The following is an 83087-nucleotide window of genomic DNA, read 5'->3' as shown; positions in this document are numbered from 1 at the left end:
TCGGCGTTTGAAGGTGCGGGGTGGGGCCATATCTCCCACAGTCTGTACCCTAGGGTCAGAAGCCAGCCTGGTCCCTCCACCCCGACAAGTCTTCTCCTTCTAAGACTTGCCGGGAAACCATACAAGCCAGCTTGCTGGCGAATTCTGGCCTCCGACGTTGGGGACATTCGCTTGCCAGCAAGCTTCCCACAGCGGCTTCGTGGCAGGGCCTGTGGGAGACCAGCTTGCTGGCGAATTCCGCCCTCCGACGTTGGGGACATTCGCTTGCCAGCAAGCTTCCCACAGCGGCTTCGTGGCAGGGCCTGTGGGAGCCAGCCTGCTGGCGAATTCCGCCCTCCGACGTTGGGGACATTCGCTTGCCAGCAAGCTTCCCACAGCGGCTTGGTAGCGGATCCGTGGGAGCCAGCTTGCTGGCGAATTCCGCCCTCCGACGTTGGGGACATTCGCTTGCCAGCAAGCTTCCCACAGCGGCTTGGTAGCGGATCCGTGGGAGCCAGCTTGCTGGCGAATTCTGGCCTCCGACGCTGGGGACATTCGCTTGCCAGCAAGCTTCCCACAGCGGCTTCGTGGCGGATCTGTGGGAGACCAGCTTGCTGGCGAATTCTGGCCTCCGACGCTGGGGACATTCGCTTGCCAGCAAGCTTCCCACAGCGGCTTCGTGGCAGGGCCTGTGGGAGCCAGCCTGCTGGCGAATTCCGCCCCGGCTGAAGCGAGACTTCCCGCTAAAGTGCGATGAACCTTATTTATTTCCTCAAACTCCGCAGCTACGGGTTTTGACTTTAGCGTCCGGCGTCCGGCGTCAAGCGTCTGGCGTCCAGCCTCCTTCCCATTTGACAAAAAACAGCAACAGGAGGACCTTTTTGTATCCGGTCTGTCTGGTATTCAAGCCATACTGGCCGGCTTTGACGCTGTTACTTTCTTCGCCGTAATCAAGGAGGGCCTGAAATGAAAGTATTACTGACCGCCGCGCTGCTGGTGCTGGCACCGTTCGCCACCGCCATCGAGCGCACTCCCGCGCCGCCCGAAGCCGAGGTGTATTTCATCACACCGCAGGACGGTGACACCGTCTCCGGGCCGGTCACCGTGAAGTTTGGTCTCAAAGGAATGGGCGTGGCCCCCGCCGGCATCACCCAGGACAACACCGGGCACCATCATTTGCTGGTGGATATGAAGGAGGCGGTGAACGAGGATCAGCCTCTGCCCAGCAATGACAACGTGCGCCATTTCGGCGGCGGCCAGACCGAAACCACTCTGGATCTGCCACCGGGCGAACATACCCTGCAACTGATCATGGGCGATGCCCGCCACGTGCCGTTCGAGCCTTCCATCACCAGCGAGGAAATCACCATCACCGTGAAATAAACCGCTGCCGCGGCGGGGCACTCCACCTCGCCGCTGTTTTCCTTTCTCCGGGGTCAGCGCAACAGCAGGTGCGGCACCCTCGCCTCTCGCAGCATTTCATTGGTGGTACTGCCCAGCAGGAATTCCCGGATACGGGAATGGCCGTAAGCGCCCATCACCAGCAGCTCGATACCATGATCCCGCTGATAGCGATGCAACGCCGGCTCCACTTCACCTTCCAGGATGGCGGTGAAGACCTGATGACCGCCATCGGACAAGCGCTCCCCGGCCCAGGCCAGCTCTTCATGACGGGCATGCTGGCCATCATCGACGGTCACCAGATGACAGTCCAGACCACGGAACAGCGGACTGGCGGCCAGCATTTCCACCCCCTTGCGGCAAGTATCACTGCCATCGAAAGCCAGCATGATCACCCCGGGCTCGGAGAACGTATCGGGCACCACCAGTATCGGCCGATAGACCGCCCGGACCACCCGCTCCACGTTGTCCCCCACTTTCGCGGACGCCCCCTGATGCTCGGTGCCCTGCCGCCCGATCACCAGCAGCCGGGTCTCGTCCTGAAGCGCCAGCAGGCTTTCCAACAGGTCACCATGGCGTTGCTGCAACTCCGGATCTTCAATGCCTTTGTCCATCGCCCGGACCTTGGCCGCGTCCAGCATCAACTTTCCCTGCTCCATGGCCACCCGGTTACGGCGGGCATCCAGGTCGGCCAGCTCTTCCATCAGATGTTCACGGGCGCCCAGGCTCAGGGACCCGCTCAAGTCCGTGGGCGTGCTCGGATAGCGTTGCTGATCCAGCACATGCAGCAGCTTCAGAGGCGCGTCCAGGCGCCGGCTGGCCCACACCCCGGCATCGCATACCGCGCTGGCGGCCATTGATCCATCAATACAGGCAACGATTTTGCTCATGTTGTGTTCCTCAATGTCCGCCCATCAGTTTTTCCACGGCGTCCGGCTTATCGTGCACCGCGTATTTGTCCACCAGCGTGGCACTGGCCTCATTCAAGCCGATCAGCTCCACATCGGTGCCTTCGCGGCGGAATTTGATGATCGCCTTGTCCAGAGCGCCAATGGCGGTGATATCCCAGAAGTGGGCCCGATGTACATCGATAACCACTTTTTCCAGGGCCTCACGAAAATCGAAAGCGTCCAGGAACTGCTCCGATGAGGTGAAAAATACCTGCCCCACCACATGATAGGTACGTTCGCCGGGAGCGTCCTGCTCCGAACGCACATAAAACACCCGCCCGACTTTATTGGCGTAGAACAGCGCGCTCAGCACCACGCCAACGGCAACCCCCAGGGCCAGGTTATGAGTGAGCACGGTGACCACCACGGTGGCCAACATGACGATGGTGCTGCTGGGCGGGTGGCGGCGCAGGTTCACCAGCGATTCCCAACTGAATGTACCGATGGACACCATGATCATCACCGCCACCAGCGCGGCCATCGGAATCCGCGACACGTGATCGCCGAGAAACACCACCAGGATCAGCAACACCACACCGGCCACCAGCGTGGACAAGCGGGTACGGCCACCGGATTTCACATTGATCATGGACTGGCCGATCATCGCGCAGCCGGCCATGCCACCGAAGAAACCGGCGACGATGTTGGCGATGCCCTGCCCTTTGCATTCCCGGTTTTTATCGCTCCCGGTGTCGGTCAGTTCATCGATGATGGCGGCCGTCATCATGGACTCCAGCAGCCCCACTATCGCCAGCGTCAGGGACACCGGAAAAATGATCTTCAGGGTTTCCAGGGTCAGAGGAATATCCGGCAGCAGAAACACCGGCAGACTGTCCGGCAACTCGCCCTTGTCTCCCACCGTGGGTACGTCCCAGCCCATCGCCACGCACACGATGGAAAGGCCGATAATGCAAATCAGCGGTGATGGCACAGCCCTGGTCAGTAGCGGCAGCAGGTAAATGATCGCCAGACCGGCGGCCACCAGCGGATAGACCAGCCAGGGCACACCCACCAGTTCCTTCAGTTGGGCCATGAAAATCAGGATCGCCAGAGCGTTGACGAAACCGGTGATCACCGACCGGGACACGAACCGCATCAGTTGCCCCAGCTTCAGAAAACCGGCAACGATCTGCAGCACACCGGCCAGAACGGTGGCCGCCAGCAGGTACTGCAAGCCATGCTCTTTGACCAGGGTCACCATCACCAGGGCCATGGCACCAGTGGCGGCGGAAATCATGCCGGGCCGGCCACCGGCGAAAGCGGTGACCACGGCAATACAGAACGATGCGTAAAGACCCACTTTGGGGTCTACCTCGGCGATGATGGAAAAAGCGATAGCCTCGGGGATCAGCGCCAGCGCCACGACAATGCCGGCGAGCACGTCCGCGCGAACATTGCTGAACCAATGCGCTTTAAGGGAAGCAATCATTAACGGAAAACCCCATGTACGTATGCAAAAAACAACACCGCCAAAGGCGGTCGTAAAAAACAGGCGATAAATCGCGAATACGGGACAGCGGTCCCGCGGGAACCAGGCAGTTCCGGGGATAAACACCATCGGGCCGGCGCGAGAAGCACCTTCCGGGTGTCGGAAGATCCGCGCGCTAGGGCGGAGTCAGGCCATCAAGGATGGCGGGGGAATACGAATGCAACATGAAAATCAGACATTACCAGTCATGGAAGGCGGCGCAGTCTACCAGCACCCGCCAGTCATGCCCACCTCGGGTCCGGTTTTGCCTCACACCGGCACCGTGCGATAATGCGCCTCCCTGCTGTCGTTGCCACCGTCCCATGCTCCCATCCCCACGCCTTACCCCCGGTCCCGACCGGCGCCTTTCGGTGGCGCCGATGATGGACTACACCACTCGCGACTACCGCTATCTGGCGCGTCTGATCAGCCGGCATACGCTGCTGTACACGGAAATGGTGGTGGCCCAGGCGGCGATCCATGGCGACCGCGAGCGGCTGCTGGGCTTTGACGATGCCGAGCATCCGGTGGCGGTGCAACTGGGCGGTAGCGACCCGGCGCAATTGGCGGAGGCCACGCGCATCTGCGCCGACTACGGCTATGATGAGATCAATCTGAACGTGGGCTGCCCCTCGGACCGGGTGCAGCAGGGCAAGATCGGCGCGGTGCTGATGGCCGAGCCGGACCTGGTGGCCCGCTGCGTGGAGGCCATGGCCCGGGTCAGTCCGGTGCCGGTCACGGTGAAGACCCGCATTGGCATCGATGATCAGGACGACTATCCGTTCCTGCAGCGCTTCGTCGCCCGCATGGACACCGCCGGCTGCCGCAGCCTGACCATTCACGCCCGCAAGGCCATTCTCAGCGGCCTGTCGCCGAAGGAGAACCGGGAAATCCCTCCGTTGATCTATGAGCGGGCCTACGCCATCAAGCAGGCGTTCCCGCATCTCGAGGTCATTCTCAACGGCGGCCTGCGCGATCTGCCCTCGGTGCTGCATCATCTGGACCAGGTGGACGGTCTGATGGTGGGCCGGGAAGCCTACGGCAACCCCTGGTGTCTGGCTGGCCTGGACGCCACCGTGTTCGGCGACCCCGCGCCACAACCGGACCGCCACCAGGTAGCTCGGGCCTTCATCCCCCATCTGGAACGGCGCTATGCGGGTGGCTGTCACCCCAAGCACGTGCTGCGCCACGCCCTGAACCTGTTTCAAGGCATGCCCGGAGCACGCGCCTATCGCCGTCATCTGAGCGAGAACATGCACCAGGCGGATACCACCCCAAAGGTGTTCGAGGAAGCGCTGGCGCTGGTGGGTTAGCCGGACGCCGATAATGCAAAACCAGACCCAACGCCCTGGCAAGCACTAAAACGCCTTTTTCAGGTTCATCGCGGTTTGGCGGGCCACGGCGCTTCAATCATGGGCACAGGTCTGTAACCGGAAGGGGCTACCAAGCCGCTCTATTCGCCAGCAAGCTGGTCTCCCACGGATCATGCCACGAAGCCGCTGTGGGAAGCTTGCTTGCAAGCGAATCGCCAACGGTCCAGGGCATTCGCGGCCAAGCGGAGCGCCGCCCGGGCCTCTTCCCACAGCGGCGCTGTAGCCACCTCTGAATGGATATCTTCGAGGTAACCGGGCAATACAGGAGCCCCCGCCCGAGCGACCCTTCCCGCTAAACCGCGATGAACCTTTTTATGGCCGCCGTCCATGGCGGTCACCCTTCGGGCCGTCGCACAGCAACGTTAAAAATTGCTCCCGGCAATTTTTTATTTCCGCAACGCCCGCAGCCCCGGGTTTTGACTCTAGCGTCAGGCGTCCGGCGTCTGGCCGTTTTCCTACTGGCAAGAACCTTCCCGGATTCTTATGCTCTAAGCCTCACTCACTTGTTTTTGGTTAACGGGACGGATCATGGCGAATCAGCGGCAGCAACTGGAGCAGTGGACCACCGTGGTGGCGGACACCGGCGATATGGAGATGATCGCCGCCCTCGCCCCCTGTGACGCCACCACCAATCCCTCTTTACTGCTGGCGGCGGCGCGGGACAGCCGCTATCAGTCCCTGCTCACCCAGGCCCGGAGCTTGGCCACGGAAATGGGCCGCGGCCACGACCTGACCTGGTGCAGTGACGCCTACGCCTGCCTCGCCGGGCAAGCGGTGCTGGAGCACGTTCCAGGGCTGGTTTCCACCGAGGTCGACGCCCGCCTGTCCTTTGACACCCGCGCCACGGTGGAGCGGGCGCGGCGGCTGATGGCGCTGTACCGGGAACTGGATGTGGACCCGGATCGCATCCTGATCAAAATCGCCGCCACCTGGGAGGGCATCGAGGCCGCCCGTATCCTCGAAGAGGAAGGGACTCGCTGCAACCTGACCCTGGTGTTCTCTCTGGCCCAGGCCCTGGCCGCCGCCGAGGCCGGCACCACGCTGATCTCCCCGTTCGTTGGCCGGATCCAGGACTGGCACGTCAAACGCGGCCTCGACATCCAGCACATCGACGACGATCCCGGCGTACAGTCGGTATGCGGTATTTTCCGTACCCTCAAGGCACGCGGGCTGGAAACCATCGTCATGGGCGCCAGCTTCCGCAACGCCGATCAAATCCGCGCCCTGGCCGGCTGTGACCGTCTCACCATCAGCCCGGCCCTGCTGGAAACCCTGGCCGCCGACGAGAACCCGTTGACCCAGGCTCTGGACGCCGCCGACGTGGAACCGGACGAAGACTGGACACCGATCAACGAGGCGGATTTTCGCTGGGCGCTGAATCAGGATCCCATGGCCAACGACCTGCTCAGCGACGGCATCCGCCGCTTCGCCGCGGATCAGGTCGCGCTGGAAACTTTGCTAAGCGAGGAGGAACGTGCCGCGTGAACTGGATTGCCCGCCTGTTCGAACCCCAAACCACCCGGGAACCGGTAACGGAGCTGGATTTACACCGGGCCGCCGCCGCCCTGCTGCTGGAAGTGGCACGCACTGACGGCCAGATTGACGAGCGTGAAAAACAAAGTCTGTTCAAGGCGGTGCGCCAGCGCTGGCAATTGGACAGCGACGAACTGGAAGAGATTGTCGCCGAGCTGCATGAGAGGGTGGAAGGCGCCACCGATCTGTATGAGTTCACCAGCCCGTTGCGCGAGCATTGGGGGCCGGAACCCCGGGCCCGTCTGATCGAGGACATGTGGGCCGTGGCCGCCGCCGATGGTAAAGCGGACGTGCACGAAGAGCATCTGATCCGCCGGGTGGCGGACCTGCTCTACGTTTCCCACGGCGATTATATTCGAGCCAAACTCGCCGCCACCGGCGAACAGTGACCCTCGCGGATCACCATTGCGGTTCCGACTCCGCCCCCTGCTCCTCTGACGGCGCCGTTTGTCCTTCGGCTTTCGGTGCCGGTCCCGGCACCCGGCTCAGTCCTTCCCCCTTCATGCGCTGAGTGATGTAGAAATTACGCAGGAAGGTGTAACGGTCGCCGATGATGTTGCGCTCCAGATCAAGCAGATCGGCCCGCAGATCCACCGCGTACACCGCGCTGAAGATGAGACGATCGGTGGTGTCCTCAAGCAAATAGTGAGACAGCCGCATATAGTCTTCCGGCCAGATAGTGGCGGCGTCCCGAACGGTGGACGGGCCAAACAGCGGCAATACCAGATAAGGACCGGAGTCAACGCCCCAGCGCGCCAGCGTCAGACCCAAGTCGGTCTTATGTTTCGGAATGTCCAGTTCCGACGCCACGTCAAACAGGCCGGCCAATCCGAGCGTGGTATTCACCGAGAAGCGGCCGAAATTGTCCCGCGCCTGTCCCCAGCGCCACTGGAGCACGTTATTCAAGCCGCTGCGAAAATCCTGCAGGTTGGCGAAAAAACGTGTGAAGGTATCGTCCAGCCATTGCGGAGTAATGAATCGATAGCCCTTGGCCGCCGGCTTCAGCGCGTAGCGATCCACGAACTCGTTGAAGCCGAACATTTTGCGGTTGAAGCCCTCCCAGGGATCAATCTCCTCCCAATCCATGGTGGGACCAGCGAACGGGTCATCCAGGTCACCGGAACCGGAGCCGGCCCAGTCATCGCCACCGTCGCCCCAACCATCATCCACGGCCGGGGCGCTTTCCCCCCAATCGTCTCCGCCATCAGCGGCGGCGGACTGGGCGGACAAGGCGGCCGGAGCGTCATCAACGGCGCTTTCCACCGCGCCTTCCACATTACCGCGTTCAGCGTCGGCGGCACTCACCGCTTCCGGCGGCACCGACGGCGCCTGAGTTTCACTGGTATCCCGGGGCGTCTGCGCACACCCAACCACCAGGCCAGCGAAAGCCAGCAGAATCCATTTACGCACAAGCAATCCTCTGTTCGTTGGTGAGCGCATTATAGGCACGTCCGTGCTATCACTCCCAGGCTCCGATCACAGCTTCCTTCGCCGGAGAGCCATACCGGACGGGAGCGCAATTCAGCGTGCGCCCAGAATCACGTCCTTGCCGCGCAGCTGCTCCAGCAACTCAACGGCGAAACCCCGCAACGCACTCTGGTCGGCAAAGTTCAACTCTTCCGCCAGTATTGTCAACACAGCTTCGCCTCGCTCTTCGGGGCAGGCCGCCATCAATTGCAGCATGCGGGCGGTAGCGGGGTTCAATTCGGTGAAGTGGACCCGATCATCACGCCCCCGGTGAATAAGCAACCACACCGGTTCCGGCAGGGGCTGCTCAGGACGATAGTCCAGACCGATCCGGTGGACAGGGAAGCGGTAGCCTTGCAGCACATGCAGAGGATTGAGCACCGGCACCCCGGCGAGCAAATCGCCGCCGGGATCATAACCCCGTTCAGGGATCTCCTCGGTGGCGCTATCCAGCACCACCTCCATCCACTCGTAATGAGCCAGCTCCGCCAGATAAGGCGGATCCTCGGGATCCGGTTGATACTTCGTGGTCAGGAAAGCAACGAACTCTCCGGGAATTTCCAGAAAATAAGGGGAATTGCTGCGGTGAGAGTGAAAAAAGGCGCGCACCAGAGCCCGCCAGCGGACTTCCGGTAAAACGCCGTGCAGGACCGGGAAGCCCTGGCTCAGGATGCCATGCACATTATTGAAAAAGAGATCCCGGTATATCGCCAGACGACGCTCCTCCAGACCTTCCGGAGCGGCATGTTGGTCCGGATCGCGCAGATGGGCGGCGAAACGCTGTTGCACGGTAACCAGGTCCGGTCCGCTCATCCACAACTCCTGTCCGGTTTCCGGGCCCGGCTTTCCACTTGCCGCTGAGTTTCGCCAATGCGAGCCAACTCCGCGAACAGGGTCTGGTTGTCAGGGAAATTGAAATCCCGCTCCAACAACGTCGGCAGCACCCCGAAGCGTTGATAAGCGTGTTCCAGCAAGGACCACACCGGCTCGATCACGGCACTGCCATGGGTATCCACCTTGAGATCCTCGGCCTCGTCGTAGTGACCGGCGATATGCACATAGCAGATCCGCTCACCGGGCAGGCCGTCGATGAAACCATGGGGGTCGTAACCATGGTTAATGCCGTTTACATAGGCGTTATTGACGTCCAGCAACAGACCGCAGTCGGCCTCCTCGAGCACCGCGCGAATGAACGCCAGCTCGGTCATTTCCGCGGGACCGCCGGGTGGCGTGTAATAACTGACGTGCTCAATACCAATCGGGCGTTCAAGGAAGTCCTGCACCCGCCGGATACGATCGGCGACGTAACGCACCGCCTCACCGGTAAACGGCATCGGCATCAGATCATAAAGATGACCACCGTCGCTGCAGTAGCTCAAATGTTCGGTATAACAGCGGATTTGATGTTCATCGAGAAACCGTTTGACCGCGGCCAGCAACTCAAAATCCAGCGGATGGGGGCCACCCAGGGACAGGCTCAGACCGTGGCAAACGAACGGGAAGCGTTCAGTGAAACGACGGAATTCCCGGCCCAGGCGACCGCCCATGGGGATCCAGTTCTCCGGCGCCACTTCCATGAACTGGAACGGCACTTCCTGGCACTGCGAAAGCGGGCCCATCAGGGCCCGCCGCAATCCCAGGCCGGTTCCATCGACCGCGGCTCGGGATGTCATCGTCGGACTCCGGGATCAGGCGGCGCCGCCGCATTTCCCTTCGCCGCATTTCCCTTCGGCGCCCTTCTCCTCTTTCTCTCCGCAGCTGCCTTCCGCCTTTTTATCGCCACCACAGCGGCCTTCCGCATTCTTGTCGCCATGATTGTCGGCCAGTTGATAGCCACCACCCAGATCGGAAGTTGCAAACGGGTTTTCGACCGCCTGCGCGGTGACCGGCAAGGACATCGCGGAAGCAACGAAGGCCGCGCTCACGGTGGCCGCCAGAGGATTGAGTTTGCTCAATTTAGCCATGTTTCGTCTCCTGATTCGCTCGGTTAATGCGAAACCCCGCCGGACCGGAGGGTCCGGTTCATGGTTTCGACACTATAGTGATGCACGCCGGGAGTAAACGTTACATGAAGGACCTCGATAAACCGCTGGGAGCGAGCGGTGGTCACAAAAAATCGCCGGGAGCGATTTTTGACGTCGCCTTGGCGACGGCCCATAGGGTGACCGCCATGGACGGTGGTCACAAAAAGGCACATTGATTCGCTGCCAAGGCAGCTTCCCACGACTCCGTAGCGCTCTCCGTGGGAAGCTGCCTTGGCAGCGAATGCAACGCGAATTGATCTCTCCAGGCCCAAACCAGCAAGACAAGCCATGAGGTGGTGGCGTGTCTGTGTGTCAGCGGTCTTTAAACCGGATTACTATAACGCCGGTTCAGCTTGCGCATACCACCGATCCAGCGGTCGTAGTCCGCGGTCTTGTTGCGCATGTATTCCAATACTTCAGGGTGCGGCAGAACCAGGAAAGTTTCCTCCTGGATCGCTTTCAGGCAAGCCTGGGCCACCGGTTCCGGCTCCATCATGCCGTTGATACTGGCGACGCCATCTTCCTTGCCCTTGGTCATGGCGGTGCGCACCGCCTGCGGACACAGTACCGATACCTTGATGCCGTCATCGCCATAGGTCAGCGCCAGCCACTCGGCCAGCCCCACCGCGGCGTGTTTGGTCACCGCGTAGGGAGCGGACCCAACCTGGGACAATAGCCCGGCGGCGGAAGCCGTGTTGAGCAAATAGCCGCCGCCACGGGCGGTCATCCTCGGCACCAGGTGCCGTGCCGCATAGACATGGGCCATGACATTGATATCCCAGATTCTCTGCCACACGTCGTTGCTCACTTCCGGCCCGCCACGGGTGGAGATGCCCGCGTTTGAGCAAAACAGATCGATCGGCCCTTCGCTGGCTTCCACCTCTTCGATCAACGCCTGGATCTCACTTTCCTCGGCCACATTGACCCGCCGGCCGATGCCGCCGATGGTGTCGGCGGTGGCCTGGGCGCCTTCGCCATCCAGGTCGGCGCAGACCACACGCTTGGCGCCGGCCTCGGCGAAACACTGCGCCAGCGCGCGGCCGATACCACCGGCGGCGCCGGTGACCACGACTATCCGGTCTTTAATATCCATGAATTTCTCCTGTTTCTGTTAAGACGCCGGACGCCGGACGCCGGACGCCGGACGCCGGACGCCGGACGCCGGACGCCGATAATGCGAAACCCACCCCACCCCCCCTGCAAGCACTAAAAGCGCTTATTTATGACCGCCGTCCATGGCGGTCACCCTTCGGGCCGTCGCACAGCAACGTTAAAAATTGCTCCCGGCAATTTTTTATTTCCGCAATGCCCGCAGCCTCGGGTTTTGACTTTAGCGTCAGGCGTCAGGCGTCAGGCGTATTTCAGGCCCACATATGCGTACCGCCACAGACGGTCAGCGCCTGCCCGGTCATATACCGGCTGGCATCCGAGGCAAGGAACACCGACAGACCACTGAAATCCTCCGGCTCACCCAAGCGACGCAGAGGAATCTGCGAATTGGCGCGGGCTTCCGCTTCCGGGTTGTCCCACAGTGCCTTGGCGAAATCAGTGCGTACCAGTCCCGGACAAATGGCGTTGGCACGGATGCCTTGGGGGCCATATTCCAACGCCAGATTACGAACCAGACCGATCAGCGCCAATTTGGACGTGCCGTACAAACCCAGCGTATCGGAAGGTTTGTAGGCACCGACACTGGCGGTAAACATCATCGAACCGTTGCCCTTCTCGATCATGTCCGGAACCACCAGGCGCGCCAGCCAGAGATTGGCCTGTACGTTGGTTTTCATAGTCTTTTCGTAGGCGTCGTCGGGAATCTCGGAAATCTTGCCGTAGAAAATATTGACCCCGGCATTGCCGACCAGAATGTCCACCGGCCCGGCAAGCTGGTGGGTTTTTTCCACCAGCGCTTCCAGTTCTTCCTTGCGGCCGGCATTGGCCGCCACCGCATGCACCCGTTCCGTGCCCACCGCCTGATTGATATCAGCGGCGGCCTGGTCGAGGGTCTCCTGCTTGCGCGCGGAGATCACCACGGTGGCGCCGTGGGCGGCGAGGGCCTGCGCCATCGCCTTGCCCATGCCCTTGGAGGCGCCGGTCATCAGCGCCACCTTGCCGCTCAGGTCGAAGAGTGAGGTATCGACCATGGCATCAGCCCCCGGATTGGTTGTAGCGGGTAACCTCGTTACGGGCGATGACGTTGTGATGCACTTCATCCGGGCCATCGGCGAAACGCAGGGTACGCTGCTGCATGTACATTTCAGACAGCGGAGACCATTGGCTGATACCTGTGGCACCGTGGATCTGCATGGCCTGATCGATGATCTGGCAGCACTTCTCCGGCACCATCGCTTTCGCCATGGAAACCCAGATCCGCGCTTCCTTATTCCCCATCACGTCCATCGCCTTGGCTGCTTTGAGGACCATCATGCGCATCGCTTCGATTTCAATGCGGGCGCGGGAAATGGTTTCCATGTTCTTGCCCAGGTCGATGATCTTCTTGCCGAAGGCTTCGCGGTTGAGACCGCGTTCCATCATCAGGTCCAGGGCCTTCTCCGCCGAGCCGATGGAACGCATGCAGTGGTGAATCCGGCCCGGGCCGAGACGGACCTGGGAAATCTCAAAACCACGGCCCTCGCCCCACAGGATGTTCTCCTTGGGTACCCGTACGTTCTCCAGCTTGATATGCATGTGGCCATGGGGGGCGTGGTCGTGACCGAACACGCACATCGGACCGATGATGTTCACCCCGGGGGTGTCCATGGGCACCAGAATCTGAGACTGCTGACGGAACGTGGGCGCGTCGGGGCTGGTTTTGACCATACAGATCATGATCTTGCAGCGTGGATCGCCGGCGCCGGAAATGTAGTACTTCTCGCCGTTGATGACCCACTCATCGCCGTCCAGTACCGCGCTGGTTTCGATGTTGCGGGCATCGGAAGACGCCACTTTCGGTTCAGTCATGCCGAAACAGGAGCGAATCTCGCCGTTGAGCAGCGGCTTGAGCCACTTCTCTTTCTGTTCCGGAGTACCGACACGCTCGAGCACTTCCATGTTGCCGGTATCCGGCGCGGAACAGTTCAGGGTCTGTGACGCCAGCGGGTTCTTGCCCAGCTCGAAAGCAATGTAAGCGTAATCAAGGTTGGACAGGCCTTCCCCGGTTTCCGCGTTGGGCAGGAAAAAGTTCCACAGGCCATTGGCCTTGGCTTTGCTTTTGGCTTGCTCCAACAGTTCCAACTGGCCCGGCGCATAGCTGAAGCGCTCGGCGCGACCTTCACCCAGACGGTGGTATTCCTCGGTGATTGGATCAACATTCTCACGAATATGTTGTTTCACCGCGTCCAGCAGCGGCTGCGCCTCTTCGGACATGGCGAGATTGTTCAGATTGGTATCGTTACCCATGGTTTTACTCCTCGATGTAAGAGAGACTGTTTACGATCTATTCACCGCCGCGCCGGCCTTTGCCCCACCAGAGCCTGCAGTCCGCGACGCCGCCTGGCGGGGTTCCAGCAGCAACGCGGTGGCGAATAGCGCGCAAACAGGCTCTCAGCGGTTCTTCCACTGTGGTGGGCGCTTTTCCACGAAGGCGTTGACGCCTTCCTTGAAGTCCTCGGTATGACGTAAGTCCTCGATCACCTCGCGGCTGTACGCCAGACTTTCCCGCAGACGTTCCAGTTCATCCAGATGATTGAGAACCCGCTTGGTCGCCTTCACCGATGACGGCGATACGGCACAAATTTCCTCGGCCTTCGCCAGGGCCGCGTCCATCAGCTCGTTTTGCGGATAGACCGCATTGACGAAGCCCAGCGCCTTGCCCTCGACGGCGCTCGCCTGACGGCCGGACAGCATCATCTCCACCGCCTGCTTGCGGCCGATCTGTCGACTCAGGCGCTGCACGCCGCCGGCGGCGGCGAACAAGCCGACCTTGACCTCCGGCAAAGCAAAGCGGGCGGTGTCGGCGGCCAGCAGAATGTCACAACACAAGGCGGTTTCGAATCCTCCGCCCATGGCAAACCCGTTCACCGCGGCAATCAGCGGCTTTTCCAGATCAAAGCGTGTTGACAGGCCGGCGAACCCGGTGGGCGGTGGCGTGCCCTTGCCCCCCCGGGCGGTGTACTTGAGATCGTTACCGGCGGAGAACGCCTTCTCGCCGGCACCAGTGAGCACCGCCACCCACAGATCATCGTCGGCGGCAAAGTCATCCCACACCCGGGACATCTCATTGTGCATGGGCGCGTGTACCGCGTTGTACACTTCCGGCCGGTTCATGGTGACGATCAGAATCGGACCCCGGCGTTCGGTTTTAACGAATTCATAACCCATATCAGTTTCCTTGCGCGGCGCTTGCCGCCGTATTTTTGTTGGTATCAGGCTTGTCGGTATCGGCGCTGTTGCCAGTGTCCGGCTTACCCGGATCCAGCCTGGCCAGACAGGCGGCGCGAATCGCGCGCCGGTCGATCTTGTCGGTGGCGCCACGGGCGAGAGGACTGTCCTGCCACCAGAACCGCTCCGGCACCTTGAAGTGGGCAAGGTGTTCAGCGACACAGGCTTTCAATTCCGCTTCACCCACCCCGCTTCCACTCTTGAGTACCACCATGGCGCCGACGATCTCACCCAGACGCTCATCCGGGACCGAGAAGGCGCAGGCTTCCACGACCTCCGGGTGCTGATACAAAGCGTCCTCCACCTCCAGGCAGGCGATGTTCTCGCCACCACGAATAATGATGTCCTTTTTGCGATCGACGATATAAACCAGCCCGTCCTCATTCGCCCGGGCCATGTCACCGGTATACAGCCAGCCGTCCCGCATCGCCGCGGCGGTGGCTTCCGGCTGGTTCAGATAGCAGCGCATGTTGGCGGCGCTGCGTACCAGCAACTCCCCCACCTCGCCCGGCGGCAACGGGCGGTCCTGCTCATCGACAATACGCATCTCTTGCAACGGCGGCGTCAGGCGGCCGGCCGCTTCCGGGTTCTCCACATAGGGATCACCGGCAATAATGATGCCGAGCGCGTTGGTCTCGGTCATGCCCCAGCCGGAAGCAATGCTGGCCGCGGGAAAAGCACTGGCCAAACGTCCCACCTGGGCGGCCGGACGTTTGGCACCGCCACCGCCGATGAACTCCAGCGACGGCAACGGCTGCTCCAGCCGGCGGGCGGTTTCCATCAGCTCCGCGGACTGGGTCGGAACGCCGACAAAACGGGTTACCTGTTCGGCGTTGATAACGCGGATTGCCTCTTCGGGATCCCACTTGTACATCAAATTCAGAGTGGCGCCGGCGGCGAGCCCCTGGATCAGATTCGAATTCAGCGCCGTGACATGAAACAGAGGCGTCACCACCAACGAACAGGGAGGTCGCGTCGAGGCCGGCGTGTCCGGATCCATCAGCGCCGGCAGCAACCGCAACATGATCAGCGAATAGACCGCCGAGACCAGCCCCCGATGGGTCAGCACCACGCCCTTGGGACGACCGGTGGAACCCGACGAGTACAGCACCGCGAAGTCGTCATCGGTGGCGATCGGCACTGTCGGCCAGGATGCCCGCGTCGCCCCTTCCAGCAAATCCGAATAGTTGTGTTCGCCTTTCACATCACGAACCGCGAACAGCGTCAGCCCCAGACGTTGCGCGAACGGTTCGATACGTTGATAGCGATCGTGGTCGGCGAACACCATCCTCGCACCGCAGTCCTCCAGCGCGAACGCCAATTCCTCACCGGACCACCAGGCGTTCATCGGCACCACCACCGCGCCAATCGCGGTGATCGCCAGTAACAACAGCGGAAATTCCGGATAGTTGCGCATCGCCAGAGCCACCCGCTCGCCGGGCTGGACACCCAAATCGGCAAGTGCCCCGGCGAGGCGATTGACTTCGTCGACCAGACGCGGGTAATCCCAGCGCTCGTCACGATAAATCAGCACATCACGCTCACCGTAAACCGATTCCACCGATTGCAGCACTTCACGTAAATGCGCCGGCGCGTTGGCGAAAACCGGATACCGTTGTCCCCGAATGTCTGTTTCGGTCACGGCGAAACGGGGATCCGTGGCGGTAATGTGGGCCACCGCCTGCTCCAGGGTCAGCGCCGATGCCGGATCATCGGCCACCGACGCGCCCTGGGCGGCGATCCGCTTGTTGTCCCATTCTGACATTTCTTGTTCTCCCGGCCCGTCAACGTCTCACGCCACTGCGCGGGCTGACGTTTGTCAGGCAAACGCTACGGCGGATCGGAAGGTGATGTCAAGCCGGAGCCGAAGATTCGTTCAAACACATTGACCCAGGCGCCGCTGGTTCCTAGTATTTTCATCCTGACAAACGTCAGCCATAACTAATTTGAGAGCTGTTCAAGGGCTTATTCGGCGGCGCACCAAGCCGATTTCAGGGCGCCACCAGCCTGATCATGCCTCCCCCCGGGGCCGGGCGAGGCCGATACGAATGAAGCCAATTCGAGCAGATGGCTTTTATCTGAGAGACCTGGATATGAATAACAACGCCACCACCACGGGACCGCAACTGGTCTCGCCTTTGCCCGCCCACCGCATCGATGCCGATGCGCTGGCCAACTGGTTGCGAGCCGCCCTGCCGGAAGCCGTTGACGGGCTTACCGTGGAGCAATTCCAAGGCGGCATGTCCAATCCCACTTATTTGATCAGCACCGTCAGCGGCAAGCGTTATGTGCTGCGCAAGAAACCGCCGGGCAAACTGCTGCCCAAAGCCCACGCCGTGGATCGCGAACACGCCGTCATGCACGCGCTGGCGGACACCGGTGTGCCGGTACCCCGTATGCTGGCCTACTGCGAAGACACCAGCGTGATCGGCGCCGAATTTTTTGTCATGGAATTCATCGAAGGCCGGATCGTGCCTCCGCCGTCAATGGACCCGATTCCACGAGATCAGCGCCCGGCCACCGCCTTCGCGCTGATCGACACGTTGGCACAGCTGCACGGCGTGGACTGGCAGGCGGTGGGTCTGGAACGTTTCGGCCGGCCGGAAGGTTATTTGAAGCGCCAGACCAGCCGCTGGGCAACACAATACGAAGGTGCCAAGTCCGCCTTGCCGGCGGATTTCGATTACTCACAAATGGACTGGTTGCGTGACTGGCTCCTGGAACACACCGATACCAGCGTGAAGGACGAAACCACCATCGTTCATGGTGACTTCCGCCTTGGCAATACCATCCTGCACCCTACCGAGCCCCGGATCATCGCCGTACTCGATTGGGAACTCTCCACCCTTGGTCATCCACTGGCGGACCTGTCCTATCTCTGCATGCCCTACCACCTGCCGACGGACCTGCCCAACACCAAGGACTTGCTGCAAGCGGGACTGCCACCGGAACAACAGATGCTGGAACGCTACTGTGAACGTACCGGGCGCGATGGCATTCCCGAGTGGCCGATCTACATGGCGTTTTCCTTCTTCCGCAGCGCCGCCATCATCCAGGGGGTGGCCGCGCGCGCCGCCCAGGGGAACGCCAGCAGTGCCAGCGCAGACCCGGAACGTGATGGCGCCCGTGCCCGGCGGGTAGCGGAAATAGGCGCCGAAATCGCCCGTTCACTGGGCTGATTCAATAGCCAACCAGCGCGGTCCGTGGGCCAACTCGCTGACACGCACCGCGCCCCAAGGCCCGCTACCGGCTTTGGGGAGATGACGTCAGAGCAGCCACGTCATGCTGGACTTTATCCAGCACCTCCCGCCTATATCCTAATCTCCCTGTCTCCCGCCGCCTTCTTCTCCTGAAAGCCCATAGCCCTCCACTGGGAGATCCCGGGTCAGGCCGGGAATGAACGGTGGTTTGGAAAGCGTGTCACCCTTCGGGCCGTCGCTACCGCGACGTCCAAAATCGCTCCCGGCGATTTTTTAAAACAGGTAAACAGAATCGACCTTCTTTTTGGTGGATTTCTAATAAAACACCACTTTTACCGCTTGAAATTCTGATTATCGGCGGTTTAACCTGACATACGTCAGGAGAACAACCCAAGCTCGGGCCCGCACGAAAAAAGCCCTTTTAAAATAAGGCACTCATAGGCCCTTAACACCCTGGCAAACAACTGGCGGCGGTAACCTCGGGAGAGCTTTCACAATACGCCAGGCGCCATATACAAACAGGTCAATAAAATACATTCGATCATTAAAAAGTGAACCATTAGAGAACAATAAGGAGTCACCGATGAAACGTCGTACCCTGAGCAGGGTGCTCGCCCCTGCCCTGACCACCGCTCTGCTGGTATCCGGCACGGCCTTCGCCGCCGAGGACAGCGATTTCGAATGGCCCCGGTTATTGGTGGTGGCGACACCTGGTACCGGCTCCGCCAGTTTTGCCTCAACCAACGGCTGGGCACCAATTCTGCAAAAAGAGAAGGGCTCCGTTGCCCGAGTAGTCCCGGAGGACAATGAATCCATGCGCTATCGACGCCTGACCGAGCGCCGTGACGTTGCCATCAGCTCGGTCTCCGCCGCGGAGATGCGCTTCCAGATCGAGGGAATCGGTGGCTATGCGTCCACCAAACCAGTCCCCCAACGGGTTCTCTGGCACCATAACGACACCCCTTGGGGGTACGTGGTGGCCGGCGATTCCGAACTGAAATCCCTTCAGGATCTCAAAAAGGGCGATTATCGCGTGGCCAAGGGGATGTTCTCGCCGCCGATGATCGCCGCCGTGACTGGTGCCCTGCCCGCCTTCATCGGCCTCTCCACAGAAGAAGCGGAAAAGACCATAAAGTACGTGCCAGCCAGCAGCTACGCGGAAAACTGCCGCTCCGTGGTGGAAGGCAAGGCGGACGTGGCCTACTGTGCCCCGGTCAGTTCCGTACTATCGGAAATGGAAGGCGCGCCCGGCGGTATCCGCTGGCTGCCGCTGAGCCAGGATGACCAGGAGGGTTGGGACGGTTATCTGCAACACCGCCCCATGCTGATCCCCACCGAAATTGAACTGGGGGTCTCCACCGCCCGTGGTGTCGACGGCGCCACGTCCAATTTCGTCTACTCCGTACCCGCGGATGTGGATGAAGACTTCGCTTACCACATGGCCAAATGGTTCCACCAGTCCCATGACGCCTACAAGGACTCCCACCCAATGGCCGCGCGAATGTCCCTGCGGCAATTCCGTGCTTACCTGGACCGCACTCCCCTGCCCGTACACGAAGGCACGGTCAAATATCTTCGGGAAATAGGAGCATGGAAAGCTGAAGATGATATTTGGAACGAGCAGGCCAAAACAAAGATGGATCAGTGGATACAAGCTCGCCGGGCAGCCCTGCAAGAAGCCCGGAAAGAGGGAATCAAGATCGACTTTGAGGACCCATCATTCATGGACATCCATGACAAACACATCCAGGATCTGGAGGGCTTCCGCTCCCGCCTTTGAAGAAACCCTGCAAGTGCTGCTTCTGACCCGTGATGTCTCTTTGCCGGCCAGGAGCAGCCGGATGGGAATCCGGCCAAGGGACGAATATCGCATCTTCAGGGCCGCACGGTAGCTTTCCAGCCCTTTCGAGCACTTTTTCATGGAATTCCCGCCAGATGCCTTGAAGCCTGGGCTATCTCCGGTTTACCCTTCGAACGTCTTTTTTAAAACAATATTCCAAAATATAAATGTATATTTCTTGATCACCCAGGGAGTCATGCCAACGTTCTGAGTCATCCCTAAATACCCCCAGGACCGGTCAGCATACCGCTCCATCACCTCCCCACGACACCGGGAGCACTGATAAATTTTAAGAATAAGGACCCACCCGATGAAACACCCGATTCTATTCAAAGCTTTAGGCCCAGCGCTATCGATCGCGCTCCTCTCCGCAGGCCCAATGATCGCCAGCGCAAATGAAACCAGCGATTTTGAATGGCCAAGGCTGCTGGTCGTCGGCACGCCAGGCACCGGCACGGCCAGTTTTGCATCAGCCAATGGCTGGGCTCCCATTCTGCAAAAAGAGGTAGGGGCCGTTGTCAGGGTGGTACCGGAAGATAACGAATCCATGCGTTATCGACGCCTTACCGACCGCCGTGACATCACTGTGTCATCCGTGGCTGGCGCCGAAATGTTGTATCAGATCGAAGGAGTTGGCGGGTATGCGACCACGAAACCCGTAGCACAACGAATCATTTGGCACCATACCGATACCCCTTGGGGATTGGTTGTTTCTGGAGATTCCAAACTGCAAACCGTGGAGGATCTGAAAGATGGCGGCTACCGTGTGGCCAAGGGCATGTTTTCTCCCGCCATGATCTCCTCCGTCACCGACGGGCTGGGTGCCTATCTCGGCCTCTCCGCGGAACAGATAGAACAAACTCTGCAATTCGTGCCCGCGGGCAGTTATGGCGAAAACTGTCGCTCCGTGGTTGAAGGAAAGGCGGACGTCGCCTGGTGCTCCCCAATCAGCTCGGTAATGTCTGAAATGGAGGGCGCCCCCGGCAGCATCCGTTGGCTACCGCTGGATAATGATAATACCGAAGCCTGGGGCGCGTTTCTTGAGCACCGTCCCATGCTAATCCCAACGGAGATCAGCCTCGGCGTTTCCACGGCTCGTGGCATCGACGGGGCCACTTCTAATTTTCTATACAGTGTCCCCGCGGATGCGGATGCGGACTTTGTATACAACTTGGTGAAATGGTTCCATCAGTCCTATGATGCCTACAAAGGCTCCCATCCCATGGCCAGCCGGATGTCATTGGAACAATTCCGCACTTATCTGGATCGCTCTCCACTTCCAGTTCATGAAGGCACCGTTAAATATTTAGAGGAAATCGGTGTTTGGACCGATAAAGACAATACCTTGAACGAAGCGGCCAAGAAGAAAATGGATCAATGGATGCAAGCACGCCAGGCAGCCCAAAAAGAAGCAGCTAAAGCAGGCATCAAGATTAGCGGGGACAACCCGGATTTCATCAAGATCCTGAATAAACACACCAGCGGTTTAGAGCGCTTCCGGTCCCGTCTCTGATCAGCTTGAACGCAGTGTAGAGCCGTTGCAGCGGCTCTGCACCGTGCTCGCTCCCCGATCAACCACCATTTCCATTGCCGAGCGGAATACCATGAACGACTCATCAATAGCATTGGAGAACAGCTCCGAGCAAGCCGAACCCACACGCTTGGGCGAGCTGTATTCCTGGCAAAGTTTGCTATTCGTGTTTCTCACTATTGCCGGTCTGGGTATAGGCATAGTTTATATTTTCGGTGTTACCTGGAACGGCGACCGCCTTCTGGAAGGCCAGTACTACTGGCTATTCATCGGCCTCTTCGTGGCGGCCGCCTTCATAGCTCTTCCCGCGCGCCGCGGACAGACCCGGATTCCCTTTTATGACTTGATCGGGGCGGCCGCCGCCTTGGGAATCAGTTTCTACTTCTCGAATTACGCATGGGACATGGTCCAATCCAGTTGGAGTCATGTACCTCTCGGCACGGTAATGTGGCTTTTGATGCTGGAGGTTGCTCGGCGCAGTGGAGGCTTGCCTTTCCTGTTGGTAGTGGTCGGGCTTGGTTTATACCCGCTTATCTCCGACCAATTACCCGGGCTGTTAATGGGCATTCCCTACAGCTTTGACCGTATGATCGAAGCGCACGTGTTCCGCGCCGAGGGCATGATGGGGATCACCACAAAAATCGTAGCGGAAATCATTCTCGGCTTCCTGGTTTTCGCCGGCGTTCTGATCGCCACCGGAGGGGGAGCGTTCTTTATCGACTTGGCGAACGCCAGTTTCGGGCGTTACAGAGGGGGGCCAGCAAAAGTTTCCGTGGTCGCCAGCGCCTTTTTTGGCAGCCTGTCAGGCTCCGTATTTTCTAATATTGCAGGGACGGGTTCCATCACCATCCCAACCATGAAAAAAGTGGGCTACCCGCCTCATTATGCAGGTGCCATCGAAGCCTGCGCCTCCACCGGCGGAGTGCTGATGCCTCCAGTAATGGGCGCAATTGCTTTCGTAATGGCCATTACCATTGGGGTGGATTATGCCACGATAATGATCGCAGCAATCATTCCGTCCCTGTTGTTCTATTTTGGCCTGCTGTTACAGGTGGATGCCTACGCCGCACGAGTGGGACTGGAAGGCGTGCCCCGCGACCAACTCCCCTCCACCCGGGAAGTGCTGAAGCGAGGCTGGCCGTTTATTTCCGTGCTGGCATTTCTGATCTGGGGACTGCTGTACATGCGTTGGGAATATTATGCTCCCTGGTACGCCTGCATTCTCATGGTCGCGCTCTCCTTCCTTCAGAAGGATACCCGCATGACGCCCAGGCGCCTGTACCAGACCCTGCGTCAGATCGGCGTGCTGGTGACCCAAACCGCCGCCATTATTCTCCCCATAGCCTTCGTCGTCAGTGCACTCACCATCACCGGCGTCACCGGAGCTCTTACCTCGGGACTGGTCAGTCTGGGCGGAGGCAACATATTCCTGATTCTGCTCTTCGGAATACTTGCCTGTTTTGTCATGGGTATGGCCGGCTTGGCCATCGTCGCCTATATTTTCCTGGCAGTGACGCTGGCACCGGCGATCATTGACGTTGGTGGCCTTAATACTATCGCCGTTCACTTTTTTATCGTTTACTACGCGATGCTGTCCGCAATCACACCGCCAGTAGGTGCCGCTGCGTTCCTGGCCGCTACCATCGCTGGCGGCAGACCGATGCGAACCTCCTTCACCGCCATGCGCCTGGGGGTGGTGATCTACTTCGTGCCCCTGTTTTTCCTGTTTCAACCAGCGCTGGTCCTACAGGGTGATCTGACACCGCTGATCTACGTGCTGCCGTCAATCATCATTGGCATCATGTTGATCTCCGGGGGGCTGGAGGGGTATCTGCTCGGCGCCGGCCGGGTGCGTCCCTGGCTGCGTTTTCCGCTGATCGCGGCGGGCTTCGCCTTCAGCTTCCCGGGACTGATGACCACCGTTATCGGCGGCGTCGCCTCGGCAGTGCTGGTGGCATTGGTCTGGAACGATAATCGCCGGCTGGCGCAGACCGCGTAATTCATCACCGCCAGAACCAAAGTGCCCGCGGCGATAATGCCGCGGGCACGGAAGGGGCTACGAAGCCACTGTGGGAAGCTTGCTTGCACGCGAATGGGCTTCCGACCCCAGAATTCGCTTGCAAGCAAGCTTCCCACAGCGGCGCTGTAGCGACCCACGATGGAGGGTAGTGCCGTTTTCCTTTAAATCGCGATAAAACACGTCACGCCAGTGTCAGGCGCTATCCTTGCCGGACGGATTGCCCATCGAATTTTCACGCGCCAGTTGATCCAGCATGGCCGCCACCCCGGCGGACACCGTGCGCAGGATGACCTCGTCATCCACTTCCTTGTTAAGCCAATCCCGCATCGGCGCGAACGCGCCGAGAAAAATAATCAGGTTCGCCAGCACCTCCGCGCGAGGATCCTCCTCGGACAACCTCGCCCGTTGACGTAAACGCGCGGCCAGTCCTTCAATTACCGCCCGGTCACGCGCGCGCATGGCACGGCGGTCATCCTCCTGCAGATAAGGCACCGAACGGTAGATCAGCAGTGTGCCCCGGCGCTTCTTGGTCCAGGTGTCCCGCAGATAATCCGCCACCGTGTCCGCGAACCGAGTGTCGCCGCTTTGATCCAGACGCTCAGCCAGGGTCGGCACATCCGGACGAAACCAAAGCTTGTTCAGCAAACGCCGCAGAATGTCGTTTTTATTGGCGATGTAGTCGTAAATACTGGCCTGGTTGACGCCGGAGCGGGCACAGATATCGCGGATCGTGGTGGAAGCGAATCCCTTCTCCAGAAACAGCTCCAGAGCGGCATCACAAATCTGATTGCGACGCGTCTCGATCAGTGTCGTATCCTGAACGCCATCAACCACGGCCTCCGCCAACTGCTCGCCGTTCGAGGTCTGCCTAGCGCCTCGTTTTTTATCCGCTGACAAGCGTTTTCTCCAATAGAAATGAGGGTTTTTCGAGGTTAGCACAGCGTCTCGGGAGGCGGAAGAAACAGTGGCGGGCAAGCCGCCACGCCCCTACAGCCCGGCCACACACAAATAACGGGTTTCCAGGAATTCATCGATGCCGTACACCGAGCCTTCACGGCCAATTCCCGATTCCTTGACACCACCAAAGGGCACCGTCTCCGAAACGAAACGCGGCGTGTTGACGCCGACCATGCCGTATTCGAGCTGCTCGTTGAGCCGGAAAATCCGCCCCAGGTCCCGAGTGTAGGCATAGGCCGCCAGTCCATAAGGGGTATCATTGGCGAGCCGGATGACCTCCTGTTCATCACTGAACCGATATACTGGCGCCACCGGGCCGAAGATCTCGGTATTGAACACCTTCATTGCCGGAGTGACATCGCCCAGAACGGTCAACGGATAGAAGGTTCCTCCCAAACCGGCATCACCGCCACCGCCGGTCACCACCGTGGCACCCGACGATACCGCGTCGTCCACCAGAGCCGACACCTTTTCAAACGCCGCCGGATTGATCAGTGGCCCCTGGGTCACGCCATCCCTGGTGCCCTCACCCAACACCAGCGTTCCCACCGCCCGGGCAAGCCGTTCCAGAAAAGCATCGTAGACGCGCTCGTGCACCATGATGCGATTGGCGCAGATGCAGGTCTGACCAGTGTTATAGAACTTGATGGCGATGGCGCCGGCCACCGCCTCGTCCAGATCCGCGTCCTCGAACACCAGGAACGGCGCGTTGCCGCCCAGTTCCAGGCTGACTTTCTTCACCGTGGCCGCGCACTGAGCCATCAACAACTTACCCACCGCCGTGGATCCGGTGAACGACAATTTGCGTACCCGAGGATTGGCGGTCAGTTCTCCACCCACTTCCGCGCCATGGGAAGCGGTAACCACGTTGAAGACACCCGCCGGCACCCCGGCCCGCTCCGCCAGCGTCGCCAACGCCAGTGCGGACAGCGGCGTGTCCTCGGCCGGCTTGAGCACCACGGTACAGCCGGCCGCGAGAGCCGGGGCCACTTTGCGGGTGACCATGGAGGACGGAAAATTCCACGGAGTGATCGCCGCCACCACACCGACCGGATAGCGCGTTGCCCATTCACGGCGGCTGTTGTCCGCTGGCGGCAGAATATCCCCCATCACCCGCATCGCTTCCGCGGCGAACCAATCGACGAAATTGGCACCGGAAAGCACCTCCGCCCGGGCTTCCGCCAATGGTTTGCCCTGCTCCAAGGTAAGCAGCAAGGCCAGGTCGTCGGCATTAGCAACGATCTCCTGATGCCAGCGACGCAGAATCGTCATGCGTTCCCTGGCCGATCGGCGGCGCCAATCGGTGAAGGCAGCGCCGGCCGCCTCCACCGCGGTGCGGGCATCAACGGCCCCCATATCCGGCACCTGCGTCAGTACCTCGCCAGTGGCCGGATTCTTGACGTCAAAAGCAAGGCCGGATCGCGCGTCACACCAGACACCATCGATCAGTGACTGGTGACACAGCAAGGTCGAATCCTGAAGTTCAGCGGACATAGCCGTCTCCGTGGGTAGTCTGAACAGTACTGGCCGGCGGCCTCGACCAAGGTTGGTCAAGCCGGCCTACCGCGCGGTATATTTAATTTACTACGGAAAGCACCATGAGGAGTGTCATGAGTGGTGTCATGAGTGGTGGCACGGTGGAAATCGTCGCCTCGGACGATAGCCCTGCCCGCCAACTTGCCGTATATGATGTACAGCATACAAATACCCTGTCGATGCGGCCAACCCGCGTGACCGGCCCCAAAGACGTTACTTACAAGGACGCCAGCCATGACTGCAGAACAACAAAACGGCGTATCGGACAGCCGCCGCTTCGAATTCCAGGAGTTCGGCGGGCCGATCGCACCGCAAAGCTACGAGCTGCCCGCTCCCGCCGGCAATGAAGTACTGCTCAAGGTCAACTACTGTGGGGTCTGCCACAGCGACGTTCATCTTCATGACGGCTATTTTGAATTGGGCGGCGACAAGCGACTGAACTTCGCCATGCCGTTGCCGCTTACCCTGGGCCACGAGGTCATCGGCACCGTGGTGGCGGCGGGCGATCAGGTCACCGGTGTCAAACCCGGCGATCAACGCCTGATCTATCCGTGGATCGGCTGTGGTAAGTGCGGCGCCTGCCAGAAAGGCGAGGAAAATCTGTGTGTCGCTCCCGCGCACCTGGGCGTGAACAAACCGGGCGGCTACGCTGACCATATTGTCGTACCTCACCCCCGCTATCTGCTCGATATCAGTGGTCTTAACCCCGGTGACGCCGCCACCCTGGCCTGCTCCGGGCTGACCACCTTCTCCGCCATCAACAAAGTGCTGCCGCTGGCGGATGACCAGTGGATCGTGGTGATCGGTTGCGGCGGCCTGGGCCAGATGGCGCTGCGTATCCTTCAGGCCATGGGCATCGGCAACGTGATCGGTATCGACGTTTCCGAGGAGAAACGCCAGTTGGCCCAGGAAAGCGGTGCACGCCACGGTTTCGATCCGAATACGCCGAAGTTGAGCCGGGTGGTGGCGAAAACCTGTCCGGGCACGGTGCAGGCGGCCCTGGACTTCGTCGGCAATGAGCAGACCGCTCAATTGGCGTTGAGTCTTCTCGGCAAGGGCGGCAAATACGTACCGGTGGGTTTGCACGGTGGCGAACTGCGCTACCCATTGCCGATCATTACCAACAAAGCGGTAAGCATCATCGGCTCTTACGTGGGCACACTGAAGGAACTGGAAGACCTGGTGGTTTTCGCCAAGGAGAAGAACCTGCCCCCAATCCATATCGAGCACCGTCCGCTGGAAGGCGCCGCGCAAGCGGTGGAAGACCTGGAAAAAGGTCAGGTGGCGGGCCGGGTAATTCTGGACGCGGGGAGCTAAACGCCGGACGCCGGACGCCGGACGCCGGACGCCGGACGCCGGACGCCGGACGCGAAACAGCTTGGATTTTATCCTTTAAGCGTCAAGCGTCCGGCGTCAAGCGTCCCGCATTCTTTACTTCACCCGTTTGACCACCACGCTGCCGATGGAATAACCGGCGCCAAAGGAGCAGATCACCCCCTTGCTGTCCACCGGCAGGTCGGCGTTGTGCTTGTGAAAGGCAATAATGGAACCCGCCGAGCTGGTATTGGCGTACTCGTCCAGAATGACCGGCGCTTCCTCTTCGCTCGGGTCGCGCCCCAGCACCCGGCGGGCGATGAACTGGTTCATGCTCAGATTGGCCTGGTGCAGCCACATCCGACGCAGCTCTTCCACCGGCAGGTCCAGATCGCTCAAATGGCCGCTGATCTGCTCGGCCACCATGGGACAGACTTCCTTGAACACCTTGCGACCTTCCTGGCGGAACAGTTTATCGCGGGCGCCGATGCCGGACGGATCGGCCCGGTTCAGGAAACCGAAGTTATTGCGGATATTGTTGGAGAACCGGGTTTGCAGCCGGGTGCCGAGAATCTCCCAGCGGTTGTCACTGGTGGCGTCCTCGGCCCGCTCCACGATCACCGCGGTGGCCACGTCACCAAAGATGAAGTGGCAATCGCGATCCTGCCAGGCCAAGTGACCGGAACAGATTTCCGGATTGACCATCAGCACGCGCCGGGCGGAGCCATTGCGCACCGCGTCCACCGCGGCCTGGATACCGAAGGTGGCGCTGGAACAGGCCACGTTCATGTCATAGCCCCAGCCATGCTCCATGCCCAATGCCTGCTGCACTTCCACCGCCATGGCCGGATAGGCGCGCTGCATATTGGAGCAGGCCACCAGCACGGCATCCAGATCGTCAGCTGTCAATTTGGCGTTCTCCAGTGCCTGACGGGCGGCGTTGACGGCGATTTCCGCCTGCACCGAGAGCTCGTCATCGGAGCGCTCGGGGATACTCGGGCACAACCGTTCGGGATCCAGGACCCCTTCCTTATCCAGCACATAGCGCTGTTTGATGCCCGAGGCTTTCTCGATGAACCCGGTGCTGGAAGGACTCAGGGCCTCCAGTTCACCGGCCTCGATGGCGGCAGCGTTGCTTTCGTTATAGAGCTGCACGTATCTGTTGAACGACGCCACCAGCTCGTCGTTGCTTATGGACTGCTGCGGGGTCCACAGTCCGGTTCCGCTGATCACTACGGATTGGGTCACTAACCTGTCCTCTCTGCAAAGGCGCATCGGGCGCCGCGACAGTAAATGATGTCATTATCCGGATTCAGCCCCGTGGGCGCAAAACCGATGTTTCGAAAGCGGGTTGATTACTCTCCCATCCGGGAACTTCGGACTATTCGCGGCCAAGGCCGCTTCCCACAAATTGCGCTGCGCAGCCGCTGTGGGAAGCTTGCTTGCAAGCGAATGGGCTCCAGGGGGCCCATTCAGCAGGCTTCCCACTGCCGGTTCAAGCGCTTGGCCGACACCGGCATACGGGTGCCCAAAGTCTGGGCGAACAGGCTCACCCGGTATTCTTCCAGCATCCAGCGGAACAGCGCCAGCGGTTCAGGCAAGCGCCACCGCGGCGTTTCCCCGGCCCGACGGCTGTACTTTTCCCAGAACGCCTCCAGTTCCGCCACCTGCGCCCGGTCACGCCCCAACTGCCCGCCCATCTTGTCAAGGCGTTGCTCGATGGCGCTCAGATATCGAGGGTACTCCGACAACCACTCGCCGGGCACGGACAACAGAAAATCCGTTTCGAACAACGTCGCGAGCTGCGTTTTCAAATCCCGATGGGCATGGGCCCAGGCCAGCGGAAACCCCTTTTCCAATCGAGTCATGATGCCGCGATAGCAGGCGAACACCTCGCCCCAGTGGCGAACAGCCCGTTCCGCCGCCGGTACGAAATCGCCACGGCCAGCATCCAGACGCTGGCGAAACGCACTCTGATCCCGCACTGGCTCGGCATGGAAGCGGAAGTGGTCCGCGGCGGTCCGCAACATCACCTGCTCCAGCGCCTGCCGCGCCATCGCACTCTTTTCGCTTTTCAGCTTTTGCCAGCCAACCGCCGTGCCGGCCTGACGTTTCAGCGATTTGAGTTGATCCGGCAGCCGCAGCAGCACCAGACGGGCGCAACCATAACCATGGTGCCAGGCGGCCTCATCAGCGTCATCGAAATGCTCAAGCCGAACCCGGTCCTCCAGATCCCTCAGCCCCGGGTAGCGGCGCAGGACAATACCGCCGCGTTGCTGTTCATGACATGCCGGCACCGCGCCGAAATCCCATTCCCGGCTTTCCTGAGCAGGCGGCTCTTCCATCGCTTCGCCGGGTGCCGGCGTCCGGCCCCGCAGGCGTTGGCGCAGATCCGCCGGATCGCGGCCTTCCACCACCACGTCATCGCGGTCCATCACACGCAAATTCATGCGCAGGTAATCCGGCAACTGATCCTCGCGCCATTCCTCCTGCTCCACCCTCACGCCGGCCATGCGTTGCAATTCCCGGGTCATCGCCGGCAGCAACGGCTGATCCGGTGTCAACGCTTCCATCAGCGCATTGACGTAATCCGGCACTGGCACGAAATGCCGGCGGCGCGACTTGGGCAGGCCACGCAACAGCGCCTCCAGTTTTTCCCGCAACAATCCCGGTACCAGCCAGGCCAACCGTTCTTCCGGAATCTGGTTCAATACCGCCAGCGGCACCACCAAGGTCACGCCATCGCGCTGCCCGGTGGGGTCGAAACTGTATTCCAACGGCAGGCGCATGGCGTCCACCGTCAGTTCATCGGGGAAAGCGTCACGCTGCCATTGCGGTGTGCGTGAGAGCAGCACGTCGTCGTCCATGATCAGAGCCTGACGTTCCGCTTCCGAAGCGTGCTTGCGGTACCAGGTCTCCAGGTGAGTGAGGGTATACAGCGATGCCGGCAACCGCTGGTCATAGAACTCGAAGCGGGTCTGCTCGTCGGCGAGAATGTCACGCCGGCGCAGCTTGTGCTCCATCTCCTCCAGCGTTTCCAACCGTTCCCGGTTGGCCTTGACGAAGGCCGGTTCACGACTGAGCTGCCCCGCCACCAGCCCTTCACGGATCATCAGTTCCCGCGCCAGCTCCGGCTCCATCGGGCCGTAATGCACCCGCCGTCCGGACGCCAGGATCAAGCCAAACAGATTGACCTGCTCCCGCGCCATCACACAGCCGCGCCGTTTCGACCAGTGCGGCTCATAATACTGACGTTTCACCAGATGGGCGGCTTCCGCCTCGATCCAGCCCGGTTCCACCCTGGCCACGCAACGGGCGAACAAGCGGCTGGTTTCCACCTGCTCCGCCGCCATCAGCCAGCGCGCTCCGTTCTTCTTGCCAGCGGATTTACTCAGCGCCGACCCCGGCCAGATCAGCGGTTTGCGATTGCGGGTGGAGAGCCACTCGCCCTCCTCGCCTCGCATCATCACGTTGCCCAGCAAGCCGCTGAGCAGCGAGCGGTGGATAGCCTCATGCTCGGCCGGGCTGTCGTTGAGCACCCAGCCTTCCTGCTTCGCCAGCAGCAGCAATTGACGGTGCGTGTCCCGCCATTCGCGCATCCGTGACGGCGCCAGAAAAGTCTTTTTGAGCAGTTTCTCGAACTGGCCGCGACTGAGTTCCTCTCGCTGCTGTTCCGCCCATTGCCAGAGGTTCCAGAACCAGAGGAAATCCGATTCCTTGTCCTGGAACGGCTGGTGAGCCTGATCCGCCTGTTGTTGTTTTTCGCGTGGACGCTCGCGCGGATCCTGCACCGCCAGCGCGGCGACGATCGGCAGCACCTCGCGCAGCGCCTTTTTCTCCGCTGCCGCCACCAGCATGCGCGCCAGCGTCGGGTCCAGTGGAAACCGGGCCAACTGTTTGCCCAGGGCGGTGGGCCGGCGCTCGCCGTCCAACGCGCCCAGTTCTTCCAACAGGCGATAACCGTCCCGGATGAAACGGCCATCCGGCGGCTCCATGAACGGGAAATCCTCCACCCGGCCCAGCCCCAGGTCCGCCATCCGCAGGATCACCGCCGCCAGGTTGGTACGCTGGATTTCCGGATCGGTGAACGCCGGACGGTTGATGAAGTCGTCCTCGCTGTACAAACGGTAGGCAATCCCCGGCATGATCCGGCCGCTGCGTCCGGAACGCTGGTCGGCGCTGGCCTGGGATACCGGTTCCACCGGCAGCCGCTGAACCTTGGAGTGAACGCTGTAGCGGCTGATACGGGCGGTGCCGGCGTCAATCACGTAGCGGATGCCCGGTACCGTCAGCGAGGTTTCCGCCACATTAGTGCTCAGCACGATCCGGCGGCCACGGTGCGGGGAGAATACCCGTTGCTGCTCGGCGGCGCTGAGCCGGGCGTACAACGGCAATAACTCGGTATCACGGAAATCGCAGCGTTTGAGATGATGGTGTACATCGCGGATTTCCCGCTCACCGCTGAGGAACACCAGCACGTCACGGGCCACCGGGCGGCCGTCACGGCGCTCCTCGCTATCGATCCGCCGTAGCACCTCCTCCACCTGCCAGCCCAGTTCCCGCTCTCCTTCCGGCGGGCAGTATCGAATATCCACGGGATAGGTGCGGCCGGACACCTCGAACACCGGCGCGCCGTTAAAATGATCAGCGAAACGGCGATGGTCGATGGTGGCCGAGGTGATGATCACCTTCAGATCCGGGCGGCGCGGCAACAATTGTTTGAGGTAGCCGAGCAGGAAATCGATATTGAGGCTGCGCTCATGAGCCTCGTCGATGATCAGGGTGTCATATTGGCGCAACTGGCGGTCATGCTGGATCTCGCTGAGCAACATGCCGTCGGTCATCAGTTTGATCAGACTGTCCGCGCCGACTTGTTCGGCGAACCGGACCTTGTAGCCGACCAGTCCGCCTACCCGGGTATCGAGCTCCTCGGCCAAACGCGCGGCCACGGAGCGGGCCGCCAGGCGGCGGGGCTGGGTATGGCCGATGTAGCCGTCCACCCCCCGCCCCAGCTGCAGACAGATTTTTGGCAATTGGGTGGTTTTGCCGGAACCGGTTTCGCCGGCCACCACCACCACCTGATGATCGCGAATCGCCTCGGCCAGTTCCTCACGGTGATGCACCACCGGCAGGTCCGGCCAGCGTAGTTCGGACACCAACGAGGCGCGCCGTTGACGATCCGCCACCGAAGCCTCGATCGCCAACGCCACCTTGGTCCGCACCGCTTCATTGGGACGGCGGCGCAAGCCTTCCAGGCGCTTGCGCAAGCGGCCGCGATCGGCGCCGCGCGCTTCATCAAGACGACGCTGTAAATCCTTCAGGGAAAGGTCAGTCATAACTCACGAATTCGGAGAGAGATCGCGGTCCTTTTCGGTATGAAAAGGACCGCCGGTGTCTCACGGTCGAGGACGGGCACGCTGACACGCCCATTCGCTGGCAAGCCAGCTTCCCACAGCGGCTAAAGATGACCTTTTTTCCGCTGTCAACTGTCAACTATCAACTGTCAACTGCTATTCAGCAGCCACGCCCTGCCCTTGTCGGTGAGCCCGCCCTGGGCCAGGGTCAGGTAAGCGGTGGAGGCTTCCGATGGGGCCAGGGTGACACGAAAACGCAGCAGCTCGTCGCGGCGGAATACGTGAACCTCCACGACCTCGCCTTCCTGGTAGCCCTGCAAACGACTGTCCAGTCCGGCAGCGTCGGTTTTGATGCCGTCCACGGCAATGATCACGTCGCCGGCGGAAAGCCCGGCGGCCATCGCCGCGCCCTGTTCGTACACCACCTGCACCCGCGCGCCGAGCGGATCGGTGCTGGCGCGCAGGCCAAGATGCACGGGCACCGGGCCTTTGGCCGGCTTGCCGCCGTTGTCGCCATGACCACTGGCGGGGCGCCAATGCAACACCACCCCGCGCGCGGCCAGCAGCGGGGCCAACGGCAGATCCTCGGTGCTGTACAGCGCCAGTTGGAAGAACTCATCCAGCCTTTCACCCAACAGTTCCTCGGCCAGGGCCTGAATGCCCCGCTCCGGCACGCCGCCGCTGTCCTCGCCGTAGCGTTGCCACAGCAGCCGCATCAAATCATCCAGCGTCACCTGCTCATCGCTACGCTCGCGCAGGGTGAGATCCAGCGCCAGAGCCACCAACGAGCCCTTGGCGTAATAACTGACGATGGCGTTGGGCGCGTTCTCGTCCTGCTTATAGAAGCGTGTCCACGCATCGAAACTGGACTCGGTCACGGTCTGCTTGAGCCGCCCTTGTCCGCGCTGTACCCGGGTCAGGGTCTGGCCGACCAGTTCCAGATAGCTGTCCGGCGAAATCAGCCCGGTGCGCGCCAGAGCCAAATCATCGTAGTAGCTGGTGATGCCCTCGAACGCCCACAGCAGTTCGGTATGAACCTCCTGGCTCAGATCAAAAGGCGTGAACGCCTCCGGTTTGATCCGCTTGATGTTCCAGGTGTGGAAGTATTCGTGGCTGCACAATCCCAGGTAGCTGCGATAACCGTCGCGCACCTGGCGGGGTCCGTCGGTGGGCAGCGGCAAATCACCACGGGGACTCATCAGACTGGTGGAGTTGCGGTGTTCAAGACCACCATACCCATCGGTCACCAGGGTCATGAACAGATACCGGTCCACCGGCGCCGGTTCACCGAACAGCCTGATATGATGCTCGCAGATCGGCTTCAGGTCCCGGCACAGACGCTCCAGATCAACGCGGAAACGGCCGGTGAGCACCACATCATGGGGCACGCCGCGGGCCTCGAAGCGGGCGTGCTCAAAGTGCCCCATCTCCACCGGATAGTCGATCAGCGCGTCGTAGTTGTCCGCCTTGAAGACACCGAAGTCCAGTTCCGCGCCGGACAGCCGCGGCATGCCCGTGGCCAGGCGCCAGGTGGCGAACTCCGCTCCCGCCGGCGCCTGGATGGTCACTTCGCAGGGTTGATCCTCGTGCCCCATGGCCGCCAGGAACACGCAAGGACCGTTGAAGTAGCCATGGGTGGTGTCCAGATGGGCGCCGCGCACCGACAGATCCCAGGCGTAGACCCGGTAGGTCACGGTCACCGGACCGTCCACCGGCGGCAATTGCCAGGTCTGCTTGTCGATCTTGGCCACCGCCAACGGCCGGTCTCCGGCCCGGGCGTCCAGCGACACCAGGTGCCGGGCGAAATCGCGGATCATGTAACTGCCGGGAATCCACGATGGCATGGTCAGGGCCTGGCCTTCCGGCGTCGGCCGGTCCACGGTCAGGGTGATTTCAAAAATATGGGCCTGCGGATGGACCGGACAAATCTGATAGCGAATCAAGGTTGCTCCCGAATAGCGAAACAAGGACGGCGGGAAAACCCCATGATACAGCCCCGTCTTGACGAAACCAAAGGGATGCCGCATGTTCGTGCCACTCACAAAGGGGGTCGCCATGTCCAAACAGCAGCTGTCCATCACCGCCGCCGATAACCACGTTATCGGGGTGCATCACTGGCCGGCGCAGGACGCCGTCGGCACACTGGTCTGGCTGCACGGCATGGCGGAACACGGTGGCCGCTACGGCGCTCTGGGGGAGACCCTGAATGAGCATGGCTGGAATTTGTATTGCCCGGATCATCGTGGTCACGGCACCAGTATCGACGACGACGCCCCCCAGGGACACTTCGCCGACGAGGACGGCTGGGACAAGGTCATCGACGATGTCCTGCGGGTAATGGCGCAGGTGAAGCCGGAGCGGGGACCGCTGGTGCTGGGGGGCCACAGCATGGGCTCATTCCTGGCCCTGGCCGCCGCCGAACAGGCCCCGGAGCAACTGGGAGGCCTGGTGTTGTGCGGCAGTGACAGCCATTCCCCGTGGTTTTACCGTGCCATGACGCTATTGATGGGCTGGCAGCGCCGCCGCCATGGCGTTCGTGGCCACAGTCCCCTGGTGCACAAGATGACCTTCCAGACCTGGGCCGCCAGCATCGCCGACGCCCGCACCGATTTCGACTGGCTCAGCTCCGACCAGGATCAGGTGGACGCCTACATCGCCGATCCCGCCTGTGGCTTTGAGTGCACCACCAGCACCTGGCTGGCACTGATCTCGGCGCTGGCGCAAATCCAATCCGGCGAGCAACTGGCGCGCCTGCCCTCTCTGCTACCAATACTACTGCTGGGCGGCCGTCAGGACCCGATGAGCAACAAGGGCAAAGGCATGGACCGCCTGGAACACATCCTGAAACGCCGCCATCAGCACCTGGAACGGCTCGACTGCCCCACCGGCCGCCACGAGATCCTCAACGACTACTGCGCCCCGGAAGTGCGGCAGACTCTGCTGCAGTGGCTGGCCAATCTGTGAATGGAGTTGACAGTTGATAGTGGACAGTTGACAGCGAGAAAGAAAAAGACAAAAAGGCCCGATCTTTAGCCGCTGCGGGAGCCAGCTTGCTGGCGAATGATGTCACTGAGACGTTTAGCAATATTCGCCAGCAAGCTGGCTCCCGCAGCGGCTAAAGAACAGATTGTTTAGTTCTTGCGCTGTCAACTGTCCACTATCAACTGTCAACTCCGCCTCACTGCTTTTCTGTTGCGCTCAAATACCCCAGGTAGCGGGCGCGGATGTCGCGTACGTATTGCACGGTTTCCTGCCCCCTCACATAGCCGTAGCGGGCCTGACGGGCATAGCGCGGGTGGGACAGCAGCGCCATGGCCTCCTCCACATTGCCAAACCAGCGGTCAGGATCCTTGCCAAGTCGTTGCGCCAGCCGGCGCGCGTCTTCCACATGGCCGTACCCGGCGTTGTAGGCAGCCAGTCCAAAATAGGTTTTTTCCGCCAGATCCAGATGGGCCGGGAAACGGCCCTCCAGCCAGTTCAGATAAGCGACACCGGCGCCAATGCCTTGAACCGGATCGGCCAGATTTTCGTAACCCAGTTGACGCGCGGTCAACGGCATCACCTGCATCAATCCTTCGGCGCCGGAAAACGAACGGACTTCCGGATCAAAATGGCTTTCCTGGTACATCTGGGCGGTGACCATTAACCAGTCGAAACCGTGCTTGAGTGCTTGTTCGCGCACCAGATCGTCATAGGCCGAGATCGGTTTTCCCGGTTCCACTCTTTCAGCGGTGAGGGAAGACGGCGTGGGTTGTCCCTGGAAGTACCGCTCAAAGGTGGTGCGATAGAACCGGCCCTCGCGCACGCGTTTAATATAGTCGTTCAGCTGATGGCGCAGTTGCGGTTGGCGTTCCCGCAAACCCCAGGCAATCCGCCGGGGTTGGCGCAGGGTCCAGAGCACGTTCAGGTCATCCCGGTAGCCCTTCTCCATGGACACCAGGTGACTGTCGGCGATGGTCAGATCCAGCTCCCCTTTCGCCACCCGGTCCATCAGAATTTCCGAAGAAACATTCTGGCGTACTTCAATTTCCACCCCGATACCGTCGTTCTGCAACGCACGCAGGGTCTCCAAGAAAGCGCTGCCGGCGGCCACCGTCACGGTTCGCCCGGCTAGCTCCGACAGATCCTTGAAAGGCGGCGCCGAGGCCGGCCCGATAATTTGTTCATGTACTTCCAGGTAGGGTTGGGAGTAATGCCACCCTTTGCCGCGCCGCGCCGGCGTGACCGTCATGGAAGCGGCGATCACATCCCCTTCTCCGTTTTCCAAGGCAGCCAGCATTTGCTCCGGGCCGTCGCGCACCACCATGCTCAGCCGCAGATCATAACGCTGGGCAAAATCACGAATCAGATCGTAGTCGAACCCCATCAACTCACCGCGCCACATGAAGTAACTGGCCGGGTTGTTGGAGGTGATCACCCGCAACACCCCGCTGTTAAGGATAGCAGGCCAATCACGCTGTTCCGGTTCCTGCTCGGACGCTTTGATACGATGGGCGACAATGTAGCGGTTCACCGCTTCACGCAGGTCCGGGTTGCCTTTGCGTACCGCCCAGGCAATCGCCCTTCGCGGCTGTACCACCGGCCCGGAACGCAGCTCGGGGTAGTCGATGGACAAGGCGTTGAACAAAGGCTCGTCCATGATCACCGCGTCGTACTGTCCCCGCGTTATGCCTCGCAGCAGCTCATCTTCGGACAGCGCTCCGCTGACCCAGTCCACTTCAATATTGTCATGGCGGCGGGCCAGATTCTGAGCGGTTTCCAGATAAGCAGTACCGCGTGGCGCGGCAATAATGAGCGGCCCCAGGTCCGCCACCGACATACCCACCCGATCCGCTGGCAGCACCAGCACTTCCCGCACCACGGCCAGAGGCGTGCAGAACGACAACCGCTCACGGCGCTGGTCGGTACGGCTGTAATGGGTGACAATGAGATCCGCCTGCCCGGCGTTGAGCATCACCGACAATTCGGCGTAATCATCCGCGTACACCCAGCGCGGCTTAAGCCCCAATGATTCAGCCAGGGCTTCCGCTTCAAGGCGGTATTCGCTGGTGGGCACCCCCTCCCAGACAAACTCCTCCTCGGCATCGAAACGCGGCGCCAGCAGCCGCAACACACCGTGCTCTTGAATGTCCGCCAGATCGCCGGTTTCGGTGTAATTGCGGAAGGGCCCCTCCACCGAATCAGAACAAGCCGTCAGCCCCAACAAACAAAGCCACAGCCAAAACCACACGCGCCCTGCTCGGTGCATCCCGCTCTCCCACCACCGTTGCCGTAACCCAAAAACATCAGGCCATTGTTAGGTGAGCCAGTATCGCCGATACCAGTATCCGGATCACATCATGAGCGGGAATTCAGCGGGCATTTTACTTTTTTTTCGGAAAAGCGGCGTCCCTCCCAACAGGCAGAACCACGAAGCCGCTGTGGGAGCGTGTCGGCAAGCGAATCCCTCACACCAGAGACCGCATTCGCCAGCAAGCTGGGCTCCCACGGATCCGCCACGAAGCCGCTGTGGGAAGCTTGCTTGCAAGCGAATATCCCAACACCGGAGGGCCGGAATTCGCCAGCAAGCTGGTCTCCCACGGATCCGCCACGAAACCGCTGTGGGAAGCTTGCTGGCAAGCGAATATCCCAACACCAGAGAGCCGGAATTCGCCAGCAAGCTGGTCTCCCACGGATCCGCCACGAAGCCGCTGTGGGAAGCTTGCTTGCAAGCGAATATCCCAACACCAAAGGGCCGGAATTCGCCAGCAAGCTGGTCTCCCACGGATCCGCCACGAAGCCGCTGTGGGAAGCTTGCTGGCAAGCGAATATCCCAACACCAGAGAGCCGGAATTCGCCAGCAAGCTGGTCTCCCACGGATCCGCCACGAAACCGCTGTGGGAAGCTTGCTGGCAAGCGAATATCCCAACACCAGAGAGCCGGAATTCGCCAGCAAGCTGGGCTCCCACGGATCATGCCACGAAGCCGCTGTGGGAAGCTTGCTTGCAAGCGAATCGCCACCGGCCCAGGGCATTCGCGGCCAAGCGGAGCGCCGCCCGGGCCGCTTCCCACAGCGGCGCTGTAGCCCCCTCTGAATGAATGTCTTCGAGATAACCGAGTAATACGGGAGCCCCCGCCGGAGCGACCCTGTCCCGCTAAACCGCGATGAACAAAAAAAAGGGGCGCTTTCGCGCCCCATCAGTTCGCCTGAAAGGAGAAAGTTATGGATCAGAGCGCCGGGTCGGTACCGGCACAAACACGGTGAATCCTCAAGGAATCATTGACGTTGAGCAAACCCGCGTAGCGCAGTCGAACGCGGTTGAACTCCAGGGACGGATCCAACTGCGTGGACAGGAAACGCTGGCTGCCATCACCGGTGCCGAAGCCCAACAGTTCCAGACCAAGCAGGCCACCATCCGCGGTGGTTTCCGCCACTTCCGTGTCGTTATTAAAGAACGTCAGGGTGACGAAGTTGCCGAGCAGGCTCAGGTTAAGCAGGGGTGAATTGGGCTTGGAAACCACGAAGCCGGCACGATTAACCCCGGAGATCACGGGACCGTCGTAAACCAATGCATCAGCACCACCGTAAATCAAAGCCGCCGTCACATTCAAAGTGGCGAAGGAGTTGTCCTGACCATCGATCATATTGCCCGCGTCGGAGATACCGCAGCTGATGCAAATGCCCACGGCGGAACCGTCCGCCAGGAACCCGTCGCTGGCCAGCAGCGGCTGATAGTTACTGACATCGTTACAGGTGAACCCAGCGTCGTCACACACGTCGCCGATGCCATCACCGTCACTGTCGGCCTGATCCGCGTTGGGAATGGTGGGACAGTTGTCCTGGTCATCGGGGATGCCGTCACCATCGGTGTCGGTGGGATCATCCACCGGGCAGCCGTTGTTGCTGGCGGGACCGGCTACGTCCGGGCAGTCGTCATGACCGTTTTCCACGCCGTCACCGTCGCGGTCGTCATCACAGACATCGCCGATACCGTCCTGGTCAAGATCCGCCTGGTCGGTGTTGGGCACGATCGGGCAGTTGTCCTGCTCGTCGGGCACATCGTCACCGTCCTTGTCACCGGTGCAGGCATCGCCTACGCCGTCACCATCGGTGTCCAGCTGATCGTGGTTGGCCACGTAGGGGCAGTTGTCCTCCCCATTGGGGATGCCGTCACCGTCGATGTCGTCATCACAGGCGTCGCCGATACCATCGTTATCGATGTCCGACTGGGTCGGGTTGGGCGTATTCGGGCAGTTATCCTCGCCGTCGTCGAAGCCGTCACCGTCGTCATCGTTGTTGGCATCGCACGCGTCACCGATACCGTCATCGTCGGAGTCCAACTGATCTTCGTTCGGCACCCATGGACAGTTGTCGTCATCATTGTCCACTTCGTCGCCATCGATATCGTCATCACAGACGTCACCGATGCCATCGCCGTCCTCATCACGCTGATCATTGTTGGGCATTTGCGGACAGTTATCCTCATTGTTGGGGATACCGTCGTTATCGTCGTCCTGGACGTTGGGGGTGGGGTCACCACCACCGCTGCTGCCACCACTGGATTTACAGCCGTACAAGCCGCCGAGGCCGAGCACGGCCACCAACAGCAACAGGCTGATCGTTTTTAAACGTGACATCTCGAGATCCCTCCTCTTACTACTCAGTCACATGAAATTCAACGCGGCGGTTCATAGCGCGACCGGACGCGGAGTCGTTATCGGCAATGGGCTGGCTCTCGCCGTAACCGCGGGCCGTGACGCGGCTGCTGTCCACACCTTCACGAACCAGATAGTTACGCACGGAATCGGCGCGGCGCTGGGACAGACCTTCGTTGTACTGGGCGGAACCAACGCTGTCGGTATGACCGGCCACTTCCACGCGGATGTTGTTGTTTTCCGCGGTCAGAGAACGGGCAATGCGCGATACCAACGGGCGAGAGGAAACGGTGAGTTCAGCGGAATCGAACTCGAAGTTGATGTTGTTGAAGGTCACGGTCTGGTTCACCAGCAGACAGCCTTTGCCATCCACTTTGGCGCCCGGCATGGTATCCGGACACTGATCCAGGTTATCCGGCACGCCGTCGCCATCGGAATCGATCACCGGCTGTTGCACCGCTACCTGCTTGGTTTCCACCCGGGTTTTTTCCACCACCTTGGTGTAACCCATCGGCACTTCCAGACCCACGGAATAGCGGTAATCACCGAAGCCGCCATCGCCGGCGGAATCACCGGTGCCGTCGAAATCGTTATACAGGTAACGGGCTTCGGCACGAACTTTCAGGCCGTTGTTGAACAGTGGCCCGGTCACCGCGCCCAGACCAGCGTTGGCGTGGAAGTCCCAGCCGTCGTCATCGTCGATGTAGACGTCGTTGTAGATACCACCAACGGCCATGACCATGTAAGGGGTGAAACCGGTGCGGTCACCCAGGGTGAAGGCCAGACCCGTAGTCACCGGGTATTGATAGAAGTCCTGGCCGTTGTCGATATCGGACTCGAGACCATAGGCCCCGGCTTCGGACTCCCACCAGATATGATCAGTAAGCTTGCGGCCGTAGAAGATGGTGCCGCCCGCCCCACGGTCACCGGCCTGCCAATCCTCATCCACATCGATGTAATGCGCCATGCCACCGATGTACTGATTGGGTTTTGCCTGTTCTACGTATTCGCGCTCCTGAGCCACGGCGGCATGGCTGGCCAAAGCCACGGCCATGCCCAGCGTGGACAGCTTCCAGATTGCTTTCATCGTCTTTCCCCCTCGGGTATCAACGGGTTACAGTGCAATCATTGGAATAATTGAAGGGCTTAAAAAAAACAGGGATCCGGTGAAAACCGGTTGGAATAGTGTTGAGAACTTCTCTGTCCCATTTCACAACATCACAAAGTCGTATCGATTTGTATCGTTATGTACGCCGCTCGGCTTATGTATTGCTTTAAGAGTAAATTGCAGATATATTTTGCACTTTCGTGCCAATAAAAATGATAACTACGCCGATGCGCTTTTTCCGCGCTCTCTCACCATGATCTCTCGTTCGTTACGCCGCTTGCTGACCCTGCCCCGGCTATTGCTGTTGGTGCTGCTGATCGCTCTTGGCACTGTGCTTCATGCCGCCTGGCCGTTTTTTTTCTACCCCAGCATCACCCTGGACTTCGATATCCCGGCCCCGCGGCCCTCCGCCGTCCAGGACGGCAATCTGGCCGGCGTGGCCGAAGTGGACATCACACCGGCCATCGGCCTGCCCAAGTTCGGCTACTCCGCCTGGGCCCGCAGCGCCAACGGGTTCCGTACTCGCCTGAAAGCCCGCGCCTTTTATCTGCATGGCGCCGGCCAGCCCCCCATGGCCCTGGTGCAACTGGACCTTGGGGCCGGATCGCTGCCGCTGCAGTACGCGGTGGCGGAGCGTATCGCCGCTACCACCGACGTTCCCGCGCACGCCCTCAGCCTGTTGGTCACTCACACCCACTCCGGCCCGGGCCAGTATCTGGGCAGCGATTTCTATAACGTATTCGGCAGCCAGAAGCCCGGATTCGACCCGGCGTTGTTCGAATTTCTCGCCGAGCGCATCAGCCAGGCGGTGATTGAAGCCTATCGCGCTCGCCGCCCGGCCCGTTTCGCCAGCGGGCAAAGCGAGGTATGGGGACTGACCCGCAACCGTTCCCTGGGAGCCTGGGCCCGCAACCACCGGATCCCGGAACAACAATGGACCGAAGAGCTGGCGCACGAAGCGGTGAACCCGAGGATGAGCCAGCTGCGCATCGACCTGATGGCCGATGACGGCCACTTTTATCCAGCCGGCGCTCTGACCCTGTTTTCGATTCACGGCACCGCTATTCCCGCCTTTACCCGTCCCTACCACGCCGACGTCTGGCACTGGTTGGCGCAAGGTATCGAGCCCACCGTCAAGCCGTTGCCCTGGCGGTTCGTGCACGGCACGGTCCAAGCCACCCACGGCGACAACAATCCCGCCTGGGCAGCCGGGTTACGCGGCGACCGCGAGGCACGCCGAATCGGCACCGCCCTGGGAAAACAGGCCAACGCCCTGTTCCATCAGTTGGAAAATGAACTGCGGGACGACCTGCACACTGCCGTGGCGAGCCGGGAACTGGATCTGCTCGCACTCGACGACGACCAGCGCCACGGCCTGTGCGAGCGCCCGATCATCGGTGCCGCCGTGGCCGGCGCCGCCAACGGCGATGAAGTATTTCCGATTTCCTATTTGCCCTACTTGCAGGAAGGCTGGCCACGCACGCTGTTCACCGACGGTTGTCAGGGCGTGAAACAATGGATGCTGTCCAAGCTGCAACTGGCTCTGGCACCGGCACGCTACCCGCATCGAGCTTTGTTCCAGGTCCTGCGCATCAACGACCTGGTGCTGGTGGCTCTGCCGTGGGAAATCACTCTGGAAAGCGGCAACCGGATCCGCGAAGCGGTCGACGCGACGCTACCGGATCCGGACTGGACCGTGGTCATCAGCAGCCTGGCCAACGGCTATTTCGGCTACGCCACCACCGAAGCCGAATACAGCGCCCAGTACTACGAGGGCGGTCACACCCTCTACGGCCCCCATACCGTGGATTTTCTCAGTGCCCAGAGTGCGCGGCTCAGTGACGACCTGTTCCGGCAAGGCAATCAGAACCAGCACCCGGGCCACGCCACTTTCGTGTTGCGCAGTCACCGCTACTGGCCCGAACCGCCGCCCTCCCGCACCTGGTCCCGGCAATGGCAGGGCAAGGCCCGTTATATGACGGGCGACACCACCCACGAGAGCTACTGGCGCTGGCGTTTCCACGGTGAACCGGCCGCGGCGCTGCCGCTGCACCAACCCCTGTTGGCAATACTGGATGAAACCAGTGGCGGAATGCTGGTGGACGACGACAGCGGCGACCTTCAGCTGTTGTTGCTGGAAGACCAGGGCGAGGACGGCGCACTCTATGAGGTGCGCTGGTACACGCCGCCGGAACCCGGACAATCCGGTGGTCGAGCCCTTCACATTCTCGCCGGAGCGGCGCCACGTCTGGTGTCCCCGATCTTCTGAAGCGGCTACACTGACATGACCTTATCGTCAGGCGCCAACAGGAGAGTATTCGGTGAGTTTTCCTTCGTCCCGATTATCACGTTTTCTGTTCCGGACCCGGCGCTGGATCGTCGCGCCGGCCGCCCTGCTGGTGTTGGCCGGTTGTGCCAGCACCACTGAGATCACCACCCGCCACAGCCAGGACACGGCGCCCTCCCCGGCGCGCTCCTTACTGCTGGTGGCACAGAGCCCGGAGCCGGCCACCCGGCGTGTCTGGGAAGAAGTGTGCCAGCCCATTTTCCAGGGTAGTGCCCTGTCGGTGCATCTGGCCCATCAGGTACGACCGATATGGTATGAAGATGGCGGCAAGCAGGGCTTGCTGCGCTGGTTGCACGATCAACCCTACGACCGCGCCCTGATCGTCGATCTGACCGCTCTGCTGCTGGCGCCGCCCCGCATGACCGAGTCCCGGGATCTCAACCCGATCAACAGCGACATGCGCCAGGAACCCACTTGGCGGATTGGTATCGGCGGCAAACTGGAAAAACCCAAGGAGCCGGATGCGCAACAGAGTTATGAGGCGGAGTTTTTCGACAAAAGCGGCCGCCCTCTGTGGACCGGCGTGGCACGAACTCATGAAGCCAATAACCGTAAGGCCATCGCGCGCAGTCAGTGCCGCGCTCTGCATCAGGTATTGACCGATCGCGGCCTGATCCCCAAATAAGCGCTGGAGCCGATCCATCACGAAGAGGCGAACGAGGAGTCCCACAATGAGCGCAGTCATACCCGGAACCAGCCTGGCCCTGCACCCGGAACGCTTCCCCGACCCCGCCGAGGCTCTGCCACGGGATCAGGACCCGGGTCGCGCCATCCTCGCCGGCGGTTGTTTCTGGTGCACCGAGGCTGTGTTCTTACAGCTGAACGGGGTCCATTCGGTCATCTCCGGCTACGCCGGTGGCGACGCGGAACACGCCAATTACGAAGCGGTCTGCACCGGCCGCACCGGTCACGCCGAGGCCATCGAGATCCGCTATGACCCGGCGGTGATCCGTTACGGCGAGTTACTCAAACTGTTCTTCGCCGTGGCCCACGATCCCACGCAGAAGGACCGGCAAGGCAATGATCGCGGCCCGCAATACCGCTCCGCCATCTTTTATCAAAGCGAACCGGAGCGACAAGCGGCCGCCGCCTATATTCATCAACTCAATCAGGCCGGCGCCTTCATCGCGCCCATTGTTACCACCCTGGAGCCGCTGGATACGTTTTATCCGGCGGAGGACTACCACCAGGATTTCGCACGGCGTCACCCTACCCAGCCGTACATCACCCACGTGGCGCACCCGAAAGTAGAAAAACTGCGAACGGCCTTTCCCGACACCCTCAGAACTCCGGAGGCGGACTGAACATCATGAGCGAGCATTTGTCCCCCAGCGGCCACGACCTGACACCGCTGACCGACCTGGAAAAACAACAGCGAGCCGCCGCTCTCACCCCGGAAGAGCGGCGCATCCTGCTAAACCAGGGCACCGAACCACCGTTCTGCGGCGGACTGCTGGACAATAAGGAAGACGGCGTTTATCACTGCAAGCTGTGTGATCTGCCCTTGTTCCACTCCGCCACCAAGTTCGATTCCGGCACCGGCTGGCCGAGCTTTTATCAACCGGTGGACGACACCCATATCCGCCGCCTGGAGGACCACAGCCACGGCATGACCCGCACCGAGATCCGTTGTGCCCGCTGCGATGGTCATCTGGGACATGCGTTCCCCGATGGCCCGCCCCCGACCGGCGAACGTCACTGCCTGAACTCGGCGTCATTGGTGTTCAAAGTCGGTTGAAAAATCGGGGCTCACTAGCCCACTCCCTCTACGGTGATCTTGGTGACATTCGCGCTGTCTTCGCGAGCAAGCTCGCTTCCCACAGGAGATCTACGTAACCACCGTGGGAGGCGAGCTTGCTCGCGAATCGGGTGTTAGCGTGCGCCCCGAACCCGTGGAGCATCGGAGCCCCATACGCCACGGACCGGCCATTTTCCATGTTTAGTTTTTCTATGCCTCCCGCCTTAGAAAATCCCGTTTGTCTCCCGACACCCGCTGCCCCAATATGGAACACGGCCTGATCAGCCGGCCCGCGGTCCAATAACCCGCAGTCCAATAACAAAGGAGTCCGTCGTGCCCACGCCAACCCCAACACCACCTTCCCGCCTTTTTCCCGGCTGGTATGTGGTCGGTGGTGCTTTCGCCGTTACCTTCCTCGGCTTCGGCAGCGCCTATACCTTCAGCGCCTTCGTCGACGCGCTGCAAACCGATTTCGAAGCCTCACGTGGCTCCGTGTCCCTGGTCTTCTCTCTGGCTGGTTTTCTTTATTTCGCGTTGGGCGTTATCAGCGGCCCCCTGGCGGATCGCTGGGGTTCACGCACCATGGCAATCATCGGCATGCTGTTCACCGGCGCCGGTTTAATGCTGGCCGGGCTGGCCCGCAACCTGATGGAGGTGTATCTGGCCTACGGGCTCGGTGTCGGGCTGGGTGTCGGCTTTTCCTATGTGCCGGCGGTGGGCGCGGTACAGCGCTGGTTCTCCCGGCGCCGGGGCTTCGCTTCCGGGCTGGCGGTGAGCGGTATCGGCGTCGGCACCCTGTTCATGCCCCCCATCGCCGCGCTCCTGATCGAAGCCCTGGGCTGGCGCCAGAGCTACCTGCTGATCGGCGCGATCACTCTGGTTCTCGGACTGATACTGTCACTGCTGATCCAGAACGACCCGCGTGACCGCGGGCTCCATCCCGATGGCGATCCCGCCCCGCCGCCAGGCAGCGTCTCCGACGGTATGCGGGTCGGCGAGGCGATCCGCTCAAAGCGGTTCATTCTGCTGTACGCCGCGGGCCTGGTTGCGTCCTTCGGCCTGTTCGTGCCATTCGTGCACCTGGTGCCCTACGCCCGCGACCACGGTATTGATTCCGCGTCCGCCGCCTTGCTGCTGGGCGCCGTCGGCATCGGCAGCACCGCTGGCCGTTTTCTTCTGGGCAGCCTGGCGGACAAATGGGGACGTCAAATCACCCTGATGGCCATGTTCATGGGCATGGCACTGTCTCTTTTGATCTGGCTGTTTTCCCGGGACTTTTGGGGACTGTCGTTGTTCGGTTTCGTATTCGGTGTGTTTTACGGCGGCTTCGTCGCCCTGATACCGGCACTCGCCATGGACTACTTTGGAGGACGCCATATCAGCAGTATCATCGGTGTGCTTTACACCAGCGTGGCCCTGGGAACCCTCATCGGTCCCACCGCCGCCGGCTATATTTTCGACCTGAGCCACAGCTACACGGTGCCCATTCTTGCCAGTATCGCCACCAACATTCTTGCCGCCGCGATCATGACCCGGATCCCGAAAGTACGCGCCGCGCCGTCCTGTTCAACCCCTGCTTTGGAAAAAGAAACATGAACGAAAACCAGAACGACCAGATCACCCAACGCCAGGCCGGCTTCCTGCCCGGCTACATGGGGCTCCAATGGGACACCGCCGAGCGCGGCCTGATACGCGGACACTTCAGTGTGGCCCGTCATCACCTGGCGCCCAACGGTTATCTGCATGCCGCCTCGGTGATCGCCCTGGCGGACTCCGCCTGCGGTTTCGGCTGCCAGACTTCGCTGCCGGAAGGCGCCATCAGCTTCACCACGGTGGAACTGAAAAGCAACTTCATCGGCACCGCCCGCGAAGGTGTCGTGACCTGCGAGGCCAAGGCCGTTCACCTGGGCCGCACCACGCAACTTTGGGACGCGGAAGTGCGTCACCAGGACAGCGGCAAGGTCATCGCTCTGTTCCGTTGTACCCAGATGGTGCTTTACCCGAAAGGCTGAAAGCCGATCCCTCCTGAATCGCGGCTCGTAAGCCACTGGGGTTCCACAGTTGCCGGCCTGCCTTGCTTACACGCACTGTATTCGCTGCCAAGGCAGCTTCCCACAGCGGCTTCGTAGCCCCTCTGTGGGAAGCTGCCTTGGCAGCGAATGCAGTGTGAATTCATATCTCCAAGACCAATAGACAAGCCCCCTCCAAGGCGATTTTTACGCCTTTTTTATGCTCCTTTGATTTTCTCTGAATCGATTTTTTACGCCCCTCGCTCGTACGCTTCCCCCCATCTTCCATCAGCGATAGCAAGGATCCGTTCCATGTTGTTACTCATCGTTCTGGGGATCGCCGCGTATCTGCTGGCCACCCTGCTCTGGCCGGAGAAATTCTGATCATGATCCTGCTCGGCATCGTCATCCTCATTGCACTGTTTGGCGTGTGTTTCACCTTTCTGGAATTGGAGAAACGGCTATGAAGGAGGTGGCTCTCATCTACCTCGTCACCCTCGGCCTGGCATGGCCGCTAGGGCGTTACCTGAGCTGGCTGTTCGGCGAGCGATTCATCTCACCAGGTATTGCCACGGTTGAAAACGGGCTGTTGCGTCTGGCTGGCGTCAATCCGAACGCTGGCATGTCCTGGAGCGATTACGCCCGTGCGCTGCTCAAGCTGCACCTGCTTCTGGCGATCGTCATTTTTCTTGTTCTCAGCATGCAGCAATGGCTGCCGCTGAACCCCGATCATATTCCCAACATGTCCTGGGATCTGGCGCTGCACACGGTGATTTCCTTCCTCACCAACACCAACCAGCAGCACTATTCCGGTCAGGCGCAATTGTCCTATTTCGCCCACACGCTCGGCATCGTGACCTTGCAAGTGGTAACACCGGCGGCGGGCCTGGCGACCCTGGTGGCAATCCTGCGCACCCTGTTCAGCAATACCCAACCCGGGGAAACCGTGTCCGTGGGCAACTTCCACCGCGACCTGCTCCGTTCAGTGCTGTGGGTGATGCTGCCCTTGTCGCTGATCACCTCCCTGCTGCTCGCCAGCCAGGGCGTGCCCAGCACCTACCAGGGCGCCACTGAAGTCAGCACCCTGCAGGAGGGCACCACGCAAACCATACCGCTTGGCCCGGTGGCGGCGATGGTGGCGATCAAACAGCTTGGAACCAACGGCGGCGGCTGGTTCGGTCCCAACAGCTCTGTGCCTCTGGAAAACCCCACGTTTTTTTCCAACCTGGTGGAAACCAGCGCACTGATGCTGATTCCCATGGCCCTGGTGTTCATGCTCGGCTTCATGGCCCGGCGCCACCGGCTCGGCTGGTGCGTGGCGGGGGTGATGCTTGGTCTGTCCCTGGTCTCCACGTCATTGAACGTGTTTTCCGAACGCCAACCCAATGCGGCGGTGGCCGTCACCGGCATCCAGGGGCCCAACATGGAAGGCAAGGAAGTGCGCTTCGGCACCGACCTCACCGCACTTTGGGGCAGTTGGACCACACAAACCTCCAACGGCTCGGTGAACGGTATGCACGATTCCTTTAATCCGTTGGGTGGCATGAGCGAGCTGATGAACATGTTCCTCAACGTCACATTCGGCGGCATCGGCGTCGGCTTGATCGGCTATCTGTTGTTCATGTTCGTGGCCGCCTTCATAGGTTCTCTGATGATCGGCCGGGCGCCATCGTTCCTCGGACGGCCGCTGGAAACCCGGGAAATGAAACTCGCCAGCCTGGCCCTGCTGTTGCAGCCGATTCTGATTCTCGGGCTCACCGCGATCACCCTGGCCGTGCCCGGCTGGGCCGGCACCAGCAATCCCGGTCCCCATGGCCTCAGTCAGGTGCTCTACGAATACACCAGTGCGTTCGCCAACAACGGCTCCGGTTTTGAAGGGCTGGGCGATGACAGCGTCTGGTGGAATCTGAGCTGCGCTCTGGCACTGATGGGCGGCCGTTTTATTCCCATGCTGGCGCCTCTGGCCATCGCCGCCTCCCTGGCTGGCAAACGCCCCAGCGCGCAAAGCCGGGGAACGCTGAATGTGGATACCCCCACCTTCGCCGTGCTCACCCTCGGCGTCATCGTGCTGTTCGCTCTGTTGAGCTTTTTACCCGCGCTGGTGCTCGGCCCCATCGCCGAAGCGCTGAGGGCCTGATTGTGATCTATACACCATCGCGCCGGAGTTCATTTTGTCGCCAGGTCGTGATTCCGATTGTGCGATGTAGTCATTCTACATAAACAAGCGTAATCGCGGCCTGGCGGCACTCTCCACCTAAAGAAAGTGGGCCCGGCCCTCCGGGTTGCCGCTGAAAAAGGCGCCCGTTGCGTTGCGCACTTTGACTTTAGAACCACTAGAGCCTGCAGTCCCCGCCTTGCCTGGCGACTTTTTCATCGGCAACGCGATGGCGGATGGATCTCAAACAGGCTCTCAGGAGTTGTCATCATGAGTTCCCGTTCTCTGCTGAGCGGCATCAAGCCTTTCCCGCTGTTTCTGGAATCCTGCAAACGGCTGGCACCGTGGGCATTGGCGCGCAACCCGGTGATGATGGTGGTCGCCATCGGCACCGTGGTCACCTTCGCGTTCGCACTGTGGCACTACAGCCAGGGATTGCCCTGGCGTTTGGAAATGGTGCTGTTCCTGATTCTGCTGGCCACCGTGTTGTTCGCCAACGGCGCCGAGGCCCTGGCCGAATCCCGTGGTCGTGCCCACGCCAACAGTTTGCGTGCAACCCGGCAGAACCTGACTGCCCGGCGCCGGGGCGCCAATGGCGGAATCGACGAAATCAGCGCCGATGCTTTGCGCCGGGGTGACCTGATCGAGGTGGAAGCGGGTGAACTGATTCCCGCCGACGGTGACATCGTCGAGGGCGCCGCCACCATCAACGAGTCCGCCATCACCGGCGAATCCGCCCCGGTGCTACGCGAAGCCGGCACCGATAACAGCGGTGTCAGCGCCGGCACCAAGGTGCTCACCGACCGCATCGTGATCAAGGTCAGCAATGATCCCGGCGACTCCCTGCTGGATCGCATGATCGCCCTGGTGGAAAGCGCCAAACGTCAACGCACGCCCAATGAACTGGCGCTGTCGGTACTGCTGGCGGCGATGACCTTGATCTTTCTGGTGGTGGTCACCGCCTTGGTGCCAATGGGCGATTTTCTCGGCGCGCCGCTGAGCGTGCCGTTGCTGGTGGCCTTGCTGGTCTGTCTGATCCCCACCACCATCGGCGGCCTGTTGCCGGCCATCGGCATCGCCGGCATGGAACGCGCCCTGCGCGCCAATCTGGTGGCCAAATCCGGTAAGGCGGTGGAAGTGGCGGGCAGCATCGACACCCTGCTGCTGGACAAGACCGGCACCATCACCCTGGGCGACCGCCGCGCCACCGCGTTTCTACCCCTGCCCGGCGTTGAGCAAAGCGCGCTAAGGGAAGCCGCCTGCCTCGCCTCCTTCGCCGATCCCACCCCGGAAGGCCGTTCGATTCTCACTCTGGCCCTGGACCAGGGCACCACCGTGGCGGCCAACGAACACGCCGACTTCATCGAATTCTCCGCTCATACCCGACTGTCCGGCGCCGACCTGCCGGAAGGACGGCAAGTGCGCAAGGGGGCCACTGACGCCATTCGCCGCTTCGTCGAGGAACAGGGCGGCCACTATCCGCGAACCACTGACGGCCTGGTGGAACAGGTTGCCAGCAAAGGCGCCACGCCGCTGGTGGTGGCGGAGAACCATCAAGTGCTCGGCGTCATCGCGCTGTCCGATGTGATCAAGCCGGGAATCCGGGAGCGTTTCGCCCGCTTGCGCGAAGCCGGTGTTCGCACCGTCATGATCACCGGCGATAACCCGCTCACCGCCGCCGCCATCGGCGCCGAGGCCGGGGTCGATGACGTGGTGGCCGAAGCCACACCGGAACGCAAGTTGGCACTGATCCGCGAAGAACAACGCAAAGGCAGGCTGGTGGCGATGATGGGCGACGGCACCAACGACGCCCCCGCCCTGGCCCAGGCGGATCTGGGTCTGGCCATGAACTCCGGCACCCAGGCCGCCAAGGAAGCCGGCAATATCGTGGATCTGGACTCCGATCCCGGCAAATTGCTGGAAGTGGTGGAAATCGGCAAGCAGCTGCTGATCACCCGTGGCGCTCTGACCACCTTCTCCCTGGCCAACGACGTGGCCAAGTACTTCGTTATTTTGCCGGCTTTGTTCGTGGTGGCACTGCCCAACCTGGGCGCCTTGAATCTGCTGGAGTTGCACAGCCCGGACAGTGCGATTCTTTCGGCGGTGCTGTTCAACGCCCTGATTATCCCGGCACTGATTCCGTTCGCTCTGCGCGGCGTGCGGGTGCGCCCCGGCAGCGCCGACGCCACCCTGCGCCGCAATCTGTTGATCTTCGGCCTCGGCGGCCTGCTGCTGCCGTTCCCCGCCATCAAACTTATCGACCTGGCTCTGGCCTGGATGCTCTAGGAGTGATCATGAATTCCCGTACTCTAACCGCCACCTCCTGGTTTTCGGCTTTGCGCCTGTCCGTGGTTCTGATGCTGTTATGCGGCGGTCTTTACCCGCTGATCAGCACACTGCTCGGACAAACGCTGTTTCCTGAACAGGCCCGCGGCAGCCTCGTCTATCTGAACGGCGAGGCGGTGGGCTCGCAACTGGCGGCGCAGCCCTTCAGCGAGCCGCGCTATTTCCACCCGCGTCCTTCCGCCGCCGACTACGATCCCACCGGGGTGTCCGGCTCCAATCTGGCGCCGAGCAACCCCGAATTGCGTGAACGGGTAACGCGGGACGCCGCCGCCCTGTCCCGTCAGGAAAACGTTCCCGTCGAGAAACTGCCGGTGGATCTGGTAACCGCCTCCGGTTCCGGTATCGATCCACATATCAGTCCGGAAGCCGCCGCGCTGCAAGCCCCCCGGGTGGCGACGGCGCGTGGTCTGGCGCTTGAGCAGGTGAAGCAAAGCATCGCCTCGCACACCCGGGCGCCTTTCCTGGGTGTGTTCGGTCCGACCTACGTCAATGTCCTCACTCTCAATCTGGCACTGGATGCAGCGGAGGCCACCAACCCATGAAGCTCTTGAGCCGCACACCGCTGTCCCTGTTTCTCTGCACTCTGGCGGTACCCGCCTCGGCGGACTGGCAAGCCGATGCCGACATCACCCTCACCAGCAACTATCTGTGGCGGGGCAAAACGCAAAGCGATGACCGCCCGGCGCTACAGGCCGGGGTCGAAACCCGGCATACTGGCGGCGGCTACGCCGGTGCCTGGTTCTCCACCATTGACGATGGCGAGGACGCTGGTTACGAGATGGATTTGACCATGGGCCGGCGCTTCAAAGCCGGGCCGTTGCCAATGGACGTGGGCCTGATCTACTACGCCTACCCGCTGGCGGAACAGGATAGCGATATCGGTGAAGGGTTGATCACCGTGGGTCCGGATGCACTGCAGGTACGCTATGCGCTCACTGTTTGGAAAGAGGACGGCGATGGCCGCACCCACGATCAGTATCTGGCCCTGGGTGGTACTTATCCGGTGTCGGACGACTACGGCGTTTCCTGGACGGTGGGCCACGTGAAGGACGCCACCGATGATGACGGTGACTACCAGCATCTGGCCCTGGCGGTGAGCCGTGATCTGGCCGAGCACGGCGTTCTCAGCCTCGGTGTCGAGAGCAATAACGCCGACGACGACCGCCATCGCAACCGGCCACGGCTGGTGCTCAGTTGGCAATGGAGCCTATGAAAGCCCCGACCACACCGGACCCGGACGCCCTGCTGGCGGTCAGCGACGACGCCAGCCGGGGCCGCCTGAAAATCTTTATCGGCGCGGCGCCCGGCGTGGGCAAGACCTACGCCATGCTGCAAGCCGCCCGGGAACTTGCCCGTCAGGGCCAGCCGGTGCTGCTGGGCGTGATCGAATCCCACGGCCGCGCAGAAACCGAGGCGCTTTGCGCCGACCTGCCGCGCCTGCCGTTACGTCCGATCCAATATCGAGGACGCGACTTTCATGAGTTCGATCTGCAAGGGGCATTGCAACAACACCCTCCGCTGATTCTGGTGGACGAACTCGCGCACCGGAACCTTCCCGGCAGTCTGCACCCGCGCCGCTATCAGGACATCGAGGACCTGCTCGCCGCCGGCATCGACGTGTGGACCACGGTCAACGTCCAGCACCTGGAAAGTCTCAATGACCACATTGCCCGCATCACGGGCGTGCGCATGCGTGAAACCATACCCGACGCCCTGGTTCAATCGGCCCGCGATCTGATGCTGGTGGATCTGCCACCGGATCAACTGCTGGAACGGCTGCGCCAGGGCAAGGTGTATGTGCCGGAACAGGCCCGGGCGGCCATGGATCACTTCTTCAACCGGGGCAATCTAACCGCGTTGCGCGAACTCGCGCTGCAGACCGTGGCCAATCGTATCGATCACGACGTGTTCACCACCATGGCCAGCCAGGGTGTCGATGGCCCCTGGCCGGTACGCCCGCGTCTGCTGGTCTTGGTGGACGGGCGCGGCAACGACAAAGCGGTGGTGCGCGCCGCCGCGCGCATGGCGCAACGGCGTCGGGCGCCCTGGAGTACCCTTTGGGTGGACACCGGGCAATCACCACCCGATACGCAAAAGCAGAACCTGGAAGCGGTATTCCGGCTCACTGAGCAATTGGGCGGAGACATCGTGACCCTGCATGGCCACGATGTGGTCGGCATGGCTCTGAATCATGCCCGCCATCACAACGTCACCGGCATCGTATTCGGCCGCAGCCGCCACCGTCCGCTGGCCGGCTTATTCGGCCGCACCCTGAGTCAGAAACTGATGCGACGGGGGCAGGACTTCGAGCTGACCTGTATCGCCAACGCACCGCCCCGTCACCGTCGGCGCTGGCGCGCACCGGGTTGGCCACCGGCGCGGCAGTTGTGGCTGGCACTGTCGGTGGTGGCGGCGAGCGTATTGGCCGCTACGGTGGCGGATCATTTCCTGGCCTTGCCGAATCTGTCGCTGATCTTTCTTACCGGTGTCCTGCTGGTGGCCAGCCGTACCGGCATGCGCGCCGCCACCTTCGCCGCCGTGCTCAGCCTGCTCACCTACAACTTTTTCTTCACCGAGCCGTATTACAGCCTGGCCATTTATCATACCCAGGACATTCTCACCGTGGCGTTCTTTCTGGTTATCGCCCTGGTCACCGGGCGGCTGGCCAGTCGCCTCAGAAACCAGATCGTCAACCTGCGCCGGATCGGCGATCATAACCGCTCACTGCTGACGCTGAGCCGCCGGTTGGGCGAAGCCACCGGCCTTCAGGATGTCCGGCGCGAAGCCGAGGCTTACCTGAGCCGGGAATTCGATAGCCGGATCCAGGTGGTGCCAGCACAGGAGCTGGACCGCAACGCCGACCTCGACGGTGCTCTGCGCAGTGCCGCCCAATGGGCCCTGGAAAGCGGCAAACACGCCGGGCAAGGCAGTGACACTCTGGGCAACCTGCTCCAGCGTGTCATGCCACTGCGTTTTCGTGATCAGAGTTTCGGTGTGTTAATCCTCGACACCCGATCCCTGGGCGACGTGGACGCCGCCGTGCTCAGCCATCTGGAAACGCTGGCCAATCAGGTTGCCCTGGCATTATGGCGAGTCCAGCTAAGCGCCACTCTGGAAGCGTCCCGGGTCGCCGAGGAAACCGAACGGCTGCGCTCGGCCCTGCTCTCCTCCATTTCCCATGACCTGCGTACCCCACTGTCGTCCATGATCGGCGCCGCCAGCAGTTTGCGCGACCAGGCCTCACTGCTCAGTGAAGAACATCGCCGGGAACTGCTCGACGCCATCCTCAACGAGGGACACCGGCTGAACAGCTATATTCAGAATCTGCTGGATATGACCCGGCTCGGCCATGGCACTCTGAAGCTGGCACGGGACTGGATCGCGCCGGCGGACCTGATCGCCGCGGCGTTGAAACGCACCGCGCCGCTTACCGCCAGTCTGACACTGCACCGGCAAGTGGACGCGGACTTACCCCTGCTGTTCGTACATCCCGCGCTCATCGAGCAGGCTCTGGTGAATCTGATCGAGAACGCCGCGAAATTCTCTCCCCCCGGCGGCGAAATCACCCTCACCGCCCGGGCCGACACTGGCCGTATCGTGGTCGAAATCAGCGATCAGGGACCGGGTATTCCAGAGCATCAACGAGAGAAGGTTTTCGACATGTTCTTCACTGGCGGCGACGGTGACCGGGGCCCCTACGGCAGCGGCCTGGGCCTCGCCATCTGCCGGGGCATGGTCGGCGCCCATGGCGGCACCATTGAGGCCCTGCCGCCGATCAACGGCGGTGGCGCGCACATCGTGATAACCTTGCCCTTGATGGAACAACAGCCCGAAGGAACGAGCCATGTCTAATGCCGCCGGCGGCATTCTGATCATCGACGACGAAGTGCGGATCCGTCGATTTCTCCGCATCAGCCTGCAAACCGAAGGCTACCAGGTGAATGAAGCCGCCACCGGTGGCGACGGCCTGGCTCTGGCCCGTACCAGCCAGCCCGCCCTGATCGTGCTGGACCTGGGACTACCCGATCTGGACGGCCAGGAGGTGCTCGCACGAATCCGGGAAATCAGTACCGTCCCGGTCATCATTCTTTCAGTACGCGATGATGAAGGCGAAAAAGTCCGGGCCCTGGACCACGGCGCCAACGACTATGTCACCAAACCCTTTGGTGTTCAGGAATTTCTCGCCCGGGTGCGCCGCCACCTCGGCCACAGCAACGACACCGGCGGCCCCCTCAATGAATACGACGATGGCCACCTGCGTTTCGACCTCGCCCGCCACCAGGTGGAACTGGCGGGTACCCCGGTGAAACTCACCCCCAAGGAGTTCAGCGTCCTCGGTATGCTCATCGGCAACGCCGACCGGGTCATTACCCAACAACAATTGCTGCGCCAGGTCTGGGGCGAAAGCCATCAGCATGACAACCACTACCTGCGTATCCTCATCGGCCGCCTGCGGCAAAAACTCGGCGACGATCCCGTGGCACCCACCTACCTCCACACCGAGCCCGGCGTCGGCTACCGCTTCGAACCCCGCTCCGACTGATCCCGCCCTTGTCTCCGCCTCCATTCCTGCTAAACTACCGCGCCGATACAGGATCCATGCCGGAATAGCTCAGTCGGTAGAGCAACTGATTCGTAATCAGTAGGTCGGAGGTTCGATTCCTCTTTCCGGCACCATTCGCGCAGCTCCAGTGCTTCCATCTCTCCGCCATCCGAGTCTGTTTGAAGTCAGCGGGGATGCACCCTCCCGACTGTTGCAAGGTGCTTTGAAGGAAATCGCCATGAACGAGATTTCCCCCATACAACGCCCCCCTCTGGCTCTACCCGATGGCCAATGCCGGTTATTGTTGCATTCCTGCTGCGCTCCGTGCTCTGGTGAAGTCATGGAAGCGCTGCATGCCTCGGGCATCGAATACACCGTGTTCTTTTACAACCCCAATATTCACCCGGTGAAGGAATACTTGATTCGCAAAGAGGAGAACATACGCTTTGCGGATAAACACAATGTACCTTTCGTGGATGCTGACTACGACACCGATAATTGGTTTGAACGCGCCAAGGGACTGGAGGACGAACCAGAACGAGGCGCGCGCTGTACCATGTGCTTCGACATGCGTTTCGAGCGTACCGCGCTGTACGCCCATGAACATGGTTTCAAGGTAATCAGCAGCTCGCTGGGCATTTCGCGCTGGAAGAACATGGCGCAGATCAACGATTGCGGCCACCGGGCTGCCGCGCCTTATCCAGGCCTGCAATACTGGGATTACAACTGGCGCAAAAAGGGTGGCGCCAATCGTATGGTCGAAATCAGTAAACGTGAGAAGTTCTATCAGCAGGAATACTGTGGCTGTGTCTACTCCTTGCGGGACACCAACCGGCATCGCCGTGCCCAGGGACGCGACCGCATCCGGATTGGCGTTCAATATTATGGTATGGAAGACACCTGAGCCTGCCCGCCACAACAGCGCGCGGCGATGTGCGTGTCCCACCCCAATCGGCGCCATGTAACCACCGGATGATTATCATGTCCGCTTCGCCTCTTCAGCCCTGACACTATTTCTTGAATGTCTTCACCAATCGCGCTCTGGCGCCACGCCGCCAGGCTGACCACTCCGGTCATGCTGGGTTACATTCCATTAGGTATTGCTTTTGGCGTGTTATGCGTGCAAATGGGCCACCCATGGTGGATTGCCGTGCTGATGTCGGTGGCGATCTATTCCGGCGCCAGCCAGTTTCTGTTGTTGACCTTGCTGGCCGCCCAGGCATCGCTGACGGAAATCGGCGTGGCCATCTTTCTGCTCAGTTGCCGGCATCTGTTCTACGGTTTGTCGCTGCTCGGGCGCTTCGCCGGCGCCGGGGCCCGCAAACTCTATTTGATTTACGCGCTGACCGACGAAACCTATTCGCTGCTAAGCAGCGTGCCGGAGGCGCGCGATCCCGCCGTGGCCGCGCGCATCAGCGTCTTGAATCAGGGCTGGTGGCTGCTCGGGACGGCGTCCGGTGCCGCTATTGGCGACTTGGTGCGGTTTGACAGCACGGGCATGGAATTCGCTTTGACGGCCCTGTTCATCGTCCTGACGCTGGAACTGATGTGCAAAGTTCGCCGTGCCGCACCGTTTGTCATCGGCTTACTCTGTTCCGCGGGCGCGATGCTGCTACTGCCCCCGGAACATCTGTTAGTGGCGGCGATCGGTGGCGCCTGCCTGGTGTTGCTGTGGGATTATCAGCGAAACCGGGACAAGGAGGTGATGCGATCATGAGCCCGGAAGGTATTTTCGCAGGGATTGCCGTGGCGGCTCTGGCGTCACTGGCTTCCCGCGCTCTGCCGTTCGTCGCGCTGTCGCGTCACCGTGATCAGCCGTTGCTGGAACACCTGGGGCGCTATCTGCCCGCTGCCATCATGACCATTCTGGTGGTCTATTCGTTACGCGACCTGCGCCTGTTCGCCCACACTGATCATGGCGCGATATTAGTCTGGAACAACAACGGCCTGCCTCTGTTGCTGTCATCGCTGGTGGTCGTGTTACTGCACCTTATCAAGCGCAATGTATTGCTTTCCATTCTTGGTGGTACCGCCTTCCATATGCTGTTGGTGCAATACATCGTCCCCGGCCTGGCTTTCCCGGTCGAGACAACCGCAACCGGCGATCAATATCCGCGCGCCCTCGAAGCGGCGGCACCGGCGATCCCGGAACCGCCACTGGCCTTAGAACCTGTTCACGATCTTTACGCCACCGCGTTGCTGCTGGAAAAGCCGCCAGAGGGCGTCACGGACTGCAGGCTTTTGGGGCCAAAGGCAAAGGCCGGGGCGTCGTCTGGCGGCTTTTCCAGCGCAACCCGAAGGGCCGCCCCCCCTGTGCCCTCCGGGTATTTTTCCGCCAGGCCGCGATTACGCTTGTTCATGTAGACGGACTACATAGCACAATCGAAATCACGACCTGACGACACTTTCCACCAGGAGAGAAGGGAACTCCGGCGCGGCGGCGTAAAGATCGTGAACAGGCTCTTAGCCCGTTCGTCGAATGCGGCGGCGCAGCAAGGCAACGCCCAATAGCATCACCAACCCCCCGACTCCCAGGCTGCCCCCGCCGTTACCATAGCTGACGCTGTTGCCATCTTCGGTTTCCGATTCCATGTCCACCCGCAGCACGCTGGTATCGGACACCGAACGGCCAGTGTTCTGGTCCTCGCAGGCGATGGACAGGTAGTAGTTGCCCGCCGCCGGAGAAACGTCGATGCTGCCGGACGGCGCCAGGGTTCCATTCCAGGCGTCCAGCCCGGAGCTGGCCTGGCAGTTCTCCACGCCGTTGCCAGTCCAGGTCAGTTCGCTGGTTTCGCCCAGTTGGATCACCGGCGGCGTGGCGGTAAGCACCACCGAGCCCTCGATGGCGGTGCCGGAGGTATCCACCACGAACAGGGTGCCGTAGTCGTCGTACGGCGCGGTGGTGTTGCTGGCGCCGCGCACGAATTCCTGGCCGCCGTACAGCGAGGCGCCGTACAGTCGGTCATCCGTGCCCCGCACCACGCCGATGGGGGTGTTGCCTTCCTGGTTGTAGGTGAAGTCGCGCAGCAGCTCGAAGCCGTCGGCGGTGACCTTGCCGTCATCGTCCACCTGGATGGCGGTGGGATCGATGCGGTACAGGATGCCGTTGCGGGACTTGTGAACCTGGCCGTTGGTTTTCTCGAACTCGCGCAGCGTCCCGCCGGTCAGCGTGGTGCCGTAGATATTGCCGTCCGGCCCCAATGCCATGGGCCCGCGTGGTGAAGCGCCGTCGTCGTAGTCGAATTCGTGCAGCAACTGGAATTCGCCAGTGTCCTTGTTGACCCGGTAGAGAGCACCGTAGGGACGCGGTCCATCATAGAAAGGATGCTGAATACCATAGGGCCATTCGGTGACGCCATTCGGATAGTCTGGATAGCCATTACTGTTGTAGATATAGGGTGTGGTACCGCTCTGCCGTCGGAACACGTAGTACCTCAGGCTGTTGGTGAGGCTGATGTTCCAGCCACACAGGGGGGCGGACTGGGCACGGTCGTCGCCCCAGAAGCTGTTTTCCACCCAGACCTGGCATTCTCCAACAGCGGTGCCCCCATAGAGCCAACCGTCCGGCCCGGCCACCAGATGAGACAGCACCGGTACCGTGGAAAGCTGCTCATCGCCCTGTTGATCGGAATGGTAGCCTGTGGAGCCCTGTAACCAGCGGCGACGGCCCGGATTGGCGACATTGATCTCGCCCTCCGTCAGGGTAAAGGTGTGCAGGATGTCGATGCCGCCATCGGGATCGGCCGGGTCCAGCCGGTACACCGCGCCCACCTCGGTCTGCGGATCAGTCAGGGTACCAGGCCGGTACGGCATGCCCCGGTCGTACCCCAACAGGCCATATAGCATCCCGTCCTCGCCGAGGATCACCCCGTTGGGCAACTGATCCCGGCCAGTCTGGTTGGCGAAGGTGTAAAGAATATCGACCCGGTTGTCGGGCCACAGCCGGAAGAGGCGTCCGTTGCCCTGCGGACCTTCGTCGATGCCATAGACCACATCGGAATCGGGATCGTGCAGCAGATAGCCCACCGGCGCGTGCAATACGCCGATACTGGCTTCCAGCAGCGTCGCGTAGTTTCCATCGCTGTCCAGTCGGTACAGCGCCCCTCCCTGCAACGCACCATCGGTAAACAGTTCAGTGCTGAAAGCCGCGCTATTGGGGTTGGGCGGCGAAGCGTATTGGAAGCGGCCCATCGGCGGAACCACAATACCAATCACATCGCCATTGTTGCGCTGAACATAATTGCCCAGCAGGCGGTAATCGGAGCTCGCCTGGAAAGTGGAGCCATCGGCCCGTTGCACGGTCATCGTTTCCGGTTCGATGCCCATCTCCGTTTTCGGGCCCTCCACCTGATAGTGAGAAGCGACCGCCGGCGAGCGAAGCAGAGCGCCATATGAATCAGCCCGCGCGCGCTCCACCGGCAGCAGCAAATACTGACTGTTCTCGGTGAGACTGAACAACGGCGGGGCCAGCGGTGTTTGCGCCGGCGGCCAGCCCTTGGGTTGATCTTCCGTCCCTTCACCGTTGGCATCGGCGAAATAATGCAGGGACGTAATGGTGGTGAAGGTGACATCCTCCGCCGCGCCAGCGGGCGCGGCCAGCAACAGACCGGACGTCAGGGCCGGCAGCAATCGAAGCACGTTCATAGACGTTTCCTGAAAGACAAACAGGGACCGGGCATGGGCCCGGTCCGATAAATCAACAAGGGATTCAGCGTTGGCTGGCCCGGCGGCGGCGCATCAGGCCCGCCGATGCCAGCAGGCCCAGCAGCAAGGCGCCCGCGCCACCACCACCGCCGGACGAACCACCGCCGCTGCTATCATCACCGTCGCCCTCTCCGGCACCGTCTTCAGCGCGGGCCACGGTCAGGGTCGCGGTGTCGTCCACGGTGGTCTCGCCGTCGACGGCGGTGCACGTCAAGGTAAAGGTGACGGTGCCATACTGACCGGGCGGGACCAGTTCAAGGCCGCCGCTGGCGGCGCGGCTCTCGTCGGCGAGCGCGGCGTAGTCGGCGGAATCGCCGGCATCGATCACACAGGCGCTGTCTCCGTACAGGCCGGTGGTGCTCCAGGACAGCATCGGCGCCTGGTCATCGCCCACGGTGACGGTGGCCGGGGTTACCGAGAAGTCCGTGATGGCCGGCGCTTGCAGAGGGACGTCCACGCTGAAGATGCCGCCTTCGCCATTGGCCGCGTCGCCCTGGGTCACGCCGAACAGGCGTTGCATCTGACCGCCGTCACCATCGGCGCGGATATCGCCGGCGGACAGGCCCATGGGCGCGCTGCCCTCGGTGGCGGCGTCGAAGGTATGCAGGAATTCCAGAGTGTCATCGGCGCGATCCGCCGCTTCACCGGTAACGATGCGATACAGGGTGCCGGGCCCGCCGGCGCCACCCCGACCATCGTCCTGGCTGTAATCGAATTCGGTGGTGCCGTAAATGTTGCCGTCGGCGGCCCGGGCCAAAGCGCCCCGGGGCGCCGCGCCCCCCTCATCCTGGAACCGGTGCAGCACCGTGAAACTGGCGGGATCGTCCTTCCTGATTCGCCAGGCGATTTCGGTGGTGACGCCGTACAGCCAGGCACCGTCTTCCACCAGGCCGGTGAAGCCCGCGTCGCTGACCGACGGATTGCCGTGCAACGAATCCGACAGGGTGTAGAGCAAAACGGGCTCGGTGGTGTCACCGCCGCTCAGCTGATCCGCGTCGATGCGGAATACGGTGCCCGACGGATCGCCCGCCTCCACCTCACCAGGATCGCCGCCGGCGTTCGCGCCACTGCCGCCGCTGGTCACGCCGTACAAGGCCTGATCCGCCTCGCTCCACACCAGCGCCACCACCCGTTGGCCGAACCGGTGAAAATTCTGATTGCCAATCTTTTCCACGAAGAAACGTTCATCCTGTAGTTCGGCCAGCACGCCCAGGGTATTATCCGCGCCGAGCCGCCAAAGATGGCCGCCGCTTGAGAAATAGACATTGTCGTCACCGTCCACCGCCATCTGGCCACGCGCCTTCATATCAGCGGCGTCCGCGTCCTCGAAGCCGGCCGGCACGACGATGCGTTCCGCCTGCAGCGGCAGTTCACCATTGAGTTCCGCCAGGGCACCAATGCCATTCCAGCCGGCCTGACCGTCGGAAGAAATGCCATCCACATCCTCGGCGCGGGAACTGCCTACCAGGAAACCGCCGGAACTACGCGCCACCAGGGTGCTCAAGGGCGAACCGATGGCGGAACCCAATAACTGGTATTGGTAGTCCGGTGACTCGGCATCCGGATCGAGGCTGTAATACACCCCTTGAGTGATAACGGAATAGTCACCAGCACCCGGCTCGCCGCTATCGAAGGTGACGCCATAGAGTCGGCCATCCGCGCCCAGCAGCGGCGGCGCCTCCGGGCGCTTACCGCGAAATTCGCCGGCGGCCCCGGTGAAATCGACAATCACGTTCGGCGTGAAATCGCCGTCGGCGGCCTGGGTCAGGGACACGACGCCGCACAGTGCCAGCGCCGCGGGGGTTTGCCATCTTGCTTTCATGGTTCTGTCCTCTTGCGGAATCGGTTCAGAATCGAAGGGAAATACCGCCGATCACGGTGCGGCCGGTACCGACCTGGTAGCTGCCGCCGTTCATCTCGGTGTAGTAGGTGTCGCGCAGGTTATTCACCGACAGCCGCAGGGTGGCGTTGTCGGTCAGCTCGTAGCTGCTCCACAGATCCCAGGTGCGCCAGGAGTCCACCGCACTGCCGGACACCCAGCCACCGATGGGCGGTGTTTTGGAGGTGCGTTCGTAGCGAAATCTCGATCCCAGGGTCAGCTTGCGGTCGAACAGCCGGAAGCCCAGGTTCGCGAGTACGCGCTGCCGGGGCGGCAGCACATACCAGACGGCGCCGCCGTTGTAGCCACCGGGTTCGCCGAACACCGTGTCCGGATAGCCATAGACGCTGCCCAGGGGAAAGGGGTCGTAGCCGCCCTCGCCCATGTCGATCAGCATGCGGGTGTAGGAGACGCCACCGAATACCCAGCCGGCGTCGTAGTCGGCTTCCACCTCCAGGCCCCGGAAGCGCACGTCATCGTCCAGGTTGACGAAGGCGAAGCCGCTGAACCCCACCGGCTGGGCCTCGTCCACCGGTGTCATGATGGCGCCCTGCACCATGTAGTTTTCCACCGTGGAATCGAACCAGGCGATCTTGGTGCGCAGGGTATCGCCGCGGGCCAGCAGGCCGTCCCATTTCAGGTTGGCGCCCACTTCCCAGTTGCGCGAGCGCTCTTCCTCCAGCCCGGGATTGGGGTAGTAATAGAACATGTTGCCCACATGGGCGCCGGACAGCAGGGATTCGGTAATCGCCGGCGGGCGCAACCCTTGGCCATAGGAGCCATAGACTTCCAGCCAGCGGTACGGCGACAGGGACAGGGTCAGTTTGGGCGCGAAGTCGCCGGCGTGACGCTCCACGTCGAAATTGGTGTAGATGCGCGTATAGCTGGGGCGCACGCCTTCCGGATTGGGAATGAGACCGTTGAAAACGCGCCCATTACCCTCGATCTGATACCAGTCATAGCGCAGGCCGGCGATCAGCTTCAGCCAGTCCTGATGCTGAAAGGTCGCCTCGGTGAAGGCACTGGTGACCCAGCGCTCCCCTTCCGGGGTGGCGCCGGTAAACCATTCCGTGGAGCTTTGCGAGTCGTTGGATCGGGACTGGGCCTGGGGATCGGTCCAGTCGTAGTAGAACTCGGTGCCGTAATCCAACGCCAGATCAAACCCGGAGAACGGAAACACCGACCGGTTGGCGAGCGTGCCACCCACGGTATTGGTCTCGTACTCCACCGCGAAATCGTCGTAGAAATTGGACCCGCGTCGGGCCTCGTTCACCCGGGTCAGGGTGTAGTAAAGGCTGGCATCCAGATCAAGCAGCAGGTTATCACCGCCGCCGTGATGGTAATGAGCGCTGAGCGTATCGGTGTGCGCCTCGTTTTCGCCGCGCTGCTGGTCCTGCAAGCTGGTGTCCTGATAGCTCTCGCTGTAGTCCGCGCGCATGCCCACATAGCTCAGCTCCAGGGACTGATCCGGCGCGAACCGCCAGCGCGTCTTGAACAGGCCGGACCACTGCTCCTGACCGGTGAACTGACTGACGCCGTGCAAGTAATCCGGTGTGTCATCCGGAAGCCCGCGGCGGCCGCGTTCGTAGTCGCCCAGGTTCTTGCGGCTGATGGCGGCGGTCATATCGAAATTGTCGGAGGGACGAAAGGCGGCGGCCAGGCTGCCGGCGAAATGGTAGCCGTTGTCGCCGCTGTTAAGATTCAGGCGCCCGCCGGCGCGCTCACCGTTCTCCAGCAGATCGTCCGCGTCCAGCGTTTTGAAGTTCACCGTGCCGGCGATGCTGCCGGCGCCACCGGCGGTGGACACCGGCCCCTTGAATACGTCCACGCCGGACAGCAACTCCGGGTCCACGTAGACCAGGCCGTTGGAACCGTGGCCACTTTTCTGGAAGTTCTGGCGGGCACCGTCCACCATCACCGTGACCCGGCCGAAATCCTGCATGCCACGCACGTTCACCGACACGCCCGGGTTCTGGCGGCTTTGCGAGGTGAACACGCCGGAGACATTTTCCACCACGTCCGAGGTGTTGCGCGGCGGCAGACGGTCGATCTGTTCCCGGGTCACCACACCGGCGGCACCCGGCGTCTGATAGATGTGTTCCCGCTCCTCGTCGAAGGTGCCCACCACATCCACCCGCTGCAGGGTATTGACCTCCTCGGCGGACTGATCCCGGCGCTCGCGAAGCACCGCCACGTTACCGTCCCGCAGACGGAATTCTATTTCCGAAGCGGAGAGCAAACGGGACAGAGCGTCACCGTAGGTCATACTCCCCTGCACGGCCGGCGCATGGTATGGAGACAGATCCAGCGCACCGTAGATCAACTGCCCACCGGATTGACGGGTAAACAACTTCAACGCCGACTCCAGGCTCTGGGCCGGAATATCGAATGTCAGCCGCGCTTCCGCCGCCACTACTTGGACACGCCCCTCCTCGGCTCTGACCACCGTCACTGGGCCCGTCAGGGCCACCGATAGAATCCAGCACACCGTGTTATAACGGCGATGGGTAAAAGCGGAAAACTTCGAGCCTGACACTCTGCTTACTCCGTCCTGTTATCTGTGCCGCGCGATCAAACACGCTACTGACAACTAGGACGAGCAAATGAGTTTCATTCCCAATCGTATTTTTTTATTTTCTTGCCAGACAAAGAGAGCACACGCGGTCATCGCCCGGTGCGGACATCAATGTCCACACGCGATTTCAAGGCAAATCAGTAAAGGAGCGTCAGATAAGGCGTCAGCCGGCGAAGGGTCAGCCCCTGGCTTTCCGCCAGGGCATCCAGACCTTTATCGAGTTCGGCCACGGACAGCATCGCCGATACGCGGCGGCGGCCGGCGTCAGCGTCAAGCAAGAGCACCTTGCCGGGGTGATAACGTTGAATCACCGCCACCACTTCGTCCAGCGGCAAATCATCCAGCTCCAGCCTGCCGCGGGTCCATAACAGAGCAGCGGTGACATCCGCGTTCGACGACGCGGACGGCGCCTGCCCTTGATCATAGGCCACGGCCTGTCCGGCATGGACGGTTACCCCGTGGCCACTACCCTGTTCCGGCGAGCGCACCAACACCGCGCCGTGAGTCACGGTCACCAAAGCCGAGCGGCCACGGTCCTCAACCTGGTAAGCCGTCCCCACCGCTTGTGCCATACCACCTTGCGACCAGACCTGAAACGGCCTCTGCTTATTGGGAACCACCTCAAACCAGGCCCGGCCGTGTCGCAACTCAATACGCCTCCGCCCGGCGTCATAATGCACATCCACGGCGGAGTCAGTGTCCAGAATCATACGAGAACCGTCTTCCAGGGCGACGGTCCGGATTTCGCCCGGCGCGGTATGAAAGTCACCCTGCGGCCGCAACGCCAGCACCATCATCACCAGCGCGACACTGGCGGCGGCGGCCAGAGACAGAAAGCGGCGTCGACGAACCGGCAACGCCGTCACCTTTGGTGCCGGGCGCATGTCCGCCTCCAGCGCCGCCAGATCTTCCCAGAATTGCTGTTCACGTTCAAAGGCCCGGCGATGACGGAGATCGGCGGCCAGCCAGCGGTGAAGCCGCTCCTGTTCACTTTGATCCATCGAGCCCGAAGCGGTTCGGATCACCCAATGACGGGCGGTTTCCGCGATCACCCCGCTGTCTGTATTGTTGTCCGTCGAAGTCATTAACCCGTCCAGGATCTTTCGCAAGCCCGGTGTTACACCGGAAAGTCCGGCCCTATATCCGGTAGGACGAGCCGGTGCCCGGCCTGCCCAACTTTTCCATTCGATTTTCGGCTTTTTGCTCAGCGTTGATCACGAATTTTCGCCAGATGTTCGAACACCCGGCGAATATGATTCTCCACCGTGGTGGTGGAAACCCCCAACTCTTTCGCGATCTGCTGCTGGGTTTTGCCTTCGAACCGGTTGGCAAAGAAAATGTGCCGGCTACGTTCCGGCAAATCTTGCAGCGCGTCCTGGAGACGCCGCAAGGTCTCGTCGGCCATACAATTACGCTCGGGTCCGCGGGTCTCGAGAAGGTCCTCGGGCTGATGGTTCTGTTCCAGGATCTCACGGCGGCGGCTTTCCACCCGGATGTGATCGGTGGCCAGATTGGCCGCCATCCGGTACAGATAAGCCCTCCTGTTGAGGACCGGCCCCTGGCTCTCCGCTTGAACCAGACGCAGATACAGTTCCTGGAGCAGATCCGCGGCGGTGAAATGACAGCGCAGGCGCCGGGTTAAAAAACCGAGCAGGTCTTCTCTATGTTGCTGGTACGCCTCCAGCAGCGCGCCCTGCCTCACGGTTAACCCTCAGCTCGCCATTCGAGTTGACAATGATATTCATTATCATTTTGTGCGTCCAGTCACGGCTTGAGCCTGATCTTCCGCGGAAAACCGCGTCAGGGCCCCGTTCCTGGCCCAGGCTTAGACGAGCCAGCTTCGGCTTTCCCCAACCTCATTTGGCGCTCGGGCTTCAGTGTCGGCATCTTGCGTTATGTCAGGGCGGGGTCAGGCGGCGCTGTCCCTGTGCTTTTTGTGGCGACGCCGCCAATCGTTCAGATCATCCATGAGCGCGGCTTCCAAAGCCTGTGCCGGCGCTCTCGTGGCCGCCAGTGCCTCGCGCTGTTCGCGGAATACCGAGGACAGCGCCTCCGTGGGAACGTCGTTCCCTTCATCATTCATTCGCCGCCGCAAGGCCGAAAACAAAGCCGGCTCCGGGACCTGGGCCAACAAGCGCTCCCGGTCGGCCTCCTCGATGGCGTGCTCCTCCGCCCAGAACGTGACAGCTTCCCGCCAAACCTCGGAATACGGAGCCTGTTCGAAAGTGAAGCGCCGATCCGCTTGTGGACGACCCAGCAGGTCCGGATGGCGCGCCACGGCAAAGGCGGGAATCCACGAATCGCCCGACGCATAAAAGGCAGCGGTGAGCCCGTGGACGCCCAAACCCCGGCCCGGCTCTGTTTCGGGATGGTCAGTGGTCACGAATTTCTGGTACTGTCGTTCCCGCTTCTCGATTTTCCATTCCAGGTCCATTCCCACGGCACTCAGCCATTGGTATCGGACCCAAAGGTTGGATTTATCCTGGGATGACGCTGTTTGAGTGGAAAAGGTTGCTTTTCGGGTGTGCCCCTCGATACGGGCAGTCACCAGGAACCCGACGAAACCGCGCGGATGTTCGTCCGGGGCAAAGTACTCAATCATTGACGTGATGGTCCTCGTTTCGCCGCCCACCGGGATCACACCGGCCCTGCGACAGATTGACGATTCAACCGCGTCCCAGCGAATCAACCCTCCTTTATCGTAAACGGCAGTGTAGTGCATCTTTGGCCATCTTTACGTTCCCTTTGCAGCTCCATTTACGTTTTTACACGCTTTTTTCACATCAAATACGTGTTTCGCGTTCAGCCCCCTTCAGATTGCCTTGCTTCCGGGTAGCCAACGCTATCGGTCCTTGAAGGCATCGGTGGGAACGCCGAATCGCTCGGACAGGGCGCAAATCTGGCGCCAGTTGAGCGTTCGTCCGCCGGAAAGAATGGAAGAGACCACGGACTGAGCCCCGATTTCCGGCAACTGACTCTGGTTTACCCCATGCTCCCGCATCAGGTAACGCAGCACATCAATGCCCGCCACATCAGGCATCGGGCAGTGCGTTTCATCGTAGGCCTTGATGACATCCCCCAGGCGCGCGGCCAGACTCGCCAGGGGGTGCTGCTCGTCGTCCCCAATGACGTCGAGCAGCTCATCCAGCGCCTCGACCTTGGCATCGTAATCCGCCTCGTTCTCCGGCTCATCAAGCAATGGCGCAATGTGAGCCCAGTGCATGGCGGCTTGATCAAGAATAGCGGTCATGGATTACTCCTTCCATTGGCCTTTGTCGTACTCGCGGTGATCGAGAATGGCGCGAATGTAAACCCGCTTGAAGCGGTAGTGAACGACGGCGATCAAACGGATCTTGTTGCCACCGATGTCGAACACATGATGGCACCCTACTTTGTCGGTCGCCGGGAAGATGCTCTTCATCGCCGCGAAGTCCTTGGGTTCGCTGACCTTCATCAGTCGGTACCATGTATCCAGCGCCGTGGATGCCCGCGGCCACTTCTCCCTGGCCTCCCAGATTCGCTTCTGTGTGATGATGTGCATGATCTTCCTTGAAGCTACGAAACCAAATTATAGCAAATTGCTATAATTGGCAAGATGCTCAGTCACTGAACTCTTCATCCATGGAGCATTGGGACATCAGAGTTCCTTAGAGCCTGTTCACGATCTCTACGCCAGCGCAACCCGAAGGGCCGGCCCCCCTGTGCCCTCCGGGTATTTTTCCGCCAGGCCGTGATTACGCTTGTTCATGTAGACGGACTACATAGCACAATCGAAATCACGACCTGACGACACTTTCCACCAGGAGAGAAGGGAACTCCGGCGCGGCGGCGTAAAGATCGTGAACAGGCTCTTAACCGAGGTAATTGGGGTCAGACTAGCAAACGAGCAAGGGAGGTCTGTAGGAAATCGTCGCGCCCCACATGCGTTCGCGATTACAAAGCGGGAGGCCGAATCAAAAGGGATTTTTGCTCCGATCACGAACGGTGATGAACGTAATGCCTCTCCCGGCTTTCCTGGCGCGCTTTCACGTCGATGGAATACTCCGCCGTCGGTCTGGCCAGCAGCCGCTCGATACCGATCGGTTCGCCGCTTTCCAGGCAGTAACCATAATCGCCGGTAGCCAGCCGTCGTAAGGCACCGTCCACTTTTTTCAGCAGCCCGACGTTGCGCTCAATGGTCCTCAAAAGATAGCGCCGGTCCTCCTCCGCGCTGGCCAGATCAAAGGCGTCCGGTTGCCGCTCATCGGACTGCAACGCCAGGCGGTAAGTGGCCAGATCCGCTTCAATCGCCTCTCTCATCGCCAGTAAACGCTGCCGGAAGAACATCTGTTGCCGCCGGTTCATGTAGTCACGTTTGGGCATCCGCCGCAGCGCCGCTTCCGTCGGCGGCCGGTCCATGGAAGACGTGGCGGTAGCTTCAGACATGAGGCACTCCTGTTCAGGAAGGATGGTGTTGGTTTCTTAATTGTTATGATATAACATAATTTAAATTCGGATTCGGAACCACCCTTGGAACCGGTCCACCCGGCTCTTTCCTCGGGGGAGGAACAGAGCCCTTGCCGCCCTTATTCATTTTTGGCGCCACCTGGCGCCCTTCTCGTGAGGCTCCGATGTTTCCACGTTCGCTGGTATCCCTTGTGCCGCTCTCCGCCATTGTCACCGCCAACCCGGCCATCGGCGAGGAGTCCACGCCGCACCATCAAACCGCCACATTGCCGGCCATCGTGGTCACCGCCACGACCTCGGAACGGAACGAAGCGGATACCCCCGCCAGCGTATCGGTGATCGATGGCGATGATCTGCGCCAACGGCCCGTTCACGATCTCTCCGATGCGGTCCGGAGTGCCGTCGGTATCGATGTGGAGAGCGTCGGTCTGGGCAGGCGCGGCATCTCGATCCGGGGCATGAGTTCCGAACACACCCTGGTGCTGATCGACGGACAACGCATCAACAGCTCCGCCTCCGCCATCGCCCACTCGGACTTCGAGTTGGGCTGGATGCCGGTGGAAGCGATTGAGCGGGTGGAAGTGGTCCGTGGCCCGATGTCGTCGCTGTACGGTTCGGAAGCGCTGGGCGGTGTGGTCAATATCATTCCCCGTTCCGCCACCGACCAATGGCAGGGCTCGTTCAGCAGCCAGGCCCTGATCAGCGATCACGGCCTGGACGGCAATCACTACAAAGGCGGCTTCTATGCCGGCGGGCCGCTGCTACCGGGCACATTGGGCGTTAACGTCTGGGGTGAATACCGCCGTCGCGACGCCCTGCTCGACGCCGCCGACCCCGAACTCACCGCCCTGGACGAACAACGCGCCACTAGTGGCCATGTGGGTTTGACCTGGACACCGGCCCCCTATCAGCGCGTCGATCTCTCCGTGGACGCCGGCAACGAGACTCTGGAAGGCGTTCGCGGCAGCAGCCGAGCCAGCCCCTACCAATCCGACAATGACGTGCAGCGCCGCCGTTATTCTCTCTCCCACCGAGGCGATTGGGGCTGGGGCAACAGTCAGGTCCGCCTCTATCGCGGCACCCTGGATCGTGAGACTTACCGCAGTGACGGCGCGGATACCACCGGCCCCAACCGGTTCACCGACACCGTGCTCGACGGCCGCGTCGGCTGGATCGTCGCCGACACCCATAAATTCACCGTGGGCAGCGAGATGCGCCGCGAGGAACTGGAAGACCCCAACATCAACAGCAAAGGCGAAGACGACCTGACCCACTATGCCGCCTTCGCCCAGGATGAGATCTTTCTTGGCGACAAATGGGAGCTGGTGCTCGGCAGCCGCTTCGATCGTCATCAGGACTTCGGTTGGGAAACCAGCCCACGGGCCTACCTGATGTTCCACCCCACCGACCGGCTGACCTTCAAGGCCGGCGCCGGTCACGGCTTCAAGGCACCGACCCTGAAACAACTGTCACCGGAATTCGAGTCCCGGGCGGCCATGGGCGGGCGCGGCATCATTCGCGGCAACCCGGACCTGGAACCGGAAACCAATCGTTCCTTTGAACTGGGCGCCACTTACAACCAGCAGCGCTGGTCCACCGGCGCCACCCTGTTCCACAACGATGTGCGCAACCTGATCGAAACCGTGCGCCAGCCGACCTGCTTCGAGCCCGGTTACGTCTGTCTGGAATACGACAACATCGCCAAGGCGCGCCTGCGCGGACTGGAGCTGACCGCCGCGGTGGTTCTGCTTGAGCGCTGGCGGCTGGAAGCCAACTATACCTATCTGGATGCCCGCGACCGTACCAACGACGAGCGCCTGGCGGACCGCTCCCGCCATCGCGCCAACACCACGCTCATCTGGGACACCACCGACCGGATCAGCACCCGCTTCCGCGCCGAGTACGTCGGCTCCCAGTACCGCTCCGAAACCGAGCGCGACCGTCCTGATCGCACCCTACTGTACAGCTACGTGGACTACGCCTTCAGCCGAGAAATCAGCCTGCACGCCGGTGTCGAAAACCTCACTGATGAGCGTCTGGCCAATGACGACCCTGATCTCTATGACCGCGCCGACGAAGGACGGCGCTACTTTGTCGGCCTGACGGCGACGTTCTGATGAGTCGATCAACGTCGCCGTCCTCATGGTTGATGCTGTGCGGTTTATGGGTCGCCGTACTGTTGACCATGCCCAATCGTTCCGCCGCCGCCACACCGGTGGTCCTGGTGCTGCACAACGGCTTTGTCTCAGCGGAAAAGTTCCAGCAATTGCAGCCCTTCGCCACGGAACAGGAACTCACCCTGACCCACCTGAATATCGACACGGCTTCCGAGCCGGCACTGCGCGAGGCGGTCGCCACCGCGTCCTGGCTGGTCCTGGACGTGCCGCGTCCCAATGACCGCGCCCGGGTCAGCGGCATCGTCGACAACCTCGCGGCGGACCAACAGCCCCGGCTGATCATCGGTGGCGGACGGCCGCTCTGGACACACCTGGACGATCGTTACGGCGGCGCGTTGACGTCGCTGTACGCCGCCGGCGGCGAGCAGAATTTCCACCGTTTCTTTGCCCTGATCCGCGCGGTGAACGACGGTGCCCGCCCCGCCACCACCCTGCTGGAAACCGCCAGGGCGCTGCCCGCCACCGGCTTTTACCATCCTGACGCACCGCACGTTTTCAAAACCGCGAAAGCCTATTTGAGCTGGTACCTCGGCGCGCATAAACAGAGCGCCAATGGCCGTGTCGCCTTTGTCATTCACCGGGGCGTGGTCGCCGACATGCTGACCCGGGAGATAGACGCGCTGATTCAACGGACGGAGGCGGCGAATCTGTTGCCCGTGGTGCTCTGGTTCGACGGCGCTGACGGAACAAGTCTGAGCAGCCTGCTCAACGGCGCGGAGGCGGACGCCTTGGTGAACCTGACCCACCTGCGCGATGGCAAGGCGCGCAGCCAGGACTTCCTGGATCTCGACATCCCGGTGATCCAGACGCTGCGCTTCCGCGACGGTGAGGACGCCGACTGGCCAGACGCGGCCAGCGGCGTGCCGCCCCGTACCACGGCGGTGTTTCTGGCCACGCCGGAAGGCTGGGGCATCAGCGACCCCACCGTGCTCTCCGCCACCACCAACGGCGTCGATGACCTGCTGCCCGAGCAGGCCGACGCGCTGATCGCCAAGCTGAAAAAACTGGTGGCGCTTCGACATACGCCGGCGGCCGACAAGAAACTGGCGTTGATGTACTGGAATTACCCCGCTGGCGAGAAAAATCTGGGCGCCTCGAATCTGAATGTGCCGCTCAGTCTGGTCTCGATCCAGGCGGCGCTGGCCGCGGACGGCTACGCGGTGGGCGAGCCGGTCAACGAGGAGCAAGTGATCGCCACCGGCCAACGCCTGCTCGGAGGATTGTACGGCAGCGAGCCCCTGGAGGCCTTGCTCGAAGACGATCTGGCGGCGCAGCTTCCGGTAGAGGACTACCGACGCTGGCTGGCTTCACTGCCGCCATCGCGCCGGGACGCGCTGCTGGAAACCGGCGATCCAACGCAGGACCCGGCGGTGCGCGAGATCGACGGCCGGCGCTATTTCGTCATTCCACGCTGGCGGCTCGGCCATCTGCTGGTGATGCCCCAACCGCCGCGCGGCGCCGATCCTTACGCCCATTACCACGACACCGCCAGCGTACCGGCCCACCGTTATCTGGCCAGCTACCTGTACCTGCAACGCCAATACGGCGCCGATGCGCTGATTCACCTCGGCACCCACGGCACTCAGGAATGGCTGCCGGGCAAGGACCGCGGGCTCGCCGCCAGCGATTATCCGTGGCTGGCGGTGGGCGCTCTGCCCGTGTTCTATCCCTATATTCAGGACAACGTCGGCGAAGCCATTCAGGCCAAGCGGCGCGGCCGCGCCGTCACCATCAGCCACCAGACGCCACCGTTCGCGCCGGCCGGCCTGTACGATCAACTGCGCGACCTGCATCAGTTGATACACGAATACCAGCAGGTGGACGACGGCGGCGTGCACGATCAGCTCCGGGCCCGGATTCGTGATGCCGCCGTCACCGCGCATCTGCACGACGACATCGGCTGGAGTGCGGCGCGCATCGATCAGGATTTCGAAGGCTTTTTCCATCACCTGCACGACCACATGCACGAGCTGGCGCGCACGGCGATGCCGTTGGGGCTGCACACCTTTGGCCAGCCCGCCGCCGAGGCCCACCGCATCAGCACCCTGATGCAACAGCTCGGCGAGCCGTTCTATAGCGCGCTTGGCGTGGACAGAAACGAGTTGTTCGCCGCCGATCACAATCAGCTGACCGAAACCCTGCCCTACCAGACCGTCAAACGCATGCTGCAAGCGGACAGCGGCGACGACCTGCCCGAAGACTTGGCGGAATTCGCCCGTGAAGCGCGGCAACGGGACCGACAGTTGCAGGACACGCAGGAAAACCAGGCCCTGCTCGCCGGCCTGGCCGGACGGTTCGTCGCCCCCGGCGCCGGCGGCGATCCGATCCGCAATCCGGACACCACCAGCGGCCGCAACCTGTTTGCCTTCGAAGCGGACAAGATTCCCTCCCGGGCCGCCTACGACGCCGGCGCCGACGCCTATCGGCAGTTGCTCGACGCCTTCCGCGCCGAACACGACGGCCAGTGGCCGACCAAGCTGGCGTTCAGCCTGTGGTCGTCGGAGGCGATCCGGCACTTCGGCGTCACCGAAGCGCAAATCCTGCACGCCCTGGGTCTGCAACCGGTGTGGGACCGTTCAGGCACCGTCACGAATCTGGAGATCATTCCCCGGAAGCAACTGGGCCGCCCGCGTACCGATGTGGTGGTGCAGGTCACCGGCGTCTATCGCGATCAGTTCGACAGCTTCATGTCGCTGCTCGATGACGCCCTGCAGCGCCTCGCCAAACTGGACGAGCCCGACAACCCGATCGCCGCCAACAGCCGGCGCATCGCCTCGGTCCTGACGGAACAGGGCCTGTCCTCCGATCAGGCGGCACGGGCCGCCGGTTATCGCCTTTTCTCCAGCGCGCCGGGGGAGTACGGCACCGGAGTCCCCGATCTGGCCTTGCGTTCCACCGAATGGGACGACGACGACGACCTCGCCCGCCGCTTTCTGGCCAGCAACCGCCACGCCTATGGCACTAACGGCCAGGCCGACCTGCCCGGCGACACCAATCTGCTGGCGCAACAGTTGAGCGGCGCCCAGGCCGCGATCATGTCGCGGTCATCAAACCTGCACGGCGTACTCTCCACCGACCATCCGTTCGAGTTTCTCGGTGGGCTGTCGTCGGCGATCCGGCATCTGGACGGTGAGGCGCCCCAACTGCTGATCTCCGACCTGCGCAGCGGCGATGTGAACACCGCCGGCCTGGAGCGGTTCCTGTCCGACGAACTGCGCGTGCGCTATCTCAACCCGCAATGGATCGGCGCCATGCAGCAGGAAGGTTACGCCGGCACCCTGCAGGTCCTCAACGCCACCAACAATCTGTTCGGCTGGCAGGCCATGGATCCCAGTACCGTGCGCGACGACCAGTGGCAGTCGCTGTTCGATACCTACGTGACCGACAGCCGTGAACTGGGCACCAACGAGTGGTTCGAGCAGCACAATCCCACCGCCCAGGCACAAATGCTGGAACGCATGGCCGAGGCCATCCGCAAGGGCTACTGGGACGCTTCCGAGCAAACCCGCCGTCAACTGGCGCAACGCTGGCAAACCCTGTCGGAGCAGTTCGAGGTGGACACCGGCGCGGAAATGACCCGCCGCTTCATCGCCGACATGGCACGGGGCTTCGGGCTTGATGGCGGCGCCAAACCGGACGCTGATGCCACCCCCAACCCGGCGCAGCCGCCCTCGGCCAACGACGCCAATGAGCCCCAGGCGGTTCAGGGACAGGTCATGGAGGCGGTCGCCGCTGAATCCCCGGACGACGCTCCCCCGCTGCTCTGGGCCTTTAGCTTGATGCTGCTTCTGATTGGCGCCGGCGCTCTGTGGCAAGCCCGCTCCCCGCTTACCCGTTCACCGCTCCCGGAAAATCGAATCCAGAGAAACACATGACCGCTTTTGCCGACATCGAAACCCTGCTTTACACCGTGTCCCGTCTTTTTCTGGCGCCGGTGCTGATCCTTATCGCCCTCGCCCTGGCCTATGCGTTGGTGACGTTTGGCGCTTTCCTGATGGAAGCCTGGCAACGCCGCCGGGGCGGCCAGGCCGGCGGGTTGTTCGCGTTTGCCCGGCGGCACGACTCAATGCCGCACAGCGATGATCTGGAATTATGGATCCTGCGCCGGCTGGAGTGGCTGCGCATCGTCTCGCGCACCGCCCCCATGCTCGGGTTGATCGCCACCATGATTCCCATGGGGCCGGCGCTGCTGGCCCTTGGCAACAACGACGCCGAAAGCGTCGGCCGCAATATGGTCGCCGCGTTCTCCGCCGTGATCCTGGCTCTGCTGGCAGCGAGCCTCTGCTTTTTCATTCTCACCGTGCGTCGGCGCTGGCTGTTGCAGGACCTGCGCGAGCTGGAAAAACAGCGGCAACAGGAAGGCGGACTCTGATGCGTTTTCTCGACGACGAAGACGCCAACGATCCGATGCTCTCGGTGATCAACCTGATCGACCTGTTCCTGGTCATCATCGGCATTCTGATGGTGACCATCGCGCAAAACCCACTGAGCCCGTTCTCGCGGGACAAGGTGGTGGTGGTGGAAAACCCGGGCGACGCCGACATGCGCATCACCATCAAGGACGGGCAGGAACTGACACGCTACGAGTCCAACGGCGAAGTCGGCCAGGGCCAAGGGTCCCGGGCCGGCGTTACTTACCGTCTCGATGACGGGCGCATGATCTATGTGCCGGAGGACTGAACCGGGTTATTCCGCCCGGTATCGTTCCTTCAGCTCCGCCAGACGCTGGCCCGCGGTTTCGCTGAACTCGTGTTCCTCAAACAGCGGCTCCCCTTCCGCGCCATCCAGCCCCACCACCGTGACACTGAATTTGGCGTCCTCGGGAACATCCGGTTCCCCCCAAGGGCCAAAACGGCTCGGCGAGAGACTCCAGCTGGCTTTTTCCCCCGGCTCCAGGCCACCAGGAATCTCGTAGCTGAAATCCTCGTCGAACCAGGGCACGCTGCGATCCGGACTGATGAAACGTCCCTGGAAATGCGCACGGGACACCGGCTTGTCGGTACCGTTCACCACCGACAGCTCAATCACCGGTTCCTTGCCGAACATCTTGCGGTCCTTCATGAAGAAATTCGCCGAGGCCACCTGGAATCGGGACAACGCCGCCTGATCCTGATCCGCTTTCGCTTTCTCCGCTTCCAGGGCCTGAATTTCTTGCTCCGCCTTGTCACGGCGGGCCTGTTCCCGGGCCTGTTGAATGCGATCCGCCTGGGCGATCACCGCCTTGCCGGTCTTGCCATTCAGAGCGAGCCGCAGAATTTCTTCCACGTCTTGCGGGTCGCCTTTCACGGAGGCGGCGAAATTCGCTTTATCCGAGGCGATCACCTGCAGCGCTTGCTCGAATCGGTCGGCCTGCTCCGGCGGCAAACCATCACGGACCTGGGCGATGGACGTTTGCAGCGCCTGTTCCGAACCGCCATCAATAGTGGGCTCGGAACAGGCGGTCAGTGCCACCGTGGCGACGGCCACCAGCAGAGCACCACGGCATCGGGATGTGCCTTTCATAGAACCTCCGTGATCAGTGCTGGCCGGACTATAGCACCCTCTCATGAATACGAACCATACCGGGCGCACAACGCTGATCCGCTTACCGATCCGACGAAGCCACTGTGGGAAGCTGGCTTGCCAGCGAATCGGCGCAAGTTGATATCCCCAGGCCCGGTTCGCTGGCAAGCCAGCTTCCCACAGCGGCTTCGTAGTCCCTTACCACCGCGCATTTTCCTTTCCCCCGCCGGTCAAGTCGCTATACTGCGCGCCGCTCACTTCACGCTGTAAAACAAGGCATTTTTGTTAATGGCATTATTGAAACGCGGGCTCCCCGCTCTCTTCGTTTGTCTTTTCACCTTATCCGCTCTGGCCGCGCCACAACACTTCGCCGAAGCAAAAAAAGAACTGCGTGATCATGTTTACAACGATCGCAATCAGGTCGGCGACGCCTACTGCCAATGCACCTGGGACTGGACCGGCCGCACCGGCGGCCGCGTACATCTGCGGGAATGCGGTTATCAGGTGCGCGCCCAGGCCAACCGGGCCGCGCGCATTGAATGGGAACATATCGTTCCCGCCTCCAACTTTGGCCGCCAACGTCAGTGCTGGCAAAACGGCGGGCGCCGCAACTGCGTATCGGAGGATCCCGTGTTCCGGGTCATGGAAGCGGACATGCACAACCTCACCCCGGTGGTGGGCGAGGTCAACGGGGATCGCAGCAATTACAACTTTGGCCCGGTTCGGAACGTGGCGGCCCAATACGGCGCCTGCGATTTCAAGGTCGATTTCAAACACCGTACCGCGCAACCGCCGCCGGCACTGCGCGGCCAGGTCGCCCGCGTCTATTTCTACATGGCCGACCGATACGACCTGCGCCTGAGCAAACAGCAGCAACGGCTCTTGATGGCCTGGGACCGAAGCCATCCGGTATCCGCCTGGGAACACCAGCGGGACCGGCGCATCGCCACGATCATGGGACACTCCAATCCGTTCGTTACCGGCGAACAACGCTGGACGCTGAACCACCGCAACAGCGGCGAAGGCCTGGTCTCCTCCGTGGCCAGTGCCAGTCAGACACCAGCCAGCACCGAAAGCACCCGATCCACGGGCCCGATCCATGGCAACCGCAATAGCAAGGTCTACCATCTGCCCCAGGGCTGCCCCAGCTATAACGCCATGAAACCCGGTAACCGGGTGGACTTCGACAGCGAAGCCGCCGCCCGCGCCGCCGGCTACCGCAAGGCCGGGAACTGCCGCTGAATCGCGGCATAGCCCTAACGTTCGGATATTCGCTGCCAAGGCAGCTTCCCACAGACAGAAAGCGCTACGGAGCCGCTGTGGGAAGCTGGCTTGCCAGCGAACGCAAAACACGCCCCATCTATTTACAGCACCGCCTTACCGTCATACTCTAAATTGGATCCAGGATCCAATTTAGAGGTGCATTGTGCCCCGCAAACCCATTCCCACGCTCTCCGGTGTCTTCACCCCCACCGAGACCCCGGCTCATCTGGCCCGGGACGTGATCGAAAGCGCGCTGCGTGAGGCCATCATGGATGGTCGCATCCCCCCGGAAACCCCGCTGCGCCAGGAAGAGATCGCCACCCTGTTCGGCGTCAGCCGCATGCCGGTGCGTGAGGCCCTGCGCCGGCTGGAGTCCCAGGGGCTGCTGCACATCCAGCCGTACAAAGGTGCCGTGGTAACCGCACTGATCAACCAGGACGCCATGGATACCTACGGCGTGCGCCTGCTGTTGGAGCCCGAAGCACTGCGTCTGTCCTTGCCGCATCTGAGCGATACCGACCTGGCCGAAGCCTCCGCCTGTCTGACCGCCCTGCGACGTGCCAGGGACAGCGCCACCCTCGCCCGTCTCAACCGGGAGTTCCATATGGCGCTCTACCGGCGGGCCGGCAACGCCCGTCTGCTGTACCTGATCGAGCAGGAACTGGCGCAGGAGGAACGCTTCTTGCGCTTCCATCTTTCCGCCATGGGCACCGGCCACCAGGCCCACGACGACCACGAAGCCCTGCTCGATGCCGCGCGGAGTGGCGATGAGAGCCGTGCCCTGGCACGGCTACGCCGCCATCTGAGCCAGGCCGAACACGCCATCCGTCACTACCTGGCGGATCAGGACAACGCGGCATCACCAGCGGGTGATGCCCCCCGAATAGCAGGAGAATCAAAATGATGCTGAAGGACCCGTCCAGCAAATACCGCCCGTTCCAGACCGTCCAGCTGCCGGACCGCCAGTGGCCCGACCGGGTCCAGCGGCACCCGCCGGTCTGGTGCAGCGTGGACATGCGCGACGGCAACCAGGCGTTGATCGATCCCATGAGCCTGGAGCGCAAGCGGCGTTTCTTCGACTTGCTGGTACGTACCGGCTTCAAGGAAATCGAGGTGGGCTTCCCAGCGGCCTCGCAGATCGACTACGACTACGTGCGCGAGCTGATCGAGACCAACGCCATCCCCGACGACGTCACCATCCAGGTGATGACCCAGGCCCGGGAGGATCTCATTGAGCGCACTTTCGAGGCACTGCAAGGCGTGCCCCGCGCCATCGTCCACGTCTATAACGCCACCGCGCCAGTGTTTCGTGAAGTGGTGTTCAATGTGGACCGCCAGGGCTGCATCGACATCGCCACCCAAGCCACCCGGCGGATCCGGGAGCAGATGGCACGCTATCCGGACACCGACTGGACTTTCCAATACTCCCCGGAGACCTTCTGCTTCACCGAGCAGGATTTCGCTCTGGAAATCTGCGAGGCGGTCATGGACGTGATGGAACCCACGCCACGGCACAAGATGATCCTCAATCTGCCCACCACCGTGGAAGTCGCCACCGCCAACGTGTTCGCCGACCAGATCGAGTGGTTTTGCCGCCACGTTTCCCGGCGGGACAGCGTCATCATCAGCGTGCACCCGCACAATGATCGCGGCACCGGCGTATCCAGCGCGGAGCTGGCATTGTTGGCCGGCGCCGAGCGGGTCGAGGGCACCTTGTTCGGCAACGGCGAGCGCACTGGTAATCTGGACCTGCTCAACCTGGCCATGAACCTGTACGCCGCCGGCGTCAGCCCGGGCCTGGATTTCTCCGACATCCACCACACCCAGCGGGAAGTGGAATACTGCAACCAGTTGCCGGTGCATCCACGCCACCCCTATTCCGGCGATCTGGTTTTCACCGCCTTCTCCGGCTCCCACCAGGACGCCATCAAAAAAGGCTTCGCCGCCCGCGCCAGCAATCCGCAAGGATTTTGGGAAGTGCCCTATCTGCCGGTGGACCCGGCGGACCTGGGACGCAGCTATGAAGCGGTGATCCGCGTCAACAGCCAATCCGGCAAAGGCGGCGTGGCCTATCTGATGGAACAGCACGGCATCACTCTGCCCCGCCGTCTGCAAATGGAGTTCAGTACCGCGGTGCAACTGATCGCCGACCAAACCGGCCGCGAAATCACCGGCGACATGATTCTCGAGTGCTTCCGCAAGGAGTACCTGTTCGAAGCAGCCCCTCTGGCGCTGCGGGATCCGGTGGTGACCACCGCCGACGGCCAAGCGCGTCTGCGTGGCGCCCTGCAAACGCCGGAAGGCGAATTCACCCTGCAAGGCAGCGGCAACGGACCATTATCAGCATTGGTGGATGCCTGCGCCCGGTTGGGGCTGACCTGCGACATCGCCGACTACCATCAGCATTCCGCCGGTGACGGTGCCGACTCGGAGGCTTATGCCTACGTGGAAATCCGGGTGGGCACCCGGCAGCTGTTTGGCGTGGCCCGGGACCAGAATGTGTTCACCGCCTCCCTTCAGGCTCTGATCCGTGCCCTCAACCGGGCGATGGGTAAAGGATGGTTGGCCATGGGAAGCCGCCAAAATGTGACACGCATAACACTAGAAAACTGATTTATAGGCATTTTACACACAGTTACCCGCACTTATGAGAGAGTAGAGACCTCGCTGGCGACCAAGGATTCGGTCACACCCGCCCCCAACGGGTGCCAATCAGTGAGACCCCTTCTTTCAGGTATTGAAAGCATGGCCGTTCTAATCCCCCCCCCAAGAACGGCCATCTCTTTTTTCCTTGCTTCCTGATTGGCCTCCTTTTTATGAATCTGACGGATTAGACGCCGCTTTGGGCTTTCGCTAAACCGCCAGTTGAAGGTTGACTTCCGTCTCCGGGATTACGAAAGGCGCCATCTGACTCGAATAGCGGAGCAGGGTCATAATTCCCTTTTCCATCATAAGGTTAGGAATAAAGGGCCAGGAATATGCAGCAGCAAACCAATTTCGATATGCCCGAGCGGCTTCCGTTCCTGGAAGCGGTGTGCTGGGAGCTGCGTGACGTGCATAACCTCACCTTGGAGGAAATGCTCAATCGCTATGAACGTGGCTGGGCTTACCGGGGTGCCTTGGCTGATCTGGAAGGTCCGGAGAAAACCTTTGTCCGGAAGCTGGCCGTTGCCAAGGCGGAAGCCGCCTATCCCGTGCTGGAGCCACTCAGAAAAGCATTGGGGAAGTTCCAGACATCGGAAGACTATAGAAGAAAGTGCTTCGATGCTCTCGAAATCCGGGATCGTTCCATGATCCTGGACGGCATCGACCTCCTCGCTGCCGACCAGAACCTGCCGAAGACAAAACGTTCGCGTTCCGAAGTCTAACTCTGGGATCAGTCGGATTCGCCAGAAGAGAAGGGCTGGCGAATCTTTTGCAGTCGAGAGCCCACTGGCAGGCAAGCCAGCTTCCCACGGATCATGCTACGAAGCCGCTGTGGGAAGCTTGCTGGCAAGCGAATGGCCAACGGAACGGGGCATTCGCGGCCAAGGCCGCTTCCCACAGCAATGGGCTACGAAGCCGCTGTGGGAGATTCCATGGTGCCCTGCAGGCTCACTGAGACGCCGCACGCTAGCGTGCCAGCCAGCAAGCTGGCTCCCACGGATCATGCTACGAAGCCGCTGTGGGAAGCTTGCTGGCAAGCGAATGGCCAACGGAGCGGGGCATTCGCGGCCAAGGCCGCTTCCCACAGCAATGGGCTACGAAGCCGCTTGTGGGAGATTCCATGGTACCCTGCAGGCTCACTGAGACGCCGCACGCTAGCGTGCCAGCCAGCAGGCCGGCTCCCACGGATCATGCTACGAAGCCGCCGTGGGAAGCTTGCTGGCAAGCGAATGGCCAACGGAGCGGGGCATTCGCGGCCAAGGGCGCTTCCCACAGCAATGGGCCACGAAGCCGCTTGTGGGAGATTCCATGGTGCCCTGCAGGCTCACTGAGACGCCGCACGCTAGCGGGCCAGCCAGCAAGCTGGCTCCCACGGATCATGCTACGAAGCCGCCGTGGGAAGCTTGCTGGCAAGCGAATCACCAACGGGCCGGGGGCATTCGCGGCCAAGGCCGCTTCCCACAGCAATGGGCCACGAAGCCGCTTGTGGGAGATTCCATGGTGCCCTGCAGGCTCACTGAGACGCCGCACGCTAGCGTGCCAGCCAGCAGGCCGGCTCCCACAGATCATGCTACGAAGCCGCCGTGGGAAGCTTGCTGGCAAGCGAATCACCAACGGGCCGGGGGCATTCGCGGCCAAGGCCGCTTCCCACAGCAATGGGCTACGAAGCCGCTGTGGGAGATTCCATGGT

64 protein-coding genes and 1 tRNA gene are annotated in these 83087 nt (G+C 61.5%); 36 read left to right on the top strand and 29 right to left on the bottom strand.

Annotated features, from left to right (window positions below):
• The first annotated feature begins 945 nt into the window (after window positions 1-945).
• Window positions 946-1362 carry a DUF4399 domain-containing protein gene (locus E0L37_RS18850; RefSeq protein ID WP_133493204.1) on the top strand — a complete coding sequence of 139 codons (417 nt, stop codon included), beginning with the start codon at window positions 946-948 and terminating at the stop codon, window positions 1360-1362.
• A 53-nt stretch (window positions 1363-1415) separates the two neighbouring features.
• On the opposite strand, the gene E0L37_RS18845 is transcribed toward E0L37_RS18850, so the two are convergent.
• Window positions 1416-2270, bottom strand: a complete 855-nt coding sequence (locus E0L37_RS18845) for a universal stress protein (RefSeq protein WP_133493203.1) — start codon at window positions 2268-2270, stop codon at window positions 1416-1418.
• Between the two features lie 10 nt (window positions 2271-2280).
• On the bottom strand, window positions 2281-3759 hold the full coding sequence (locus E0L37_RS18840; protein ID WP_133493202.1) for a SulP family inorganic anion transporter: 1479 nt from the start codon (window positions 3757-3759) through the stop codon (window positions 2281-2283).
• Window positions 3760-4121: 362 nt separating this feature from the next.
• Between E0L37_RS18840 and dusA the strand changes: the two genes are divergently transcribed.
• The 3 genes from dusA to E0L37_RS18825 all read left to right on the top strand — a co-directional run bounded on the left by dusA (window position 4122) and on the right by E0L37_RS18825 (window position 7093).
• Window positions 4122-5111 (top strand): tRNA dihydrouridine(20/20a) synthase DusA, encoded by a 990-nt coding sequence (gene dusA, locus E0L37_RS18835; protein ID WP_133493201.1) that lies wholly within the window; start codon window positions 4122-4124, stop codon window positions 5109-5111.
• A 588-nt stretch (window positions 5112-5699) separates the two neighbouring features.
• The gene (locus E0L37_RS18830) at window positions 5700-6656 is read left to right on the top strand and encodes a transaldolase family protein (protein WP_133493200.1); all 957 of its coding nucleotides are present in this window, start codon (window positions 5700-5702) and stop codon (window positions 6654-6656) included.
• Window positions 6653-7093, top strand: coding sequence for a TerB family tellurite resistance protein (locus E0L37_RS18825; protein WP_133493199.1), 441 nt, complete (start codon window positions 6653-6655; stop codon window positions 7091-7093). The genes E0L37_RS18830 and E0L37_RS18825 overlap by 4 nt, the downstream gene beginning before the upstream one ends.
• A gap of 10 nt (window positions 7094-7103) precedes the next feature.
• Here E0L37_RS18825 and E0L37_RS18820 read toward each other — a convergent pair whose 3' ends face one another.
• From E0L37_RS18820 to E0L37_RS18805, 4 genes are all read right to left on the bottom strand, one after another.
• Window positions 7104-8114, bottom strand: a complete 1011-nt coding sequence (locus E0L37_RS18820) for a VacJ family lipoprotein (RefSeq protein WP_240687509.1) — start codon at window positions 8112-8114, stop codon at window positions 7104-7106.
• A 111-nt stretch (window positions 8115-8225) separates the two neighbouring features.
• Window positions 8226-8984: a DUF2063 domain-containing protein gene (locus E0L37_RS18815; protein WP_133493198.1), complete on the bottom strand. Its 759-nt coding sequence runs from the start codon at window positions 8982-8984 to the stop codon at window positions 8226-8228.
• Window positions 8981-9844, bottom strand: a complete 864-nt coding sequence (locus tag E0L37_RS18810) for a DUF692 domain-containing protein (protein WP_133493197.1) — start codon at window positions 9842-9844, stop codon at window positions 8981-8983. Before E0L37_RS18810 ends, E0L37_RS18815 begins: the two co-directional genes overlap by 4 nt.
• 15 nt (window positions 9845-9859) lie before the next feature.
• Complete coding sequence (locus tag E0L37_RS18805) at window positions 9860-10135, bottom strand: hypothetical protein (RefSeq protein WP_133493196.1); 276 nt, start codon at window positions 10133-10135, stop codon at window positions 9860-9862.
• A 104-nt stretch (window positions 10136-10239) separates the two neighbouring features.
• On the opposite strand from E0L37_RS18805, the gene E0L37_RS21880 reads away from it, so the two are divergent.
• Window positions 10240-10371, top strand: coding sequence for a hypothetical protein (locus tag E0L37_RS21880; RefSeq protein ID WP_255433187.1), 132 nt, complete (start codon window positions 10240-10242; stop codon window positions 10369-10371).
• A gap of 146 nt (window positions 10372-10517) precedes the next feature.
• On the opposite strand, the gene E0L37_RS18800 is transcribed toward E0L37_RS21880, so the two are convergent.
• From E0L37_RS18800 to E0L37_RS18780, 5 genes are all read right to left on the bottom strand, one after another.
• Window positions 10518-11288, bottom strand: a complete 771-nt coding sequence (locus E0L37_RS18800; RefSeq protein ID WP_133493195.1) for an SDR family oxidoreductase — start codon at window positions 11286-11288, stop codon at window positions 10518-10520.
• A gap of 268 nt (window positions 11289-11556) precedes the next feature.
• On the bottom strand, window positions 11557-12336 hold the full coding sequence (locus E0L37_RS18795) for an SDR family NAD(P)-dependent oxidoreductase (protein WP_133493194.1): 780 nt from the start codon (window positions 12334-12336) through the stop codon (window positions 11557-11559).
• A gap of 4 nt (window positions 12337-12340) precedes the next feature.
• On the bottom strand, window positions 12341-13591 hold the full coding sequence (locus E0L37_RS18790) for an acyl-CoA dehydrogenase family protein (RefSeq protein WP_201303839.1): 1251 nt from the start codon (window positions 13589-13591) through the stop codon (window positions 12341-12343).
• A 144-nt stretch (window positions 13592-13735) separates the two neighbouring features.
• A complete protein-coding gene (locus tag E0L37_RS18785; protein WP_133493193.1) occupies window positions 13736-14512 on the bottom strand; it encodes an enoyl-CoA hydratase-related protein in 777 nt (258 codons plus the stop codon).
• A 1-nt stretch (window position 14513) separates the two neighbouring features.
• Window positions 14514-16337, bottom strand: coding sequence for a class I adenylate-forming enzyme family protein (locus tag E0L37_RS18780; protein ID WP_133493192.1), 1824 nt, complete (start codon window positions 16335-16337; stop codon window positions 14514-14516).
• A 328-nt stretch (window positions 16338-16665) separates the two neighbouring features.
• On the opposite strand from E0L37_RS18780, the gene E0L37_RS18775 reads away from it, so the two are divergent.
• The 4 genes from E0L37_RS18775 (at window position 16666) to E0L37_RS18760 (ending at window position 23142) form a co-directional block, all read left to right on the top strand.
• Complete coding sequence (locus E0L37_RS18775; RefSeq protein WP_133493191.1) at window positions 16666-17751, top strand: phosphotransferase family protein; 1086 nt, start codon at window positions 16666-16668, stop codon at window positions 17749-17751.
• 604 nt (window positions 17752-18355) lie between these two features.
• On the top strand, window positions 18356-19552 hold the full coding sequence (locus E0L37_RS18770; protein WP_133493190.1) for a TAXI family TRAP transporter solute-binding subunit: 1197 nt from the start codon (window positions 18356-18358) through the stop codon (window positions 19550-19552).
• A 370-nt stretch (window positions 19553-19922) separates the two neighbouring features.
• Window positions 19923-21125 (top strand): TAXI family TRAP transporter solute-binding subunit, encoded by a 1203-nt coding sequence (locus tag E0L37_RS18765; RefSeq protein WP_133493189.1) that lies wholly within the window; start codon window positions 19923-19925, stop codon window positions 21123-21125.
• 91 nt (window positions 21126-21216) lie between these two features.
• Window positions 21217-23142: a TRAP transporter fused permease subunit gene (locus E0L37_RS18760; protein ID WP_133493188.1), complete on the top strand. Its 1926-nt coding sequence runs from the start codon at window positions 21217-21219 to the stop codon at window positions 23140-23142.
• A 213-nt stretch (window positions 23143-23355) separates the two neighbouring features.
• Here the strand turns inward: E0L37_RS18760 and E0L37_RS18755 are convergent, their stop codons facing one another.
• The gene (locus tag E0L37_RS18755) at window positions 23356-24060 is read right to left on the bottom strand and encodes a TetR/AcrR family transcriptional regulator (RefSeq protein WP_133493187.1); all 705 of its coding nucleotides are present in this window, start codon (window positions 24058-24060) and stop codon (window positions 23356-23358) included.
• Window positions 24061-24150: 90 nt separating this feature from the next.
• On the bottom strand, window positions 24151-25614 hold the full coding sequence (locus E0L37_RS18750; RefSeq protein ID WP_133493186.1) for an NAD-dependent succinate-semialdehyde dehydrogenase: 1464 nt from the start codon (window positions 25612-25614) through the stop codon (window positions 24151-24153).
• Between the two features lie 276 nt (window positions 25615-25890).
• Between E0L37_RS18750 and E0L37_RS18745 the strand changes: the two genes are divergently transcribed.
• Complete coding sequence (locus E0L37_RS18745; RefSeq protein ID WP_133493185.1) at window positions 25891-26973, top strand: alcohol dehydrogenase; 1083 nt, start codon at window positions 25891-25893, stop codon at window positions 26971-26973.
• A 114-nt stretch (window positions 26974-27087) separates the two neighbouring features.
• Here the strand turns inward: E0L37_RS18745 and E0L37_RS18740 are convergent, their stop codons facing one another.
• The 3 genes from E0L37_RS18740 to E0L37_RS18730 all read right to left on the bottom strand — a co-directional run bounded on the left by E0L37_RS18740 (window position 27088) and on the right by E0L37_RS18730 (window position 34267).
• The gene (locus tag E0L37_RS18740; protein WP_205655652.1) at window positions 27088-28218 is read right to left on the bottom strand and encodes a beta-ketoacyl-ACP synthase III; all 1131 of its coding nucleotides are present in this window, start codon (window positions 28216-28218) and stop codon (window positions 27088-27090) included.
• Window positions 28219-28442: 224 nt separating this feature from the next.
• Window positions 28443-32306, bottom strand: a complete 3864-nt coding sequence (hrpA, locus tag E0L37_RS18735) for an ATP-dependent RNA helicase HrpA (protein ID WP_133493183.1) — start codon at window positions 32304-32306, stop codon at window positions 28443-28445.
• Between the two features lie 167 nt (window positions 32307-32473).
• Window positions 32474-34267, bottom strand: coding sequence for a M61 family metallopeptidase (locus E0L37_RS18730; RefSeq protein WP_166643099.1), 1794 nt, complete (start codon window positions 34265-34267; stop codon window positions 32474-32476).
• 112 nt (window positions 34268-34379) lie between these two features.
• Between E0L37_RS18730 and E0L37_RS18725 the strand changes: the two genes are divergently transcribed.
• Window positions 34380-35288, top strand: a complete 909-nt coding sequence (locus E0L37_RS18725; protein ID WP_133493181.1) for an alpha/beta fold hydrolase — start codon at window positions 34380-34382, stop codon at window positions 35286-35288.
• A 214-nt stretch (window positions 35289-35502) separates the two neighbouring features.
• On the opposite strand, the gene E0L37_RS18720 is transcribed toward E0L37_RS18725, so the two are convergent.
• The 3 genes from E0L37_RS18720 to E0L37_RS18710 form a co-directional block, all read right to left on the bottom strand.
• A complete protein-coding gene (locus E0L37_RS18720; protein WP_240687508.1) occupies window positions 35503-37554 on the bottom strand; it encodes a transporter substrate-binding domain-containing protein in 2052 nt (683 codons plus the stop codon).
• Window positions 37555-38531: 977 nt separating this feature from the next.
• Window positions 38532-39941 carry a thrombospondin type 3 repeat-containing protein gene (locus E0L37_RS18715; RefSeq protein ID WP_133493180.1) on the bottom strand — a complete coding sequence of 470 codons (1410 nt, stop codon included), beginning with the start codon at window positions 39939-39941 and terminating at the stop codon, window positions 38532-38534.
• Between the two features lie 19 nt (window positions 39942-39960).
• Window positions 39961-41046, bottom strand: a complete 1086-nt coding sequence (locus E0L37_RS18710) for an OmpA family protein (RefSeq protein WP_236564174.1) — start codon at window positions 41044-41046, stop codon at window positions 39961-39963.
• Window positions 41047-41320: 274 nt separating this feature from the next.
• On the opposite strand from E0L37_RS18710, the gene E0L37_RS18705 reads away from it, so the two are divergent.
• The 17 genes from E0L37_RS18705 to E0L37_RS18625 all read left to right on the top strand — a co-directional run bounded on the left by E0L37_RS18705 (window position 41321) and on the right by E0L37_RS18625 (window position 58569).
• Window positions 41321-43336, top strand: coding sequence for a neutral/alkaline non-lysosomal ceramidase N-terminal domain-containing protein (locus E0L37_RS18705; RefSeq protein WP_133493179.1), 2016 nt, complete (start codon window positions 41321-41323; stop codon window positions 43334-43336).
• Between the two features lie 52 nt (window positions 43337-43388).
• Window positions 43389-44039, top strand: coding sequence for a hypothetical protein (locus E0L37_RS18700; protein ID WP_133493178.1), 651 nt, complete (start codon window positions 43389-43391; stop codon window positions 44037-44039).
• A 46-nt stretch (window positions 44040-44085) separates the two neighbouring features.
• Window positions 44086-44718 (top strand): peptide-methionine (S)-S-oxide reductase MsrA, encoded by a 633-nt coding sequence (msrA, locus tag E0L37_RS18695; RefSeq protein WP_133493177.1) that lies wholly within the window; start codon window positions 44086-44088, stop codon window positions 44716-44718.
• Between the two features lie 5 nt (window positions 44719-44723).
• The gene (gene msrB / locus E0L37_RS18690; protein ID WP_133493176.1) at window positions 44724-45152 is read left to right on the top strand and encodes a peptide-methionine (R)-S-oxide reductase MsrB; all 429 of its coding nucleotides are present in this window, start codon (window positions 44724-44726) and stop codon (window positions 45150-45152) included.
• A gap of 333 nt (window positions 45153-45485) precedes the next feature.
• Window positions 45486-46748 carry an MFS transporter gene (locus E0L37_RS18685; RefSeq protein WP_133493175.1) on the top strand — a complete coding sequence of 421 codons (1263 nt, stop codon included), beginning with the start codon at window positions 45486-45488 and terminating at the stop codon, window positions 46746-46748.
• Window positions 46745-47164, top strand: coding sequence for a PaaI family thioesterase (locus E0L37_RS18680; protein ID WP_133493174.1), 420 nt, complete (start codon window positions 46745-46747; stop codon window positions 47162-47164). The genes E0L37_RS18685 and E0L37_RS18680 overlap by 4 nt, the downstream gene beginning before the upstream one ends.
• Before the next feature lie 147 nt (window positions 47165-47311).
• Window positions 47312-47545: a potassium-transporting ATPase subunit F gene (locus tag E0L37_RS21950; RefSeq protein WP_133493173.1), complete on the top strand. Its 234-nt coding sequence runs from the start codon at window positions 47312-47314 to the stop codon at window positions 47543-47545.
• Between the two features lie 79 nt (window positions 47546-47624).
• The gene (kdpA, locus tag E0L37_RS18670) at window positions 47625-49298 is read left to right on the top strand and encodes a potassium-transporting ATPase subunit KdpA (RefSeq protein ID WP_133493172.1); all 1674 of its coding nucleotides are present in this window, start codon (window positions 47625-47627) and stop codon (window positions 49296-49298) included.
• Between the two features lie 288 nt (window positions 49299-49586).
• Entirely contained in the window at window positions 49587-51602 is a 2016-nt protein-coding gene (gene kdpB, locus E0L37_RS18665; RefSeq protein WP_133493171.1) for a potassium-transporting ATPase subunit KdpB, read from the top strand.
• An 8-nt stretch (window positions 51603-51610) separates the two neighbouring features.
• Window positions 51611-52204, top strand: coding sequence for a potassium-transporting ATPase subunit KdpC (gene kdpC / locus E0L37_RS18660; RefSeq protein WP_133493170.1), 594 nt, complete (start codon window positions 51611-51613; stop codon window positions 52202-52204).
• Entirely contained in the window at window positions 52201-52875 is a 675-nt protein-coding gene (locus E0L37_RS18655; RefSeq protein ID WP_133493169.1) for a TorF family putative porin, read from the top strand. Before kdpC ends, E0L37_RS18655 begins: the two co-directional genes overlap by 4 nt.
• Window positions 52872-55514 (top strand): sensor histidine kinase KdpD, encoded by a 2643-nt coding sequence (locus tag E0L37_RS18650; protein ID WP_133493168.1) that lies wholly within the window; start codon window positions 52872-52874, stop codon window positions 55512-55514. Before E0L37_RS18655 ends, E0L37_RS18650 begins: the two co-directional genes overlap by 4 nt.
• A complete protein-coding gene (locus tag E0L37_RS18645; protein ID WP_133493167.1) occupies window positions 55507-56205 on the top strand; it encodes a response regulator in 699 nt (232 codons plus the stop codon). The genes E0L37_RS18650 and E0L37_RS18645 overlap by 8 nt, the downstream gene beginning before the upstream one ends.
• A gap of 58 nt (window positions 56206-56263) precedes the next feature.
• Window positions 56264-56339 (top strand) — tRNA-Thr (locus tag E0L37_RS18640).
• Between the two features lie 104 nt (window positions 56340-56443).
• Window positions 56444-57109 (top strand): epoxyqueuosine reductase QueH, encoded by a 666-nt coding sequence (locus E0L37_RS18635; RefSeq protein ID WP_133493166.1) that lies wholly within the window; start codon window positions 56444-56446, stop codon window positions 57107-57109.
• A 117-nt stretch (window positions 57110-57226) separates the two neighbouring features.
• Window positions 57227-57922: an AzlC family ABC transporter permease gene (locus E0L37_RS18630; protein WP_133493165.1), complete on the top strand. Its 696-nt coding sequence runs from the start codon at window positions 57227-57229 to the stop codon at window positions 57920-57922.
• Complete coding sequence (locus E0L37_RS18625; RefSeq protein WP_133493164.1) at window positions 57919-58569, top strand: branched-chain amino acid transporter permease; 651 nt, start codon at window positions 57919-57921, stop codon at window positions 58567-58569. The genes E0L37_RS18630 and E0L37_RS18625 overlap by 4 nt, the downstream gene beginning before the upstream one ends.
• 99 nt (window positions 58570-58668) lie before the next feature.
• Here E0L37_RS18625 and E0L37_RS18620 read toward each other — a convergent pair whose 3' ends face one another.
• The 9 genes from E0L37_RS18620 to E0L37_RS18580 all read right to left on the bottom strand — a co-directional run bounded on the left by E0L37_RS18620 (window position 58669) and on the right by E0L37_RS18580 (window position 69788).
• A complete protein-coding gene (locus E0L37_RS18620; RefSeq protein ID WP_133493163.1) occupies window positions 58669-60849 on the bottom strand; it encodes a choice-of-anchor tandem repeat GloVer-containing protein in 2181 nt (726 codons plus the stop codon).
• Between the two features lie 64 nt (window positions 60850-60913).
• Complete coding sequence (locus E0L37_RS18615; RefSeq protein WP_133493162.1) at window positions 60914-62731, bottom strand: choice-of-anchor tandem repeat GloVer-containing protein; 1818 nt, start codon at window positions 62729-62731, stop codon at window positions 60914-60916.
• Window positions 62732-62756: 25 nt separating this feature from the next.
• Window positions 62757-65324 carry a TonB-dependent receptor gene (locus E0L37_RS18610; RefSeq protein ID WP_205655651.1) on the bottom strand — a complete coding sequence of 856 codons (2568 nt, stop codon included), beginning with the start codon at window positions 65322-65324 and terminating at the stop codon, window positions 62757-62759.
• A gap of 176 nt (window positions 65325-65500) precedes the next feature.
• Window positions 65501-66448 carry a FecR domain-containing protein gene (locus tag E0L37_RS18605; protein ID WP_133493160.1) on the bottom strand — a complete coding sequence of 316 codons (948 nt, stop codon included), beginning with the start codon at window positions 66446-66448 and terminating at the stop codon, window positions 65501-65503.
• 119 nt (window positions 66449-66567) lie between these two features.
• Window positions 66568-67065, bottom strand: coding sequence for an RNA polymerase sigma factor (locus E0L37_RS18600; RefSeq protein ID WP_133493159.1), 498 nt, complete (start codon window positions 67063-67065; stop codon window positions 66568-66570).
• Between the two features lie 207 nt (window positions 67066-67272).
• Window positions 67273-67965, bottom strand: coding sequence for a hypothetical protein (locus E0L37_RS18595; RefSeq protein ID WP_133493158.1), 693 nt, complete (start codon window positions 67963-67965; stop codon window positions 67273-67275).
• 240 nt (window positions 67966-68205) lie between these two features.
• Entirely contained in the window at window positions 68206-68613 is a 408-nt protein-coding gene (locus E0L37_RS18590) for a type II toxin-antitoxin system HigA family antitoxin (protein ID WP_133493157.1), read from the bottom strand.
• 3 nt (window positions 68614-68616) lie between these two features.
• On the bottom strand, window positions 68617-68904 hold the full coding sequence (locus tag E0L37_RS18585; protein WP_133493156.1) for a type II toxin-antitoxin system HigB family toxin: 288 nt from the start codon (window positions 68902-68904) through the stop codon (window positions 68617-68619).
• A 434-nt stretch (window positions 68905-69338) separates the two neighbouring features.
• Window positions 69339-69788, bottom strand: a complete 450-nt coding sequence (locus E0L37_RS18580) for a TraR/DksA C4-type zinc finger protein (protein WP_133493155.1) — start codon at window positions 69786-69788, stop codon at window positions 69339-69341.
• A 185-nt stretch (window positions 69789-69973) separates the two neighbouring features.
• Here E0L37_RS18580 and E0L37_RS18575 point away from each other — a divergent pair, with 185 nt between their 5' ends.
• The 4 genes from E0L37_RS18575 to E0L37_RS18560 are packed head-to-tail and all read left to right on the top strand — an operon-like array spanning window position 69974 to window position 76666.
• Window positions 69974-71926: a TonB-dependent receptor domain-containing protein gene (locus tag E0L37_RS18575; RefSeq protein ID WP_240687506.1), complete on the top strand. Its 1953-nt coding sequence runs from the start codon at window positions 69974-69976 to the stop codon at window positions 71924-71926.
• Window positions 71926-75861 carry a cobaltochelatase subunit CobN gene (gene cobN, locus E0L37_RS18570; RefSeq protein ID WP_205655650.1) on the top strand — a complete coding sequence of 1312 codons (3936 nt, stop codon included), beginning with the start codon at window positions 71926-71928 and terminating at the stop codon, window positions 75859-75861. The genes E0L37_RS18575 and cobN overlap by 1 nt, the downstream gene beginning before the upstream one ends.
• On the top strand, window positions 75858-76358 hold the full coding sequence (locus tag E0L37_RS18565) for a MotA/TolQ/ExbB proton channel family protein (protein WP_133493154.1): 501 nt from the start codon (window positions 75858-75860) through the stop codon (window positions 76356-76358). The genes cobN and E0L37_RS18565 overlap by 4 nt, the downstream gene beginning before the upstream one ends.
• Window positions 76358-76666, top strand: coding sequence for a DUF2149 domain-containing protein (locus tag E0L37_RS18560; RefSeq protein ID WP_133493153.1), 309 nt, complete (start codon window positions 76358-76360; stop codon window positions 76664-76666). Before E0L37_RS18565 ends, E0L37_RS18560 begins: the two co-directional genes overlap by 1 nt.
• A gap of 6 nt (window positions 76667-76672) precedes the next feature.
• On the opposite strand, the gene E0L37_RS18555 is transcribed toward E0L37_RS18560, so the two are convergent.
• The gene (locus E0L37_RS18555; protein WP_133493152.1) at window positions 76673-77488 is read right to left on the bottom strand and encodes a DUF6694 family lipoprotein; all 816 of its coding nucleotides are present in this window, start codon (window positions 77486-77488) and stop codon (window positions 76673-76675) included.
• A gap of 288 nt (window positions 77489-77776) precedes the next feature.
• On the opposite strand from E0L37_RS18555, the gene E0L37_RS18550 reads away from it, so the two are divergent.
• The 4 genes from E0L37_RS18550 (at window position 77777) to E0L37_RS18535 (ending at window position 82119) form a co-directional block, all read left to right on the top strand.
• Entirely contained in the window at window positions 77777-78730 is a 954-nt protein-coding gene (locus E0L37_RS18550; RefSeq protein ID WP_133493151.1) for an endonuclease, read from the top strand.
• Window positions 78731-78914: 184 nt separating this feature from the next.
• Window positions 78915-79655 (top strand): GntR family transcriptional regulator, encoded by a 741-nt coding sequence (locus tag E0L37_RS18545; protein WP_133493150.1) that lies wholly within the window; start codon window positions 78915-78917, stop codon window positions 79653-79655.
• Window positions 79652-81364 (top strand): 2-isopropylmalate synthase, encoded by a 1713-nt coding sequence (gene leuA, locus E0L37_RS18540; protein WP_133493149.1) that lies wholly within the window; start codon window positions 79652-79654, stop codon window positions 81362-81364. The genes E0L37_RS18545 and leuA overlap by 4 nt, the downstream gene beginning before the upstream one ends.
• Window positions 81365-81729: 365 nt before the next feature.
• Window positions 81730-82119 (top strand): hypothetical protein, encoded by a 390-nt coding sequence (locus E0L37_RS18535; protein ID WP_133493148.1) that lies wholly within the window; start codon window positions 81730-81732, stop codon window positions 82117-82119.
• Window positions 82120-83087 lie beyond the last annotated feature (968 nt).

The organism is Alcanivorax sp. 24, assembly GCF_004360225.1.
Taxonomy (GTDB): domain Bacteria; phylum Pseudomonadota; class Gammaproteobacteria; order Pseudomonadales; family Alcanivoracaceae; genus Alloalcanivorax; species Alloalcanivorax xiamenensis.
This window is presented reverse-complemented; position numbering and strand designations above follow the sequence as displayed.

Coding starts and splice junctions, on each gene's coding strand:
- E0L37_RS18815 (WP_133493198.1), bottom strand. CDS start 8,984: ATGAGCGGACCGGACCTGGTTACCGTGCAACAGCGTTTCGCCGCCCAT.
- E0L37_RS18705 (WP_133493179.1), top strand. CDS start 41,321: ATGATCTCTCGTTCGTTACGCCGCTTGCTGACCCTGCCCCGGCTATTG.
- E0L37_RS18800 (WP_133493195.1), bottom strand. CDS start 11,288: ATGGATATTAAAGACCGGATAGTCGTGGTCACCGGCGCCGCCGGTGGT.
- kdpB (WP_133493171.1), top strand. CDS start 49,587: ATGAGTTCCCGTTCTCTGCTGAGCGGCATCAAGCCTTTCCCGCTGTTT.
- E0L37_RS18765 (WP_133493189.1), top strand. CDS start 19,923: ATGAAACACCCGATTCTATTCAAAGCTTTAGGCCCAGCGCTATCGATC.
- E0L37_RS18555 (WP_133493152.1), bottom strand. CDS start 77,488: ATGAAAGGCACATCCCGATGCCGTGGTGCTCTGCTGGTGGCCGTCGCC.
- E0L37_RS18715 (WP_133493180.1), bottom strand. CDS start 39,941: ATGTCACGTTTAAAAACGATCAGCCTGTTGCTGTTGGTGGCCGTGCTC.
- msrA (WP_133493177.1), top strand. CDS start 44,086: ATGAGCGCAGTCATACCCGGAACCAGCCTGGCCCTGCACCCGGAACGC.
- E0L37_RS18625 (WP_133493164.1), top strand. CDS start 57,919: ATGAGCCCGGAAGGTATTTTCGCAGGGATTGCCGTGGCGGCTCTGGCG.
- E0L37_RS18780 (WP_133493192.1), bottom strand. CDS start 16,337: ATGTCAGAATGGGACAACAAGCGGATCGCCGCCCAGGGCGCGTCGGTG.
- E0L37_RS18535 (WP_133493148.1), top strand. CDS start 81,730: ATGCAGCAGCAAACCAATTTCGATATGCCCGAGCGGCTTCCGTTCCTG.
- E0L37_RS18680 (WP_133493174.1), top strand. CDS start 46,745: ATGAACGAAAACCAGAACGACCAGATCACCCAACGCCAGGCCGGCTTC.
- E0L37_RS18565 (WP_133493154.1), top strand. CDS start 75,858: ATGACCGCTTTTGCCGACATCGAAACCCTGCTTTACACCGTGTCCCGT.
- E0L37_RS18585 (WP_133493156.1), bottom strand. CDS start 68,904: ATGCACATCATCACACAGAAGCGAATCTGGGAGGCCAGGGAGAAGTGG.
- kdpC (WP_133493170.1), top strand. CDS start 51,611: ATGAATTCCCGTACTCTAACCGCCACCTCCTGGTTTTCGGCTTTGCGC.
- E0L37_RS21880 (WP_255433187.1), top strand. CDS start 10,240: ATGAAGGACCTCGATAAACCGCTGGGAGCGAGCGGTGGTCACAAAAAA.
- E0L37_RS18760 (WP_133493188.1), top strand. CDS start 21,217: ATGAACGACTCATCAATAGCATTGGAGAACAGCTCCGAGCAAGCCGAA.
- E0L37_RS18560 (WP_133493153.1), top strand. CDS start 76,358: ATGCGTTTTCTCGACGACGAAGACGCCAACGATCCGATGCTCTCGGTG.
- E0L37_RS18745 (WP_133493185.1), top strand. CDS start 25,891: ATGACTGCAGAACAACAAAACGGCGTATCGGACAGCCGCCGCTTCGAA.
- E0L37_RS18575 (WP_240687506.1), top strand. CDS start 69,974: ATGTTTCCACGTTCGCTGGTATCCCTTGTGCCGCTCTCCGCCATTGTC.
- E0L37_RS18630 (WP_133493165.1), top strand. CDS start 57,227: ATGTCTTCACCAATCGCGCTCTGGCGCCACGCCGCCAGGCTGACCACT.
- E0L37_RS18605 (WP_133493160.1), bottom strand. CDS start 66,448: ATGACTTCGACGGACAACAATACAGACAGCGGGGTGATCGCGGAAACC.
- E0L37_RS18785 (WP_133493193.1), bottom strand. CDS start 14,512: ATGGGTTATGAATTCGTTAAAACCGAACGCCGGGGTCCGATTCTGATC.
- E0L37_RS21950 (WP_133493173.1), top strand. CDS start 47,312: ATGCAGTGTGAATTCATATCTCCAAGACCAATAGACAAGCCCCCTCCA.
- E0L37_RS18635 (WP_133493166.1), top strand. CDS start 56,444: ATGAACGAGATTTCCCCCATACAACGCCCCCCTCTGGCTCTACCCGAT.
- hrpA (WP_133493183.1), bottom strand. CDS start 32,306: ATGACTGACCTTTCCCTGAAGGATTTACAGCGTCGTCTTGATGAAGCG.
- leuA (WP_133493149.1), top strand. CDS start 79,652: ATGATGCTGAAGGACCCGTCCAGCAAATACCGCCCGTTCCAGACCGTC.
- E0L37_RS18645 (WP_133493167.1), top strand. CDS start 55,507: ATGTCTAATGCCGCCGGCGGCATTCTGATCATCGACGACGAAGTGCGG.
- E0L37_RS18620 (WP_133493163.1), bottom strand. CDS start 60,849: ATGAACGTGCTTCGATTGCTGCCGGCCCTGACGTCCGGTCTGTTGCTG.
- E0L37_RS18655 (WP_133493169.1), top strand. CDS start 52,201: ATGAAGCTCTTGAGCCGCACACCGCTGTCCCTGTTTCTCTGCACTCTG.
- E0L37_RS18590 (WP_133493157.1), bottom strand. CDS start 68,613: ATGACCGCTATTCTTGATCAAGCCGCCATGCACTGGGCTCACATTGCG.
- E0L37_RS18750 (WP_133493186.1), bottom strand. CDS start 25,614: ATGTCCGCTGAACTTCAGGATTCGACCTTGCTGTGTCACCAGTCACTG.
- E0L37_RS18845 (WP_133493203.1), bottom strand. CDS start 2,270: ATGAGCAAAATCGTTGCCTGTATTGATGGATCAATGGCCGCCAGCGCG.
- cobN (WP_205655650.1), top strand. CDS start 71,926: ATGAGTCGATCAACGTCGCCGTCCTCATGGTTGATGCTGTGCGGTTTA.
- E0L37_RS18550 (WP_133493151.1), top strand. CDS start 77,777: ATGGCATTATTGAAACGCGGGCTCCCCGCTCTCTTCGTTTGTCTTTTC.
- E0L37_RS18850 (WP_133493204.1), top strand. CDS start 946: ATGAAAGTATTACTGACCGCCGCGCTGCTGGTGCTGGCACCGTTCGCC.
- E0L37_RS18810 (WP_133493197.1), bottom strand. CDS start 9,844: ATGACATCCCGAGCCGCGGTCGATGGAACCGGCCTGGGATTGCGGCGG.
- E0L37_RS18830 (WP_133493200.1), top strand. CDS start 5,700: ATGGCGAATCAGCGGCAGCAACTGGAGCAGTGGACCACCGTGGTGGCG.
- msrB (WP_133493176.1), top strand. CDS start 44,724: ATGAGCGAGCATTTGTCCCCCAGCGGCCACGACCTGACACCGCTGACC.
- E0L37_RS18650 (WP_133493168.1), top strand. CDS start 52,872: ATGAAAGCCCCGACCACACCGGACCCGGACGCCCTGCTGGCGGTCAGC.
- E0L37_RS18725 (WP_133493181.1), top strand. CDS start 34,380: ATGTCCAAACAGCAGCTGTCCATCACCGCCGCCGATAACCACGTTATC.
- E0L37_RS18840 (WP_133493202.1), bottom strand. CDS start 3,759: ATGATTGCTTCCCTTAAAGCGCATTGGTTCAGCAATGTTCGCGCGGAC.
- E0L37_RS18595 (WP_133493158.1), bottom strand. CDS start 67,965: ATGATTGAGTACTTTGCCCCGGACGAACATCCGCGCGGTTTCGTCGGG.
- E0L37_RS18795 (WP_133493194.1), bottom strand. CDS start 12,336: ATGGTCGATACCTCACTCTTCGACCTGAGCGGCAAGGTGGCGCTGATG.
- E0L37_RS18710 (WP_236564174.1), bottom strand. CDS start 41,046: ATGAAAGCAATCTGGAAGCTGTCCACGCTGGGCATGGCCGTGGCTTTG.
- E0L37_RS18775 (WP_133493191.1), top strand. CDS start 16,666: ATGAATAACAACGCCACCACCACGGGACCGCAACTGGTCTCGCCTTTG.
- kdpA (WP_133493172.1), top strand. CDS start 47,625: ATGAAGGAGGTGGCTCTCATCTACCTCGTCACCCTCGGCCTGGCATGG.
- E0L37_RS18805 (WP_133493196.1), bottom strand. CDS start 10,135: ATGGCTAAATTGAGCAAACTCAATCCTCTGGCGGCCACCGTGAGCGCG.
- dusA (WP_133493201.1), top strand. CDS start 4,122: ATGCTCCCATCCCCACGCCTTACCCCCGGTCCCGACCGGCGCCTTTCG.
- E0L37_RS18615 (WP_133493162.1), bottom strand. CDS start 62,731: ATGAAAGCAAGATGGCAAACCCCCGCGGCGCTGGCACTGTGCGGCGTC.
- E0L37_RS18770 (WP_133493190.1), top strand. CDS start 18,356: ATGAAACGTCGTACCCTGAGCAGGGTGCTCGCCCCTGCCCTGACCACC.
- E0L37_RS18790 (WP_201303839.1), bottom strand. CDS start 13,591: ATGGGTAACGATACCAATCTGAACAATCTCGCCATGTCCGAAGAGGCG.
- E0L37_RS18580 (WP_133493155.1), bottom strand. CDS start 69,788: ATGTCTGAAGCTACCGCCACGTCTTCCATGGACCGGCCGCCGACGGAA.